This is a genomic window from Pseudomonas salicis, from assembly GCF_057128705.1.
The window spans coordinates 459,991-575,333 of sequence record NZ_JBSKHU010000004.1 but is presented as its reverse complement, the minus strand read 5'-3'; the positions used below and the strand labels follow the sequence as shown (position 1 = coordinate 575,333).

The following is a 115,343-nucleotide window of genomic DNA, read 5'->3' as shown; positions in this document are numbered from 1 at the left end:
ACACGGTCGGGTTGCCGTCCGAGAAGAAGTACGCCAGGTTCTGCGCCCCGGCGAGCGCGCCCTTCTGCACGAACGCGGTTTGCGCGGACGCCAGCGCCGCGTCGTAGTTGGTGCCGTTGCCGGCGGTGATCGCGTTGACCATGTTCTTGGCCGTGGCCACGTCGACCCACTGATCGCTGGCGATGTTGGCCTGGCTGTTGAAGGTCACCAGCTGCACGCGCACGTCGCCGAGGGCTTCGTACTTGTCGAGCAGCGCGACGATGGCCTGTTTTTCCAGTCCCAGTCGGGTCAGTCCGTTGACCCCTGAGGCCTCGTTCATGCTCGCCGAGTTGTCGACGATAAGCATCAGGTTACTGTTGACCGGGTCAGTGGTGACGGTTTTTTCAAGGTTTGCGGCCTGAGGTTGGTCGTCCACGATGTTGACCACGATCTGCGCGGTCGAAGACTGGCCCAGCGAGTCGGTCACGGTGTAGTTGAAGGCTTCGTGGGTGACGTTGGCCCCATCGTTGGCGGCAGGCGTGGTACTCGGCGGTGAGGTCAGGGTGTAGGTGTAGCTGCCATCCGTGTTCAGGTGCAGCACACCGTATTGCCCTTGAACGGTGCCGTTCTGCGCGCCTTCAGCGGTGAAGGTCAGCGCACCGGTGCCGCCCTGCACCGAGTTGGCGACGCTGCCGCTGCCGGTTTCTGCGGTGGAACCGGGATTGCTGCCGGTCACGATGCCGGGCGCCAGATCCTGCCCGTCTTTGTAGGTGTCGAGGGCGCTTTCCTGCACGGTGACGTCGTTGTCGTTGCAGGCAACCGGTGGGCACGGCGCGGCCACGTTGATGTTCACGGTCACCGTGGTGGTGCTGGTGTCGCCGTCGGCATCACGAATGGTGTAGGTGAACACGTCCTGCTCACCTTGCGGCCCGACGTGGGAAGGGTCGCTGTGGTAGGTCGCGTTGCCCTGATTATCGACAATCAGCGTGCCGTACGCCCCGGTGATCACGGTGTTCAGCCCGCCGATGACAGGCGTCGTGGTGTCGCCACCGGCGCGCACGCCGACGATCAACCCGTTGGGACCGGCGCCATCCGCACCCGCCGTATCGTTGAGCAGCAGGTTGCCGCTGGTTTCGCCCCCCGCCACGACGTTGCCGATGTCGCTGTGCGCTTGGGGGGTGTCGTCGAGGATCTTGACCACGAGCGTGCCGTCACGCACGTCGCCATTGGTGTCCACGGCGTGCACGGGGATTGGGTCGCTCAGCGAAGTGCCGTCGCCCTGGTTGTGATTTTCCGCCTCATTCAGCGTGTAGGTGTAAGTCACGTCGCCGGTGGTGGGGTCGTAGTGCAGCACAGTCAGCGAGTTGCCCGAGGGAAGCGTGGTGGACTGCGGTGACGACAGCGGCACGCCGTGATCGACCACGACGATGCCGCCAATGATCAGGTTTTGCACGCCGTCCGGCGCAGTCACTTTGATCGTGCCGGTCTGGGTCAGTGCGTCGTGATCCGGGTGCGAGCCGCCTGGCAGGTTGGCTTCATCGACGGTGCAATCGCCGCCGCCAATCATCGGGCCGTCGTTGTGGTAGACGTTGACGGTGATCGTGGTGGTGCTGGTGTCGCCGTCTGCATCACGAATGCTGTAGGTGAAGATGTCTTTCATGTCGCCATGCCCGCCCGAATTCGGGTTGGCCATATAGGACGCCTGCCCGCTGGCGTCCACGGTCAGGGTGCCGTACAGCCCCTGAATCACGGTTCCGACGCCACCGGTGACCGGTGTCGACGTGTCATCGCCCGCGCGAACACCGACGATCAAGCCACCCGCCCCCGGACCATCGGCCCCGGCGTGGTCGTTGGCGAGGATGTTGCCGCTGGTTTCGCCGCCTTCTTTGACATAGCCGATGTCGGCAGTGGCTTGCGGCACGTCGTCGGTGACGTGGACGTTGATGTTGCCGTCGGCAGTGTCGCCGTCGTTGTCCACGGCATGCACGGCGATCTGTTCATTGTTGACCGTGCCGTCGCCCTGATTGTGGGTTTCCGCGCCGTTGAGGGTGTAGCTGTAGGTGACCTCGCCAGTGGCCGGGTCGTAATGCAGCACTGTGAACGTGCTGCCCGACGGCAAGGTGACGGATTGCGGCGACGTCAGCGGGTTGCCGTTTTCGACGACGTTGATGCCACCGACGGTCAGGGTTTGCAGGCCGTCCGGAGCGGTGATCTTGACCGTGCCGGTCTGGGTCAGCGCGGCGGCATTCGGGTCGGTGCCGTCCGGCAGGTTGGCTTCGTTGAGGGTGCAATCGCTGCCGCCGATGATCACGCCGTCGATGTGGTAGACGTTGACCGTGACCGTGGTGGTGCTGGTGTCGCCATCCGCATCGCGAATGGTGTAGGTGAAGATGTCCTTCACGTCGTCGTGGCCACCCGAATTCGGGTTGGCGACGTAGGACGCCTGGCCGCTCGCATCCACGGTCAGGGTGCCGTAGAGGCCTTGAATCACGGTGCCAACGCCACCGAACACTGGGGCGGAGGTGTTATCGCCCGCGCGCACGCCGACAATCAAACCGCCCGACCCAGGGCCGTCGGCACCGGCCACGTCGTTCCCCAGAATGTTGCCGCTGGTTTCGCCGCCCTCCTTGACGTAGCCGATGTCCGGATTGGCCTGAGGCACGTCATCGAGCACGTGCACGTTGATGCTGCCGTTGGCGGCGTCGCCGTTGCTGTCCACCGCGTGCACGGGGATCTGCTCGTCATTGACGGTGCCCGCGCCCTGATTGTGGGTTTCGGGGCCTGTGAGCGTGTAGGTGTAGCTGGCCTCCCCGGTGCTCGGGTTGTAGCCGAGGATCGTGAGGGTGTTGCCGGATGGCAGGGTGATGGTTTGCGGCGAACTCATCGGTACGCCGTTGACCACCACGTCGACGCCACCGATGGTCAGGGTCAGCAGGCCGTCAGGGGCGCTGACCTTGATCACGCCGTTCTGGGTCAACGCGCCCGAATTCGGCGCGCTGCCGTCCGCGAGATTGGCCTCGTTCAGCGTGACCTCGCTGGCGCCCAGCGCGACGCCATAGTTCACGGGCGGCGGTGGCGGCTCGTCAGGCGGTGGCTGATCCGGTGGAGGTTGGTCAGGCGGAGGTTGATCCGGCGGTGGCTGGTCGGGTGGCGGCTGATCCGGCGGCAGCGTCACCACAGGCGGTTCGTCCGGTGGGGTGATGATCGGCGGCAGGTTGTCGCCTGGGCTGCCATCACCAAAGCGGCCGACTTCGCCCTCAGGCACGAGAAAGGTGGTGGTAATGCCGGCCGTCGGGAAGCCCACGACCGGGTTCACCACGCCAGCGGTTTCGGTCAGCAGCACGAAGGTGTGTCCGCCGCCCAGCGCGGAAGGTGAACCGCCAGGGTTGGCGGTGCCTGCGGCGGGCGCGTCTGTCACTTGGCTCGGGTCGGCACCGGCGGCGATCAGCTGTTGCAGCTGCTGCACGTCGGCCAGTTGCGACTGGCTCGGGGCCGTGGCGTCGGGGGTGTCCACATGGGTGGCGTGATTGGCGAGGATTTCCTGCGTCAGCGGCATGCTGCTGTCCCGTCCGAGGGTGAGTTCTCCCCCCTTGGCCAAGTGCACCGCCACGGCACCGGTCGCGCCGGTTTCCAGCAATTCACCGGCGTACACCTTGTCGCCTTCGATCACCAATCGCTTGGTGCCGTTGCTGGCCACCGCAAAAACATCCCCCACGACCGCCCGAACCGTACCGATCAACCTGGCCATATTCACTCCCTTGCTGCATAAACCGGATCAAAAAATGTTACGAATCCAACAAAAATTGTTTGATCGGAGCACAGAAATGGCTTGGAGCTACTACTCACCGACAATTTTATGTCGCTGAATCTTTTCAAGTTTTTTGCTCGAAAAACCACTTGATCAAACGCCGTCAAATTTCCGTTGAAACTCCCTTCGCAACCGTAAGACGCCCGTAAAACGTTGAATACAGGCAATTCCTGAATTTCACCTTCGCCTGAATTCATAAAATGACATAAGTTTTTTTTGGAATAAAGGATATGAAAAAAACGTCTGAGCTTTTCCGAAAGTTGTTCTTAGCTGTGATGTTACAAACCTGATACGGTTTTAACAGCACGAATCGCCGGTTTTTTGGCGTACGCAGCACGACAATTATCCAGGGAGAGTTTCCATGCGCGATTTGACCCCGCTCTACAGTGCAGTTGTGTTGGCGGTGGCCTGCGCCCAAGCGCAAGCCATGTCGCTGAACCAAGCGATTCAGAACACCATCGACAATCACCCGGAAATTCACGCCAACGTGAACAACCGACTGTCTGCCGACGAAGACGTGAAGATCGCCAAGGGCGGCTACCTTCCGACGGTGGACCTGGTGGCAGCCTACGGCCGCGAACACACCGACAGCCCCACCACCCGCTTCGTGGGCAACCACAACGAAGAAACCCTGAACTACACCCAATCCGAGCTGCGCCTGCGGCAGATGCTGTTCGACGGGTTCAATACCAAGAACGAAGTCGGACGCACCCAGGCCGTCGTCAACTCCCGCGCGTACTACCTGCGCGGCACCTCGGAAAGCCTCGCGTTGCGGGCCATTGAGGTGTACCTGGAAGTGCTCAAGCGTCGTGAGCTGCTGGACCTGGCGAAGAACAACCTGCAAGCGCATTTGCGCATCAACGACCAGATCGGCCTGCGCGCCAATCGCGGCATCGGCAGCAATGCTGACAGCGACCAGTCCAAGGCCCGCCGCGCCTTGGCCGAGAACAACTACTACACCGCACAGGTCGATCTCTCCGACGCCGAAGCCAACTTCTTCAGTGCCGTAGGCAAGACGCCCGACGAGCTGGAAGCCCCCGCTTCGATCAAGGGTGAAGTGCCGAAAAGCCTGACCGACGCCAAGCAAAGCATGCTGGTGAACAACCCCTATCTGAAATCGGCCCAGGCCGACGTCAACGCCGCCGAGAAGCAGTACGAAGTCGCCAAATCGCCGTTCTACCCGCGTTTCGACGGTGAGCTGGCAGTCGGTGCGAACAACAACATCGCCGGTGAAGAAGGCCACGACAACGAATGGCGGGCCGCCGTGGTGATGAATTACAACCTGTTCAACGGCAACCGCGACAAGGCCCGCCTCAACTCGGACGCCTACAAGACCGGCCAGGCGATGGACATCCGCAACAACGCGTTGCGCATGCTCAACGAAAACCTGTCGCTCGCCTGGAACGCCATGAATAACGCCCGCGTTCAGACCCCGATCGCCCGTGAATACGCCGAGACCACCACCAAGGTGCGCGCCGCGTATCAGGACCAGTTCGGCCTCGGTCAGCGCACCCTGCTCGACCTGCTCGACAGTGAAAACGAGCTGTACAACGCCGCCCGCCGCTACACCGAGCTGCGATACACCGAAGAGTTTTCGATGTACCGGGTGCTGGCGACCGAAGGCGAACTGTTGAGCAAGGCGCGAGTCGTGATGCCGGCCGCAGCGGTCGCCCTGACGGAAGTCAAGAGCGAAGCCCGGCTGCCCGACCTGAAGTAGTGAAGTAGCGATGTAGTCAAGCGCGCAAGCGCTGGGAGAAGTCTGTGACCAGCATGGAATTGCCTGATTTAGAACCGGCTCAGCCGTTCGACCCCCGTTCGAACTTCGACGACCCGCTGCTGGATGGCCTGCTCATCCTCTGTCGGCTCCACGATTGCAACGCCAGCCGCAGCAGCCTCAGCGCTGGCCTGCCCCTGGCGCAGCAATCCCTGAGCGTCGATCTTCTCCCCCGCGCCGCTGCCCGCGCCGGTTTGCAAGCGCGCATTCTGCGCCGCGACCTCAACGCCATCGACGGCCTCAACCTCCCGGTTCTGCTGCTGCTCAAGGGCAACCGCTGCGCGATTCTCCGACGTTGGGAAGACGACGGACGCGCGCTGATTCTTCCGAGCGAAGCCGATGGCGGCGAGCAACGGGTCACCCGCGAAGAGCTGCAAACGCTCTACACCGGCCAAGCCCTGTTCGCCCGCCCTCGTCATGAGCTGGAAAACCTGCGCGCGCCGCTGGTGCCGAGGGTCAACGCCTGGTTTCGCGACACGATAAAGCTGTCTCGCGGGCTGTATGGCGATGCGATTCTGGCGAGCCTGCTGATCAACTTGCTCGGCCTGATGGTGCCGCTGTTCGTCATGCAGACCTACGATCGCGTCGTGCCCAATCAGGCGACCTCGACCTTGTGGGTGTTGGCCATCGGGCTGTTGATCGGCACTGGCTTCGAACTGACTTTGCGACTGGTGCGAGCGCACCTGCTGGATCAGGCCGGGAAGAAGACCGACGTGATCCTCTCCGCGACCCTGTTCGAGCGCATCACCGGCATGGCCATGAAGGCCCGTCCTGCCAGCATCGGCGGCTTCGCCCAGAGCATTCACGACTTTCAGGGGCTGCGGGAATTCCTCACCGCCGTCACCCTGACCAGCATTATCGACTTGCCGTTCGCCGTGTTAATGCTGGCGGTGATCGGCCTGCTCGGTGGCTGGCTGGTGGTGATTCCGTTGGTGGCGTTCCCGGTCACCATTCTGTTCGCGTGGATCATCCAGATCCGCCTGCGCGACACCGTTGAACGCAGCCTGGCGCTCGGCGCAGAACGGCAAGCGCTGTTGGTGGAAACCCTCGGCGGCCTGGAAACCCTCAAGGCCTGCGGCGCCGAAAGCGAACGCCAGCACAAATGGGAATCGACCCACGGCGCCCTCACCCGCCTCGACAGCCACGCCCGTGACCTTTCGGCGCTGGCCAGCAACGGCACGCTGTTCATCCAGCAGTTTTCGGGCATGGCGACCATCGTGGCCGGGGTCTACATCATCATCGCTGGCAACCTCAGCGTCGGTGCGCTGGTGGCCAGCTACATGCTCGGCAGCCGCGTGCTCGCACCGCTCGGGCAAATCGCCGGGTTGATCACGCGCTACCAGCAGGCGCAGGTCACGATGAAAAGCACCGACGCGCTGATGGCCCTGCCTCAGGAACGCGAGCAAGGCAAAAACCCACTGCAACACACCCTGCTCAAGGGCGACATTCAGGTGGTCAACGCCAGCTTTGCCTACGGCGGGCCGGGCACAGCAGCCGCGTTGCACGACGTCAGCATCAGCATCAAGCCCGGCGAGCGCATCGGCATCATTGGCCGTAGCGGTTCGGGCAAAAGCACGCTGGCCCGCTTGATGATGGGGTTCTACGCCCCGGACGCGGGCCAGTTGCTGCTGGACGGCCTGGACCTGCGCCAGGTGGATGTGGCGGATTTGCGCCAACAAGTGGGGTACGTGGCCCATGATCTGCCGCTGCTGGCCGGGAGCCTGCGGGACAACCTGACCCTCGGCGCCCGCTACGTCACCGATGCGCGGATGCTCGAAGTGGCGGAGCTGACGGGCGTGACCGAACTGGCGCGCAATCATCCGATGGGCTTCGATCGGCCGGTCGGTGAGCGTGGGCAGTTGCTGTCCGGCGGGCAGCGGCAGGCGGTGCTGATGGCGCGAGCCTTGTTGCTTGACCCACCGATCATGCTGCTCGACGAACCCACCAGCCACATGGACAACGCCAGCGAAGACGTCCTGCGGCAAAAGCTGTTCGACCGAATGCAGGGCAAGACGCTGCTGCTGGTCACCCACCGCATGTCGATGCTCAGTCTGGTGGATCGGCTGGTGGTGCTGGACAACGGCAAAGTCGTGGCCGACGGCCCCAAGTCGCTGGTCGTCGAAGCACTGCGCAAGGGCCGCGTCGGCCCGTCCTCGGTTTAAGGAGCGTCAACCATGTCTTCCGCTCACCGTTATTTTCATCCGGGCCGTCAGGTCGATCTTGAGTTCATGCCCGAGGTCGCTGGCGTCGCCGCGCAGGATTCATCCCGAGGCGCCCGAATCACCGTGTGGATCGCCGCCGCGCTGATCGTCACCGCGCTGGTCTGGGCCAAATTCGCGGTGCTCGAAGAGGTCACCATGGGCGAAGGCAAGGCGATTCCGTCGAGCAAGGTTCAGGTGATCCAGAACCTGGAAGGCGGCATCGTCACCGAGATTTTCGTCCGTGAAGGGCAGATCGTGAACAAGGGCGACACCCTGCTGCGCCTGGATGACACGCGGTTTCTGTCCAACAAGGGCGAGAGCGAGGTCGATAAATACACGCTGATGGCGCAAGTGGATCGGCTGTCGGCGGAGTCCGAGGGGCGTCCGTTCAAGCCGTCGGCCGTGGTGCTGAGCAAGGCGCCGCAGGTCGCGGCTGACGAGCAGGCGTTGTACGACTCGCGCCAGCGGCGTCTGGCCAGCGAGCAGCGCACGTTGCAGGAACAGTTGCGGCAGAAGATGCAGGAAGTCGCCGAGTTTCGCTCCAAGCAGGATCAGTACCGCAATCAGCTGGGGTTCATTCAGCAGGAGCTGAGCATGTCGGCGCCGCTGGTGAACAGCGGCGCGGTGTCGCCGGTGGAAATCATTCGGCTCAAAGGCAAGGCGTCTGAGGCCCGCGGGCAAATGGATGCGACCTCGCTGGCGATTCCCCGGGCTGAAGCGGCGATCAATGAGATCAAGAGCAAGATCCAGGAATCCCTCGACAGCTTCCGCTCGGACGCTACAAAAGACTTGAACGACAAACGCTCAGACCTGGCCAAAGCCAGCGCCACCAGCATCGCCATCGACGACCGCGTGACCCGCACCACCGTCACCTCTCCGGTCAAAGGCATCGTGAAAACGCTGAAGGTCAACACCATCGGCGGCGTGGTCCAGCCTGGCAGCGACATGGTGGAAATCGTGCCGCTGGACGACAACCTGCTGATCGAAGCCAAAGTCCGCCCGCAAGACGTCGCCTTCCTCCACCCCGGCCAGAAAGCCATGGTCAAATTCAGCGCCTACGACTACACCATCTACGGCGGCCTCCCCGCCAAACTCGAACTCATCGGCGCCGACACCACCACCGACGACAAGGGCAACACCTTCTACCTGATCCAGGTCCGCACCGACCGCAACCACCTGGGCAGCAACGAAAAACCCCTGCTGATCATCCCAGGCATGGTCGCGACGGTGGACATCATCACGGGTGAGAAAAGCGTGATGGATTATTTGCTGAAGCCGGTGTTGAAGGCGCGGACCGAGGCGTTGCGGGAGCGGTGATTTCGTTGTGATCCGCAGAGCCTATGGGCATGCATCTGCGCTTTTGATTCTGGCCAGAGGCCGTGGGAGCCGGCAAGCCGGCTCCTACAGGGATTTGCAGCATCCGGAAGGCCGGGTGAGGCTACTTGCGCTTCTTATCCCCCTTCTCAAACGCCGCCTCCAGCGCATCGTTGATCGTGCGCAGCACTTTCACCCGCGCCCAGCGTTTGTCGTTGGCTTCGACCAGCGTCCACGGGGCGATTTCGGTGCTGGTGCGGTCGACCATGTCGCCCACGGCCTCACGGTATTGCGGCCATTTGCTGCGGTTGCGCCAGTCGTCTTCGGTGATCTTGTGGCGTTTGAAGGGGATCTTTTCCCGGGCCTTGAAGCGCTCCAACTGAGTCTGGTCGTCGATGGCCAACCAGAATTTAACGACGACGATGCCCGCGTCAGTGAGCTGTTCTTCGAAGTCGTTGATCTCGCTGTAGGCCCTCAGCCAGTCATCCTGTGAGCAGAAACCCTCGACCCGTTCCACCAGCACCCGGCCATACCAAGAACGGTCGAACACGGTGAATTTTCCCCGCGCCGGTATCTGTCGCCAGAAACGCCACAGGTACGGTTGGGCCAATTCGTCCTGTGTCGGCGCGGCAATCGGCACGATGTGGTATTGCCGAGGGTCGAGCGCCCCGGCCACGCGTTTGATCGCCCCGCCCTTGCCCGCCGCGTCGTTGCCTTCGAACACCGCGACCAGCGCGTGACGGCGCATGCGTTTGTCGCGCATCAGGCCGGACAGCCGCGCCTGCTCAGCGATCAACTGTTCGTCGTAATCATCCTTTTCCAGCGACAGGGTCATGTCCAGATTGTCGAGCAGGCTCAATTCATCGGTGTTACTCGGCAACGGCCCGATGTTGACCATGTTGGCGCTGCCTTCCGGCGTCTTCAGGGCGTTCTGCAACCCTTCCAGCAGCAGGCGGCCGACGGTCAGGCTGCGGTAGTTGGCGTCCACGCCTTCAATGACGTGCCACGGCGCGTAGTCGCGACTGGTGCGGCGCAACACCCGCTCGCCGAAGCGCACGAATTTGTCGTACGTCTGGGATTGCTGCCAGTCCAGCGGGCTGATGCGCCAGCTGTGCAGCGGGTCGTCCTTGAGGGTCTTGAGGCGCAGCTTCATCTGCTTCTTGGACAGGTGAAACCAGAACTTGAAGATCACTGCGCCCTCGTCGACGAGCATCTTCTCCAGACGTTCGGCGCCGTTGATCGCCTGATCGAGCACCGGGTCCTTGAACTGCTTGTGCACCCGGCCCTGAATCATCTGGCTGTACCAGTTGCCGAAGAAGATGCCGATGCGGCCTTTCGGGGGCAGTTGGCGCCAGTAACGCCAGACCGGCGGGTGGGCCAGCTCTTCGTCGGTCTGTTGATCGAAGGTGCGCACTTCGATGTAGCGCGGGTCCATCCAGTCGTTGAGCAGCTTGACCGTCTCGCCCTTGCCCGCGCCTTCGATGCCGTTGATCAACACGATGATCGGGCGCTTGGCCTGTTCGTGGAGTTCGTATTGGGCTTCCAGCAGGGCTTCGCGAAGGGCCGGGACCTGTGCGTCGTAGGTCTCGTCGTCAATGATGTGGCCGATTTCAGCGGATTCGAACATGTAGGGCTCCTGTTCCTTGTCGCTCAAGACTAGCGGATCAATGTCTGCGATGAGGACTGTGACAGCAAAAGCCTGTTATGGATCAATCGTCATGCAGCAAGATCGAGGGCGCAGTGGGTTAAGATGCCGACCTTGCACCTGCCCACGCGCCCTTTAGTAGCCCAACCATGACCACCCTCCAGCACGCCCAGCTCGACTGGGATGAAAACGGCAACCCGATTTCCCGGGCCTTTGCCGACGTCTACTTTTCCAACGAATCAGGTTTGGCCGAGACGCGTCATGTGTTCCTGACCCAGAACGCGTTGCAGGAACGCTTCACCGCGCTGCCTGCGAACGGGCGCCTGGTGATTGGCGAGACCGGGTTTGGCACGGGGCTGAATTTTCTCTGCGCCTGGCAACTGTTCGATGCCTGCGCGGCCCCCGGTGCGCGGCTGCACTTCGTCAGCGTCGAAAAATTTCCGCTCAGCCGCGCCGACCTCGTGCGCGCCCTGAACCTGTGGCCCGAGCTGAAACCCTTTGCCGACCCACTGCTCGCGCAGTACATCGCGATTCACGAAGGCTTTCAACGGCTGGTGTTCGACGGCGGACGCGTGACCCTGACCCTGTTGATCGGCGATGCGCTGGAGATGCTGCCGCAACTGGACGGGCCGATCGATGCGTGGTTTCTCGACGGTTTCGCGCCCGCGAGAAATCCGGAAATGTGGACCCCTGAACTGTTTGCCGAACTGGCACGTCTGGCCGCGCCGAACTCGACCATTGGCACGTTCACCAGCACGGGCTGGGTCCGTCGCGCCTTGAACGCGGCGGGTTTCAAGATGAAACGGGTGCCGGGCATTGGGCATAAATGGGAGGTGCTGCGAGGGGTGTTCGTAGGCTGGCCTGAAGCTGCTGCCGCTCCTGCGGCGGCGAAACCCTGGTTTGCTCGCCCCTCTTTCAAGAACACAGAACGCAAGGCACTGGTGATCGGCGCAGGACTGGCGGGCTGTGCCACGGCGTCGAGCCTTGCGGCTCGGGGTTGGCAGGTCAGCCTGCTGGAACGTCATGACGACCTGGCGCAAGAAGCGTCGGGCAATCCGCAGGGCGTGCTGTACCTGAAGCTCTCGGCCCACGGCACTGCATTGTCGCAGCTGATCCTCAGCGGCTTCGGCCACACCCGGCGCCTGCTGGAACGGCTTGAGCGAGGCGTCGACTGGGGCGATTGTGGCGTGCTGCAACTGGCGTTCGACGCGAAGGAAGGCGAGCGACAGGGGCAACTGGCCGGGGCATTCTCACCCGATTTGCTGCACGTGCTGAGTCAGTCTGACGCCGAAGCCGCAGCGGGCGTGGCGCTTCCCAGCGGTGGGCTGTTTTACCCGGAAGGCGGCTGGGTGCACCCGCCCGCGCTGTGTCGGCATCAGGCCAGCGCATCGAACATTCAATTGATGACGCACAACGACGTGGTCGAGCTGCGCCGTGACGGTGATGTGTGGCAAGCGTGGGAGGGCCAGCACCTGCTGGATTCGGCCCCTGTCGTGGTGCTGGCCGGAGCTGCGGAGGTCAAACGCTTCCCGGCCAGCGCCGACCTGCCGCTCAAGCGCATTCGCGGGCAGATCACCCGATTGCCGGAAACCGCCGCCAGCCAGTCGCTGAAAACAGTGGTCTGCGCCGAAGGCTACGTCGCGCCAAGTCGCCTGGGCGAACACACCCTCGGCGCCAGCTTCGACTTCAACAGCGACGATCTCACCCCCACCACCGCTGAACACTTGGGCAATCTTGCGCTGCTGCGGGAAATCTCCGCCGACCTGACCGAGCGTCTGCAGGCCGAGCAATTGCCTGTCGACCAGCTGCAAGGCCGCGCCGCTTTCCGCTGCACCAGCCCCGATTACCTGCCCATCGTCGGGCCGCTGGCGGATCGCGAGGCGTTTTTCGAGGCCTACGCGGTACTGCGCAAAGACGCCCGACAAATCCCCGAAACCGAATGCCCGTGGCTGGACGGGCTGTACGTCAACAGCGGCCACGGCTCGCGAGGTCTGATCACCGCGCCGTTGTCCGGGGAATTGATCGCGGCGTGGCTGGACAACGAACCCCTTCCCTTGCCACGCAGCGTGGCCGAGGCGTGTCATCCGAATCGGTTTTTGGTGAGGCAGTTGATTCGTGGGAAATGAAGTGAGTGTTCCAGGCGATCCCTTCGTACCTGACCCACCGCATTCGCCACTGTCGTAACCTCCAGCAGCTCCCACAGAGACCGCGTCGACTCAATATCCCTGTGGGAGACGCCGGAGGTTACGACGGCAGCGAAGCGGCGGGTCAGTGACAGGGATGGTGCCTGGCACAACGCTTTCGCGGGCAAGTGCGCTCCTACGGTCTGCGGCCAGAAGCAGATCGCGAACACTACGCAAATCCCGGTATGCTCCTCCCATCCTTCCATCAGGTGCCTGTCAATGCTGCAAGTCCAAGGCGTGTTCAAGAGCTATGCCACGGCCCAAGGCCCGTTGGCAGTACTGCGCGGGGTGGATTTGCGGTTGGGCCAGGGCGAAAGTCTGGCATTGATGGGCGAGTCCGGCAGCGGCAAGAGCACGCTCCTGCACTTGGTCGCCGGTCTGGATCAGGCGGATCAGGGCAGCATCGAGATCGCGGGCAAGCGTCTGGATCAGATGAACGAAGCGCAACTCGCCAACTGGCGGCGTACTGAAATCGGTCTGGTGTTCCAGCAGTTCAACCTGATCGGCAGCCTCAAGGTCGAGGACAACCTCGCGTTTCAGGCGCGGCTGGCGGGGCGTCATGACGCGGCGTGGCAGGCCGAGTTGGTCGAGCGATTGGGCCTCGGCGAATTGCTCAAACGCTATCCCGAACAACTGTCCGGCGGCCAACAGCAGCGGGTCGCCATCGGTCGTGCCCTCGCCTCGCGTCCCGGCCTGTTGCTGGCAGACGAACCCACCGGCAGCCTCGACGAAAGCACCAGCGACGAAGTCCTGCAATTGCTGCTGGACCTGCTGGTCGACAGCCCCACCAGCCTGTTGATGGTCACCCATAGCCCGAGGGTCGCAGCGCGACTGAACCGTCAGGTGGTGTTGCACCTGGGCCTGCTGGCCGCTGAAGGCGAACGCTGATGGCGGTGTTTTTCTGGACGCTCAAGGCGCTGCTCAGCCATTGGCGGCGCCACCCCGTGCAGTTTTTCAGCGTGCTGACCGGGCTGTGGCTGGCGACCAGTCTGCTCACGGGCGTGCAGGCCCTGAACAGTCAGGCGCGAGAGAGTTACGCCAAGGCCAGTCAGTTGATCGGTGGCGAGCCGCAAAAAGTGCTGGTCGCGCCCAACGGCGCAAATTATTCCCAAGAGCTGTTCGTCAGCCTGCGCCGTGCGGGTTGGCCGGTGTCGCCTGCGTTGCGCGGTCGCATCACCCTGAAAGACGTTCCCGATCAGCGCTTGGTCCTGCTGGGCATTGAGCCGGTGACGCTGCCGGTCAACACGGCGCTGGCCGGACAGACGCTGGACACCGCGCAAATCGTCGAATTTTTCACGCCGCCCGGCAGCACCTGGATTTCCCCGCAGACGATGCAGGCGCTGGGGCTGCATGAAGGTGACCGCCCGCTGAGCGAATCCGGTCAAGCGCTGCCGCCGATTCACGCTCAACCAGACATGGCCCCCGGTCTGCTGCTGATGGACATCGGCTTCGTCCAACAACTGCTGAACCAGCCCGATCAGATCTCGCGGATGATCCTGCCGAGCGACTTCGCCGAAGACCCGCCGCCCCTGCCGGACGACATGAAAGGCGAGCTGGTGATCCGCAAAAGCGGCGAAGACAACGACCTTGGGCGTCTCACCGAAAGCTTTCACTTGAACCTCGACGCGCTGGGTTTTCTGTCGTTCGTGGTGGGCCTTTTCATTGTCCACGCGGCGATTGGCCTGGCGCTGGAGCAACGTCGGGGGCTGCTGCGCAACCTGCGAGCCTGCGGGGTCAGTGCCCGGGGGCTTATCGCCAGTCTGGTGATCGAACTAGGTGCGCTGGCGTTGCTGGGCGGGATTGCCGGGGTCATCAGCGGGTATTGGCTGGCGAGCCTGCTGCTGCCCGACGTCGCCGCAAGCTTGCGCGGGCTGTACGGCGCGGAGCTGGCCGGGCACCTGAATCTGAGCCTCTGGTGGTGGCTCAGTGGTTTGGGTGTCTCGCTGCTGGGCGCCTTTCTCGCCGGGGCCAGCAGCCTGTTGCGGGCGGCGCGCCTGCCGTTGCTGGCCTTGGCCAACGCGCAAGCCTGGCATGACACCCACGCGGGCTGGTTGAAGCGCCAAGGCTGGATCGCGGGCATTTCGGCCGTGATTGCGCTGCTCGCCGCGCTGTTCGGCAACAGCCTGGCGGTGGGTTTCGTGTTGATGGCAAGCCTGCTGCTCAGTGCCGCGCTGGGTCTGCCGGTGCTGCTCAACGCCCTGCTCAATGTGTTGCTCGGCAAAAGCCGCTCGGTGCTGGGCCAGTGGTTTCTCGCCGATTGTCGTCAGCAATTGCCGGCCTTGAGCCTGGCGCTGATGGCGCTGCTGTTGGCGATGGCGGCGAACATCGGCGCGGGCAGCATGACGTCGGGTTTCCGCCAGACCTTCACCCACTGGCTGGAGCAGCGCCTCAGCGCCGAGCTGTACATCAACCCGCAAAACCCGGCTCAGGCTGCGCCGTTGCAAAAATGGCTGAGCGAACAACCCCTGACCCGCGCCGTGCTGCCCAACTGGCAGGTGTCGCTGCAACTGCGCGGCTGGCCGGCCGAGCTGTACGGCGTGATCGACAACCCGCATTACCGTCAGCACTGGCCGCTGCTGGAGTCTTCCGGGGAGGACCCTTGGGGTCAATTGGCCAAGGACAACACGCTGATGCTCAGCGAACAGTTGGCGCGGCGGCTCAAGGTCAGCGTCGGCGATGAAGTGAAGCTCCCCGCGCCGGACGGAGACTGGCCGCTGAAGGTCGTCGGCATCTACGCCGATTACGGCAATCCCAAAGGCCACATGCTGGTCAACGCCAACCACCTCCTCGAACACTGGCCGGACCTGACGCCCAACCGTTTCAACCTGCGCATCGACACCCGCGCCATCCCGCAATTGCTGCGGGTGTTGCACAACAAATTCACCATCGATGACAACCGCATCGTCGATCAGATCCAGCTCAAGGCGTGGTCGCGGCAGGTGTTCGAACGCACCTTTTCCGCGACCGCCGCGCTCAATAGCCTGACCCTGATGGTCGCGGGGGTGGCGCTGTTCATCAGCCTGCTGACCCAGAGCCAGAGCCGCCTCGGGCAACTCGCGCCGCTGTGGGCCTTGGGCGTGACGCGCAAGCAATTGATGTTGCTGAACCTGGCGCAAACCTGGCTGCTGGCAGTGCTGACACTGGTGCTGGCGATCCCGCTGGGGCTGTTGCTGGCGTGGTGCCTGGACGCGGTGATCAACGTGCAGGCGTTCGGCTGGCGGCTGCCGTTGCAAGTGTTCCCGATGCAGCTGCTGCGCCTAATGCTGCTGGCGATGCTCGCGACTTTGCTGGCCTCGGCGTGGCCGTTGTATCGCCTGTACCGCACCCGCCCTGCTGATTTGCTGAGGACGTTCGCCAATGAAAATTAAGGCGATGGCCCTGCTGACGGTCGTGCTGTTGATGGCGGGCTGTGACGAAAAAACCGAGGAAGAAAAAGGCTTCGCAGGACTGGCGGACGATGCGGCGAGTTATGCCCAAGTCACGCCGGACAAGCATTTCGTGTTTCCGCTGGACCACGGCGCGCACAACGACTTCCGCATTGAATGGTGGTACGTCACCGCCAACCTCAAGGACGCCGACGGCCAGTCATTCGGCGTGCAATGGACGCTGTTTCGCAACGCCCTGCCCCGCTCGAAAACCGGGCCGCAGGACAACCACGGCTGGAACAACCGCAACCTGTGGATGGGCCACGCCGCCGTGACCTCGGAGGACGAGCACTACGCCGCCGAGCGTTACGCCCGAGGGGGTGTGGGTCAGGCGGGCGTAACACTGGCGCCGTTGTCGGCATGGATCGACGATTGGGGGTTGACCAGCCATGCCAGCGTCGAAGACCCACTGGCCGACATGCAACTGGAAGCCCGTGGGCCGCATTTCAGCTATCGCCTGCACCTGACGTCGAGCAAGCCGCTGGTGCTGCAAGGCCACCAGGGTTTCAGCCAGAAATCCGAACAGGGGCAGGCTTCGTATTACTACAGCCAGCCGTTTTTTCAGGCCGAAGGCAGCGTCGAGATTGACGGCCAGACGTATCAGGTCTCCGGCCCCGCCTGGCTGGACCGCGAATGGAGCAGCCAGCCGCTGACGCAAAACCAGACCGGCTGGGACTGGTTCTCCCTGCACCTGAAAGATGGCTCGGACGTGATGCTGTATCGCATGCGACAACGGCACAACGACCCTTACCTGACGGGCACCTGGATCAACGCCGATGGCAGCACAGAGCAGTTGGCGGCGAAAGACATCGAGCTGGAACCGGAAGACACCACCGACGTGCAAGGCCGCGACATGCCCACCCGTTGGTCGGTGAAAATCCCCGGCAAGGGCGTGGACGTGACCGTCGAAGCGCTCAATTCACAAGCGTGGATGGACCTGCAGATTCCCTATTGGGAAGGCCCGGTGCGGGTGAGCGGGAGCCAGAAAGGCGTGGGGTATCTGGAGATGACGGGGTATTAGCGTCATGCACAACCCCGCTTCTGCCCGAAGGCCGTGGGAGTTGGCTTGTGATTCTGTGGGAGTTGGCTTGCCTACGATCTGTTGCGAAGCGACAGCAAAACCCGCTCGCACGATCAATCTGACACACCCGAGGTGTCTGATTTCACTGCCGCTTCGCGCCCGATCGTCTGATCGCAGCCCGGAGCAAGCTTACTCCCACGCCTTCGGCAGAATCACAAGCAGCTGGTGAGAATCCAGCGGTCTCACCGCAGGCCTTATAACCGATCGTTCTAAAACTCTCGCAATCCGCACCGGTCAGTCTTTGGGTAGCCGGACTTCCCCGGCCACATTCCCCAACGGAAAACCGGTAAGGACTTATGTGCGGATTAGCTGGTGAACTACGTTTCGACAATCAACCTGCGGATCTCGCCGCGGTAGAACGCATCACCCATCATCTGGCCCCTCGCGGCCCGGATGCCTGGGGTTTTCATAGCCAAGGGCCGATTGCCCTGGGCCATCGTCGCCTGAAAATCATGGACCTGTCTGACGGTTCGGCGCAGCCGATGATCGACAGCCATCTGGGCCTGTCACTGGCCTTCAACGGTGCGATTTATAACTTTCCGGAATTGCGCGCCGAGCTGGAAAGCCTCGGCTATCAATTCCATTCCGGTGGCGACACCGAAGTGCTGCTCAAGGGCTATCACGCCTGGGGCGCCGACATGCTGCCCAAGCTGAACGGCATGTTCGCCTTCGCCATCTGGGAGCGCGACAACAAGAGCCTGTTCATCGCCCGAGACCGTCTCGGCGTGAAGCCGCTGTACCTGTCGCGCACCGACAAACGCCTGCGTTTCGCCTCGGCCCTGCCTGCCCTGCTCAAAGGCGGCGACATCAGCCCGATGCTCGACCCGATCGCGCTGAACCATTACCTGAATTTCCACGCCGTGGTCCCTGCCCCGCGCACCCTGCTCGCTGGCGTCGAGAAAATTCCGCCGGCCACCTGGATGCGTGTGAGCGCCGACGGCAAGGTCGAACAGAAAGTCTGGTGGACGCTGCCGTACGGCCCTCATACCGATGAAGCGAACCTGACCCTCGAAGACTGGCGCGACCGCGTGCTCGACAGCACCCGCGAAGCCGTGGCCATCCGCCAACGTGCTGCTGTGGATGTCGGCGTGCTGCTCTCGGGCGGCGTCGATTCCAGCATGCTCGTGGGCCTGTTGCGCGAAGTCGGTGTAAAAGACCTTTCGACGTTCTCCATCGGCTTTCAGGATGCGGGCGGCGAGCGTGGCGACGAGTTCCAGTATTCGGACTTGATCGCCAAGCACTACGGCACGAACCACCATCAGTTGCGCATCAAGGAAAGCGAGATCATCGAGCAGTTGCCTGCCGCGTTCCGCGCCATGAGCGAGCCGATGGTCAGCCACGACTGCATCGCTTTTTACCTGCTGTCCCGCGAAGTCGCCAAGCACTGCAAAGTGGTGCAGAGCGGCCAGGGCGCGGACGAACTGTTCGCCGGGTATCACTGGTACCCGCAAGTCGATGGCGCCAGCGACCCGTATGCGGCCTATCGCGAAGCGTTCTTCGACCGCAGCTACGACGAGTACGCAGCCACGGTTGCCCCGCAATGGCTGACCCAGAACGACGCTGCCGGTGATTTCGTGCGCGAACACTTCGCCATGCCGGGCGCCGATGCGGGTGTCGATAAAGCCCTGCGTCTGGACAGCACCGTGATGCTGGTAGATGACCCGGTCAAACGCGTGGACAACATGACCATGGCCTGGGGTCTGGAAGCACGCACGCCGTTCCTCGACTACCGCCTCGTTGAGCTGTCAGCCCGTGTTCCTGCGCGCTTCAAGCTGCCGGACGGTGGCAAGCAAGTTCTGAAAGAAGCGGCGCGTCTGGTGATCCCTTCCGAGGTCATCGACCGTAAGAAAGGCTATTTCCCGGTGCCGGGCCTCAAGCATCTGGAGGGCGACACGCTGAACTGGGTGCGCGACCTGTTACTCGACCCGAGTCAGGACCGTGGCCTGTTCAACCCGACGATGCTCGATACGTTGCTGACCAACCCCGACGGTCAGTTGACCCCGCTGCGCGGCTCGAAGCTGTGGCAGCTCGCGGCCCTGAACCTGTGGCTCAGCGAACAAGGACTTTGACCCATGAAAGCCAACGCTTCGATCTACAACCAGCGCCTGTTGCGCGGTCAGGCGCCGTCCTACGAACGTTTGCAGGCGCGCTTCGCCGAAGACGGCAGTTCCCTCAATGACGAGCCCCTGGCCTTGCATTGCGGCTGGGGCCGTCTGCTGATCGGCCACACCTACCCTGATCCTGCGGCGCTGGCGAACGAACTGCTTAACGAAAAACCCGGCGAGCGCGACATCGCGTTGTACATCGCGGCGCCACAGCAAGTGCTGGCGCAATCGCCACAGCAATTGTTCCTCGACCCGTCGGACACGCTGCGCCTGTGGTTCAGCGATTACCGCCCTTCACAGCGGGTATTTCGTGGCTTCCGGATTCGTCGTGCGCAGAACCAGGCCGACTGGGACGCGATCAACAACCTGTACATCGCGCGCGGCATGCTGCCGATCGACCCGACCCTGCTGACCCCGCGTCATCAGGGTGGTCCGGTGTACTGGATCGCCGAGGACGAGACCACTAATGCGGTGATCGGCAGCGTCATGGGCCTGAATCATCAAAAGGCTTTCAACGATCCGGAAAACGGCAGCAGCCTGTGGTGCCTGGCCGTCGATCCGCAATGCACCCGGCCCGGCGTCGGCGAAGTGCTGGTGCGTCATCTGATCGAGCATTTCCAGAGTCGCGGTCTGGCCTACCTGGACCTGTCGGTGCTGCACGACAATCAGCAGGCGAAAAACCTTTACGGCAAGCTCGGCTTCCGCAACCTGCCGACCTTCGCCATCAAGCGCAAGAACGGCATCAACGAAAAGCTGTTCCTCGGCCCCGGCCCGCAGGCGGACTTCAATCCGTATGCGCGGATCATCGTCGAAGAAGCCCATCGTCGCGGCATTGAGGTACAAGTGGACGACGCCGAAGCCGGGCTGTTCACGCTGATTCACGGTGGCCGTCGCATCCGTTGCCGTGAGTCGTTGAGTGATCTGACTACCGCCGTCAGCATGACCCTGTGCCAGGACAAGCGCCTGACCAATAAGGTACTGAAAGCGGCGGGCCTCGAACTGCCGGTGCAACAACTGGCGGGCAATGCGGACGACAACCTGGGGTTTCTCGACGAGCACGCACGGATCGTGGTCAAGCCGGTGGATGGCGAGCAGGGCCAAGGCGTTGCGGTCGATTTGCGCACCATCGAAGACGTGCAGGCGGCGGTCGAACGTGCGCGTCAATTCGACTCCCGCGTGTTGCTGGAAAGCTTCCACGAAGGGTTCGACCTGCGCATTGTCGTCATCGGGTTTGACGTGGTGGCCGCCGCCATTCGTCGTCCTGCAGAAATCATGGGCGACGGGCGTCACACCATCGGTCAACTGATCGAAGCCCAGAGCCGTCGTCGTGCTGCAGCGACCGGGGGCGAAAGCAAGATTCCGATGGACGACGAGACCCGGCGTACCGTCGAAGACGCCGGTTTCACCTTCGACAGCGTGCTGCCTGCCGATCAGCGCCTCGCGGTTCGCCGCACGGCCAACCTGCACACGGGCGGCTGTCTGGAAGACGTCACCGCCATCCTGCACCCGGTGTTGAAAGACGCCGCCATCCGCGCCGCCCGCGCCCTCGACATCCCGGTGGTGGGCCTGGACCTGATGGTCCCGGCCGCCGATCAACCGGACTACGTGTTCATCGAAGCCAACGAACGCTGCGGCCTGGCCAACCATGAGCCACAGCCGACCGCCGAACGCTTCGTCGATCTGTTGTTTCCCCATAGCCTGCCTGTTCACGGCTAAAAGCAGCTATGAGTTGTAAGCTGCAAGCTGCAAGAAGTTGGCGCGACCACTTGCAGCTCGTAGCTTGTCGCTTGCCGCTGCTCCGACTGGAGCTACCATGACCACTGCAAAGAAAATCCATGAACCGGATCTGAATTACCTGCAGAAAGTCCTGCTGGAAATGCTCGCGATTCCAAGCCCCACAGGCTTCACAGACACCATCGTGCGCTACGTCGCCGAGCGTCTTGAAGAGTTGGGCATTCCCTTCGAACTCACCCGTCGCGGCACCATCCGTGCGACGTTAAAAGGCAAACAGAGCAGTCCCGACCGCGCCGTTTCCGCGCACCTGGACACCATCGGCGCCAGCGTGCGCGAGGTGAAAGACAATGGTCGTCTGGGCCTGGCGGCCGTCGGTTGCTGGTCAAGCCGATTTGCCGAGGGTAGCCGCGTCAGCGTGTTCACCGACACCGGCGTGATTCGCGGCAGCGTCTTGCCGTTGATGGCTTCAGGGCACGCGTTCAATACCGCCGTCGACACCATGCCGATCAGTTGGGATCACATCGAACTGCGTCTGGACGCCTACTGCGCGACCCGCGCTGATTGCGAGTCGCTGGGCATTAACGTGGGTGATTTCGTCGCTTTCGATCCGTTGCCCGAGTTCACCGAAAGTGGCCATATCAGCGCCCGTCACCTTGACGACAAGGCGGGTGTCGCGGCACTGCTCGCGGCCCTCAAGGCCATCGTCGACAGCGGCGCCGAGCCACCTATCGATTGCCACCCGCTGTTCACCATCACCGAAGAAACCGGCAGCGGCGCGGCGGGCAGTCTGCCGTGGGACGTCAGTGAATTCGTGGGGATCGACATCGCGCCGGTCGCGCCGGGCCAGCACTCCAGCGAACACGCGGTCAGCGTGGCCATGCAGGATTCTGGCGGGCCGTATGACTATCACCTGTCCCGGCATTTGCTGCGGCTGGGCCAGGAAAAAGAGCTGTCGGTGCGCCGCGACCTGTTCCGCTATTACTACAGCGACGCGCACTCGGCGATAACGGCAGGTTACGACACCCGCACCGCGCTCCTGGCCTTTGGTTGCGACGCGACGCATGGGTATGAGCGTACGCACATTGACAGCCTCAATACGCTGAGCAAACTGCTGACGGCTTACATCCTCAGCCCGCCGGTATTTGCGAGCGATGCGAAGCCGGCCAATGCGTCCCTGGAAAACTTCAGCCACCAGCTGGAGCACGACGCGCAGATGGAATCGGACACGCGCGTGCCTGCGGTGGATACATTGGTGGGGCAGCGGTAGACACGGTTCGAATAACCGCAGCCCTTGCCTGTGAGATTTAACCTGTGGAAGCGAATTTATTCGCGATACGGTAGTACATCCGCTAGCGATTGTTGGATGTACCTACTTTCGTCGGAATGCCGTCCAGAATGAATTCCCTTCCACATTTCGCTCTTATTGCCAATGAGATCGTAGGAATCCATCAACGCCGACGTAGCCCCATTCCCCCGACCACGCTAGCATCCCCGCCATCTGCCCTTCGCAACGACCGAGAACCCCATGCTAATCCCCTACGACCAACTCGAAGCCGACACCCTGACGCGTCTGATCGAGGACTTCGTGACCCGCGACGGCACCGACAATGGCGATGACACGCCGCTGGAAACCCGCGTATTGCGGGTTCGCCACGCGTTGAGCAAAGGTCAGGCGGTGATCTTCTTCGACCTCGAAAGCCAGCAATGCCAACTGATGCTCAAGCACGAAGTACCCAAGGAGTATTTCGAAGACTGAGCACGATGCCGTCGTGAAGGGATGTCATCAGGAACCGGAGGGCGGCGCCGCCATCTGCTGCAAGCGCTGGGCAATGCGCCGATAGACCTCGGCACGGTGGATTTTCACGTGCTGCGGGGCATCGATCCCCAAGCGCACCTGATTGCCAGTGATCCCCAGAATCTGCACCGTGATGTCATCACCGATGGAGAAGGTTTCTCCTATTTCCCGCGTCAATACCAGCATCTTTCCTACTCCCTGGGTGGTAACCGAGGGGGCAGGTTGCCGCGCTGGATCCAATGCTTCAATGCGCCTGGAACAAATCAGTCTTGCCCTTCAGAGGGTGGCGGCGGTTGCTGACAGACGCGTCCTACAAACACGTCATTTCGGTCATGAAACCGTTCCGCGCGGGCCCAACAGGATGATCGTCGCGCCGATCACGCAGAACGCGAGGCCGAGCCAATCCGATGTCAATGGCCTCACGCGCTCGATCACGGCGAGCCAGGCAATCGAGGTGATGATGTAGATGCCGCCGTATGCCGCGTAAGCGCGTCCGGCGTAGGCCGCTTCGACGCGAGTCAGCAACAGTGCGAAAAGGGTCAGGCTGATCAGCGCAGGAATCACCCATAGCGCGCTTTTCCCCTGACGCAACCACAGCCAGAAGCCGTAGCATCCGGCGATCTCGAACAAGGCGGCGAGGAAGAACCACAGGTAGTTGAGCACGATGGAATCCCTTCAAGGGTGGCCGGAACGATGCGCGCCACCCTATCAGATAAATCAGACGTGAACGTCAGCCAACGGACTTGGCCTTGGCGCGCATCTTGTCGGCCATATTAGCCATTTCGTCGTAAATCGCGTGGGGGTTTTGCTGTTTGATCTGCCAGGCCATGCGGCCTTGTTCGTGGGGCAGGATCATGAATTCGCCCTTGGCAACTTGATCGTAAACGTAGGCCGCGATGTCGCTGGCGGAGATCGGCGAGCTTTCCAGCAACTTGCCGACCTGGGCTTTCATCGCCGGGGTCGGGCCGCGGAACGAGTCCAGCAGATTGGTCTGGAAAAACGACGGGCACACCACATGAACGCCTACTTCCTGTTGACGCAGTTCCACCAACAGGCTCTCCGACAACGCCACCACCCCCGCCTTTGCCACGTTGTAATTGCTCATCGCCGGGCCTTGCATCAGCGCGGCCATCGACGCGATGTTGATGATCTTGCCCTTGCTCTGCTCCAGCAGCGGCAGGAACGCCTTGCAGCCTTTCACCACGCCCATGAGGTTGATCGCGATCTGCCAATCCCAATCCTCCAGCGACAGTTCACCAAAGAACCCGCCCGACGCCACGCCCGCGTTGTTGACGATGATGTCGATGCCACCAAACCGCTGCTCACAGGCCTGTGCGAAAGCGGTCAGTTGGCTGTAGTCGCGCACATCGCACCGCTGAACGAAACCGTCGCCCCCCGCTTCACGCACCCGATTCAAGGTTTCTTGCAGGCCTGCGTCGCTGACGTCTGACAACGCCAGTTTCCAGCCTTCACGTGCCCAGCGCAGCGCGATTTCACGCCCCAGGCCGGAACCTGCGCCAGTGATCATGATGCGATTTTGCATAGCCATTGCCTTGTCGATTGCGGGGAAGTGGCCTCAGTGTAAACAGACACATTGTCCGACAACCCCTCCATTGACTGGCTGAATATGCGAGGCAAACCGGCGCCTCAGGCCGCGCTGCGTCGGCCCCGCCAGCGGGTGATGACCCAGAGGTAAGCAGCAAGATTGACCACAACAACGATGACGCCCAGTCCGATCTGAATCTGCGGTGTGAGACCGGCGGGGTAGATCAGCGGGATGAGGTAATGGCCGATGAAATCCCCTTCGTACCCGGCGGCACCGGCTTTGAGCCGCAGGCTGTTTTCCAGTGGGGTCAGCGGGCAGTACAGGTGCAAAAACTCCACCGCCATGCCCCAGGCGACGGCTGGCAGGTGCAACACGGCCCAAGCACGGCGGTGCAACACCAGAAGTGCACCGAACATGACGAACAGAATGAACGTTAGATGGAAGACGACCATGGCGTCTGCCATCACCGAATAAAACATAGCTTGCTTCCTAATTAAGGGGTTTTGGCAACTTCGTGACCGGCACTGAAAATGTTAGTTCCGCGCTTATTGCCAGTACATGAAGGTTAGCCGGGATCGAATACACGGGTTTTAACATTCACCATTTCACTTCAAGCTATTGATTTTTATCATAATTATAAAAATGTTATTTTTTATTTCCTCTCATCCGAACCTTTTGTTCCGGGCCAGAGTCGGATTATTCAAGCACTACAACTTTTCACGAAGTTGGCGAACGCTTGAACGGCATTGCCATTTACCAAGAACACAAGAAGGAACTCGTCATGGGCATCGGCACAATTCTGATCATCATCCTCATTCTCCTGTTGGTCGGCGGTCTTCCGGTCTTCCCACACTCCAGAAGTTGGGGTTACGGGCCATCGGGGATCATCGGTACGATCCTGGTGATTCTGCTGATTCTGGTGTTGCTTGGCAGGATATAACCGCCCCGCCGCCAGCGAAAAACCCCACTCTTTGTAGTGGGGTTTTTTATTGGGCTTAGGGTCTGGGTTGCTGGTTTTGTGTGTATATCCGATTGCGCTGGTGTTGCTTAGATCGGTTCCGCCCTTACGGCGGGTCACTTTTTCCAAGAGCCGAAAAAGTAACCAAAAAGGCCCTGCTCCTGGTTTGGCCCTGACTGCGTCAGGGTTCCCTCACTCCGGCGACGCTCCGTGGGCCCGCGCCGAACGGACATCCATGTCCTTGCGGCGCTTTCGCGGCATCCATGCCGCTCGACCCACTCCGCGTCGCCTGCGTTCGGCCTGCACCCAAGTCGCGTTCGGCGGTGTCTGGAATTTCTTGGTACAAGATCAAAAGCCAAAGCCAAAGCCAAGCGACGCCCCTGATTCTTTTATGTTGAGCGCAAACCTGTGCAGCTCCGCCATTCCCCTGTGGGAGCGAATTCATTCGCGAAAGGCGGTACAGACAATACATCTCCATCGCCTGAACCCTTTTCGCGAATGAATTCGCTCCCACAGGTGCTCTGCGGCGCTCCGAAACCTTCTTCAACACCGACCTACCGCTTTCGCTGCCGTCGTAACCTCCGGCGTCTCCCACAGGGATAGCGTGAAGATTCGAACTTAGCGTTCGCGTTCGCTTTTGATCTTGATCTTGATCTTCACACACGCCAGTACAGACACCGCGGAACGCGACTTGGGTGCAGGCCGAACGCAGGCGACGCGGAGTGGGTCGAGCGGCATGGATGCCGCGAGAGCGCCGCAAGGACATGGATGTCCGTTCGGCGCGGGCCCACAGAGCGTCGCCGGAGTGAGGGAACCCTGACGCAGTCAGGGCCAAACCAGGAGCAAAGCGTTTTTGGTTACTTTTGGGGCGCTCTTGCCAAAAGTGACCCGCCGTAAGGGCGGAACCGATATAAGCAACACCACCGCAATTGGATATGCCCCCAATCTCAGCCAACAAAAAAACCCCACTACAAAGAGCGGGGTTTTTCATTTGAAACGCTAACTCAGATCAGTGAGAAACCGCCCCACTCGCCCCCAGACCGGTCTGCGAACGCACGAACTGCGGGAAGAACAACGCACGTTCACCCTCGGCCGCTTTCGACTTGTCAGTGATCGAGAAGAACCAGATCCCCACGAACGCAATGATGATCGAGAAGAACGCCGGGTACTCGTACGGGAAGATCGCCTTCTCGTGATGCAGAATCTGCACCCAGATGGTCGGGCCTAGGATCATCAGCACCACGGCACTGATCAAGCCCATCCAGCCGCCAATCATCGCGCCGCGAGTCGTCAGGTTTTTCCAGTACATCGAGAGCAACAACACAGGGAAGTTACAGCTCGCCGCGATGGAGAACGCCAGGCCGACCATGAACGCAATGTTCTGACTTTCGAACGCGATACCCAGCACGATGGCCACGACAGCCAGCGCAACCGTGGTGTATTTCGACACGCGGATTTCGTCTTTCTCGTTGGCTTTGCCCGCTTTGATCACGCTGGCATACAGGTCGTGAGACACCGCCGACGCACCGGCCAGGGTCAGACCGGCTACCACCGCCAGAATGGTCGCGAACGCCACCGCCGAGATGAAGCCCAGGAACAGGCTGCCACCGACCGCGTTGGCCAAGTGCACCGCCGCCATGTTGTTACCGCCCAACAGAGCGCCTGCGGCATCTTTGAACATCGGGTTGGTGCTGACCAGCAGGATCGCGCCGAAGCCGATGATGAAGGTCAGGATGTAGAAGTAGCCGATGAAGCCAGTCGCGTACAGAACCGATTTACGGGCTTCTTTCGCGTCGCTCACTGTGAAGAAGCGCATCAGGATGTGTGGCAGGCCAGCCGTACCGAACATCAGGGCCAGACCCAGGGAGAACGCCGAGATCGGATCTTTCACCAGACCGCCGGGGCTCATGATGGCCTCGCCTTTCGGGTGAACCTTCACGGCTTCGGAGAACAGCACGTTGAAGTCGAAGTTGACGTGTTTCATCACCATCAGCGCCATGAACGAGGCACCGGACAGCAGCAAGACTGCCTTGATGATCTGCACCCAGGTGGTCGCCAGCATGCCGCCGAACAACACATACAGGCACATCAGGATACCGACCAGCACCACCGCGACGTTGTAGTCGAGGCCGAACAGCAGCTGGATCAGCTTGCCCGCACCGACCATTTGCGCGATCAGGTAGAACGCCACGACCACCAGCGAACCACAGGCGGACAGGGTACGGATTTCCTTCTGCTTCAGACGGTAGGACGCCACGTCAGCGAAGGTGTACTTGCCCAGGTTACGCAGGCGTTCGGCGATCAGGAACAGGATAATCGGCCAGCCGACGAGGAAGCCGATCGAATAGATCAGGCCGTCGTAGCCGGATGCGTACACCAGGGCCGAGATACCCAGGAAGGACGCTGCCGACATGTAGTCACCGGCGATGGCCAGACCGTTCTGGAAACCGGTGATCTTGCCGCCCGCCGCGTAGTAGTCCGCCGCCGATTTGTTTTTCTTGGCCGCCCAGTAGGTCACGCAAAGCGTGGCGCCGACGAAGATCACGAACATGACGATCGCGGCAACGTTGAGCGGTTGTTTTTGCACGGCACCGGTCAGGGCATCCGCCGCCCAGAGAGTCGGTGCGAAGGCCGCCAGGCCCAAAGCTGCAAACAGGCGCCGGCTCATTGTTGTGCCTCCTTCAGGATCGCGTTGTTCAGCTCATCGAACTCGCCGTTTGCACGACGAACGTAGATGGCGGTCAGCACGAAAGCGGAAAGGATCAGGCCCACGCCGATTGGCATTCCCCAGGTGATGGATGATGTGGCGCTGAGTTTGGCGCCGAGAATCTGAGGCCCATACGCAATCAACAGGATGAAAGCGGAGTAGAGCCCAAGCATGATCGCCGAGAGAATCCAGGCGAATCGTTCCCTTTTCGAGACCAGCTCCTTGAAGCGCGGGCTGTTCTGAATCGAGAGGTAAATGCTGTCGTTCATTGTTTTTGTCCTCGCAGCACAGATGGATGTCACGTATTCCACTTTAGCTGGCTCTAGGCCGCGCTCCAGACGACCTTAGTATTAGAACGACATTAGTTGATGTGCGCGGGGCTGCACTCTGGCGTGCGGCGAAAAAATCAGAGGCATATTTGGCGGGAGAGCCACACGTGGATGCGGCTTTTGATTCTGGCCGAAGGCCGTAGGAGCGCAGCTTGCTCGCGATCTGGCGCGAAGCGGCAGCAAACCCGATGTACGCGGTGTGTCAGGCAAATGGGGGGCGTCAGGTTTTACTGCTGCTTCGCAGCAGATCGCGAGCAAGCTGCGCTCCCACGCCCTCCGGGCAGAAGCGAATGGTGCAAGCCACAAAAAACCGCCCGGCAATCACTTGCCGGGCGGTTGGGGTCACGCATGAATCTTTTGCGGCAAATTACTTACCGGTCCACTCTTTGACGCGATCCGGGTGTTTGGCGACCCAGTCTTTCGCAGCCTGTTCTGGCTTGGCGCCGTCCTGGATGGCGAGCATGACTTCGCCGATCTCGTCCTTGCTGCTCCACTGGAACTTTTTAAGGAAGTCAGCAACGTCTGGCGCTTTAGTGGCCAGCTCTTTGCTGCCGACGCTGTCCACGGTTTCAGCTGCACCGTAAACGCCTTTTGGATCTTCCAGGAATTTCAGTTTCCACTTGGCGAACATCCAGTGCGGCACCCAACCGGTGACGGCGATGGATTCTTTCTTGTTCTCAGCGCGGGTCAGCTCGGCAATCATGCCGGCGCCGGAACTCGCCTGAAGTTTGTAGCCGTCCAGACCGTAGTCTTTGATGGCCTGATCGGTCTTGATCATTACGCCCGAACCAGCGTCGATGCCGACGATTTTCTTCTTGAAGGACTCATCGGTCTTCAGGTCGGCAACCGAGTTGGCTTTCACGTACTCAGGCACGATCAGGCCGATCTTGGCGTCTTTGAAGTTAGGACCGTAGTCGGTGACCTTGTCCTTGTTCTTTTCCCAGTATTCGCCGTGTGTCACGGGCAGCCAGGCGGACAGCATCATGTCCAGTTTGCCGGTGGCAACGCCCTGCCACATGATCCCGGCAGCGACGGCCTGCAGTTTCACGGGGTAGCCCAGTTTCTGTTTGATCACTTCGGCTGCGACGTTGGTCGTCGCAACGCTGTCGGACCAGCCATCCACATAACCGATGCTCAGCTCGGGTTTGTCGGCGGCAATGGCCAGCGTGGAACTGATAGCAAGGGCCAGCGCGGCACCCGCACCCAGGATATTTCGCATCTTCATCGTTACTTCCCCGGTAGTCCTGCACCCGACGGCGGTCGGGTATCGTTAACGTTTTTTTAAGCTCGCAGCCCGCGCACGCATTTGGCGCACCGCTTAACTTTCACGCTTCAACCACTTGCCTTCGCAGCAGCACTCGCTGCATCGACGAGCCGATCATCAACCCCCACCGACCTTGTGCCTTTCCTGTCAACGACACTCAGACAGCGGGAAACGACATCACAGGGCCATCAGCGACAAACAGGTCGTAAAAGAGGGCCCGGTCCGTCCGAAACTTGCATGCTTTAAAAGCAGCGGCGAGTTTCGAGCCTTGAACGGCAAGACAAAGCGGCGATGCCCCAACGTGTAGCGTGAGGCCTGCCGTTTTGAGGGCCCCCTGAGCTATGCTGCGACCCTCTGCTCCTTTTCGGCCCCATCATGCCCGTCCCCTTCCGCTCGCCTGTTTTGACGTATCTCGCCGCTTGTCTAATCGCGCTGATTGCCCTGTTCGGTTACTGGTACACCCTTGGCAAACCCGTCGTGCTGCCGGATGCCGCGACGCCGACGCACAAGCTGCAATGCGCGTCCTACACCCCTTTCGATAAAGACCAGTCACCCTTCGATCAACCGTTCGCCCCCCGACCTGCGCGAATGGATGCCGACCTGGCGTTGCTCGCCACGCGCTTCGAGTGCATCCGTACCTATTCAATGACCGGCCTTGAAGCGATCCCGGCATTGGCGCGCAAGCACGGGCTGAAAGTGATGCTTGGCGCGTGGGTCAATGCCAGCCCCGAGGACACAGCGCACGAGATCAAGGCATTGATCACCGCCGCCAATGCCTACCCGGACGTTGTCACCGCTGTGATCGTCGGTAACGAAACGCTGTTACGCAAAGAAGTGACGGGACCTCAGTTGGCCAAACTGATTCGTCAGGTGAAAGCCGAGGTCAAACAGCCGGTGACCTACGCCGACGTCTGGGAATACTGGCTGCAATACCCGGAGATCGCGCCTGCCGTGGATTTCGTGACCATTCACCTGCTGCCGTATTGGGAAGACGATCCCAAGGGTATCGACGACGCGTTGACCCACGTCGCGGAGATTCGTCAGCGCTTCGGCGAAAAATTCGCCCCCAAGGACATCCTGATCGGTGAAACCGGATGGCCCAGCGAGGGGCGTCAACGTGAGACAGCGTTGCCGAGCCGGGTCAACGAGGCGAAGTTCATTCGCAGCTTCGTCGCCCTAGCCGAACAGCACGGCTGGCATTACAACCTGATCGAAGCCTTCGACCAACCCTGGAAGCGGGAAGCCGAGGGCGCGGTCGGGGGTTATTGGGGCTTGTTCGACGCCGACCGACAGGAGAAAGGCGTGCTTACGGGGCCAGTGTCGAACCTGCCGTATTGGCCGTTCTGGCTGGCGGTCAGCGGTGTGATCGGCCTGCTGGCGCTATTTTTGGCAGGCCGCGTGACTCAGTCTCGCAGCGCGTTGATCGTCCCGCTGCTCGCCGTATTCGGCGGCGCGTGCATTGGCACATGGGGGGAACTGGCGCGGGTGACCAGTCGGTTTACCGGCGAATACCTATGGGCCGGGGCGTTGATGGTGCTGAACCTGCTGGTCCTGATGCACGCCGCATTGGCGCTCTCGGGCCGGCAAGGGTGGCGCGGCCGAGGGTACGCCTGGTTCGAGTCCCGAGCCGGGTGGTGGCTGAGCGCGGCCGGTTTTGCGGGCGCGGTGATGATGCTGGAGATGGTCTTTGACCCGCGTTACCGCAGCTTCGCCACCCCGACGTTGTGGCTGCCCGCCCTCTTTTATCTGCTGCGACCGGTCAGGGTGCTGCGTCGGGAAGCCACGTTGCTGGCTTGCATCATCGGGATCGGGATCGTGCCGCAGGTGATTCGCGAAGGGCTGAGCAACCCGCAGGCTCTGGGGTGGGCAGCGGTCAGCGTGGTGATGACCCTGGCGTTGTGGCGCAGTGTTCGAATCAGCGCGGCGAGCCCCGAGCCAGAGCGTGCGCGCGAGTGACGGGGTGAGGAACACATTGTGTTACCGCTGACGCCATTCCAAAACAGAATACGGGTAACACGGAAACAGAATAGTCCTTTCGGATTAACACCCAGGCAGAACGATTTTTTCAAGCCATTGATTTTAAAGGGAATTAAAAAGTTGGCACGCTGCCTGCTATATCTCCTGCATAACAAGAACAAAATGTGAAAACCCAATAAAAATAAGATGAATCGGCTCTGACATAACAAGAACAACGGCACAGAGACGCAGCCAACAGATTTTTTTGGAGTAGATGTGCTTTACAGAGGCCTTGGCCTCACAGCCCGACCGAGAACAATAAAACTACCGTCAGGTAGCGTCCAGAACGGGTTGGATCCTCGCCTCAGGCCATGGATCGAAGCAGATAAGCGCTCAAAAAAATACGTTTGCTCTTGTATCCCGGATGGGGATCACTGAAGACGCTGGAAAGGGAACGGTTGCCAAAAACAACAACAGACCGCCCTAAAACAATAAAAAAAGAGCACGTGCAACGATTTAAAGGGGAGCCTCGGCTCCCCTTTATGCTGTCTGGGGTTTGGGGATGAGGGTTTCGTGTCCGTCTCGATGTCAGTCTCCGCGTTCGGCTAAGGCTGCTCGTTTGCCCGCACCAGCCGCAGCCCCGCAATCACCACCGCGAACACCGCCAGACTCGCCGAATACAACACCAACGCCAGCATCCCCAGCAGCAATCCAATTCCCGCCAGCACCCGCCCCACCTTGCCCGGCACGCAAAACGCGATCACCGCCGTCACCAGCGCACCCCAGCCGAACACGCCGAAATGAATCAGCCATCCCAGGTCCGAACGCACCACGCATTGCCACTGCAACGCATCGTCGGAACACTGCCCGACCCACTGCACATCCTCCATCAGTCCGTAGCGCAGGCCATAGCTCAACGTCAGCCACAGCACCAAGGCAAACACCGACACGATCAGCGGGAAACAACGCGACACGGAACACCCCAAGGCAGGAAAACGACGCCCAGCATATCCGCAGTCGACCCGGGACATGAAACGCCCCACATTAAAAGCACAACCTCACACGCCACTCGAGCCAGAACGTGTATTGTCGCCTAGGATTTGTTCGGGTTGGCGAGGGATTAAATGCAAATTGCCACTACGGCACTTTTTGCACGCCCCCTGTGTCATAGCCTGCGTATCTCAACAGCACTTCTTTCCCAAGGGATTCAGTCATGCTTCGTTTTTTACGCCTCGCCGCCCTTTCAGGCGGCTTGTTCTTGAGTGCGTCCGTGATGGCGGTCGACATCGATCCGTCCAGCTATGGCTTCCCTCTGACCAACCCGTTCGAAGCGACCATCGCCACGACGCCTCCTGATTTGCGGGCGAAGGTGCCAGACGACGCCGACATCGATCAGGACGACTACAGCCTGACGCTGAGACCGGATCGTGAATTCACCCTCCCCGACAATTTCTGGGCCGTGAAAAAACTGCGTTACCGCCTCGCCAAGCAAGACCATCCCGCGCCTCTGATCTTCTTGATCGCAGGCACCGGCGCCCCCTACAACAGCACCCTCAACGAATACCTCAAGCGTCTGTATTACGGAGCCGGGTATAACGTCGTACAGCTGTCGTCGCCCACCAGCTACGACTTCATGAGCGCCGCCTCACGATTCGCGACGCCTGGTGTGACGTCTGAAGACGCTGAAGACCTGTACCGCGTGATGCAGGCCGTTCGCGCTCAGCAAAACAAACTGCAAGTCACCGAGTATTACCTCAGCGGCTACAGCCTTGGCGCGCTGGATGCGGCCTTCGTCAGCAAACTGGACGAGACCCGCCGCAGCTTCAATTTCAAGAAAGTGCTGTTGATCAACCCGCCGGTGAACCTCTACACCTCGATCACCAACCTGGACAAAATGGTCCAGACCGACGTGAAGGGCATCACCAACAGCACCACCTTCTATGAACTGGTGCTGCAAAAGCTGACCCGTTACTTCCGCGAAAAAGGCTACATCGACCTCAACGATGCGCTGCTCTATGACTTCCAGCAGTCCAAGCAGCACCTGTCCAACGAGCAGATGGCCATGTTGATCGGCACGTCGTTTCGCTTCTCGGCGGCCGACATCGCGTTCACGTCCGACCTGATCAACCGTCGCGGCCTGATCACCCCGCCGAAGACGCCGATCAGCGAAGGCACCAGCCTCACGCCGTTCCTAAAGCGCGCGCTGCAATGTGACTTCGACTGCTACGTGACCGAGCAAGTGATCCCGATGTGGCGCGCCCGCACAGACGGCGGCAGCCTGCTGCAACTGGTGGATCAGGTCAGCCTGTACGCGCTCAAGGATTACCTGAGCACCAGCAAGAAAATTTCCGTGATGCACAACGCCGATGACGTGATCCTCGGCCCGGGCGACCTCGGTTTCCTGCGCAAGACCTTTGGCGATCGCCTGACCGTTTACCCGTATGGCGGTCACTGCGGCAACATGAACTATCGCGTCAACAGCGACGCCATGCTGGAGTTTTTCCGTGGCTAAACGTCTATTGCTCACTGCCGCTCTGCTTTGTGCAGGCGCTGTTCATGCCGCTGATGCGCCGATCATCTCCCAGGCCCAGCCGGTCAAGCGGATCGAGAACCCGGACGGTTTCACCGAGCCGTTGAAGTCGCTGAAATTCAACCCCGGTCTGGACGCCCAGGAATTCGAGCGCTCGTCGCTGAACGCCCTCAACGTCTACGACCCGCTGGAGTCGTGGAACCGTCGGGTCTACCACTTCAACTATCGCTTCGATGAGTGGGTGTTCCTGCCGGTAGTCGACGGCTATAAATACATCACCCCAAGCTTCGTGCGCACCGGCGTCAGCAACTTTTTCAGCAACCTGGGCGACATCCCCAACCTGCTGAACAGCCTGTTGCAGTTCAAGGGCAAGCGCTCGCTGGACACCACGGGCCGTCTGATCATCAACACCACCATTGGTGTCGCGGGCTTGTGGGACGCCGCAACCTGGATGGGGCTGCCAAAACAGAGCGAAGACTTCGGTCAGACCCTGGGGTTCTATGGCGTTCCGGCAGGGCCGTACCTGGTGCTGCCGATTCTCGGGCCTTCGAACCTTCGTGACACCGGCGGCCTGGTGTTCGACTTCACAGCCGAATCGCAGATCAACTTCCTGAACGTGGCGCAGGTGAGTCAGGATCATCCGGAACTGTACCTGCTTCGCGCGATTGACCGCCGCTACACCACCAGCTTCCGCTACGGCCAGATGGACTCGCCGTTCGAGTACGAGAAAGTGCGCTACGTGTACACCGAAGCGCGGAAGTTGCAGATTCAGGAGTGATGATTGCCTTGTGCGGGGTCTGAAACGCGTCACTCTCTGACACGCTGGATGGCCCCTGTGGGAGCGAATTCATTCGCGAGAGGCCCGTACAACCGACAGAAATCTATCGACTGTACCGACGTCTCGCGAATGAATTCGCTCCTACAGGAGACCGCGTCGAGCCATTTGAAACATCTAACAACCCGATCGATTCCTCGCAAAAACGTCACCCATCCATCGCCTTAACCGGCATACCATAGGCGCCATTCCCACCCTCTTCCGGAGTGCGCCCCATGACTCAATTTCGCAAAGTGCTGTCCATGCAGACCGGTCAACCGACCTCGGACGGCGCGGGCGTCAAGCTGACGCGGGTCTTCGGCGGCCCTGGCGTCGAGCTGTTCGACCCCTTCCTGATGCTCGACGAATTTGGCTCGGACAAGGCTGACGATTACATCGCCGGTTTCCCTCCCCATCCGCATCGCGGCTTCGAAACCGTGACTTACATGCTCGAAGGCCGCATGCGCCACGAAGACCACATGGGCAACGTCGGCCTGCTGCAAGGCGGCGGCGTGCAATGGATGACCGCTGCGCGTGGCGTGATCCACAGCGAGATGCCGGAACAAGAAGAAGGCATGATGCGCGGCTTCCAGCTGTGGCTGAACCTGCCGGGCAAATCGAAGATGGACGACGCCGGTTACGAAGACATCCAGCCGGAACGCATCCCGCGCATCACCACGCAGAACGGGGTGGACGTGGTGGTGATCGCCGGTCAGTTCGACGACGGCCAGGTGCAGCAGGCAGGCGCGGTGCAGCGGCCCGACACCGAACCGCAGTATTTCGACTTCCACCTTCCAGCCGGCAAATCAATCAGCCCGAAAGTCCCTGAAGGCCACCGGGTGCTGTTGTACGTGTACGAAGGCGAAGTCGAGATCGCCGGTTGCGCGCAAACGCTCGGTCAGAGCCGTCTGGCTCGGTTGTCAGAAAATGGCGAAGTGCAGCTCAATTCAGCGACCGGCGCGAAGGTGTTGCTGATCGCGGGCAAGCCACTGAATGAGCCAATCGTGCAATACGGCCCATTTGTGATGAACAGCCGCGAAGAGATCGAACAGGCTCTGCGGGATTTTCGGGATGACAAGTTGACGGCATAAACAATCGCCCGATAAATGCAGACCCTGTAGGAGCGTGGCTTGTCCCGCGATCTGACGCGCAGCGGCAGCCATATTGGCCAACGCGGCGGGTCAGATGCATTTGAATCGTCAGGTTTCATGGCCGGTGCCCGGCCATCGCGGGACAAGCCACGCTCCTACAGGGAAAAATGCGGTTTCACGCGATCCCCAAAAACCGCATCAACTCCTCTTTCTGGGCCATCGCATCGCGGCGGCCCAGTTCGATCAATTCGCTGCAATACCCCGACTCGAACAGCAGATAACTCAATACCCCTGCCCCGCTGGTCTTGGTCGCGCCGGGCCCGCGCAGAAAGGTGCGCAGGGCAGGCGGCAGTTCGCGACGGTGGCGGGCGGCGATTTCGTCGAGGGGCTGGCTCGGGGAAATGACCAGCACCTCCACCGGCGCCAGCGACTGCACCGGCGTCGGCTGTTCGGACACCTGCGGCGACGGCTCGGGTGGCGAGGGCAACATGCGACTCAGCAAATTCAGCCGCTCCAGCAACTCGATGTCGCTCTCCAGGCTGTCAATGAACGTGCTGTTGAGCATGTGCCCGCTGATCTGCGCCAGACTCGGCTGCGCGCCGCTCACGACCCGGTGCACGGGCTTGTTCGCCCCCGGTCCGCGAGGGTTGCCGCTGACGCCCACCACCAGCACCCGATTGGCGCCCAGGTGCAGCGCCGGGCTGATCGGCGCCGATTGCCGCACCGCGCCATCGCCAAAATATTCGTGTTCGAGTTTGACCGGGGCGAACAGCAGCGGAATCGCAGAACTCGCCAGCAGATGATCGACCGTCAGCCGCGTTGGCACGCCGACGCGCCGATGCCGCAGCCAGGAATCGATGGTGCCTTTGCCCTGATAGAACGTGACCGCCTGCCCCGACTCGTAGCCAAACGCCGTGACCGCAACGGCCCGCAAATGCCGACCTTCGATGGCCTCATCAATGCCTTCGAGGTTCAGGCGCTCGGTCAGCAAATCTTTCAACGGCGAGCTGTTGAGCAACGCCACGGGGATCTGCTTGCGACCGATCCCCAACAGGCTTCGCCCGAAGAACCGGGTCGCCTGACGAATCACCCCGGACCAATCGCTGCGCAACACCTGATGGCTGCGAAAGCTCTGCCAGAAGACCGTGAGTTCATGAATAGCCGTGCGAAATTGCGCAGCCCCGCTGGCGAGTTTCACCGCGTTGATGGCGCCCGCAGACGTGCCGACGATGACCGGAAACGGGTTCTTTCCGCCCGCAGGCAGCAGGTCGGCGATCCCTGCGAGCACGCCCACCTGATAGGCCGCCCGAGCGCCGCCGCCGGAAAGGATCAGCCCGGTGATCGACTCGCGACCGACCGGAACCGTTGAAGCGCTGTTGACTGTTTTTTGTTCTGCTGCGCTTGTCGTCATAAAACCTCAGCCCTAGGTATCAGCCCCGCTTTTTATACAGCTTCGGCTCACCGGGCGGCCTGCTCTTGAACCGCCGGTGTGCCCACAGATACTGCTCGGGGCAGGCCGTCACGGCCCGCTCGACCCATTGATTGATGCGCAGGCAATCAGCCTCGTCGCTCTCGCCGGGAAAATCGGTCAACGCCGAGTGGATCACCAGCTTGTAACCGCTACCGTCCGCCAGACGCTCTTGGGTGAACGGCACCACGAGGGCGCGGCCGAGGGTGGCGAATTTGCTGGTGGCCGGTACGGTGGCGGCCTGAATGCCGAACAGCGGCACGAACAGGCTCTGCTTGACGCCGTAGTCCTGATCCGGCGCGTACCAGATCGCGCGGCCCTTGCGCAGTTGCTTGATCATGCCGCGCACGTCTTCGCGCTCGACGGCGATGGAATCCAGGTTGTGCCGCTCGCGGCCTCGGCGCTGCACGTAGTCGAACACCGGGTTCTTGTGCTCGCGGTACATGCCGTCGATGGTGTGCTGCTGACCGAGCAACGCTGCGCCGACTTCCAGCGTGGTGAAGTGCAGCGCCATGAGGATGACGCCCTGCCCTTGCTCATGAGGCTGCTTGAGGTGTTCAAGCCCTTCGATGTGCGCCAGCTTGGCAAAGCGCGTCGGGCTCCACCACCAGCTCATGGCCATTTCGAAAAAGGCGATCCCGGTGGAGGCGAAATTTTCCTTGAGCAGGCGTTTGCGCTCGGCTTTCGAAAACTGGGGAAAACACAGTTCAAGGTTGCGCGCCGCGATGATGCGACGGTCGGTGGCGAAGTAATACATGACCCCGCCCAGCGCCCGGCCTATCGCGACCAGCGCCCGAAACGGCAACTGCACCACCAGCCAGAGCATTCCCAGCCCCAGCCAGAGGAGCCAGAAGCGGGGATGAAGAAATTGGGCTCGAAAACGCGGGCGTTCCATTACAGCTTCCGTCAGGACAAAGGCGGGCATTCTACATCGGTTCGAGCACTTCCGTGACGCTTCGTCGGTTGCGGCTCCCTTGCGACTCGCGGGCGTTCTCGTTATAAGTCTCGGCACTTTTAGCGACAAGCCGCTGTATGCCGACATGAGCCAAATCGAATTGCAAGACAAGGACCCCGTGTTCCAGCTGAAGGGCAGCATGCTGGCCATCACCGTGCTGGAACTGGCCCGTAACAACCTTGAAGCACTGGATCGTCAGCTGGCCGCCAAGGTCGCTCAGGCGCCCAATTTCTTCAGCAATACGCCGCTGGTGCTGGCGCTGGACAAGCTGCCGCCCAACGAAGGCGCCGTCGACCTGCAAGCGATGATGCGCATCTGTCGCCATCACGGCTTGCGCACCCTGGCCATTCGCGCCAACCGCATCGAAGACATCGCCGCTGCCATTGCCATCGACCTGCCGGTCCTGCCGCCATCCGGCGCGCGTGAAAGACCCCTCGATCCGACGGAAGGTGAAATAAAGAAAAAGCCCGAAGTGGTGGAAAAACCACCGGAGCCTCTGATCAAGCCGACCAAGATAATCACGGCTCCTGTGCGCGGCGGCCAGCAGATTTACGCGCAAGGTTCGGACCTGGTGGTGATTTCCTCGGTCAGTCCCGGTGCGGAACTTCTCGCCGATGGCAACATCCATGTGTATGGCCCGATGCGGGGCCGGGCACTGGCAGGCATCAAGGGCGACACCAAGGCCCGGATTTTCTGCCAGCAAATGGTGGCCGAACTGGTCTCCATCGCCGGGCAATACAAGGTTGCGGAAGACCTGCGACGTGACCCTCTCTGGGGGGCCGGGGTACAAGTCAGTCTGTCCGGTGACGTGTTGAACATCATCCGTCTTTAACGGATACTGCGCCATTTTCAAAGCCACTCTGATTCGTCGCGAAAACGATGCAAAGGGAAAGGAAATCCGGGAAATTCATTTGTTTTCTCGAAACATGAGCATCGCAAGACGCTCGTTTCTTTCTCTGTTCGAAAAACGCTGCGTGATGAGGGGCTATTCAGGGACTAGCCGTCCTACTTTTAGGGGTGATACACCTTGGCCAAGATTCTCGTGGTTACATCCGGCAAGGGTGGTGTGGGCAAGACCACCACCAGCGCCGCTATCGGTACCGGCCTCGCATTGCGCGGCCACAAAACGGTCATCGTCGACTTCGACGTCGGTCTGCGTAACCTCGACCTGATCATGGGTTGCGAGCGTCGCGTCGTGTATGACTTCGTCAACGTGGTCAATGGCGAAGCCAACCTGCAACAGGCGCTGATCAAGGACAAGAAGATCGAAGGTCTCTATGTCCTGGCCGCCAGCCAGACCCGTGACAAGGAAGCGCTGACCAAAGACGGCGTGGAAAAGGTCCTGATGGAGCTCAAGGAATCCTTCGAGTACATCGTCTGCGACTCCCCTGCCGGTATCGAGACGGGCGCTCACCTGGCGATGTACTTCGCTGACGAAGCGATCGTCGTGACCAACCCTGAAGTCTCCTCCGTCCGTGACTCGGACCGCATGCTGGGCCTGCTGGCCAGCAAGTCGCGCCGTGCCGAGCGCAACGAAGACCCGATCAAGGAGCACCTGCTCCTGACCCGCTACAACCCTGAGCGCGTGAGCAAGGGCGAAATGCTGGGCGTGGAAGACGTCAAGGAAATCCTGGCCGTCACCCTGCTCGGCGTGATTCCTGAATCCCAGGCTGTGCTCAAGGCTTCCAACCAGGGCGTGCCTGTCATCCTCGACGACCAGAGCGACGCCGGTCAGGCGTACAGCGATGCCGTTGACCGCCTGTTGGGCAAAGACCGCGAGCACCGCTTCCTGGACGTACAGAAAAAAGGATTTTTCGAACGCCTGTTCGGGGGTAACTAATGAACATTTTTGACTTCTTTCGTGCCAACAAAAAGCCCAGTACCGCATCGGTCGCGAAAGAGCGTCTACAGATCATCGTGGCGCATGAACGCGGCCAACGCAGTACCCCGGACTACCTGCCCGCTCTGCAGAAAGAGCTGGTGGAAGTGATCCGTAAATACGTCCAGATCGAGGACGATAAAGTGCAGGTTGCGCTCGACAACGAGGGCAGCTACTCGATTCTGGAGCTCAACATCACCCTGCCTGATCGTTGATCGAACAGGCGGTCGCCACGGCGGCTCGGTTGCCCTGATCCCTTCGCGGGATTGCGGTGAGCGAGCCGCCGTTGGCGTTTGTAAACACACCGATTTTTGCTCTGAGAGTGCTACGAGGCTGTTCGATGCCGCTGTCCAATGTCCACATTCTCCATCAGGACGATGCCGTTCTGGTGGTGAACAAGCCTACCCTGCTGCTGTCGGTCCCTGGTCGTGCGGACGACAACAAGGACTGCCTGATTACGCGCCTGCAGGAAAACGGCTACCCCGAAGCGCGCATTGTCCATCGTCTGGACTGGGAAACGTCCGGGATCATTCTGCTGGCCCGCGATGCGGACGCCCATCGGGAGTTGTCGCGGCAGTTTCACGACCGCGAAACCGAAAAGGCCTACACGGCACTGGCGTGGGGCCAACCGGCGCTGGACAGCGGCAGCATCGACCTGCCGTTGCGCTACGACCCGCCGACCAAACCTCGACATGTGGTCGATCACGAACTCGGCAAACATGCGCTGACGTTCTGGAAGGTGCTTAAGCGGTACGACACCCATTGCCGCGTGGAACTGACGCCGATTACCGGTCGGTCTCATCAGTTGCGCGTGCATATGTTATCGATCGGGCATCCGTTGTTGGGGGATGGGTTGTATGCACATCCCGAGGCATTGGCGGCGTACCCGCGTTTGTGCCTGCACGCGAGCATGTTGACGTTTACCCATCCGGTGACGAAAGAGCGGCTGCGGTTCGAGTGTCCAGCGCCGTTTTGAGGGGGTGGGATTTGCTGGCTTGAGATTGTTACTCTGACGCCCTTCGGGCCTGATCGCGAGCAAGCTCACTGCTACATTTGCTTAAACGCGCCATAGCCTGACAGACCGAGTTGTAAGCCTTAAGAGCCTGGCACCAAGGCCACACGCCCGGTCCAGCAGATGCGGCGCGTTGCAAAAGATGTAGGAGTGAGCTTGCTCGCGATCAGGCCCCGAAGGGCATCAAAGTAAGCGTCTAGAGCCAACCATCTCGCCCCGGCCCGCATACGCCTGTAAACTCCCGCCATTGCTGTCTGGAGTAACTTATGCGCGAAGAGTTGAACCAAGGCCTGATCGATTTTCTCAAGGCCTCTCCCACCCCGTTTCACGCCACCGCCAGTCTGGTGCAACGTCTCGAAGGCGCCGGCTATCAGCGCCTCGACGAACGCGCGCCTTGGCACACCGAAACCGGTGGCCGCTACTACGTCACCCGTAACGACTCTTCCCTCGTCGCCTTCAAGCTGGGTCGCCTGTCGCCTCTGATCGGTGGCATTCGCCTCGTGGGCGCTCACACCGACAGCCCCTGCCTGCGGGTCAAACCCCAACCCGAGTTGCAGCGTCAGGGTTTCTGGCAGTTGGGCGTCGAGGTCTACGGCGGTGCGCTGTTGGCCCCGTGGTTCGACCGTGACCTGTCACTCGCGGGCCGTGTCACGTTCCGTCGCGACGGCAAGGTCGAAAGCCAACTGATCGACTTCAAGCTGCCCATCGCGATCATCCCTAACCTGGCGATTCACCTCAATCGCACCGCCAACGAAGGCTGGCAGATCAATCCGCAGAACGAATTGCCACCGATCCTCGCGCAAGTGGCCGGTGACGAGCGCGCCGATTTCCGTGCCCTGCTGACCGACCAGCTCGCCCGCGAGCACGGCCTGAACGCCGACGTTGTGCTCGATTACGAGCTGAGTTTTTACGACACCCAAAGCGCGGCGGTCATTGGCCTGAATGGCGATTTCATCGCCGGTGCGCGGCTGGACAACCTGCTGTCGTGCTTCGCTGGCCTGCAAGCGCTGCTCAATGCCGATGGCGAAGAGACCTGCGTGCTGATCTGCACCGACCACGAAGAGGTCGGCTCGACCTCCGCGTGCGGCGCCGACGGCCCGATGCTGGAACAAGTGCTGCAACGTCTGCTGCCAGAAGGCGACGACTATGTGCGCACGGTGCAGAAGTCGCTGCTGATTTCCGCCGACAACGCCCACGGCGTGCACCCGAACTACGCTGACAAGCACGACGGCAACCACGGCCCGAAACTCAACGCCGGCCCTGTGATCAAGGTCAACAGCAACCAGCGCTACGCGACCAACAGCGAAACCGCCGGTTTCTTCCGCCATCTGTGCATGGCCGAGGAAGTTCCGGTGCAGAGCTTCGTGGTGCGCAGCGACATGGCCTGTGGCTCGACCATCGGCCCGATCACCGCCGGGCATCTGGGCGTGCGCACCGTCGACATCGGCCTGCCGACGTTCGCCATGCACTCGATCCGTGAGCTGGCAGGCAGTCAGGACCTGGCGCACCTGGTCAAAGTGCTGACCGCGTTTTATGCGAGTGCCGAGTTGCCGTAAGCGTTGCTCTCATCTGTGGGTCCGGCTCGCAGCAGAGCGGCCGCCCACAGAACATTGAGGCGCTTAAGAACCCTTGCCAATTTAGATAACCGGTCGCTATTACGCCTATCGCAACTCGGTCTTCCCCGTCCGGGAATATTCGTTGCACCTGGCTTGCCTCCTGCCGATCATGAAACTTCATTGATTCACTTGGACAGTGAGGCAAACCATGGATATCTCCGCAGCTGAAGTAAAAACATTAACGGATAGACAAACCGAGCTTGAGCAACAAATCCCTCTCTTGCAGCAAGAACTGGCAGATATCACAAGCACGCTTGAGTCTCTAAAGGCTGGTAGCAGTGAACCGTCATTAGCCCAAGCCTCTACTCCGTTGGAAGCAATGAGCAATACAACATCAGCGGGCCTTAAGGGGCTGTTGTAACAAGCGCTGGAGAATGAACTGCGCAATCTAACTTGCTCTCTGTAGCAGCGCGGTTTGCTGGCGTCAGCAAACTCAACACCGCCACCGCAGTCAATCCATGCTGCTACGGGAGTCGCCTGATCTGAACCATGACAGAAAATGATTCTCGCCAACACTGAGTGCCGCTCGTAAAATCGCGGGTCTTGCCTGTACGCACGGCTGACTTCAATTCAGTCGCATCAGGTGCCTGTTGATTCGAGGTTCATTGTCTGGTGATTGCGCCTGCCCGCCTACTCTTCCTGTCGCGCCTGCTGCTGATCTGTCTGCTGGCGCTGTTCCCCGCCGCGCTCACTCAGGCAGCCGGATTGCCCAGCCTGCTCGGTGGCCAGAAAGCCCAACCTCAAGCCCAGGAACCCTTGGGCCAGTCCCTCGACGAGGTCATCACCTCGCTGGAAAACGATCAGCAACGCAGCAAATTGCTGGACGATCTGAAGAAGCTTCGCGACGCGACGAAGAAAGCCCAACCCACTGCCGAGCAAGGCGTGCTGGGGCTGATCGGGAGCACGCTTCACGATTTCGAGAAGCAGTTCACTGGCGATGACAGCCCGCTCAGTCGCTGGGGCGACGAGGTGTCGCTGGCCGAGCAAGAGCTGATGGACCTGCTGCTGCCCGCCAATCAATGGTGGCCGATCATGTTCAGCTTCGCCCTGGTGATTGCGCTGTGGAGCTTGCTGGCCGCCGCGCTGATCTGGCTGAGCCATCGAGTGCGGGTGCGCTTCGGGCTGTCGGAAGAACTGCCGCAACACCCGCGTCCGACCGACATGCTGCGCTTCGCCCTACGCAAACTGGGGCCATGGCTGATTGCGTTGGTCATCACGGTTTACTTGAGCTATTCCCTGCCGCCTTCCCTAGGCCGCGATCTGGCGATGGTCTTGGCGTATGCGCTTGTTGTCGGCACGCTGTTTTCGGCGATCTGCGTGATTGCCTTCTCACTGCTCGACGGCCCTCACCGGCATCAGGCGCTGTACATCCTGCGGCATCAGGCGTTTCGGCCGCTGTGGTGGATCGGCAGTTTTGCCGCCTTCGGTGAAGCGCTGAGCGACCCGCGATTGGTGGCCAGCCTCGGCGCACACCTGGCACACACCACCGCAACCCTCGCCAACGTCATGGCGGCGATTTCCACGGGGCTGTTCATCGTCCGCTTCCGTCGGCCCATCGCGCATTTGATCCGCAATCAGCCGCTGTCCCGCCGCTTGAAACGCCGCGCCCTGAGCGACACCATCGAAATCCTCGGCAGCTTCTGGTACTTGCCTGCGCTGGTGCTGGTGGGCGTGTCGCTGTTCGCCACGTTCTTCTCGGCGGGCGACACTAGCACCGCGCTGCGCCAGTCGCTGATCTGCACCGTGTTGCTGGTGTTGTGCATGGTCATCAACGGCCTGGTGCGGCGTCACTCGCAAAAACCGGCCCACGGTCATCGACGCCATGCGCTGTATTCGGACCGCCTGAAAAGCTTCGGTTATACCGTGGCGCATCTGGTGGTCTGGCTGGTGTTCATCGAGTTGGGGCTGCGGGTCTGGGGCCTGTCGCTGATCCGTTTTTCCGAAGGCGACGGCCACGACATCAGCGTGCGCATCATCGGCCTGGCGACCACGCTGATCTTCGCCTGGCTGATCTGGATTCTCGCCGACACCGCGATTCATCACGCCCTCACCCGCTCGCGCAAAGGCCTGGCCAACGCCCGTGCGCAGACGATGATGCCGCTGATCCGTAACGTGCTGTTCGTGACCATTTTCATCATTGCGGTGATCGTCGCACTGGCGAACATGGGGATGAACGTCACGCCGCTGCTGGCCGGTGCCGGTGTGATCGGTCTGGCCATCGGTTTCGGCGCACAGTCGCTGGTGGCGGACTTGATCACCGGGCTGTTCATCATCATCGAGGACTCCCTTGCCATCGACGATTACGTGGACGTCGGCGGGCATTTGGGCACCGTCGAAGGGCTGACCATTCGCACCGTGCGCCTGCGTGACATCGACGGCATCGTGCACACGATTCCGTTCAGCGAGATCAAGAGCATCCAGAACTACTCGCGGGAATTCGGCTACGCGATCTTTCGCATCGCGATTCCGTCGAACATGAACATCGATGATGCGCTGAAGATGATTCGCGACGTGGGCCAGAAAATGCGCACCGACCCGCTGCAACGCCGCAACATCTGGTCGCCGCTGGAGATTCAAGGGGTGGAGAGTTTCGAGTCCGGCAACGCCATCCTCCGCGCGCGCTTCAAGACCGCACCGATCAAGCAATGGGAAGTGTCGCGGGCGTTCAACCTGTCGCTGAAACGTTATCTGGATGAAGCGGGCATGGACCTCGCGACGCCGCGCCTGAATGTGCAGGTGAACACCAGTGGTGGGAGCGTGAGCGGGGTTCGCGGGAAGAAGGATGAAACGGCGGGTTGAACTCGCATAAAAAACACGAAACCCCTGTAGCAGTCCGGCTCGCCAGCGACATCCGTGTGGTCGCTGCCGCCGACAAGTCGGACTGCTGCAGGGGTTTCGTGTTTATTGTTGAGCTTCAGATCAAGGCGTAATCGACGCTGCGGTGTTGTCCTTGAACATCGCCGCAAAGCGCTGTTTGTTGGCCGCGTAGTAATCGGCGGTGACCTTCTCGGCCGAGCTGGCACGCGCTTCCAGCATCATCTTTTGCAGGTCGTCCTTGGGGATCGAATAGTGGGCGAAGAATTGCGCCACTTTCGGGTATTGATCGCTGAATCCCTTGCGCGCGAAGGCGTGAATCTGCTCAGCACCGCCAAACAGGTGCTCAGGGTCATCCAGATAACGCAGCGGGTATTTGGAGAACATCCAGTGCGGGCTCCAGGCGTTGACCAGTGACCACTTGCCGCGTTTGAGATTGCGGTCCAGCTCGCTCAACATGCCGGTTTCCGAGGACGCCACCATCTTGTAGCCGACGATTTTCTTATCGTTGAGCACCTTCTCGGTGAGCTTGTACTGGCCGTTGCCGACTTCGGAGGTCAGGATCTTGCCGTCGAATTTCGCCGCGATCCCCGGTTTGTTCAGGTCCGCGAGGCTGGAGACTTCGCTGGCCGGAACGATGTCCGGCACCGCCATGCCGATCCGTCCTTCATACAGCACGCCCAAGTCTTCGATCTTGTCCTTGTACTTGTCGTAGAACGCCTTGTGCGTGCCCGGCAGCCAGACCATCGGAATCATGTCGATGTTGCCGTTGGCCATGGCCTGAAACTGGATGCCGATGTCGGCCATGACCAGTTTCACCGGCTGCTTGAGCTGGTCTTCCAGCACCAGCGTGGCCAGCTTGACGGTGATCTCGGTGTCCGACCAGTTGACCCAGCCGATGCGCACCGGCGGTTGATCGGCGGCGTGGCTGAACAGACTCACAGTCGTCAAGGCGACCCCTGCTAACCAACCAATACTTTTTTTCTTATACGGCGAATAAGCAACCATCGTGCATCTCCCCTGTTGTGTATGGGTGTTACTGGGTGTGGCAGTGAAGTGAGTGAATCGCGCCAGTCTTCGGCCAGCTGTTGCGCCGATCTTATCCACACATTGCGTGGGGTAGCAAGCGAAATGTACACCAGCGTCCGCATCGATTGACACCTGTGTACATTTCACATACTTTCGCGTCAAACCTAGCCTGATGTTCCCTTCCAGGAGCGCACCACCATGTCCAGCGATCCTCTGCTGCAGCCCTATAAAATCAAGAACCTCACCCTGCGCAACCGCATCATCACCACCTCCCACGAACCGGCGTATCCGGTGGATGGCATGCCCAAGGATTTGTACCGCGCTTACCACGTGGAGCGGGCCAAGGCCGGTGTAGCGCTGACCATGACCGCAGGGTCGGCGGCGGTGTCCCGCGACAGCCCGCCGGTGTTCAACAACGTGCTGGCGTACAAGGACGAGGTGGTGGGCTGGCTCAAGGACCTGACCGACGAATGCCACGAACACGGCGCGGCGGTCATGATCCAGTTGACCCACCTCGGGAGGCGTACCCGCTGGGACAAGGCCGACTGGCTGCCAGTGGTGTCGCCCTCCCATCGTCGCGAAGCCTCGCACCGCTCCTTCCCCAAGAAGCTGGAGGACTGGGACATTCAGCGGATCATCAAGGATTACGTTGACGCCGCCGAACGCATGAAAGCGGCCGGCATGGACGGCCTTGAGCTTCAGGCCTACGGTCACTTGATGGACCAGTTCTGGTCGCCACTGACCAACGATCTGGACGGCGACTACGGCGGTTCGTTGGATAACCGCCTGCGTTTCACCTTCGACATCCTGCGTGGCATTCGCAAGCAATGCGGCGAAGACTTCCTGCTCGGCGTGCGCTACACCGGCGACGAAGATTTGCCCGGCGGGTTCGGCGCGGCGGACGGCATCGAGATTTCGAAACGCTTGAAAGACAGCGGCCTGGTGGACTTCCTCAACGTGGTCAAAGGCCACATCGACACCGACGCCGGGCTGACCGACGTGATCCCGATTCAAGGCATGCGCAACTCTCCGCACCTGGATTTCGCGGGCGAGATTCGTGCGGCCACGGGCTTCCCGACCTTTCACGCCGCGAAGATTCCCGACGTCGCCACCGCCCGCCACGCCATCGCCTCGGGCAAGATCGACATGGTGGGCATGACCCGCGCGCACATGACCGACCCGCACATCGTGCGCAAGATCATCGAGAAGCGCGAAGAAGAGATTCGTCCCTGCGTCGGCGCCAACTACTGCCTGGACCGCATCTACCAGGGCGGCGCGGCGTACTGCATCCACAACGCGGCCACCGGGCGCGAAACCACCATGCCCCACGAGGTTCCCAAGGCTGCGGTGAAACGCAAGGTCGTGGTCATCGGCGCAGGCCCCGGCGGGCTGGAAGCGGCGCGGGTCGCGGGCGAACGCGGGCATGACGTGACGGTGCTGGAAGCAGCGGATCAACCGGGCGGGCAGATTCGCCTGACCTCACTCAGCGAACGTCGTCGCGAGATGATCAGCATCATTGACTGGCGCATGGCGCAGTGCGAGCGGCTGGGGGTGAAATTCCAGTTCAATACCTGGGCCGAAGGGCAAACAGTCTTGGACCTGGAGCCGGACGTGGTGATCGTCGCCACCGGCGGCCTGCCCGACACCGAAGTGTTGAAAGAGGGCAACGAACTGGTGGTCTCGGCCTGGGACATCATTTCCGGTGACGCCAAGCCGGGCAAGAACGTGCTGATTTTTGACGACGCGGGCGACCATGCCGCATTGCAGGCTGCCGAAGTGATCGCCCAGAGCGGAGCGCGTCTGGAAGTCGTGACGCCGGACCGCTCGTTCTCGCCGGAAGTCATGGCCATGAACCTGGTGCCCTACATGCGCAGCCTGCAGGACCTGGACGTGGTGTTCACCGTGACTTATCGCGTGGAAGCCGTGCAACGTCGCGACGGCAAACTCGCCGCGATCTTCGGCAGCGACTACGGGAAGGTCAACAAAGAGCGCATTGTCGACCAAGTGGTGATCAACCACGGCACGTTGCCGATGGACGAGCTGTATTTCGAACTGCGTCCGCTGTCCAGCAACCAGGGCGCGGTGGAACAGCACGATTTGATCGCGGGCAAGGCGCAGAATCTGGTGACCAACCCTGAAGGGCGTTTCCAGCTGTTCCGGATTGGCGATGCTGTCGCGGCGCGCAACACCCATGCGGCGATTTACGATGCCTTGCGGTTGGTGAAGGATTTGTAGATCCGGCACAGATTGCAGCGCTGAACACAGGGTCTCGGTACGCCGCAGGTCCTGTGGGAGACGCCAGACCTGTGGGAGCGAATTTATTCGCGAAAAATAAATCAGCCGATAGAGATGCACAGTCTGACCTGGCCCCTCGCGAATGAATTCGCTCCCACGGGGGGCGTGTTTCATTCAGATAAACAGGGCCATCCAGCGATGTGAATACCGCGCATTACATGCCTTTCCGTGCGATATCCGCCCCGGCCTGCACTGCGCGGCCTATCTGCTCTTCAAACCCTGCCTCGATCAAGCTCTGCAACCCCGCGGCCGTCACGCCTTTGTACGCCACCAACGCATCAATCATCCCTTGGGGATCGTGATTGGCCAGCAACTGACTCGCCGACACCACCACTCCTTTCGCCGCCTGTCGTGCGACGTCTTCAGGAATGCCTGCGATCACCGCTTGCCGCGTCAACGCCGTCATCAGCAGCGCAGGAAACGCCGGCCCGGTGCCGGACAGCGCACTCAAATAATCGATGCCGTCTTCCGTCGGCACCCGACTGGCTGTGCCCACGCACTCCAACAGCCCCTGAATGAACGTCACCTCAACCGCGTCCAGCCCTTGAGCACAATGCCAGGGCGTGAACGACTGCCGGATTTCAATCGCCGCATTGGGCATCGCGCGAACAATGACGGAGGCCCCGGTCGCGGCGCTGATCGCCTGAGACGTGACACCCGCCATCAGCGAAATAACCTGCTTGCCAGCTGCCTGAATGTTCAGTGCCTTGAACTGTTCGGGGCGCACGGAAAGGATCACCACATCGCTGGCTTCCACCAACGCCTGGTTGTCGGCCAGCACCTGCGCGCCAGTGTCCGCCAACGGGTGGCTGCCCGAACGGTTCGACACGATCAATTGGTTCGCCGGGATGAACCCCGTGTCGAGCAATGCGTGAGCCAGCCCGCCACCCAACCAGCCGGTGCCGCCAATGATGCCGATGTGTTCAGTTGCCATGGGCGGTCTCTTCGAACGTCTCGGCGAGGGGCACGAATTCGCCCGGCTCTTTTTCGGCGTAACCGAAGGCGCCATAGAAGCGGTCCAGCTCCCGTCGTTTCGGGGCCTTGCCGGTGAAGATCGCCACGTAATGCGGGATGCGTCGGAAACGCTCGGTGATATCTTCACTGGTCTTCATCGAGATGTAACCGATCTGCGTCAGATAAATCGTCCGCGCCCGTGTGTCAGCGGCGTCGGGGTCGTAGCCGAAGCGGCGGAACATCGCCGCCAGTGCGTTGATACGTGAGTCGTCCGCAGCGGCGATTTCCGAGGCCACTTCCTCGGACTGCAAGGCCCAGCTGCGCACCGCGAATTCGAATTGGGAATCGAACAGCTCGGGGTTCAGCCAGCATTCGAAAACGTTGAGGATCGCTTCGGTGATGTTTTCGGCATACCCTTCGGACTGCTTGACCATGCCGCCGGTGTTGTTGTCCTTCCAGCGTGCCAGCAAGGCGGCCAGCAATTGTTCGCGGTCCTGAAAGAACCAATAAAAGCTGGTGCGAGAGAGGTTCAGGCGCTTGGCCAGGGGCATGACGCGCACGGCGTCCACACCGGATTCCTTCAAGGCGTCGTAGGCAGCTTCCAGCCATCCTTCCGGCGATCCGCGCCAGCCGGAGTCCTGGGATTTGCCTCGTTCCTTGCCTGATACCGACATCTGATGTCGCCTTTGTTCGATTGTGAGTGAATGAACTGTACGCCCCCGCTTCTTTGATGTACATCCGTGTACATTCGAATGACGCTGTGTCAATCACCCCGCATCTGGCGCGCTTATGCAGTCCGACTCTTCCCCTCAAGCAGCGCCGCTCAAAGAAGAGCCGTCGAAGAAGGTTAAAGGCTACCGACGCCTGATTCCCTCGATGACGGCGCTGCTGGTGTTCGAGGCCGTGGCCCGGCTTAGCAGCTTCACCCTCGCGGCGCAGGAGTTAGGGGTGACGCAAGCGGCGGTCAGCAAGCAGATTCGTTTTCTCGAAGAAACCCTCGGCACGCGCCTGTTCCATCGTCTGCACCGGGCGATCAAGCTGACCAGCGAGGGCTACACGCTGTTTTCGGTGACGTCCGAATCCCTGCAACGGGTCGCAGGAGTCTTCGACAAGATTCACGAAGGCATCAGCGAGCAGGAAATCGTCCTCGCCAGCACCTCGGCGTTTTCACAGCTGCGGATTCTGCCGCGCCTGGGCGCCTTGCGACGAGAGCAACCGAACCTGCATTTGCGGCTGGTCACCCACATGCTCACCCCGGATTTGCGCAGCGACGACATCGACCTGGCGGTGCGTTACGGCGATGGCAAATGGGATGACGGTACGTCGATTTTCCTGCTTGACGAAGAGGTGTTTCCGGTGTGTTCGCCGGGCTGGCTGGCGACCCATACCGCGCCAATTTCGGCGGAAGATTTCATGCACGTGGAGCTGATCGATTCCGACGCCACGCTGGAAGGCTGGATGACCTGGAATGGCTGGTTCAAAGCCTTGGGCGACGAGCGTCCCCGCCTCAAATACGCCCTGCGTTGCAGCTCCTACACCGACACCATCCAGGCTGCATTGCAAGGGCATGGCGTGGCGCTGGGCTGGAATCGGCTGTTGGAGCCATTACTGGCGCGAGGGGAATTGGTGCGGCTGACGTCCTACGTGGTCAGGCCCAAGGATGCCTATTACGTGGTCGTGCCCAACGGGCGCAAGGCCACGCCATTGGTGCAGGGGTTGGTGGAATGGTTGCGCGACGGCATGCACGATGCCCTGTAGCAGTCCGGCTTGCCGGCGGTGGCGTCCTGAAAACCGCTGCCGCCGGCAAGCCGGACTGCTACAGACGGCGGCGCCGATGAGATAGCCACTGCCCGCACGCCACGCTGCCACATCGCATAACTTCTAGCTATGCGAACCTGAAAATATAGCGCGTTGACGCTTTTTTCTGCCCTCTCGATACTGGGCTCATCGAACACATCCCCTTATAAGATCCAGCCTCTGAGGTGCAGTCATGAGCATTGCCGCCGTCGATTTCCATCGCCAGTTAGTTGCCACGCGAACGCCCGGTCATGGCATGAACGGCGCGTTATTCGGTCGTGAAGACATCTTTGAAAACGATGTCCATATCTTCTTTAATCAGCACTGGATATTGGTCGGCGTGACGGCGGATATTCCCGAACCGGGCGATGTTTCGACCATCGACATTGGCAAATCCTCGATCCTGCTGGTACGCGATGATGACGAGCAGATTCAGGCGTTTCGTAACGTCTGCCGCCATCGCGGGGCGCGGTTAAAACCGGCGGGCAAGTCCACGGTGGGCATGCTGGTCTGCCCTTATCATCAATGGACGTATGACCTGGACGGCAGCCTCAAACATGCCGCGCACATGGGCAAAGACTTCAATGCCAACTGCAGAAGTTTGATTCCCGTTCATACCAAAGTGGTCGGTGCACATATATTTGTGTGTCTGGGTGAACAACCGCCGGAAGACATTGCGCACCTCGAACAGACCCTGACTCCGCGGTTTGCGCCGTACAACATGACCTACACCAAAATTGCCCATGAATCGGAAATCATCGAGAACGGCAATTGGAAACTGGTCATCGAGAATAACCGCGAGTGTTATCACTGCGCGGGCACTCACCCGGAACTCACTGCTTCATTCCTGCCGGAAGACTTCGGTTTTTGCGCAGATGGCTTGAGCGAAGAATCCCTTAAAGCCCTGGACGAATACGAACAGCGCAACGCCGCTGCGAAGAAAAGCTGGGAGGACGAAGGCTTCGTCTGCGACGCCGTCGAGCATCTGGACGTGGACGCCGTGACGCAATTTCGTACGCAGCGTTTGGTGATCGCTGGCAATGGCGAATCGCAAACCCTCGACACCCGCGTCGCCTGCACCAAGCTGTTTGGCGACCTGACTCGCCGCGACCTGGGCGATGTGCACCTGTGGACCCACAACTCCTGGACTCACGTCATGAGCGATCACGCGGTGATTGCCTACATCATTCCGCTGGAACCGGGCAAAACCCTGGTGCGCACCAAATGGCTGGTGAACGCTGACGCCGTGGAGGGCGTGGATTACAACGTCGACAGGCTGGTGGAAGTGTGGAACGCCACCAACCTGCAAGACGCCGATCTGGTGGCGATCACCCACAGCGGCACGCAAGACCCTGCGTATTCGCCCGGCCCGTTTTCGGCGTTCACGGAATCCTACGTCGATCAGTTTTCGCGCTGGTACGCCGCGCGGCTTGCGGCCCACGGTGTGTGAGGAATGATCATGACCCGATTCGAGACATTGCCTACCCAGCTTGGTAACGCGTCCTCGCAGCAACGCTTCACCGACGCGGACACCTGGGGTGCGTACGGCGCGCAGTGGAACAGCGGCGAGCAGAAAACCCTGCTGTGCTGCGACGTGCGCGACGAAACCCATGACGTGAAGACTTTCAGCTTTCGCTGCCCGGACTTCAACGCGCTGAGTTTCGAGCCGGGGCAATTCATCACGATTTCGCCGGTGATCGCCGGGCAGACCATCGCCCGTTGCTACACGCTGTCGTCATCGCCCACGCGGCCGTTCTCGTTCTCGATCACGGTCAAGCGTGTGCCGAATGGCGTGGTGTCGAACTGGCTGCACGACAATCTGCGGGCGGGCGATACGCTCGGGGCTTCAGGACCAGCTGGCAGTTTTACTCCGGTCGGTCATCCCGCCGCCAAGTTGCTGTACCTCTCGGCAGGGTCGGGCGTGACGCCGTTGATGTCCATGACCCGCGCCGGTTTCGACCTGTCGGCGCAGCTGGATGTCGTGTTCGTGCACAGCGCGCGGACGCCCGTCGATATCGTCTTTCACGACGAACTGACCCGCATGCAGGCGTTGATGCCCGGACTGCGGGTGCTGAATGTGTGCGAGGGCCTGGGGGCTCACGTGGACTGGAAGGGGCCGGTCGGTCGCCTGAGTCTGGAGCTGCTGAGTGAGGCTGTGCCGGACTTCAAAGAGCGCGAGGTTTTCACCTGCGGGCCGAAGGGCTACATGGACGCGGTGAAGGCGCTGCTGAAAAACGGCGGTTACAATTTCGCCCATTATCACGAAGAGAGCTTCGACATTGCGGCGCTGGTGGAAGAGCCGTTGATCGAGGCCGCCCCAAGTGTCGAGCAGGGCGAGAAGCTGTTCACCGTCACCCTGTCCCGCTCCGGCAAGACCTTCAGCATGCCCGCAACGCAGACCGTGTTGTCAGCAGCGAAAAAGGCCGGGGCCATCGTGCCGTCGTCGTGCAGCCAGGGCGTGTGCGGCACCTGCAAAACTTCGTTGCTGCAAGGGACGGTGGAGATGAATCACAACGGCGGGATTCGCCAACGGGAAATCGACAAGGGGTTGCGGTTGTTGTGTTGCAGCAAGCCGACGTCTGATCTGGTGATTGATTTATAAGTCAGTGGGCGATCCCGTCAGGCCTGCACATGGGTCTCCTGTGGAAGCGCATTCATTCGCGAAAAATGTGTCAGGCGATAGAGATGTGTGGCCTGCACGGGCGAATCGCGAATGAATTCGCTCCCACAGGGGAGGTTGCGTACACCTGCCAGACCAAGCGCGCTCAGCGCTCACCCACCACCGCGCTCACGTGAATCGCATCGTGTCGCCAATACTCCAGGTCGCAATCGATCAGCCGTCCGCGCTGGTCATGGTTGACCCTGGCAATCCGCAACCCAGGGCTGCCGATCGACACTTTCAACGCTGCCGCTGCCTCAACAGGTAACGCCGTCGGCACCATCTCGAATCGCACCTGGCCGTAACGAATGTCGTAATGGCGGGCGTAGAGTTCGGTCAGGGACTGGTTCAGGTCGAAGTCCAGAATCTGCGGAAAATACTCGGGGTTGAGGCAGTGCTCGACGTACAGCACCAAGCGCTCATCGATGCGTCGGGCGCGGCAAATCTGGATCACGCTGGACAAGGCTGGCAGTTGCAGCCACCCGCAAATCGCTGCGGACGCAGGCTGCAACCGGGCAGAAATCACTTGGGTCGCGGGCACCCTGCCCTGCGCTTCGACCATCGCGTGGAAGTGGCTGCGGCGCATCAGGTCGTACGCGAGACGCGGTGGAGAGATGAACCAGCCTCGGCGCTCTTCGCGATAAATCAGCCCTTGAGCTTCCAGCTGCACCAGCGCCTCGCGCAAGGTAATGCGCGTGGTGTCGAAGACTTCGCTGAGTTTGCGTTCGGCGGGCAACTTGCTGCCAGGCGGCAACAGACCGTGTTCGATCTGCTCTTGCAGGGCATTGCAGATGGTCGTCACCGCACGGGGCACATCTTGGCGCATTGCGTTACCTATCTGGACTAGACCAGCGCTAATCGGGGGCAAAGCGTACCGCTCAAGCGCCCGCTTCAATGACCCAGAGCCTAGGCAGCCTAGATGACTGTTCCGTGACATTCCACCGCAATCGGCTTGAAAAATCAGCCATTTAAAAGACATTAACCTTTTCAGATCAGCCACTTGGCCATGGTCTACGCTTATTCCACAGCCGTACCCCCTGCCTGGCGTCATTCAAGCAAAAGACGGTCCAGACACGAAAGTGTCATGAGGCTCGCCTAACTTGGCTCAGGTATTGCTGACCTAGACCAAACCATTAGAGACACCCACCCGCAACCACCGCTTCCCCGACCCTTTCCCAATCGAGGTCGAGAAGTGACCAAAGGAGCTTCGAATGAAACACCTTTTGCTGGCATCACTCCTGGGTTCGGCCATCGCGCTGAGCACATCGGCCATGGCCGCGGACACCGACCTTAAGACGCTGGAAGCTGCGGCCAAGACCGAAGGCGCGATCAACAGTGTGGGGATGCCCGATGACTGGGCGAACTGGAAAGGCACCTGGACCGACCTGACCGCCAAGTACGGCCTCGTGCACATGGACACCGACATGAGCTCGGCGCAGGAAGTCGCCAAGTTCGATGCGGAGAAAGACAACGCCAGTGCCGACATCGGTGACGTGGGTGCCGCGTTCGGCCCTATCGCCGTCACAAAGGGTGTGACCCAACCGTACAAACCGACCACCTGGAGTCAAATCCCGGATTGGGCAAAAGACAAGGACGGTCACTGGGCACTGGCCTACACCGGCACCATCGCCTTCATCGTCAACAAAAAGCTGCTGCACGGCTCCGACGTGCCGAAGTCCTGGGCTGACCTGAAAGACGGCAAATACAAAGTCACCATCGGTGACGTGAGCACCGCCGCTCAAGCCGCCAACGGCGTGCTGGCCGCCGCCATCGCCATGAAAGGCGACGAGACCAACATCGCCCCTGGCCTGCAACTGTTCACGGAACTGGCGAAACAGAAACGCCTGGGCATCAACAACCCGACCATCCAGACCATGGAAAAAGGCGAAGTGGAAGTCGGCATCGTCTGGGACTTCAACGGCCTGAGCTACAAGGCCAAGATGGCCAACCCGGATGACTACGTGGTGCTGATCCCGTCCGATGGTTCGGTCAAATCCGGCTACACCACCATCATCAACAAATACGCCAAGCACCCGAACGCCGCCAAGCTGACCCGCGAATACATTTTCAGTGACGAAGGTCAGATCAACCTCGCGAAGGGCAACGCCCGTCCGATTCGCGCTGAAACCGGTCTGAAGCTGCCGGAAGAAATCGCGAAAAACCTGATCCCGTCCGAGCAATACGTCAAGGCGAATCCGCAGCCGATCAAAAACGCAGACGCGTGGGAAAAAACCTCGAAAGCCCTGCCGCAGCAGTGGAACGAGCAGGTCATCGTAGAGATGCAGTAAGACCCCAGTGGCGCTTCAGGGATGAAGCGCTATGTGTAACGCCACACGTCCCCTGTAGGAGTGAGCTTGCTCGCGATGAGGTTCGTCCAGAGACCTCAACAGAGCCTGACCCACCGAGATCGCGAGCAAGCTCACTCCTACAGAAAATCGGTGTCAGGTCTGCTGTAGAAATACAGAACCCCAGCCCCCCTCCCGGAGCGCGCATGAAACACAACGTCATCCTCATCCTGCTGGACGGCCTGAGTTACAGCGTGGCGCAGCATGCGATGGGGCATCTGCTGGCGTACCGGAACGCAGGTCGCGCCGCGCTCTATAAGCTGGAATGCGAGCTGCCTGCCCTGTCCCGCCCCCTTTACGAATGCATCCTGACCGGCGTGCCGCCCATCGACAGCGGCATCGTGCACAACCACGTTTCCCGTCTGTCCAACCAGCGCAGCGTCTTTCACTATGCCGCAGCCGCCGGGTTGAACACCGCCGCAGCGGCCTATCACTGGGTCAGTGAGCTGTACAACCGCAGCCCCTTCATCGCCGCCCGTGATCGCCACACCGATGACATCGATCTACCGATTCAGCACGGCCATTTTTACTACGTCGATCACTACCCCGATTCCCATCTGTTCGACGATGCCGAGCATCTGCGAACCGCGCATCAGCCGAATTTCCTGTTCATCCACCCGATGAACATCGACGACGCTGGACACAAACACGGCCTCGACACCCCGCAATACCGCAACAGCGCGCGCTCGGCCGACATCATCCTCGCCGAGTACCTGCAACGCTGGCTCGACGCGGGCTACCAAGTGCTGGTGACCGCCGACCACGGCATGAACAACGACCGCTCCCACAACGGCATCCTGCCGGAAGAACGCGAGGTACCGCTGTTCGTCATCGGCGACGCGTTCAGCCTCGACCCCGGCGCGCAACCGAAACAGACCGAGATCTGCGGCATCGTCTGCGAGCTGCTCGGCGTGCCCCACGACAAACCCGTCTGCAGAGAGGTGCTCAAGTGAATTCACAGAGTCGCGGCAAATGGCTGGGGCTTTTGTGCCTGGTGCCGTTTGCGATTTTCTTCATCGCGTTTCAGATCGCGCCGCTGGCGTGGGTCGCGATCAACAGCCTGCATTCGGACGTCGGCTGGGGCATCGACAACTTCGTCAAAGCCTTCAACTCGCGCTTCTACCGACAGGCCATGCAATACAGCCTGGAGATCAGTTTCTGGTCGAGCCTGATCGGCATCGTCATCGCGATTCTCGGCAGTTATTCGCTGCGCAAAGTCCCCTCGCGGCTGCGGGATTTCGTCAGCGCCTTCGCCAACATGACCAGCAACTTTTCCGGCGTACCACTGGCCTTCGCCTTCATCATTCTGCTGGGCTTCAACGGCGCGCTGACGTTGATCCTCAAGCAGGCCGGGATCATCGACGACTTCAACCTGTATTCGAAGACCGGCCTGATCATCCTCTACACCTACTTCCAGATTCCCCTCGGCGTGTTGCTGCTGTACCCGGCGTTCGACGCGCTGCGTGACGACTGGCGCGAATCGGCCTCGCTGCTCGGCGCCAGCGGCTGGGATTTCTGGCGGCACATCGGCATTCCGGTGCTGACCCCTGCCCTGCTGGGCACCTTCGTGATTCTGCTGGCCAACGCACTTGGCGCCTATGCGACGGTCTACGCGCTGACCACCGGTAACTTCAACGTGCTGCCGATCCGCATTGCCGCGATGGTGGCCGGGGACATTACGCTGGACCCGAACATGGCCAGCTCCCTGGCGATGATTCTGGTGGGCATGATGACCCTCGTGACCGTCGTCCATCAGTGGCTGTTGAAGAGGAGCTACCATGTCTCGCGCTGAACACGGCCCGGTCGGGCTTTACCACCGCGTGGTGGTGTACATCCTGTTTCTGATCCTGCTGGCGCCGTTGCTCGGCACGTTTGTGTATTCGATCGCCACCAGCTGGTCAGCGACCATTCTGCCCGCAGGCTTCACCTACAAATGGTACGTGGCGCTGTGGAGCGACCCGCGCTTTCTGATGGCCTTCGCCCAGTCGCTGTTGGTCTGCGTCGGCGCGCTGATCCTCTCGGTGGTGCTGGTTCTGCCCCTGTTGTTCGTGGTGCATTACCACTTCCCTAAACTCGACGCGCTGATGAACATCCTCATCCTGCTGCCTTTCGCGGTGCCGCCGGTGGTGTCGTCGGTGGGGCTGTTGCAGCTCTACGGTTCGGGGCCGCTGGCGATGGTCGGCACGCCGTGGATTCTGATCGGTTGCTACTTCACCGTGGCCCTGCCGTTCATGTACCGGGCGATCACCAACAACCTGCAAGCGATCAATCTGGTGGACCTGATGGACGCCGCGCAACTGCTTGGCGCCAGCACCTTTCAAGCGGCGTTCTTGGTGGTGCTGCCGAACCTGCGCAAGGGCCTGATGATCGCCCTGCTGCTGTCATTCTCTTTCCTGTTCGGCGAGTTCGTGTTCGCCAACCTGCTGGTCGGCACCCGTTACGAGACCCTGCAGGTGTACCTCAATAACATGCGCAACAGCAGCGGCCACTTCAACAGCGCGCTGGTGATCTCTTATTTCTTCTTCGTATTGCTGCTGACCTGGGCGGCCAACCGACTGAACAAGGACAAAGACTGACATGAGCTTCGTCACTGTCGAAAACCTGCAAAAGAACTATGCCAGCACCGCTGTGTTCAGCGACATCAACTGCGTGATCAACCAGGGCGAATTCGTCACCCTGCTCGGCCCGTCCGGCTGCGGCAAGTCCACGCTGTTGCGCTGCATTGCCGGGCTGACCTCGGTCACCAGCGGCAAGATTTTTCTCGATGGCAAAAACATCGTCCCCGTGTCGCCACAGAAGCGCGGGATCGGCATGGTGTTTCAGAGCTATGCGTTGTTCCCGAACATGAACGTGGAGCAGAACGTCGCCTTCGGTTTGCGCATGCAGAAGGTCAGCGCCGAGGAAACCAAGCAGCGCGTGGCGGAAGTGTTGAAGCTGGTCGAGCTGAACGAGCTGGCCAAGCGTTACCCGCACCAGATGTCGGGCGGGCAATGCCAGCGTGTGGCGTTGGCCCGCTCGCTGGTGACCCGCCCTCGCCTGCTGCTGCTCGATGAACCGCTGTCGGCACTCGATGCGCGGATTCGCAAACATTTGCGTGAACAGATTCGTGCGATTCAGCAGGAACTGGGTCTGACCACGATTTTCGTGACCCACGATCAGGAAGAAGCGTTGACCATGTCCGACCGGATTTTCCTGATGAACCAGGGCCGGATCGTGCAAAGCGGCGACGCCGAAACCCTGTACACCGCGCCGGTGGATGCGTTTGCCGCAGGCTTCATCGGCAACTACAACCTGCTCGAAGCCGACGCCGCCAGCCGCCTGATGCAACGCCCCATCAACAGCCGCGTGGCGATTCGTCCGGAAGCCATTCAACTCAGCCTCACCGGCGCGCTTGAAGGCGAAGTGCGCAGCCACAGTTTGCTGGGCAATGTGATTCGCTACCGCATCGAAGCGCGCGGGGTGGAGCTGGTGGTCGACGTGCTCAACCGCTCGGCTGATGACTTGCACCCGAACGGCCGCCGCGTCACCCTGAACATCGAAGCGTCGGCGTTGTGTGAAGTGGCGTGACTGGCTGAGCGCTGTACCTGTAGGAGCGTGGCTTGTCCCGCGACCTGCCGGGAACCGGCAGCAAATTCAGTAAACGCGGTGTGTCAGGAATGCAGGGTCGTCAGGTTTTAGGACGGGTGCCCCGTCCATCGCGGGACAAGCCGCGCTCCTACAGGTCCGCGCAGGCCAACCGATCTGTGTATGTTTTGATTTAAGAGGACCAACACCATGGCACTGGCCATTTTCGATCTGGACGAAACCCTGATTCACGGCGACTGCGCCAGCTTGTGGAGCGAGCAGATGGGGCGTCTGGGCTGGGTCGACACCGAGTGGTTCATGAAGAAAGACCATGAACTGATGGAGGCCTACAGCAAGGGCGATCTGGCGATGGAGGACTACATGGCCTTCAGCCTGGAACCCATGATCGGTCGCACGCCTGAAGAGGTGGATTTCCTCGTCGGCCCTTGGGTCGAGGACTACATCGAACCGATCATTTTCAGCGACGCCACCCGCACCATCGCCGAACACCGCGCCAACGGCGACCGCATCCTGATCATCTCCGCTTCAGGCGTGCACCTGGTAAAAGCCATCGCCGACCGCATCGGCGTCGACGAAGTGCTGGCCATCGATCTGGAGGTCGCCCACGGCGTCTACAGCGGCAAGACCACCGGCGTGCTGACCTACCGCGAAGGCAAGATCACGCGGTTAATGGAGTGGCTGGATCAGGAAGGCGAGAATCTGGAAGGGGCGAGTTTCTACTCCGATTCACGCAATGATTTGCCGCTGTTGCAGAAGGTAGATTTTCCCCACGTGGTCAATCCGGATCCTGCCCTGCGAGAAGCAGCAGAAAAAGCCGGCTGGCCGATTCATAGCTGGAAATGACGCTTGCACTCACTTGAGGCCCACATCCTCCTGTAGAAGTGAGCTTGATCACGAATGCGCCGGCCCAAGCACTGGATAGCGCCTGGGCTAACGCTTTCGCGAGCAAGCTCGCTCCCACAGGTGAGAAACGTCAGAACGATTTGTCAGACCAGCGTTTCATCAATCACCAACACCACCTTCCCCGACACCTGATTCGTCGCCAGTTCCGCGTAAGCCTCTTCCGCTTCGAGGATTGGAAAGGTCCGCGCCAGCTGTGGGTTAAGGCGGCCTTCGGTGAACAGCGGCCAGACGTGTTGCCCCAGATCGGCGAGTAGATCGGCCTTGAACTGATCGTCGCGACTGCGCAGGGTCGAGCCGAGGATCTGGATGCGTTTGCCGAGGACCAGCGCCAGGTCCAGTTCAGCCTTGCGTCCGCCCATCAGGCCGATCAACACCAGACGGCCATCGGTGCCCAGCACTTTCAGGTTCAGCGCGGCATAGTTGGCGCCCACCGGATCAAGAATCACGTTGAACGGCCCGAAGTCGCTGAGGCCGTCCAGGCTTTCGCCGCGGATCACCCCGCCCTGTGCCCCGAGGTCTTCGCAATACTTCAGCCGCTCTGCCGAGCCAACACTGACCCAGCACGGGCTGCCGAACGCCTTGCACAGCTGAATGGCAGCTGAACCAACGCCACTTGCTCCCGCGTGCAGCAAGACTTTTTCACCTGGCTTCAGACCGGCCAACTGGAACAGATTGAGCCACGCGGTTGCGTAGACTTCGGGAATGCCCGCCGCTTCATGCAGCGACATACCCTCCGGCACCGGCAAAACATGCCGTGCGTCGACCACCACTTCCTCGGCCATCGCCCCGCCTGCAACCAGCGCGCAGACGCGGTCTCCCACGGTCCAGGACGTGCCCGGCCCCACTTCGGCGATCACCCCGGAACACTCCATCCCCAGAATTTCGGTGACGCCCGGCGGCGGCGGATACAGGCCCGCGCGCTGCAACAGATCGGCCCGATTGAGCCCGGCCGCGGCGACCTTTATGCGAACCTGGCCTACATCGAGCGTCGGTGATGGCTGTTCAACCCATTCCACATGACCTTCAACGCCTTGCAATGCTTTCACGGTGCCTCCATAGTGAGTCTTGACTGAGCTCGATGTGCCTCGCGGCCGTTCGGGCTTTTTGCATTATGCGACCGGGTTTCGCATCAGGTTGTGTGAATACACCACGTGCGACGGCAGGACAAGGCAGCCGAACGCAGTGGTCTTCACGGAGCCTGTAGGGAACCGGCGACCTCAAAGACGGCCTAATATGCGTTATCAATTGTCCCCGCGTCGAATCAGCATGAAGCATTTTTTGCCCAGCACCACCCTTGCATTCCTCATTGGCCTGGCTGCATTGCCAATGTCGGCCAGTTCGTTCGCAGCCAACAGCTGGGACAATCTTCAGCCTGATCGCGATGAAGTCATCGCCAGCTTGAATGTCGTGGAGTTGCTCAAACGCCACCACTACAGCAAGCCGCCGCTGGACGACAAACGCTCGGAAATCATCTATCAGAGCTACCTGAAGCTCCTCGATCCTGCGCGCAGCTATTTCCTCGCCAGCGACATCGCCGAGTTCGACAAATGGCGCTTTCAGTTCGACGACTTCCTCAAGAGCGGCGATCTGAATCCGGGATTCACTATCTACAAACGCTATCTGGACCGCATCAAGTCGCGTCTGGATTTTGCGCTGGCCCAATTGGATAAAGGCGTCGACAAGATCGACCTGACCACCAACGAAACGTTGCTGGTCGATCGCAAAGATGCGCCATGGCCGAAAAACGAAGCCGAACTCGACGACCTGTGGCGCAAACGCGTCAAGGATGAAGTCCTGCGCCTGAAGATCGCGGGCAAAGACCCGGCGAAAATTCAGGAAACCCTGACCAAGCGCTACAAGAACCAATTGGCGCGCCTCGGCCAGACCCGCAGCGAAGACATCTTCCAGGCGTACCTGAACACCTTCGCGATGTCCTACGACCCGCACACCAATTACCTGTCGCCTGACAGCGCGGAAAACTTCGACATCAACATGAGTCTGTCGCTGGAAGGCATCGGTGCCGTTCTGCAAAGCGACAACGACAATGTGAAGATCGTGCGCCTGGTGCCCGCAGGCCCGGCGGCGAAGACCAAGCAGGTCGCGACGGCTGACAAGATCATCGGCGTTGCCCAGGGCGACAAAGAGATGGTCGACGTGATCGGCTGGCGTCTGGACGAAGTGGTCAAGCTGATTCGCGGTCCGAAAGGCTCCGTGGTGCGTCTGGAAATCGTCCCGGCCAGCAATGCGCCGAACGACCAGACCACCAAGATCGTGTCGATCACCCGTGAGGCTGTGAAGCTCGAAGAGCAAGCGGCCAAGAAGTCGGTCCTGCACCTGAATCAGGACGGCAAGGATTACAAGCTGGGCGTGATCGAGATTCCTGCCTTTTATCTGGACTTCAAGGCCTACCGTGCCGGGGATCCTGAGTACAAGAGCACGACCCGCGACGTGAAAAAACTGCTGACCGAATTGCAGTCCGAGAAAGTGGACGGCGTGGTCATCGACCTGCGTAACAACGGCGGGGGTTCGCTGCAGGAAGCCACCGAGCTGACCAGTCTGTTCATCGACAAAGGTCCGACCGTGCTGGTGCGTAACGCTGACGGTAAGGTCGACGTGCTGGAAGACGAAAACAGCGGCGCGTTCTACAAAGGCCCGATGGCGTTGCTGGTCAACCGCCTCTCGGCCTCGGCTTCGGAAATTTTCGCCGGCGCCATGCAGGACTATCACCGCGCGTTGATCATCGGCGGCCAGACCTTCGGCAAGGGCACCGTGCAGACCATTCAGCCGCTGAACCACGGTGAGCTGAAACTGACGCTGGCGAAGTTCTACCGGGTGTCCGGTCAGAGCACGCAACATCAGGGCGTCCTGCCTGACATCGCCTACCCGTCGATCATCGACACCAAGGAAATCGGCGAAAGCGCGCTGCCGGAAGCGATGACCTACGACACCATCAAGCCTGCGATCAAGCCGGCGGTGGACCCGTTCAAACCGTTCCTGGCCCAGCTGCAATCGCGTCACGACGTGCGTTCTGCCAAAGACGCCGAGTTCGTGTTCGTCGAACAGAAACTCGCGCTGGCCAAGAAACTCATGAGCGAGAAGACCGTCAGCCTCAACGAAGCCGAGCGTCGCGCCGAACACGCCGACATCGACGCCAAGCAGCTGGTGATGGAAAACACCCGTCGCAAGGCCAAGGGCGAAGAACCGCTCAAAGAGCTGAAGAAAGAAGACGAGGACGCACTGCCGGTGGACGACGACAAGACCAAGCCGGAAGACGATGCGTACCTGGCTGAGACTGGCCGGATTCTCCTCGACTACCTCGGTTTGAGCGGGACAGTGGCGAAGAAGTGAGCAAAGCAGAACGGGCGTACGAACCTTCGCCCTCCCTGTAGGAGTGAGCTTGCTCGCGATTGCGTCAGGCCGGCCGGTTAGCTAAATGCATCAGGCAGACCGATATCGCGAGCAAGCTCACTCTTACAGTCCAGTGGGATCATGAAAGACGACGAGGTGATGGCAAAGCGTCATCAAACAGTCATGAATCTGTCGTGAAATACGGGGCTCGGCGCCAGGCGTCGAGCCCCTTTTTCTTGCTCCGAGATTGCCATGACCGTGACCGAACAGCTGAGCGCCTTGAGTGCGATTTTGACTCACCGCGACTTGCACAGCCTGTTCCAACCGATTGTGTCGCTGCCGGATCGCCGGATCCTTGGCTACGAAGCCCTGACCCGCGGCCCGTCCAACAGCGCCCTGCACTCCCCCATCAGCCTGTTCGCTGTTGCCCGTCAGACCGGTCGCCTGAGCGAGCTGGAACTCGCCTGCCGCGAATCTGCCTGCCGACGTTTCAGCGAGCAGAAGCTGGAAGGCAAACTGTTCCTCAACATCTCGCCCGAATCCCTGCTGGAGCCTTCACACCCGCCGGGACGCACCTTGCAGCTGTTGCAACGCTACGGCATTCCGCCGAGCCAGGTGGTGATCGAGCTGACCGAACAGACGCCGACCGACGACTTCGGCCTGCTGTACAACGCGTTGTATCACTACCGCGATATGGGTTTTTCCATCGCACTGGACGACCTGGGCGCGGGCTATTCCAGTCTGCGCCTGTGGTCCGAGCTGCGTCCGGATTACGTGAAGATCGACCGCCACTTCATCGACGGCATTCATCAGGATGCTGTGAAGCGCGAGTTCGTCGGCTCCATGTTGCAGATGGCCAAGGCCTCCCGGGCGCTGGTGATCGCCGAAGGCATCGAATTGCAGGAAGAGCTGGAGGTGCTGATCGACATGGGCGTCGAGCTGGTGCAGGGCTATCTGCTGTGTCGCCCGCAAGAACACCCACCCCGCGACGCTCGCGCGCTGCTGCCGATGCTCGGTCCGAGCGCAGGGAGTTTCAGTGGCGCAGTGGGCGACCTCGATTTGCTGCTCAACACTCAACCTGTGGTGCTTGAATCCACGCCGATTGCTGATGTGCTGGAACTCTTTCGTCGCCATGGCGATCTGCACGCCCTGGCCATCGTGGATGAAGGTCATCGCCCCGTAGGCGTCGTCCATAGGAATGCGCTGTCGGACCTGCGTGTAACCACTCGCGCCTGATGGGGCCACTGATCGATGGCGAACGCCGCCCCGCCGGGCCGCGATGATCTAACTCGGCTTGACCTCTTCCGCGTATTCGAACTCGAACACCCGCACGACTTCGGCGGCGTGCCAGGAAGCAGCAGCGATGCCGTCGGAGGGGCCGGTGAAACGGCCGAGGCGTTCAGCGCATTCGAAGAAGCCGGTGCGCGGCAGACGGCTGGCGCCCTGACTGATGACCAGCGAGCTGCGCAACGGCTGTTCGGCTCGGGCGTCGAGGGCGGCGAGGTGTTCGAGGGCGGCGGTCAGGGTTTGCATCGCCGGAGTCGGCAATTGCAGGCGTTCAAGCAAGGCGCGGTAGGTGACCAGATGGCGTTGGCGACGGGCGAGGTCCAGCTCACTCAGGAGCGCCTCCCAATGCTGACGGCTGATGCGCACGCTCATGCTTCACCTCGCCAGCCCGGCACGCCCAATTCCCAGGCGAGACTGCGCTGTATGGCGGCGTCGGGCTCACGGTTTCCGCTTTCGATCATTTCCAGATAAGAAGGGCTGATCCCCACCGCTCGGGCCAGTACGGCCAGCTCGACACCCTTGGCCTGGCGCAGTGACCCCAGTTGGTCGAACGAGGGCAAATCCGAATCGGCAGCGGCGGACGCGGCAGACTGGTCGGACGGGGCTGCCTCCGGTGCACGGGACACGCCCGCCGCCTTCAACAGCGCCTGATACTCCGCCCATGGCAACACCGCGTATTCTGGCTCTCCATCGCGAGAAATAACCTGAAGATCCATAACCACCCCCTGTAGGACGAATAGCCGTTTCTTGTAATCTTTTTCTCTGTATTGGCGGCATCTTACCAGCGGAAGAGGGGCAAAGGCGTACGGGGGATCGACAGAGTTTTCTCATGAACGACGTTTTGGGGGATTGGGATGCCGGTGAGCTGACCTGTGGGAGCGAATTCATTCGCGAATCGGTTTTACAAACGCCGCATCTCCATCGCCTGCACCCCTTCGCGAATGAATTCGCTCCCACAGGTGGATCGGGCGGGAGCAGATCAGCTGTCAGTCTTTCTTTTCTTGCTCCAGCACTTTCGGCGTCGAGGGCAAACGCTCGACCACAGCAAGCTTTTCCGGGCTCTGCCGCTCACGCCAGGCGCGGAATGCGCTGAGTTCGGCTTCCAGGCTCTTCATCACCCACGCCAGGACCGCGATGTCGTCTAGCATGCCCAATCCCGGAATCCAGTCTGGAATGGCGTCCAACGGGCTCAAAAAATACATCAGCCCCGCCACCACCGACAAAATAGCCTTGCCACTGATGGCCCGGTACTCACCGCGCCAGTACGCCAGACACAGTGCCTGCAAGAGCTTGAGGTCGTCCTTGAGTTTGCCCAGCCGGTTGCCATCGCTCGCGGCCTTGCCCGCCACCGCGAACAACAATGCGGGCAAACGACCTGCTGCCATCAACCGCTTGGCCATGGGCAGGTAACGAATGAAATTCCAGGGTGCTTTCATATTCACTCCAGCGATATCGATAAAAATCGACCAAATGGCCCATCGCCCTCGATGGAAGAACCCGACCTGTAAACGCTCTTTTTCACGCACAAAAGGTTATCCACACAAATTGTGGATAACCTTGTGAACAGAGCCGGTTTACGGCGCTGAAACGCCCGTTTTATAGGGCTCTGCCTTAAATCGCGCGTTTTTTACTCACATAAATAAACGCAAAAAATCGTTGACTTGAGGGTTGGCCGAGGCTACCCACGACAGTTAAAAACCTGACGCATCGTTCAGCAAATGCCGACATTGCTCCATCTGCCAACGGTATTGGGACTGCCCTCTCCCTGCCCCGTTCGATTTATTTTCGGCAAAAACGAAAATGCCCCGTCGAGACGGGGCATTTCTGTTCAAGCGGCAATCGACGGATCGATTACTTCTTGGCAGCAGGCTTGGCAGGTTCTGCTGCCGGGGCAGCTTCTTCTTCCTCGTCCGCTGCGCCAGCGGCGTCGTTGCCGGCAGCAGCCGGGTCCTTGATGCCCAGCAGTTCCAGGTCGAACACCAGAACCGAGTTGGCCGGGATCATCGGGCTTGGGCTTTGAGCGCCATAAGCCAGATCGCTCGGGATGTAGAGCTTGATCTTCTCGCCAACGTGCATCAGTTGCAGGCCTTCGACCCAGCCCGGAATCACACCGCTGACCGGCAGATCGATCGGGCTGCCGCGCTCGACAGAGCTGTCGAACACCTTGCCGTCAGTCAGCTTGCCTTCGTAGTGAACGGTCACGACATCAGTCGGCTTGGGTACTGGGCCATCGGCTTGCTTGATGACTTCGTACTGCAGGCCAGAAGCGGTAGTGGTCACTTCTTTACGCTTGCCGTTTTCTTCGAGGAATTTCTTGCCAGCAGCTGCCGACTCTTCGCTCATCTTGGCCATGCGTTCTTCAGCACGCTTTTGCAGCTCACCGAAGGCCGCAACCAGCTCTTCGTCTTTCAGTTTCTGTTCTTTCTTGCCGACGGCATCTTCGATACCCAGCGCTACGGCTTTGGAATCCAGATCGTCCATGCCTTCTTGAGCCAGGCTCTTGCCCATGTTCAGGCCTATGCCGTAGGACGCTTTTTGTGCCGGGGTTTTCAGCTCAACGGTGCTGGCTTGCTTATCACAGCCCGCGAGTACCAGACCGACCAGGGCAATCGCCGCTGCCAACCGATGCTGTTTCATCCTGTTTCCTTGTTCATGCGCCGAAAGGGCAAACGAGTAAAGCCGCGAGCTTATCAGGCCGCCGCGATCAATGGCTACCGGCATGAGAGGGGGAAAAGGTCGATAAGTTCAGGTAACCAAAGGTTTTCTCGTTCTATCGAGAAAACGGTTCAGTTTTGGTTCAGGCGGCTTCTGCGGTTTCTCCAGCGCTCGCCGCCGGACTCAGCGACGGCTCAGGCCTGGGGAGCCGGCTTGCTGGCGAAAGCGGTGGAACGATCACCGACAAATTAGGATGAAACCCTCAGTAAACGTCCCTCACGTAGCGCTTCTGCTCGACCAACTGCCGCAAATGCTCGACCGCCCGGTCTTCGCTCAGGCCACCTTGGGTCGCGATTACGTCACGCAGCGCCTGATCGACGTCTTTGGCCATGTGCGTGGCGTCACCGCAGATATAAAGGTGCGCGCCGTTCTGCAACCAGCGCCAGAGTTCGGCGCCTTGTTGCCGAATGCGGTGCTGGACGTAGATTTTTTCGGCCTGATCGCGGGAAAAAGCCAGGCTGAGTCGGTTCAGCAGCCCGCCTTTTTGCATCCCTTGCAGTTCATCGCGGTAGTAGAAATCGGTGGCCGCGTGCTGCTCGCCGAAGAACAGCCAGTTGGCGCCCCGATCCCCTCTCGCCTGCCGCTCTTGCAGGAAAGCCCGAAACGGCGCCACGCCGGTGCCCGGTCCGATCATGATCATCGGCACATCGCCGTCGCGGGGTGGGCGAAAGTGCTGCGTCGGTTGCAGGAAAATCGGCACCGGGCTGTCGTCCGCTCGATCGGCGAGAAAGGTCGAGGACACGCCTTTGCGTTTGCCGTATCGAACCGCAGACACCGTCAGATGAACTTCATCGGGATGGGCTTTTGAACTGGAGGCGATGGAATACAGGCGCGGTTGCAAGGGTTTGAGCTGTTCCAGTAGCGCCTGCGCTGAGCACTGGATCGGATATTCGCGTAGCACATCTGCGAGCTGCCGCCCCCACAGCCAGCTTTTCAGCTCGCCCCTGAGGGATTCACCGAGCAGGACCTTCAGTTCCTGACTGCCGCTGCGCTCGGCAATGAAATTCAGCATCTCCGGGGTGGGCCGGGCGATTTCCAGATGCTCGGTCAACGCGTGCCGCAGCGAAACCTCCCCGGCCTTGGCGACGTGCACCGCTTGCTCGGCCTTGAGCCCCGTGAGGTCGAGCACTTCATCGACCAGCGCAGGGCAATTGCGCGGCCACACGCCCAAAGCGTCGCCCGCTTCATAGGTCATGCCCGAATCCCCGAGCGTGAGCGCGAACTGGCGCGTGTCTTTGCTTGCGCCCTGCCCGTTCAAGCGCCGATTGATCGAGAGCCGGGCGTAATGAGGACGTGTGCGGGTCGGCTGATCGCTGATCGTTTCCTGCATCTCGGCAGCAGGCAGCTCCAGCTCCAGCGCCTGCTGCAATGCCTTGAACCACATTTCGCCCGACGCCTGAAAATCCCCGTCACAATCGACCCGGTTCACCAGCGGCGTTGCGCCCAGTTCCGACAAGCGCTGATCAAGATTCCGACCGTGCTGGCAGAAGCGGTCATAACTCGGATCGCCCAACGCCAACACGGCGTAGCGCAGCGATTCCAGCCGCTGTTGTTGCGCACTCAGGGCCTGCCAGAAACCTTGGCCGTTGTCTGGAGAATCGCCGTCGCCGAAGGTGCTGCTGATCAGCGCGATGTTGTTGACTTCACTCAAGCGCTTCGCCGAAAAACTGTCCATCGCCGACACTTGTACCGGCACGCCTGCCGAGCGCAAACGTGAGCCGAAACCTTTGGCCAACGTCTCGGCATTGCCGGTCTGCGAGGCCCACAGCAAGGTCAAGAGTGGCTCGCCCTCAGCCTCGTCCACGGCGTCATCTTCTGTCTGCGGCAGGTCGAGAAAGCGATGGCCGATCAGCTCGACCTTTTTCAAGGCGACCGCGCAGAACTTGAATGCCGGCTGCCGGGAAATCGGGTCGATGGCGTCGCTGGTCACGGCGTTGATCGCGAGGTGTTCGCCGTACACGTCATTCCAGTGAAACGGCGCGAAGCAATTGCCGGGACGGACGCGGTCGGTGATCACGGCGGGCAACACGGCATGACCTCTCGCTGAGCGGATTTCCACCGCATCCTTGTCGGCGATGCCCAACGCAGCGGCGTCGTCCGGATGAATCTCGACGAAGGGGCCGGGGTTGAGTTTGTTCAGGGTCGCGACCTTGCCGGTCTTGGTCAGCGTGTGCCATTGGTGCTGCACGCGGCCCGTGTTGAGCACCATCGGAAAGGTATCGTTGGGCAGTTCGGCGGGCGGCATGTGCGGACGCGGCAGAAACACCGCCTTGCCGTTTTCGGTGGCAAACACAATGGCGGGACGCTGGCCGCTCTCGTCCTGTTTCAACATCTGACTGACGCCATCCTTCAGGTAACGAATCGGGTTGCGGGTGCCTGGGGCCTCCGGCGCGCAGGGCCATTGCAGTGGCTGTTCGCGCAAGCGCGCATAACTGGCGCCGCGAATGTCGTAGCCGGTTTTCGGGTTCCAGGCCTGTTTGATTTCCTCGAACACGTCTTCCGCCGAGGTGTAGCCGAAGGCGTCGGCAAAGCCCATTTCACAGGCCACGCGGGCGATGATTTGCCAGTCGGGCAAGGCCTCTCCCGGTGCATCGACGGCCTTTTGCGTGAGGTTCAGGTTGCGCTCGGAATTGATCATCACCCCTTCGGATTCTGCCCACAGCGCGCCCGGCAGAAGAATGTCGGCGTAGCGGTTAGTTTCGGTGTCGAGGAAGGCGTCCTGAGTAATGACCAATTCGGCAGCCTGCAACGCCTCGATCACCGTAGCGCGGTTGGCGACGCTGGCGACCGGGTTGGTGCAGATGATCCAGCAGGCTTTGATCGCGCCGTCGCGCATCTGCTCGAACATGTCGATGGTGCCGCCGCCAACGGTCTGGCCGAGGCTACTCTGGGGGATTGACCACAGCGCTTCTATAAAGGAACGGTCCTGTTCAACGAGGACCGAGCGCTGTCCGGGAAGTCCCGGCCCCATGTAGCCCATTTCCCTGCCGCCCATGGCATTGGGCTGGCCGGTCAGGGAGAACGGGCCACTGCCCGGCCGGCAAATCGCGCCGGTCGCCAGGTGCAGGTTGCACAACGCGTTGGTGTTCCAGGTGCCATGGGTGCTCTGGTTCAGGCCCATTGTCCAGCAGCTCATCCAGTCCGGCGCTTTGCCGATCATCGCAGCCGCCTGACGAATATCGGCTTCCGCCAGTCCCGTCATTCGCGCCACATGGGCGGGCGTGAAATCGGCCAGAAACGATGGCATGGCCTCCCAGCCCTGGGTATAGGACGCGATGAAGTCGGCATCAATATCGTCATTTTCGTACAGCAGGTGCAGCAAGCCGTTGAGCAACGCGAGGTCAGTCCCCGGCTTGATCTGCAAAAACAGGTCGGCTTTGTCCGCCGTGGCACTGCGCCGGGGATCAACGACAATCAGCTTCGCCCCCGCCTTGACCCGATCCATCATGCGCAGGAACAGGATCGGGTGACAGTCGGCCATGTTCGCGCCGATTACGAAAAACAGGTCGGCTTTGTCGAAATCGTCGTAGGAACCGGGCGGGCCATCGGCGCCGAGCGACAGTTTGTAGCCGCTGCCCGCACTGGCCATGCACAGCCGCGAGTTGGACTCGATGTTGCGGGTGCGCACGAAACCCTTGGCCAGTTTGTTGGCCAGGTATTGCGCTTCAAGCGACATTTGCCCGGAAACATAAAAGGCCAGCGCGTCCGGACCGTCGCGGTCGAGGATTGTGCGCAGGCGCTGAGCGGTTTCGCGGATCGCCACGTCGATGGGTGTACGCACGGGGTCTTGGCGGCGCTCGTGACGCAGGTAAGCTGACTCCATACGTCCGGATTCGGCAATCGCCTGGCCGCAGGTGGTGCCTTTGGTGCACAGGCGACCGTGGTTGGTGGGGTGGTCCTTGTCGCCGCTGACCTTGATCACGCGGTTGTCTTCGACCTGCATGACGATGCCGCAGCCGACGCCACAATAAGGACACACACTTCGCACGCTGTTGCTCGCCATCTGCACGTTTCCCGAGGCCAAAAAAAAGGCGCCCTGTCCTCCTCCGTCTTTAGAACGGGGAGTACACGGCGCCTTTGTCGTGAAGGACGGCAATCTGCGTTGATTGCCTTTGCAGGTGACATTGCAAGGGACAGGCCAGCGGGTTGAACATCGCCGGGAAGTGCACGGGCGCATGGCGATGGCGGCTTTGGGGGTGCTGCCGCTGACACGGCGTGCTGCCACAGGTTGGGGCGATGACGGCAAAATCGCACCGATGTCGTGCTGAATCGGTACGACACTCACACACACTCACCCGGTCTGGGCTCTTGATTCTGGCCGCAGGCCGTGGGAGCTGGCTTGCCTGCGATCGGCTGCGCAGCAGTCGCAAATCTGACGACTCGGTATGCCTGACGCAACGGAGGTGCCCGATTTTGCTGCCGCTTCGCCCCAGATCGTAGGCAAGCCAACTCCCACGCCCTTCGGGCAGAAGCCAAGGTACGTAGCCTGACGTTCGGTGCGCATTCCCCTCGCTGGCACACCCATTGCTACATCCATTCCAAGTCCAGCCACACATGCGCGGCTGGCGGCTCTGGCGGGTCAACGACGATCTGCCGCCGGGCTCAGCACGTTGCCGGCGACACCGCTGTCGCGACAACCCATAAAGAACAGGCAAAGGCGCCTGGAACCGAGAGGTTCCGGGCGCCTTTTTTTTGCGTTTGAAAAACCTGATTGGCTTAGGCCGGGAATCGATATGAACACTACTGTCGCCTCGCTTGATGATCTGCAAACCCTGATCGTGGTCGGCAACGGGATGGTCGGTCATCACTGCGTCGAGCAACTGATCGCCGCCGGCGCCCTCTCGCGCTATCGCGTTCACGTCTTCGGCGAGGAAGGCCAGCGCGCCTACGACCGCGTGCACCTGTCCGAGTATTTCGGCGGTCGGGATGCCGAGTCGCTGGCACTGAGCGATGCCTCGTTATATGAACAGCTCGGGCTGACCCTGCATCTGGGCGTGCCGGTGCTGGAGATTGACCGGGCGCGCCGCGAGGTGATCACCGCCCAAGGCTGCTTCGGCTACGACAAGCTGGTGCTGGCGACCGGCTCTTACCCCTTCGTGCCGCCCATCGAAGGCGCGGAAGGCAACTCGCGTCTGGTCTATCGCACGCTGGACGATCTGGACACCATTCGCGCCGCTGCGAGCCAGGCGACACGCGGCGTGGTGGTCGGTGGCGGCTTGCTCGGCCTCGAAGCCGCGAACGCGCTGAAATCCTTGGGTCTGGAAGCCCACGTCGTCGAATTCGCCCCGCGCCTGATGCCGGTGCAACTGGACGATTTCGGCGGCGCGGCCTTGAAGGCCCGTATCGAAGCCTTGGGGGTCGGCGTCCACCTCTCCCGCGCCACACAGTCGATCACCCGAGGCGAGCAGTACCGCTATCGAATGAATTTTGCGGGTGATGAATTCCTCGAAACTGACCTGATCGTGTTCTCGGCCGGCATTCGTCCGCAAGACGCCCTCGCCCGCCACTGCGCGCTGGAACTAGGGCCACGGGGTGGCATCGCCATCGATGAGCACTGCCGCACCAGCGATGCCGACATTTTCGCCATCGGTGAATGCGCGGCCTGGAACGGCAGTGTTTTTGGCCTGGTGGCGCCGGGGTATCAGATGGCGCGCAATGTCGCCGCGCAATTGTGCGATCTGGACGCCGAGCCATTCTTCGGTGCCGACATGTCCACCAAGCTCAAGCTGCTGGGCGTAGACGTCGGTTCGATTGGTGACGCCCATGGCGCGCTGACCGGCGCACGCAGCTACCGCTTCATCGACGAAGCCACGGCCAGTTATCGTCGTCTGGTGGTTTCCGCCGATGGCAAACAGGTGCTCGGTGCCGTGCTGGTGGGCGACAACAGCTATTACGACACCCTGCTGCAATACGCGCAGAACGGCATCAAACTGCCCGCCGACCCGTCGAGCCTGATCATGCCGCAAAGCGAAGGCGCGCCGACGCTGGGCGCCGACACATTGCCCGCCACCGCGACCATCTGCTCCTGCCACAACGTCAGCAAGGCCTCAATCTGCTCGGCCATCGACACCGGCTGCACCGACCTTGCCGGGCTCAAAGCCTGCACCAAGGCGGCGACCGGGTGCGGCGGGTGTGCGGCGCTGCTGAAAAGTGTCTTCGAACACGAACTGACCGGCCGTGGCGTGGCCGTGGACAAGAGCCTGTGCGAGCACTTCGCCTACACCCGGCAGGAGCTGTACGCCTTCGCACGGGTGGAAAACATCGAGACGTTCGAGCACATGCTAGCTCTCCACGGCAAAGGCCATCTTGGTTGCGACATCTGCAAGCCAGCGGTCGGCTCGATCCTTGCGTCTTGCTGGAACAAGCCGATCATGGACCCGTCACTGGTGCCGTTGCAGGACACCAACGACACGTTCATGGCCAACATGCAGAAAAACGGCACCTATTCGGTGGTCCCGCGCATCCCGGCGGGGGAGATTACCCCGGACGGTCTGCTGGCAATTGGCGCGGTGGCGAAGAAATACGACCTGTACACCAAGATCACCGGCGGCCAGCGCATCGACCTGTTTGGCGCGCAGCTGCATGAATTGCCGGACATCTGGGCCGAGCTGATCGCGGCCGGGTTCGAGACCGGGCATGCGTACGGCAAGTCGACGCGCACCGTGAAGTCCTGCGTGGGCAGTACATGGTGTCGGTATGGCGTGCAGGACAGCGTCAGCATGGCGTTGCGCATCGAGGACCGTTACAAGGGCCTGCGCTCGCCGCACAAACTGAAGTTTGCCGTATCGGGTTGCACCCGCGAATGCGCCGAAGCCCAGAGCAAGGACATCGGCGTGATCGCCACCGAGAACGGCTGGAACCTGTACGTGTGTGGCAACGGCGGCATGCGCCCGCGTCACGCCGAGCTGTTCGCCACGGACCTGGATGACGAGACGCTGATTCGCTACATCGACCGGGTGTTGATGTTCTACATCCGCACCGCCGACAAGCTGCAACGCACGTCGGTCTGGCGCGAATCGCTTGAAGGCGGGCTGGATTACCTGAAAGCCGTGGTCATCGACGACAGCCTGGGGTTGGCCGTCGAGTTGGAGGAACAAATGCAGCTGGTGGTCGATCGTTATGAATGCGAATGGGCGAATGCGCTGAAGAGCCCGGAAAAGCTCAAGCGCTTCCGCACCTTCGTCAACGACAGGAGCGCCGACCCGGACATCCATTTCGTCAAGGAGCGCAGCCAGCGTCGCCCGGCCCGCAGCCACGAACTCAACCTTATCCCTGTCGAGGAGATCGCACGATGAACCAGGTCCACGCGTCGATGAAAGACCTTTCGCACACCCAGGCCTGGCGCGCCGTCTGCGCCCGTCAGGATCTGGTGCTCAATTCCGGCGTCGTGGCGTTGATGGGCAACGTGCAAGTGGCGCTGCTGTACGTCGCCTCCATCACCGGCACCCCGCAGTTGTTCGCCGTGGACAACCGCGACCCGGTGTCGGGCGTGAACGTGATCGGACGCGGATTGATCGGCAGCCTCGCCGGGGATCTGGTGATCGCCTCACCTTTATATAAGCAGCATTATCGGTTGGACGACGGCACGTGCCTGGAAGACCCGGCGCTGAAGTTGCGGACGTGGCCGGTCAGATTGTCGGGGGATGTGGTGGAAGTGGATGTGGGGTAACACGGCCCGGCCTGAATCATACCGCGGACCCGCTTCTGCCCGAAGGGCGTAGGTGTGCCAGGGAGGCGTTCCACCTTGCCTGCGATCTGCTTCTGCCGAACGCGTAGGAGCAAGCTTGCTCGCGATCTGCCGGGCATCGGCAGCAAACCCGAAAAACGCGGTGTGTCAGACACAACCGAGGTGTCCGGTTCTACTGCTGCTTCGCAGCAGATCGTAGGCAAGGTGGAACGCCACCCCGGCACTCCTACGGCCTTCGGCCAGAATCAAGAGCAAACCCAAAGCGTCACCAAATCCCAGGCACAAAAAAAGCGACCCTAAGGTCGCTTTCTCTGTCGTTACGAGGAGTTCAAGGGCCTCGTAACTCAATATGGCGCAGCGGACGGGACTCGAACCCGCGACCCCCGGCGTGACAGGCCGGTATTCTAACCGACTGAACTACCGCTGCGCGTAACACCTTTCAACGAGTGGTGGGTGATGACGGGATCGAACCGCCGACCCTCTGCTTGTAAGGCAGATGCTCTCCCGGCTGAGCTAATCACCCTTGTCTCTCGGTGTGGCGCGCATTCTACGGAGCGATCAAACCTCTGGCAAGCACTTTTTCAAATAATTTTTATAATCCAACCAAAGGGTTACATCAGGGTTGGCCGCAGGGTCGCAGCAGCGAATAATGCCCCCCTTTGTATAAAGGAGAGCTGTCCCCCATGTGGTTCAAAAACCTGCTTGTCTATCGCCTGACCCAAGACCTGCCGTTTGACGCCGAGGCGCTGGAAACCGCATTGGCGACCAAGCCTGCACGCGCTTGTGCCAGCCAGGAGTTGACCACTTACGGTTTCATCGCCCCGTTCGGCAAGGGTGAAGACGCGCCATTGGTGCACGTCAGCGGCGATTTTCTGCTGATTTCCGCGCGCAAGGAAGAACGCATTCTCCCCGGCAGCGTGGTCAACGACGCGCTGAAAGAGAAAGTCGAAGAAATCGAGACCGAGCAAATGCGCAAGGTCTATAAAAAAGAGCGCGATCAGCTCAAGGACGAAATCATCCAGGCCTTCCTGCCGCGCGCGTTCATCCGCCGCTCGGCCACCTTCGCCGCCATCGCGCCGAAGCAAGGCGTAATCCTGGTCAACGCCTCCAGCCCTAAACGCGCCGAAGACCTGCTCTCTACCCTGCGTGAAGTGGTCGGTTCGCTGCCGGTGCGCCCGGTGACCGTGAAGACCGCGCCGACCGCCGTCATGACCGATTGGGTGAAGACCGGCCAGACCGCTGACAACTTCTTCGTCCTCGACGAATGCGAACTGCGCGACACCCACGAAGACGGCGGCATCGTGAAGTGCAAGCGTCAGGACCTGACCAGCGACGAAATCCAGCTGCACTTGAGCACTGGCAAGGTCGTCACCCAGCTGTCTCTTGCCTGGCAGGACAAACTGTCCTTCGTGCTGGACGACAAACTGGGCATCAAGCGCCTGAAGTTCGAAGACCTGCTGCAAGATCAGGCTGAACAGGACGGCGGCGACGACGCGCTGGGCCAACTGGACGCCAGCTTCACCTTGATGATGCTGACCTTCGGCGAGTTCTTGCCGGAGCTGTTCGAGGCGTTGGGTGGTGAAGAGATTCCCCAAGGTATCTGACAGCCCGACGCGGTATAAAGCATCACCTGCTGCGCCGTCGCTCATCGACGGCGCAGTGCTGATCGACACTTATAAATAGAGAAACCTAAGGAGCAAGCCATGCGTGCCCTGGCTGCGTTGAGTCGTTTTGTCGGTAATACCTTCGCGTACTGGGTGCTGCTGTTCGCCGTGTTGGCGTTCCTGTTCCCGGGCTGGTTCATTGCGCTGAAAACCCTGATCGTCCCGCTGCTGGGGCTGGTCATGTTCGGCATGGGCCTGACCCTCAAGCTTGAAGACTTCTCCGAAGTCGTGCGCCATCCGTGGCGTGTGGCGTTGGGCGTGGTTGCGCATTTCGTGATCATGCCGGGTGTGGCGTGGTTGCTGTGTCAGGTGTTCCACCTGCCAGCGGAAATTGCCGTCGGCGTGATTCTGGTCGGTTGCTGCCCAAGCGGCACGTCGTCCAACGTCATGACCTGGCTGGCCAAGGGCGACCTGGCGCTGTCGGTAGCCATCGCCGCCGTCACCACCCTCCTCGCCCCGCTGTTGACACCGGCGTTGATCTGGCTGCTGGCGTCTGCCTGGCTGCCGGTGTCTTTCATGGATATGTTCTGGTCGATCCTGCAATTCGTGATGCTGCCGATTGTGCTCGGCGTCGTTGCGCAAAAGGTCCTGGGCGAGAAGGTGCAATACGCCGTCGACGTGCTGCCGCTGATTTCGGTGGTGAGCATCGTGATGATCGTCTGCGCGGTGGTGGCGGCCAGTCAGGCGAAGATCGCCGAGTCGGGCCTGCTGATCATGGCCGTGGTGATCCTGCACAACACCTTCGGTTTCGGCCTGGGCTATTTCACCGGCAAGCTGTTCAAACTGCCGCTGCCCCAGCGCAAATCCCTGTCGCTGGAAGTCGGCATGCAGAATTCCGGCCTCGGCGCCGCCCTGGCCGCCGCGCACTTCTCGCCACTGGCGGCGGTGCCGAGCGCGCTGTTCAGCGTGTGGCACAACATCTCCGGTGCGCTGCTCTCGACGTATTTCCGGAAGATGGAGCCGGATGCGGTGGTGACGGAAGATCGGCCGGTGGTGGGCTGATCGGCCATGTGTCGGAGCAGGCGGCTTGTCTGACACACCACCGATCGGCAATGTGTCAGAGAAGGCATCTGGTCTGACACACCCCAATCACCCTGTGGGAGCGAATTCATTCGCGAAGGTATTTCAGGCGGCACATTCCTATCGGCTGAACCCTTTTCGCGAATGAATTCGCTCCTACAGGAAACTGCACTCCGCATCAGAACCGCAGCGCCTGATTAGCGCATTTCCCCTCTCAACGCCGCCACCCGCTCACGCACCCGCGCAGGTTGCGATTCATCTCCCGCCATCGCAGGCCCTGCCACCAGGGTCACCCGCGACCACAACCGACGGAACACGCCTTTGTTCGGATCGCGGCTGAAGAAGCTGCCCCACAGCCCCTGCAACGCCAGCGGAATCACCGGCACGTCGGTCTCTTCCAGCACGCGGGTCATGCCGCCTTTGAACTCGTCGATGTCGCCCGTGGTGGTCAGTTTGCCTTCGGGGAAGATGCACACCAACTCGCCTTCCTTGAGGTATTCGGCGATGCGCTTGAACGCCGCGTCGTAGATCAACAGGTCTTCGCCACGCCCGGCAATCGGGATCGCGCCAGCGGTGCGGAAGATGAAGTTCAGCACAGGGATGTTGAAGATTTTGTAGTACATGACGAAGCGGATCGGCCGACGCACCGAGCCTGCGATCAGCAACGCATCGACGAACGACACGTGGTTGCAGACCAGCAAGGCCGCGCCTTCGTCAGGGATTTGTTCGAGGTCGCGGTGCTCCACGCGGTACATGGAATGGCTGAGCAGCCAGATCATGAAACGCATGGTGAATTCCGGGACGATCTTGAAGATGTAGGTGTTGACCGCGATGTTCATCAGCGAGACGACGAGGAACAGTTGCGGGATCGACAGCTTCACCACGCTGAGGAAGATGATCGAGACAATCGCCGAGACCACCATGAACAGCGCATTGAGGATGTTGTTCGAAGCGATCACCCGCGAGCGCTCTTTCTCCGGCGTACGCGACTGGATCAGCGCGTACAGCGGCACGATGTAGAAGCCACCGAACACGCCGATGCCAAGGATGTCGAGCAGCACCCACCACGCCTGACCGTAACCCAGCACAGCCAGCCAGTTGTTGGCCTGAACGTTCTGCGGGAAACCGCCGGAATGCCACCACAGCAGTAGGCCAAACACGGTCAAGCCTGCCGAACCGAAGGGCACCAGGCCGATTTCCACTTTGCGTCCCGACAGCCGCTCGCAGAGCATCGAACCTGCGGCAATGCCGATGGAGAACACGGTGAGGATCAGGGTGACGACGGTTTCATCGCCGTAGAGAAATTCCTTGGCGTACGCCGGAATCTGCGTCAGGTAGATCGCACCGACAAACCAGAACCAGGAGTTGCCGACGATGGAGCGCGACACCGCTTTGGTCTGGCCGAGGCCCAGTTTCAGGGTGGCCCAGGATTCGCTGAAGATGTTCCAGTTCAGGCGCATTTCCGGGCTGGCGGCTGCGGCGGGAGGAATGCCGCGACTGGCGAGGTAACCCAGGCACGCCACCAGCACCATCGCGGTCGAGACAATAGGCGCGTAATGGGTGGCCGACATCATGATCCCGGCGCCGATGGTCCCGGCGAGAATCGCCAGGAAGGTGCCCATTTCCACCAGACCGTTGCCGCCCACCAGTTCGTTTTCGTGCAGGTGCTGGGGCAGGATCGAGTATTTCACCGGCCCGAACAGCGCCGAGTGGGTGCCCATGGCGAACAGCGCGGCGAGCATCAACGACAGGTGATCGAACAGAAAGCCGACAGCGCCGACCACCATGATGCCGATCTCCAGCACCTTGATCATGCGGATCAGCCGGTCTTTGGGGTACTTCTCCCCGAACTGCCCCGCCAGCGCCGAGAACAAAAAGAACGGCAGGATGAACAGCAAGGCGCAGAGGTTGACGTAGATCGAACGGTCACCGTCGATGGCGAGCTTGTAGAGGATGGCGAGGATCAGCGATTGCTTGAAGATGTTGTCGTTGAAGGCCCCGAGGGACTGGGTCACGAAGAACGGCAGGAAACGCCGTTTGCCCAACAAATTGAACTGCGACTGACTCATCGTCCAGGGTCCTGAATGGCGCCGCTATCGGCTTTTGGATTGGAACGCAGGAGAGCCGATCCGAGCCACATTGAAGACGCAACAGGCGTTTCTGTCGATGCACATTTTCTGTGGGAGCGAATTCATTCACGAAGGTATTTCAGGCGGCACCTCTCTATCGGCTGAACCTTTTTCGCGGATGAATTCGATCCCACAGTTTGATGTCGTGCAGGCAGTGAGAACCTTACCCTTTCAAACCCGCAATACACGGCGAGACGAACAGCGTTCCTTTATAGGCACCTACCACGGTGCGTTTCATGATCACCAGCCACAGCGCCGCCAGACCGGCGACCAGCACGCTGCCGAAGACCGAAAAGAACCCCAGATTCAACACCGCCCCCAGCTTCAGCGTGGTCAACGCAAACACGCCCAACGGAAAGGTAAAGCCCCACCAGCCGAGATTGAACGGGATGCCGTTGCGCAGGTAACGCGCCGTGATCAGCACGGCCATCAGCAGCCACCACACACCGACGCCCCAGAGCATGATCCCTGCGATCAACCCCAATCCCGCCGCAATCTCGCCCACACCGGGCAATCCATTGGCGGCGAATATTTGTGGCGACTCAGCGCCCAGCACCATCAAGCCGAACGCGCCGGTGCTGATCGGCCCCAACGCCAGCCAACTCGACGCTGCCATGTTTTCGTGGGGCAGTTTGTGCAACGCCATGCGCAGCAGAAGGATCGTCAGAATGCTGAACGCCACGGGCACCGACAACGCCCACAGCACGTAACTGGTGATGAGCACACTGAACTGGCTGTGGGTGTCCGTCAGATGCGGCGCCAGCAATCCCCCACTGGCCGCCGCCACTTCCGCCGCGACCACGGGCAGCAACCATACCGCTGTCATTTGGTCGATGCTGTGCTGCTGGCGGGTGAACATCATGAACGGGATCAGCACGCCGCAGCCCACCGACATCGCCACGTCCAGCCACCAGAGCAGTTCCGCGACGGGCACCACACCGACGCCCCAGTGCGGCAGGCCGAACGTCAGCAGCCCGTTGATGATCGTCGCCAGCCCCATGGGAATCGTGCCGAAGAACATCGAGACCGTGGAATGCCCGAACACCCGCTGCGCTTCGTCGAAGAACATCATCCATCGAGCGGTGTAGAGGACGCTGAAGGTCAGAAACAGCGCGATGTTCAGCAGCCACAGGGCTTCGGCCAACTGGAACAGGCCGGGGACATGAACAGGCAATTGCGTGAGAACGGCCGAGAGAATCCCGGTGCCCATGGTCACGGCGAACCAGTTGGGGGTGAATTGGCGGATGACTTCGCGCGGGTGGCTCAGTTGGCTGAAGGGCCTGCTCGCGGCGACGAAAAAACTGTGACTCATGGGATGGCTCCTGTCCTCGTGTGAGGTGATCTCCATGGTAGGGCGTCAGGTGATATCGACTAAGCGGGTAATTTCGCTATGGGTCATAGGTTTTACAGATATACACGCCGGTCACGTATGCCACCGATCTGTAGGAGTGAGCTTGCTCGCGATGGCGATTCCCCGGTCGGGATGGGTTGACAGGTAACACGCGATCGCGAGCAAGCTCACTCCTACAGGTCATCACGGTAGCCGGAATCAGCGGCAGCCTCGGAAAACCCCGCGCCCGCTCAGACCTTGGTCGAAACAGACGAACGTCACCCGGCGTGCGAGACTGTGTGACCTGCGAAGGATCGCAGCCGAAACCGCACCTGCTTGAGTCTGGAGTTCCCATGTCGCTGTCCAGCGGACTGATCGCTGCCGTCGCCCTGGCCTATATGGCCATCATGTTCGCCATCGCCTTTTACGGTGATCGTCGCAGCGGTGCCTTGCCGCCGCGCTTGCGTGCGTGGGTGTACAGCCTGTCGCTGGCGGTTTACTGCACCAGTTGGACGTTTTTCGGGGCCGTAGGTCAGGCCGCCGAGCAGTTGTGGTCGTTCCTGCCGATTTACCTCGGGCCCATCGTGATGTTGGTGTTGGCGCCGTGGGTGCTGCAAAAGATGGTCCTGATCAGCAAGCAGGAAAACATCACCTCCATCGCCGACTTCATTGCCGCCCGCTACGGGAAATCTCAGACCCTGGCCATCGTCGTCGCGCTGATCTGCCTGATCGGCGTGCTGCCCTACATCGCCCTGCAACTCAAAGGCATCGTGCTCGGCGTGAACATCCTGATCGGGGCCGGAGCCGATGCCACGGGCACGCGGGCGCAGGACACCGCGCTGATCGTGTCGCTGGTGCTGGCGCTGTTCACCATCGTGTTCGGCACGCGCAACCTCGACGCGACCGAACACCACCGGGGCATGGTGCTGGCGATTGCCTTCGAGTCGCTGGTCAAGCTGTTCGCCTTCATGGCCGTCGGCGTGTTCGTGACTTTCGGCCTGTACGACGGCGTGGACGACCTGTTCAATCAGGCGATGCTGGCGCCGCGTCTGGAAGAGTACTGGAAGGAAACCATCAACTGGCCGTCGATGGTGGTGCAGACCGGCGTGGCGATGATGGCCATCGTCTGCCTGCCCCGACAGTTCCACGTGACGGTGGTCGAGAACATCGAGCCTCAAGACCTGCGCCTGGCCAAATGGGTATTCCCGATTTACCTGCTGCTGGCCGGGCTGTTCGTAGTGCCTATCGCGCTGGCCGGGCAGATGCTGCTGCCCAGTTCGGTGCTGCCGGATTCGTTCGTGATCAGCGTGCCGCTGGCCCACGCGCACCCTGCGTTGGCCATGCTCGCCTTCATCGGCGGCGCCTCGGCGGCGACGGGCATGGTGATCGTGGCCAGCGTCGCGCTGTCGACCATGGTCTCCAACGACATGCTGCTGCCGTGGCTGTTGCGCCGCAAAACCGCCGAGCGCCCGTTCGAAGTGTTCCGTTACTGGATGCTGTCAGTGCGCCGGGTCAGCATCGTCGCGATTCTGCTGCTGGCTTACGTCAGCTATCGCCTGCTCGGCTCGACCGCGAGCCTGGCGACCATCGGCCAGATCGCCTTCGCCGCGATCACGCAATTGACCCCTGCGATGATCGGCGCGTTGTACTGGAAACCCGCCAATCGTCGAGGCGTGTTCGCAGGGCTGGCGGCGGGCGTGTTCATCTGGTTCTACACCCTCGTCCTGCCGCTCACTGCCCACAGCATGGGCTGGGCGCTGAGCAGTTTTCCGCTGCTGGGCTGGCTGCACAGCAACCCGTTCAACCTGCCGATCAGCCCGTTGACCCAAGGCGTGCTGTTGTCGATGGCGGGCAACTTCGCGCTGTTCGTGTGGGTCTCGCTGCTGTCGCGCACGCGGGTGTCGGAACACTGGCAGGCCGGGCGTTTCATCGGTCAGGAATTGCAGGCGCGGCCCAATAATCGCTCGCTGCTGGCCGTGCAGATCGAAGACTTGCTCAAGCTCTCGGCGCGTTTTGTGGGCGAGGAACGGGCGCAGCAGAGCTTCATCCGCTTCGCCTACCGGCAGGGCAAGGGCTTCAACCCGAACCAGAACGCCAACGGCGAATGGATCGCCCACACCGAGCGGCTGCTGGCGGGTGTCCTCGGCACCTCCTCGACCCGCGCCGTGGTGAAGGCGGCCATCGAAGGCCGCGACATGCAGCTCGAAGACGTGGTGCGCATCGCCGACGAAGCGTCCGAGGTGCTGCAGTTCAACCGCGCGCTGTTGCAGGGCGCCATCGAAAACATTACCCAGGGCATCAGCGTGGTGGACCAGTCGCTGAAACTGGTGGCCTGGAACGACCGCTACCTCGAACTGTTCAACTACCCGGAGGGCCTGATCAGCGTCGGGCGCCCGATTGCCGACATCATCCGCTACAACGCTGAACGGGGTTTACTCGGGCCGGGAGAAGCGGAAGTTCACATCGCCCGCCGCTTGCACTGGATGCGTCAGGGGCGCGCGCACACCTCCGAGCGCCTGTTTCCCAACGGCCGGGTGATCGAGCTGATCGGCAACCCGATGCCGGGCGGCGGGTTCGTCATGAGTTTCACCGACATCACGGCGTTCCGTGAGGCCGAACAGGCGCTCAAGGGCGTCAACGAAAGCCTCGAACAGCGCGTGGCCGAACGCACCCGCGAGTTGTCGCAACTCAACGTCGCCCTGACCGAAGCCAAGGCCCACGCCGAGGCCGCGAACCAGTCGAAAACCCGCTTTCTCGCGGCGGTCAGTCACGACCTGATGCAGCCGATGAACGCGGCGCGGCTGTTCTCCGCCGCGCTGCTGCACGTGGATGACAGCATTCCCGATGAGGCGCAGAAACTGATTCAGCACCTCGACAGCTCGCTGCGTTCCGCCGAAGACCTGATCAGTGACCTGCTGGACATTTCCCGCCTGGAAAACGGCAAATTCACGCCAACGATCGCGCCCTTCCCGCTCAACAACCTGTTCGACACGTTGGGCGCGGAATTCAAAGCGCTGGCCCAGGAACAGGGTCTGAACTTCCGGGTGCGCGGCAGTCAATTGCGAGTCGCCAGCGATGCGAAGCTGTTGCGCCGGGTGTTGCAGAATTTCCTCACCAACGCGTTCCGTTACGCGAAAGGTCCGATCTTGCTCGGCGTGCGACGCAAGGGCGCATCCGTAAGCCTGGAAGTGTGGGATCGCGGGCCGGGCATTCCCGAAGACAAACGCCAAGTGATTTTCGAAGAATTCAAACGCCTCGACAGCCACCAGACCCGCGCCGAAAAAGGCCTGGGCCTGGGGCTGGCGATTGCCGATGGTCTGTGTCGCGTGCTGGGCCATACCCTCGAAGTGCGTTCATGGCCGGGCAAGGGCAGCGTGTTCAGCGTCACCGTGCCGCTGGCCCGCACCCAAGCCGCGCCGCAAGCCGTGGCGGTCGAGCCGAAACGCGCCGCCTTGAATGGCACGCAGGTGCTGTGCATCGACAATGAAGACAGCATTCTGATTGGCATGAACAGCCTGCTCAGCCGTTGGGGCTGTCAGGTGTGGACGGCGCGCAACCGCGAGGAATGCCAGACCTTGCTCGACGACGGCATCCGCCCGCATCTGGCGTTGGTGGATTACCACCTTGACCACGGCGAAACCGGCACCGAGCTCATGGCGTGGCTGCGCACGCAGTTGGGTGAGCCGGTGCCTGGGGTGCTGATCAGCGCCGACGGGCGCCCGGAGTTGATCGCGCAAGTGCACGCGGCCGGACTGGATTACCTGGCCAAGCCGGTTAAACCCGCCGCCTTGCGGGCGCTATTAAGCCGACACGTGAGTTTGAGTTGATCGGGCGCCCGCATTGGCCGACTTCACCCCTGTAGCCGATCGCGCAACGCTGCCGGGGGAACGATGACCTTCACTCCCCCTGACGGTAGGGCAACGCGCCTCGCGCTTCTTCGGCATACGCCAGAATCCCGGCCCGCTCTTGCTCCAGAAACCCCGCCACCGCCTCGCGCAAACCGGGATGGGCCAAGTAGTGCCATGAGTGGGTGATCACCGGTTCAAAGCCGCGAATCAACTTGTGCTCGCCCTGTGCACCGGCGTCGAATCGCTGGATGCCATGGGCAATCGCGTAATCCATGCCCTGATAGAAACAGGTCTCGAAATGCAGCCGGTCGAACTCGGCGAGACAGCCCCAGTACCGCCCATAAAAGCTGTCGCCGCCGATCAGGCTGAACGCCATGGCCACCGGCCGTGACCCCTGCTTCGCCAACACCACGCGAATCGCCTCGGGCATGCGCTCGGCCAACAGGCTGAAGAACTCGCGGGTCAGGTACGGCGCCTGGCCGCGAATCTCGTAGGTGTTGGAATAGCAGGCGTAAACGAAATCCCAATGCGCCTGGCTCAGTTCGTGGCCTTCGAGCCACTCGAAATCGAAGCCCTGCCCCGCCACTTGTTCGCGCTCCTTGCGCATCTGCTTGCGCTTGCGCGAACTCAGGGCGTCGAGAAAATCCTGGAAGTCCCGATAGCCCCGGTTCTGCCAGTGGTACTGACAGCCAATGCGTTGCAGCCACTCCGGGTGTTCGGCGAGCAAGGCATCGGCCACGGGGTCGGTGAAGTTGACGTGCACACTCGACAACGCTTCTGCCTCTGCGTACCCCGGCAAGCAGGCGATCAACTCGCGGCCGTCTTCCGGGGTCTTCGCCAACAGTCGTGGACCGCTGACCGGGCTGAACGGCACCGCCACCAGCAACTTGGGGTAGTACGCAATGCCTGCACGGCGACACGCGTCGGCCCAGCCGTGATCGAACACGTACTCACCGTAGGAATGCCACTTGCGATAGGTCGGCAGCGCGGCGATGAGCGTGTCGTTTTCGTAATGCAACAAATGCTCCGCACGCCACCCGGACCGAGGTCCGAGGCTGCCACTGTCTTCCAGCGAACTGAGAAACCCGTGGCGCAGAAAGGGCGACTCGCCGGGTATCAGCGCGTCCCATTCGGCAGGTGCCAGATCCGACAACTTATCCAAGCGATGCAACGACATCGATCTCTCCCGAGCTCTTCAAACCACTCACGCCAACGTTTGCGCTTTATCACTTATTGAACGTATTTGCACATGAAACTTGGGCCGACAGCGCTCTAGCCCGCGGGTTCAACAGAATTTTCACATGTCACCGACATGCCATCACCTAGCCATCTCTCTGTCATAAACGATGGCGATACTGGCGCCTGTTTTTAGAGCCCCAGGTTCTTAAAAAAACAGACTTTTTTCCCGCCCATTTCCGGTCGGTCGTTCCCAGGATGGCTTTGTCATCCCTTCTCATCTACGGAGATTGATATGCGTCTTGCTTCCACCAAAACTGCGGCAGCCCTGTGTGGCGGTCTGTTGCTGGCCATGAGCGTTCCGGCCAGCGCCGCAGTCGACGCGAAACTGCTCGACATGCTCAAGGCCAACGGGTCGATTTCTCCTGCCCAGTACGCCGAACTGCAAAACGAGTTGGCCAAAGATCAGCAGGCTCAGCAACAAGCCCAGAAAGCGACAGCCGATCAGATCGCTGCTGCTACTGCTGCCAAGTCCTCGGAACTGTCGGCATTCGAACAGAAAGTGGCGTGGGCCGCCAAGACCCAGTTCAAAGGCGACGTTCGCGTTCGTCAGGAAACGGTCAAAATCGACGACCAGAACAACAGCCAGGACAAGAACCGCCAGCGTATCCGTGTTCGTCTGGGCGCGTACACCGACATCAACCCACAGGTCAGCACTGGTATTCGTATCGCCACTGGTGGCGACAACAAGGCCAACTCCACCAACGTTGACCAGAACGACTACTTCACCAAGAAAGACCTGTGGCTGGATCAGGGCTACATCGACTACCACCCGACTGCGATCCAGAACCTGCACATCATTGGCGGCAAGATGGCCCAGCCTTGGGTCAGCGAAGGCGACGTGATCTGGGATAGCGATATCAACCCGGAAGGTCTGGCAGCCACTTACAGCTTGCCCATCAGCAAATCCTTCGAGCTGTTCGGTAGCGCCGGTACTTACACCCTCAAAGACAACATCAGCGGCGACGGCACCCAGTTCAAGAACGACCTGCGCCTGAACGCGGCTCAGCTGGGCACGCGTATCGGTGTTGCCGATGCCATGAAACTGACCCTCGGCGGTTCGGTTTACCAGTACCAACACTCCAACGACTGTAATCCGGCTGCTGCCAGCACCGCGACCACCTTCTGCGGCCTGAGCATCAACGGCAACAACACCAACGACTTCCGACTGTATGAAGGCTTCGGTCAACTGGACTTCACCGGTCTGGTCGTTCCTCTGAGCCTGTACGGTCAGTACGTGGTCAACAGCGCCACCGACAGCGATCAGGACACTGCATGGCTGGCCGGTGCCAAGACCAAGGTGTTCGGCTTCGGTCTGGACTATAACTATCGCGATACTCAGCGTAACGCCGTGGTTGGCGCCTTCACCGACTCCGACTTCGCCAACGGCACCACCGGTTCGCGCGGCCACAAGCTGAGCGTTTCGTACGATGTCGACAAGAACTTCACCTTGGGCGCCACGTACTTCCTGACCAAAGCAGACTTCGCCTACGCGAACGCCCCGCGTGACCAGGATGCCAACACCCTGCAACTGGACGTGATGGCCAAGTTCTAAGAAAAGCAGCCGCGCGTTTCGAGCGGCAAGCTTCAAGCTGAAAGCGTCAGGCCTTGAGTGCTCCCTCAAGGTCTGAAGTGATTCTCACAGCCCGCCGTTGACCTGTCGGATCCCCATCATCCGTTCCGACAGGTCACCGCCGGGCTGTTTTTATTTTGGGCGCCGAACACTTTTTTATGAGCAGAAACCCCTGTAGGAGCGAATTCATTCGCGAGAGGCCTACACAACCGACACAACCATGTCGCCTGACAGATCTTTCGCGAATGAATTCGCTCCTACAGTTTCAGATCCCGGTCTGATCCGAGAGCGGAGTCGTTACTTCTTACGCAGAATCACGCTACCAATCGAATACCCCGCCCCAAACGAACTGAGCACGCCCAGTGCGCCGGTCGGCAGGTCGTCCTGGTAGGTGTGAAACGCAATCACCGAACCCGCCGAACTGGTGTTGGCGTAGCGGTCGAGAATCACTGGGGCCTCTTCGACAGTGGCGTCGCGGTCCAGCAGTTTCTTCACGATCAAATGGTTCATGCTGAGGTTCGCCTGATGCAGCCAGAAACGCTGCACGTCGCTGACGTTGAGGCTGTTCTCGGTCAGGTGCGTGCCCACCAGTTCCGCCACCATCGGGCAGACTTCGCGGAACACTTTGCGGCCTTCCTGCACGAACAGCTTGTCCGGCTTGCCTTCGCCTTCTTCCGCCGTGCGGTTGAGGAAGCCAAAGTTGTTGCGGATGTTGTTGGAGAAGCTGGTCAGCAACTTGGTGCTGACGATGTCGAACTGATGCTCGGACGTCGCCAGATCAGCACGTTCAACCACCACTGCCGTCGCCGCATCACCGAAGATGAAGTGGCTGTCGCGATCACGGAAATTCAGGTGCGCGGTGCAGATTTCCGGGCTGATCACCAACAGCGCACGGGCCTGCCCGAGTTTGACGCTGTTGTAGGCGGTCTGAATGCCGAACGTGGCCGAAGAACAGGCAACGTTCATGTCGAAACCGAACCCCTGAACGCCCAGCGCCGCCTGAATCTCGATCGAGATGGCCGGGTAAGCCCGTTGCAGGTTGGAGCAGGCGACGATCACACCGTCGATGTCAGCAGCCGTTTTGCCTGCGCGCTGCAACGCCTGTTCAGCGGCGGCGACGCCCATTTCGCAGAGGATCGACCATTCGTCGTTCGAGCGTTCCGGCAGACGAGGCTTCATGCGATTCGGGTCGAGAATGCCGTCCTTGTCCATGACGAAGCGGCTTTTGATGCCGCTGGCCTTCTCGATGAACGCCGCGCTGGATTCGGTCAACGCCTGCACGTCACCGGCCTCGATGGCGGCGGCGTTTTCAGCATTGAATTGCGCGACGTAGGTGTTGAAAGAATGCACCAGCTCATCGTTGGAAATGCTGTTGGCCGGGGTGAAAAGCCCTGTGCCGCTGATCACGACGTCGTACACGGTCGTTCCTCTCTTTTTGAATGGCAGCAGACAAAGCGTCTGCGCAAGCACGGTGCTGGCTATTTCTGGAACGACAGTACCAATGCAACGATAAAATCCCCCGTTGGCGGGAGCAGTGTTTTTGTAACGCTTGGGGTTTTAACCGCGAAGTTTGCCATAACGGCCGGAATTTGGCGCTATCGGGCCGCTGGAATGCAGGACCGCGGCATTGCAATTCCCTGTGGGAGCGAATTCATTCGCGAATGGCCCGTACATACGACACATCTCTGCCGTCTGAACCTTCGTTTCGCGAATGAATTCGCTCCTACAGGGGAACGCGGTGAGTCAGATAAACCGCGAACTATTTACCCCTCCACTGCCGCCCACTGCTTGCTCAATCGCTTGTCGGAAATCGGCACCTTGGTCCCCAATTGCTGGCCGAACAGCGACACGCGGTACTCCTCCAGCCACCAGCGGTACACCGCCAGTTCGGGATCGCGCTTGCCTTCCTGGGCGTGTTTGTCGGCGCGGGTCTGGTATTGCGCCCAGAGGTTGCCGAGTTCGATGCTCCACACCCGGTCTTTCTGCACCTGGCTGCCCAGCTTTTCAAGGCGCAACTCAATCGCCTTCAGATAACGCGGCAGCTCTTTGATCCAGAGCGCCGGGGTTTCGCGCACGAAGCCCGGGTACACCAACTTGCCCAATTGCGCCTTGATGTCGTTCAACGCCACGGCCTGGGCCAGATCGATCTTGCCCTTGAAGCGCTTTTGCAGGCCGTGCCACAGCTTGAGAATGTCCAGCGTCAGCCTTGCCAGGCGTTCGGCGTGTTCCGTAAGCGCGCCGCGCTTGCGCTCGGCCAGCGACATCAGCCCCGCGCCATCTCGTGGCAATGTGGCTTCGCCTTCGAGAATGCAGCTGTCCAGACTGGCCAACAAAATGTCTTCGATCAGCGCGTCGACCCGGCCCATGTCGCGGTACAGCAAGGCCAGCTCGGTTTGACCCGGCAATTTACTGCGCAGGAATTTCGTCGGCTCGGCCAGTTGTTGCAGCAACAAGCGCTGTAGAGCGCGGCGGTGCTGGTACTCGGCTTCGGTCTGGGTCGAGAACCGCCCTTCCTTGACCGCCCCGCCCTCCTCGACCAATGCCGGGTACACCGTCATCGACAGCCCGGCGATCTTTTGCTGAGTTTTTTCTTCAACCTTGGCGAAGCCCTTGGCCTCAACCGGCTGCTGGCTCTTCGCTGTTTGCGGCACGGCCAACGCGGCTTGCCCGGCTTCAGCGAAGCGTGCGGTCAGTGTGTCCAGGTCGCGACCTTCGCCCAGGAACTTGCCCTGAGCATCGACCACCTCAAGATTCATTTTCAGGTGGCTTTCGACCTGCTGCGCAGCCTCGGCCCACGCCTCGTCGGTGACCCGAGCGCCGGTCATGCGCAACAGCTCACGACCCAACGCCTGCGGCAGCGAGCCGTCGCCGAAGGCCATACGCTGCAGCGCCGCCTTGACGAAGTCCGGCACCGGCACGAAATTCTTGCGCAGGGCCTTGGGCAGGTTCCGCACCAGCGCCACGCATTTGGTTTCCAGCAGTCCCGGCACCAGCCACTCCAGACGCTCGGCAGGCAGCGACAACAGCAGCGGCGCAGGCACGCGCAGGGTCACGCCGTCCCGTGGATGGTTCGGTTCGAAGTGGTACGTCAGCGGCAGGGTCAGATCGCGCAGACGCAACGTGTCCGGGTACAGATTGGCCGTGACTTCGCTGGCTTCGCGGGCGAGGACATCTTCCTCGCGCATGATCAACAGCTGAGGGTTCTTCTGGCTCTCCATCCGATACCAGGCGTCGAACGTCGCGGTCTGGTGAATCTCGGCGGGCAGGCGCTCGTCGTAGAAACGGAACAGCGTTTCTTCGTCCGCCAGAATGTCGCGACGACGGGCCTTGGCCTCCAGTTCGTCGAGCTGTTCCAGCAACTTGGTGTTGGCGCTCAGGCATTTGGCGCGGGATTGAATTTCGCCGCGCACCAGCCCTTCACGAATGAAAAACTCGCGGGACACCACCGGGTCGATCGGCCCGAAATGCACCGGACGACGCCCGACGATGATCAGGCCAAACAGAGTGATCTGTTCGAAGGCCACGACCTGCCCGCGCTTCTTCTCCCAGTGCGGTTCGAAATGGTTTTTCTTGACCAGATGCCCGGCCAGCGGCTCGATCCAGTCCGGCTCGATCTTGGCCACCATGCGCGCATACAGCTTGGTGGTCTCGACCAGTTCAGCGGCCATGATCCATTGCGGGCGTTTACGGCCCAGCCCCGACGACGGGTGCACCCAGAAACGTCGCTGACGGGCGCCGAGGTAGTCGCCTTCTTCGGCCTTCTGGCCGATCTGGCTCAGCAGGCCCGACAGCACCGCCTTGTGAAATTTCGGGAAGTCCGCGGGCTCTTTGTTGACCGTCAGTTGCAGGTCGCGACAGATCAGGCTCAACTGGCGATGGGAGTCACGCCACTCGCGCAGCCGCAGGTAATTGAGGAAGTTGCGACGACACCAGTTGCGCAACGGACTTGCAGTGAGCGCCTGGCGTTGCTCTTCAAAACCGCGCCACAGATTGACCAGCCCGGCGAAGTCCGAGTCCTGATCCTTCCACTGCGCGTGGGCCTGATCGGCAGCCTGTTGACGCTCGGGCGGGCGCTCGCGCGGGTCTTGAATCGACATGGCGCTGGCGACGATCAGCACTTCCTGCAAGCTGCCCTGCTTCGCCGCTTCCAGCAGCATGCGGCCCATGCGCGGATCCACCGGCAGGCGCGCCAATTGACGACCGAGCGGCGTCAGCTGGTTCTCACGGGTGACCGCCGACAACTCTTGCAGCAGGTTGAAACCGTCGCTGATCGCCTTGCCATCCGGCGGCTCGATGAACGGAAAATCGGTGATCTGACCCAGACGCAGGTGCAGCATCTGCAGGATGACCGCCGCGAGGTTCGTACGAAGAATCTCAGGGTCGGTGAATTCCGGGCGCGAGAGGAAATCTTCTTCGCTGTACAAGCGCACGCACAAACCCGGCTCAACCCGTCCGCAACGGCCTTTGCGCTGGTTGGCGCTGGCCTGGGAAACCGCCTCGATGGGCAGGCGCTGAACCTTGGCGCGGTAGCTGTAGCGGCTGATGCGCGCGGTGCCGGTGTCGATCACGTAGCGAATGCCGGGAACGGTCAACGAGGTTTCCGCGACGTTGGTGGCCAGCACCACGCGGCGACCCGGATGCGACTGGAAAATCCGCTGCTGTTCGGCAGGCGACAGGCGCGCATACAGCGGCAGGATTTCGGTGTGCTTGAGCTGGGCCTTGCGCAGCATTTCGGCGGCGTCGCGAATCTCGCGCTCGCCGGGCAGGAACACCAGCACGTCGCCGGGTGATTTGCGCTCAGAACGTTCGAGCGCGGCCAGTTCGTCGAGGGTCGCGAGGATCGCCTGATCGACAGTCAGGTCGTCTTCGACGCTGTTGCCCTCTTCGTCCTGCTCGGCGGTCATCGGCCGATACCAGGTCTCCACCGGGAAGGTCCGGCCCGAGACTTCGATGATCGGCGCTTTGTCGAAATGCTCGGAAAAGCGTTCGAGGTCGATGGTCGCCGAGGTGATGATGATTTTCAGATCCGGACGACGGGGCAGCAGGGTTTTCAGGTAACCCAGCAGGAAGTCGATGTTCAGGCTGCGTTCGTGGGCTTCGTCGACGATGATCGTGTCGTAGCGCTCAAGAAAGCGGTCGTGCTGGGTTTCGGCGAGCAAAATGCCGTCGGTCATCAGCTTGATCAGGGTGTTCTGATCGCTCTGGTCTTCGAACCGCACCTGATAACCGACCAGCGCGCCCAACGGCGTGCCGATTTCTTCCGCGACCCGGCTGGCCACGCTGCGCGCTGCGATGCGACGAGGTTGCGTATGGCCGATCAGACCGTGCTGACCACGCCCGATTTCCAGGCAGATTTTCGGCAGCTGCGTGGTTTTGCCCGAGCCGGTTTCGCCCGCGATGATCAGCACCTGATGCTTGAGCAGCGCGTCCTTGATCTCGTCGCGCTTGGCGGCGATTGGCAGGTTTTCGTCGTAGCGAATCGTCGGCACGCTCTGCTTGCGCGACGTCACCTGCGCACACGAAGCCTGCACACGCTCGACCCACTGCGCCAGCTTGCCTTCATCGGGCTTCTTGCGCAGCTCGTGCAACTGACGACGCAGGCGATGCCGATCACTGATCATCGCGTGGTCGAGGTTCTTGAAAAGCTGGTCGATGGAAGGCGATTCGTCGGTCATCAGGGCGCGAAGTCTTTTCTATTCTGAATGCAGGGCGCGGATTGTCGCAGATTTGGTGGGCATCATGCATGTCCGCGGCCGGCACATCGCTTTTGATTCTGGCCATCGGCCGTAGGAGCGCAGCTTGCTCGCGATCTGGCGCGCAGCGGCAGTAAAATCTGCCACCCTGGTTGTGTCAGACGTATCGCGTTTGCAGTATTTGCTGCCGCTTCGCGCCAGATCGCGAGCCAGCTGCGCTCCCACGCCCTCCGGGCAGAAGCAGTTCTGCGGTGTATCTGAAAACAATAAACCCCGCACTGGGCGGGGTCTGGTGGCATCGCAACGCTTACGCCGGTTTCTTCAGCGCCAGCTTCTTCAACTCTTCGTCCCGCAGTTCGCGGCGCAGGATCTTGCCGACGTTGGTGGTCGGCAACGCATCGCGGAATTCCACGCTGCGCGGCACTTTGTACGCCGTGACGTTGGCGCGCATGTGCTCCATGACCTGCTCTTTGGTCAGGGTTGCGCCGGGTTTGACCACCACGAAAATCTTGATCGCCTCACCCGATTTCTCGTCCGGCACGCCGATGGCCGCGCATTGCAGCACGCCGGGGAGGGTCGCCAGCACGTCTTCCAGTTCGTTCGGGTACACGTTGAAACCGGACACCAGAATCATGTCCTTTTTGCGATCAACGATACGGATGTAGCCATTGGGCTGAATCACCGCGATGTCACCGGTCTTCAACCAGCCTTCGGCGTCAAGCATCTCGTCGGTGGCCTCCTGGCGCTGCCAGTAGCCTTTCATCACTTGCGGACCTTTAACGCACAGCTCGCCCACTTCGCCCAGCGGCAGTTCCTCGCCCGCGTCGTTGATGGTCTTGCACAGCGTAGAGGGCACCGGGATGCCGATCGTGCCCATCTGGATGTTCTTGAACGGGTTCACCGTTGCCACCGGGCTGGTTTCAGTCATCCCGTAACCTTCGCAGATCGAACAGCCCGTCACGTCCTTCCAGCGCTCCGCAGCGGTCTGTTGCAACGCCATGCCGCCGGACAGAGTGACCTTCAGCGCAGAGAAGTCCAGATTGCGAAAATCAGCGTTGTTGCACAGCGCCACGAATAACGTGTTCAGGCCGACGAAGCCGGTGAACTTCCATTTCGACAATTCCTTGACCATTGCCGACAGGTCCCGGGGGTTGCTGATCAGGATGTTGTGGTTACCACTCAGCATCATCGACATGCAGTGAAACGTGAACGCGTAGATGTGGTACAGCGGCAGCGGCGTGATCAGAATCTCGCAGCCTTCGTTGAGGTTGGAGCCCATCAGCGCCTTGCACTGCAGCATGTTGGCGATCAAGTTGCGGTGGGTCAGCATCGCGCCCTTGGCCACGCCGGTGGTGCCACCGGTGTATTGCAGCACAGCGACATCGCTGCTTTTTGGCGAGGTTTCATTGACCGACTTGCCCTGCCCCATCGCCAGCACGTCGTTGAATTTGACGGCCTTGGGCAAGTGAAACGGCGGGACCATTTTCTTCACGTACTTGATGACGCTGTTAACCAGCAGGCGCTTGAGTGGCGGCAGCAGGTCGGCGACTTCGGTGACGATCACGTGCTTGACGTGGGTTTTCGGCACGACCTTCTCAGCCAGGTGCGCCATGTTCGCCAGGCACACCAGCGCCTTGGCCCCGGAGTCGTTGAACTGGTGTTCCATTTCCCGCGTGGTGTAGAGCGGGTTGGTGTTGACCACGATCAGGCCGGCGCGAATGGCACCGAATACCGCGATCGGGTATTGCAGCACGTTGGGCAATTGCACGGCGATGCGGTCGCCCGGTTGCAGATCGGTGTGCTGTTGGAGATACGCGGCGAACGCGCCGGACAATTCGTACATCTCACCGTAGGTGAGTGTCTTGCCCAGGTTGCTGAACGCAGGTTTGTTGGCGAAACGCTCGCAGGACTGTTTCAATACCGCCTGAACGTTTGGATACGCGTCCGGATCAATATCGGCAGCGATACCAGACGGATATTTATCCTTCCAGAAGTTTTCGATCATGGAAGCCGACTCCTCAGCGACAGCGTTTCTACACACCGCTCGATGCGATGATTTCTTGTGTTTGGAATGTTCGTAGCAACCGCTTTTTGCGTATCGACTGTACAAAAAGCGGGCCGAGCGTAGCAGCTTTGCCAGGGGCCGACCAGAGGCAAACGCAGCCTCTACAGTCATAAACATGACTCTTGAATATTCATTAGTCACGTTTAGAGCAATGAACCTAAATGTCGAAATTTCACACAGTTTTCCGTCTGTTCGTACAACCCTGTAGGAGTGAGCTTGCTCGCGAGGCGTTAGAGCAGACAGCTCAACAGTGCCTGTATACACGCTTCGCGAGCAAGCTCACTCCTACAGGTATGGGCGTTAAACAATAAAAAAAACGGCGTGTTTCTCAACACGCCGTTTCTTTATATAGCCGTTTCAGGCCGGATCGCGTAGCTCGCGTCGGAGGATTTTGCCCACTGGCGTCATCGGCAACGACTCCCGCAGCACGATGTGCTTGGGAATCTTGTAGCCCGTGAAGTTTTCTTTGCAGTACGCCTTCAACTCGTCGGTGGTCAGGCTTGCATCCCGAGGCACCACGAACAGCTTCACCGCCTCCCCCGAACGCTCGTCCGGTACGCCGATCACTGCGCAGTTGGCGACCTTCGGATGATGTGAAACCACATCCTCGATCTCGTTCGGGTAGACGTTGAAACCTGACACGATAATCAGATCTTTCTTACGGTCGACGATGCGGATGAAACCGTCCGGGTCGATCACCGCAATGTCACCGGTTTTCAGCCAGCCGTCACTGTCGATCACTTCGGCAGTGGCGTCCGGTTTGTGCCAGTAACCGAGCATGATCTGCGGCCCTTTCAGGCACAACTCGCCGCGCTCACCGACGGGCAGCTCGTTGCCTTCGTCATCGATGACCTTGGCCGTGGTGCCGGGCACGGGCATGCCGACGGTGCCCAGCTTCGACTGGTCGCCGTAGGGATTGGCGGTGGCCACGGGCGAGGTTTCGGTGAGGCCGTAGCCTTCGACGATGGGGCAGCCGGTCAGTTTCAGCCAGCGCTCGGCGGTGGATTTCACCAACGCGGTGCCGCCCGAGTTGGTCAGGCGCAGGTGGGAGAAATCCAGATTCTTGAACTCAGGATGGTCCAACAGCGCCACAAACAGCGTGTTGAGGCCGAGCATCGCCGAGAACTTCCATTTCTTCAGCTCTTTAATGAAGCCACCGATGTCACGCGGGTTGGTGATCAGCACGTTGTGGTTGCCGCTGACCATCATGCACATGCAGTTACAGGTGAACGCATAGATGTGGTACATGGGCAGCGGCGCGATCATGATTTCGCCGCCTTGCTTGAAGATCGGCAGCCCGTCCGGGCCGTGCTGCAACATGCAGGCATAGACCTGCTGCATGTTCGCGACCAGATTGCCGTGAGTGAGCATCGCGCCTTTTGGCGAGCCGGTGGTGCCGCCGGTGTATTGCAGGACGGCGATGTCGTCCAGGTCGAGCTTCACCTGTTGCACGTGATCACCACGGCCAAGCTTGAGCACGCTCTTGAACGCGACCGCCTGGGGCAAATCGTAGGCCGGAACCATCTTCTTGACCTTCTCGACGATGGTGTTGATCAGCCACCCCTTGGCCGCCGATTGCATGTCGCCCATCTTCACTTCGATGAGGTACTGAATGTCGGTGTCGGGCAGCACTTCCTGCACGTTCTTGCCGAACACATTGAGGTAGACCAGCGCACGCACACCGGCGTCCTTGAACTGATGGCGCATCTCGCGTGCGGTGTAGAGCGGGTTGGTGTTGACCACGATCAGACCGGCGCGCATGGCACCGAAAACGGCGATGGGGTACTGGATCAGATTGGGCATCTGGACGGCGATGCGGTCGCCGGGTTTGAGCTCGGTTTGCTGCTGGATGTAACCGGCGAAAGCCGCTGAATGACGCTCCAGCTCGGCGTAGGTCAGGGTCACGCCCATGTTGCTGTAGGCCGGGCGATCCGCGTACTTCTTGCAATTGCGCTCGAAGACCTCGATCACCGATTTGTACGCGTGAAGGTCCACTTCAGAGAGGACGCCCGCCGGGCGTTTGTCATTCCAGAATTCAGGTTGCATGTTCTTTTTATCCTCTTACCTGAGAGTACCGGCCCCGCAGCCTGGGTGCGGGTGATTGCCGGACGTTAGCAGCTAACCCCAAGAAGGCAAATAGGGCCTCGGGCGTCATCAATGACGTGAATCTCGCGGGTGATCGGCCCGTCATTCCGCAACGGCTATACACTGCTGGATAAGGATGACTACAGCGCAATTTCGCGACAATTTTATACAAGGCCAGGGAAACACCATGAAACATGATGCTTTTTGGCTGGACACCACGGATCATCACCGCGTGTACGTGAATGCGTGGCTGCCGCTGGGCGATCCCAAGGCGGTGGTGATGCTGTCCCATGGCATGGCGGAACACAGCGGACGCTATGAGCGGCTTGGCTCCGCGCTGACGGGAGCGGGTTTTGCGCTGTACGCCCATGACCAACGCGGGCATGGCCGCACCGCCGCCCACGGCGTTCTCGGGCATTACGCTGATCAGGATGGCTGGAACAAAGTGGTGGGCGATCTGGCCCTGCTGAATGCCACGATTGGCGAGCGTCACGGAGACGTGCCCGTGTTTCTGCTGGGGCACAGCATGGGCAGTTACATTGCTCAGGCGTACTTGCTGCACCACAGCGCCAGCCTGCAAGGCGCGGTGCTCAGTGGCTCGAACTTCCAGCCGGTTTCCCTTTATCGCACCGCCGCGGTCGTGGCCCGCATGGAGCGTTGGCGTCAGGGACCGACCGGGCGCAGTGCACTGATCGAGTTTCTATCGTTCGGCTCCTTCAATCAGAAATTCAAGCCCGTGCGCACGTCATTTGACTGGCTCAGCCGTGATCCGGATGAGGTGGACAAGTACGTGAGCGACCCGCTGTGTGGGTTTCGCTGCACCAATCAGTTCTGGCTGGACATGCTCCGTGGCCTGCAGCAAATCAGCAAAACGTCGAACCTGGCGCAGATCGACAAAAGCCTGCCGATGCTGATCATGGGCGGCGAATGTGATCCGGTGAGCGAAGGCAAGCGTCTCAAAGATCTGGCCGAGGCGCTGACAGGGACCCATCATCCGTTCGTGACCCTGAAGATCTACCCTCAGGCCCGGCATGAAATTCTCAACGAGACCAACCGCGAGGAGGTCACTCATGATTTACTCGCCTGGCTCGAAGAGGCGCTGAAGGAGCCCCGGCCACCCCGCAGCGAATGACGCCTTTTCATTTCTTTTGAACGTTACAGGACCGCCACATGACTGAAGTCACCAACACCCCGTACGAAGCCCTTGAAGTCGGCCAGACCGCCAGCTACAGCAAAACCGTCGAAGAACGTCACATTCAGCTGTTCGCCGAAATGTCCGGCGACCGCAACCCGGTGCACCTCGATGCGGAATTTGCGGCCAAGACCCTGTTCAAGGATCGCATCGCCCACGGGATGTTCAGTGGCGCGCTGATCAGCGCAGCGGTGGCCTGCGAGTTGCCTGGGCCGGGCACGATCTATCTCGGTCAGCAGATGAGCTTTCAAAAACCGGTGAAGATCGGCGACACGTTGACCGTGCGGTTGGAGATTCTGGAAAAACTGCCGAAGTTTCGCGTGCGGATCGCGACACGGGTGTTCAACCAGGATGAAGAATTGGTCGTTGATGGTGAGGCGGAGATCCTGGCGCCGCGCAAGGAACAGACCGTCAGCTTGACGGAATTGCCGGCGATTACGGTGGGGTGATCCGCCCAAGAGCACGTTTGCACCCCCGTTGTGGGTGACGCCGTCTCTCACGGGGCTTTGGTCAATACACAAGCTTCTGAAGGTTACAACAGTGGCGACGGCGTCCTGCCTGACACACCGCATTCGCTGCCGTCGTAACCACCGGCGTCTCCCACAGGTTTGAACTGCGCCCAAAAAAGGACGCCCCCCCCTCAAAAAAATCCAAAAAAAATGGGCAACCGAAGTTGCCCCAAATGCCTTGCGTGCTCTTTTTATAAGAGACTCAATCTTCACCGCGCGTCCGCGAGTCTCTCCAGATGAACAGTGCCAATGCTGCGAAAAAACTCAGTATCAGCATCACCGTGACCACACCCGCTATCACCGCATGATCGAGAAACATGGAAGCCCCTCCCACCGTCATCTGTTCGATGGGTGCAGATTAGCCAGAGGCGGACAGGGAAGTATTGACCCACATCAATCCCCCGCACCGTTGAATGAAGGCACGCGCAGATTGATCAGGTCAGAGGGAGAACGGAAAGGGGGGGCTAGCGCTTTTTCGGCTTGTTCTTGCTTTTCTTCTTGGCCTTGGCCAGCGGCATCGCCTGCTCGAAGGCCTGGCGCACTTCGTTGAGCCGCTTGTCGTTGAGGTCGTGAACACGCTTGGCGCGCTCGACGCTCAGGTCTACCAGTTTTTCATCACTCATGACGGGGTGCTCTCGAATGCCCAATGGCGACAATAATGCGCAATCGGACCGGCGCTGACCAGCACCTCACACCTTCAGGTCCACCCACAACCCCTGACGTGGCTCATCATCGATGATCGGCACCACGGGCACGGTGTTGTCCGCGTTCAGGAAATCACCGGGAATCGCCGGGCCGCTGTGAACCGGCGGTGCGCCTTCCTCCTCTTCATTGAGATCAGGATGACGATCGGACGTGCGTCGATCGCGACGGCGCCGTTGCTGTCGGCGCTGCTCTTCGCGCAGCAGCAGTTGAGCCTGCTCGGGGTCGCGCTGGCCCATGTTGATGGTGCTCTCGCTGGAACTCGGCTGCACCGGCGCGACAGGCGGGATGTCAGGCGTGGGTTTGACCGGGTCCTGCTGCGAGGTAACGGGGGCCGCGCTCAAGGGGATCAGCGGTGGCAGCATGGTAATGGTCTCCTGTTATCAGGCTGTCGGCTGCCGTTTCGTCGACTTGAGCCGTAATGCGAGGAAGTTTCGACTATGTTTTTCGCAACAAGTGCCCGTCCGGCGGTTTATACCCAATAAATGCGGGGCTTTTTACAACATGGGCCGCACAAGCGCTTTGGCTGGGCGGCGTGTTCCGTTACCATAGTCGGCTTTTTCAAGGCGGGAGTCAGGCAGCATGGCGCAGCAGTATCAACCGGGGCAACGCTGGATTAGCGACAGCGAAGCCGAGCTGGGTTTGGGCACCGTTCTGGCACAGGACGGCCGCTTGTTGACCGTGCTCTATCCGGCCACTGGCGACACCCGCCAGTATGCATTGCGCAACGCCCCCCTTACGCGGGTGCGGTTCTCGCCGGGTGACACCATCACCCATTTCGAAAACTGGAAGATGACCGTTCGCGAAGTCGAAGATGTCGATGGCCTGCTGGTCTATCACGGCCTCAACGCGCAGAACCAGCCGGTGACACTGCCGGAAACCCAGCTCTCCAACTTCATTCAATTCCGTCTGGCCAGCGACCGCCTGTTCGCCGGGCAGATCGATCCGCTCGCCTGGTTCTCGCTGCGCTACCACACGCTGGAGCACACCAGCCGCCAGCTGCAATCCTCGCTGTGGGGCCTGGGCGGTGTTCGCGCCCAGCCCATCGCTCACCAGTTGCACATCGCCCGTGAAGTCGCCGACCGTATCGCCCCTCGCGTGCTGCTGGCGGACGAAGTGGGTCTGGGCAAGACCATCGAAGCCGGTCTGGTCATCCATCGCCAACTGCTGTCGGGTCGCGCCAGCCGCGTGCTGATCCTCGTGCCGGAAAACCTGCAACACCAGTGGCTGGTGGAAATGCGCCGCCGCTTCAACCTGCAGGTCGCGCTGTTCGATGCCGAGCGCTTCATCGAAAGCGATGCCAGCAACCCGTTCGAAGACACCCAACTGGCGCTGGTGTCGCTGGAGTGGCTGGTCGAAGACGAAAAGGCCCAGGACGCGCTGTTCGCTGCTGGCTGGGACTTGTTGGTGGTCGACGAAGCCCACCACCTGGTCTGGCATGAAGAGAAGGCCAGCCAGGAATATTCGCTGGTCGAGCAATTGGCCGAAGTCATTCCCGGCGTTCTGCTGCTGACGGCGACCCCGGAACAACTCGGTCAGGACAGCCACTTCGCCCGTCTGCGCCTGCTCGATCCGAACCGTTTCCACGACCTGAAAGCCTTCCGCGCCGAGAGCGAAAACTATCGCCCGGTGGCTGAAGCCGTTCAGGAACTGCTGGATCAAGGCCGCCTCTCGCCCAAGGCACACGAGACCATTCAAGGTTTCCTCGGGGCCGAAGGCGAAGCGCTGTTGGGCGCTGTGGCCGATGGCGACACCGAAGCCAGCGCCCGCCTGATCCGCGAATTGCTCGACCGCCACGGCACCGGCCGCGTGCTGTTCCGCAACACCCGCGCCGCCGTGCAAGGGTTCCCGGAGCGCAAGCTGCATCCGTACCCGCTGCCGTGCCCGGCCGAATACCTCGAATTGCCCATTGGCGAACACGCCGACCTGTACCCGGAAGTCAGCTTCCAGGCTCAGGGCGAGACCAGTGAAGAAGAACGCTGGTGGCGCTTCGACCCACGCGTCGATTGGCTGATCGACACGCTGAAGATGCTCAAGCGCGTCAAGGTGCTGGTGATCTGCGCTCACGCCGAAACCGCGATGGACCTGGAAGACGCTCTGCGCGTGCGCTCCGGCATCCCGGCGACCGTGTTCCACGAGGGCATGAACATTCTGGAACGTGACCGCGCCGCCGCGTACTTCGCCGACGAAGAGTTCGGCGCGCAGGTGCTGATCTGTTCGGAAATCGGCAGTGAAGGCCGTAACTTCCAGTTCTCGCACCATCTGGTGCTGTTCGATCTGCCTGCGCATCCGGACCTGCTGGAGCAGCGTATCGGGCGTCTGGACCGGATCGGCCAGAAGCACATCATCGAGCTGCACGTGCCGTACCTGGAAACCAGCCCGCAAGAGCGTCTGTTCCAGTGGTATCACGAAGCGTTGAACGCCTTCCTCAATACCTGCCCGACCGGCAACGCCCTGCAACACCAGTTCGGTCCGCGCCTGCTGCCACAACTGGAAGGTGGCGACGAAGACGACTGGCAAGCGCTGGTCGCCGAAGCCCGTGCCGAGCGTGAGCGTCTGGAAAGCGAGCTGCACACCGGCCGTGACCGCCTGCTGGAACTCAACTCCGGCGGCGCGGGCGAAGGCGATGCACTGGTCGAGGCGATTCTGGAGCAGGACGATCAGTTCACCCTGCCGATCTACATGGAAACCTTGTTTGACGCCTTCGGCATCGACAGCGAGGACCATTCGGAAAACGCTCTGATCCTCAAGCCGAGCGAGAAGATGCTCGACGCCAGCTTTCCGCTAGGCGACGACGAAGGCGTGACCATCACCTACGACCGCAATCAGGCGCTGTCCCGCGAGGATATGCAGTTCATTACCTGGGAGCACCCGATGGTGCAAGGCGGCATGGACCTGGTGCTGTCCGGCTCGATGGGCAACACCGCCGTCGCGCTGATCAAGAACAAAGCGCTGAAACCCGGCACCGTGCTGCTGGAATTGCTGTACGTCAGTGAAGTGGTCGCCCCGCGCTCGCTGCAATTGGGCCGCTACCTGCCGCCGGCCGCCCTGCGCTGCCTGCTGGATGGCAACGGCAACGACCTGTCGGGCCGCGTCTCGTTCACTACCCTGAATGACCAGTTGGAAAGCGTGCCTCGCGCCAGCGCCAACAAATTCATCCAGGCTCAGCGTGACGTGTTGAACCCGCAGATCAACGCCGGTGAAGCCAAGATCGCGCCGAAACACGCCGAGCGCGTGGCCGACGCCCAGCGTCGCCTGGCCGCAGACACCGATGAAGAACTGGCGCGCCTGACCGCCTTGCAAGCGGTCAACCCAACCGTGCGCGACAGCGAAATCACGGCCTTGCGCGAACTGCGTGAACAGGGGCTGGCGATGCTGGAAAAAGCAGCGCTGCGCCTGGAAGCGATCCGAGTGTTGGTCGCGGGTTAAGCCCAACTCGCCGGAGATCGTGCGGCGATCGCAAACCCTGTAGGAGCGTGGCTTGTCCCGCGATCTTGTGCGAAGCGCAAGCAAAACCGGATAACGCGGTGTATCAGCACTACCGGTGTTGTCTGGTTTTGCGACCGGTTCCCGGCCGATCGCGGGACAAGCCACGCTCCTACAGTCACACGCCCCCGCAGCTCACGCCACCGACGGCTTCACACCGCCTGCAACCGGCTCATCCGCCGCCATCCCCTCTCGCATCCGCCGCGCATCACGGCTGAAGCATTTCGACGCAATCACCAGAAACACCAGCGTGAAAAACAACGCGCCGGGAATTAGGTACATCATCGCGTCATGCAACCCCACCGCCTTGAACGCTTCGGTCACTTCCTCGACCTGTGCAGCGGCCATCGCTGTGTGGGCGAAATGATCGGACAGCAACCCTGCCACCACCGGCCCCAGTCCACCACCCAGCAAATACAATCCCGCGAAGAACAGCGCCATCGCCGTGGCACGCAAACGCGGCTGCACCACGTCCTGAATCGCGGTGTAAACACAGGTGTAAAAGTTGTAGGAAAACAGCCAGCCCACGCTAAACACCGCGACGAACAGACCGATTTCGATGCGCCCGGCATGCAGCGCGAAGCCGGTGCACAGGCAGGCGACGGTCATGCTCGCCGCCGCGAACATCAGACGACCATTGGCCCAGCGTTGATGCAGCTTGTCCGCCACCCAGCCCCCTGCCGTCAGGCCGATCAACCCCGTCACGCCAACGATTAATCCGGTGGCCATTGCCGCTTCCTGCAACGGCAGCAAAAAATAGCGCTGCAGCATCGGGACCATGAACGAGTTGCAGGCGTAGGTGGCGAAATTGAACGCCAGCCCCGCCAGCACCAGCCAGCGAAACGTCGGGATCGACAGCACGCGACGAATCGGGCGGTCGATTTTTTCTTGAGAGGTCGCGACACTTTCAGCCGCACCACGGGCGGGTTCGCGAATGAAGAACATGAACACCGCCAGGATCAGCCCCGGCACAGCGGCAATGAAGAAAGGTGCGCGCCAGCTGTCGAACGCCTTGACCATCGCGCCAATGGTGAAAAACGCCAGCAACAGGCCCAATGGCAAGCCGAGCATGAAAATGCCCATGGCGCGGGAACGTTTGTGCGCGGGGAACAGGTCGCCGATCAGCGAGTTGGCAGCAGGTGCGTAACTCGCCTCGCCTATGCCCACGCCCATGCGCACCAACAAGAAGGTCCAGAAACTGCCGACCAGGCCGTTCACGGCCGTCAGCCCGCTCCAGACCGCCAGCCCCCACCCCATCAATTTGCGGCGCGAGCCATTGTCAGCCATGCGTCCCAACGGCAATCCGGCGACGGCGTACACCAGGGTGAAGGCCGTGCCGATGATGCCCAATTGAAAATCGCTCAGCAGCCATTCCTTGCGGATCGGCTCGATGATGATGGCCGGGATCGTGCGGTCGAAAAAGTTGAACAGGTTGGCCAGAAACAGCAGGAACAGGACGCGCCACGCGTTAGTCGCTTGAGTGGAATGATGCATGTGTCGTCTCTTTTTATTGTTGTTGGGCCAGACGCCCCCGCCGAGACCCTGAATCTAGTCAGGCTGATCGAAACTGTCTTGGATCATTCGCCAAACTGATACCCGCCCATCGCTTCAGCAGGCTGAAAATGGCCCCTGTCGCTCTACCTCTGCCCGCCGAATTATATTTTCGCCCCCCACTTCCCAACGCCATCCGGAAGCCTAGAATAGCGCCGGATCGCTCCCCCCCCTCCCTGATCCATTCTCCGGTTTACATCCATGTCCGACGTCAGTCCGTGCCTGAATTGTGGTGCCTGCTGTTCACACTTTCGCGTGTCTTTTTATTGGGGTGATTGCGAATCCGCTGGTGGGACGGTGCCCGACGAATTGGTCAGCAGCATCAGCCCGAGCCGCGTTGCAATGCTCGGCACCGACTGCAAATCGCCGCGCTGCACAGCCCTGCAAGGCGAAGTGGGCCAAGGCACACGCTGCTCGATCTATGAAAAACGCTCCAGCACCTGCCGGGAATTCGAGGCTTCATGGACTGACGGCGTGCACAACCCCGACTGTGACGCCGCCCGTGCAGCATTCGGTTTATCACCGGTGGAACCGATGGACAGTGGCAAAGTCACATCACTGATCGTCGCCTGTGCATAGAACCTTTCGCGATAACGGTTATTGCGAAATAGTTGGTACGTCCGTCCCTCTATGGGTGTTTAAAAATAGGCGACTCCTATAATCATTGCAAAGTGCCATCAGTTGCCCAGACTGAGGTATCTCCAGCGGTGGACACATGGAGCGTGCTATGGATTGGCTGGGTTTGCATTTTTTGACGTCGATGCCCGCGCATGGCGGAATGATGCTTCATGGCACTCATAATCCCGGCCTCATCGTCCTCGCTTACGTGGTGGCCTGCGCCGCCAGCTTCGCAACGCTGAGCATCGCCGAGCGCGTCGGCCACGTGGACCGCGTGAACGCACGCCTTCGCTGGCGCGCCCTCGGGTCGCTGTGTCTGGCCGTTGGCATCTGGGCCATGCATTTCATCAGCATGCTGTCCTTCCAGGCCCCACTGGACATGCATTACGACCTCCCCGTCACCATCGCATCACTGGCCATTGCCCTGGTCTCAGGCATGGTGGCCATGGAAGCCCTCGGCCATCCGCGGTTGCGCGTCAGTCAATACCTGGTCGCCTCGGTGTGCATCGGCCTGGGGATTATCGCCATGCATTACCTCGGCATGTCGGCCATGCGTTCGAGCGCCACGCAGTATTACGAACCGTGGCGCTTCGCAGGTTCAATCGTGGTCGCCATTGCCAGCAGTCTGACCGCGCTGGTGCTGGCCATTCGTCTGCGTAAAGGCAGCGGCACCCGGCATCAGTTGCTCAAATACGGTGCGAGCCTGGTGCTGGGTGCAGGGATCGTAGCCACGCACTTCATGGGCATGTGGGCCTTGCAGTTGAGGGTGCCTGACGACATGCCGATGGAGATGCATGCCACGGGCAACAGTCTGCAACTCAGCCTCACCATCGCATTGATTGTGTTGCTGATCATCGCGGGCAGCATCAGCGCCGCCCTGGCAGACAAGAAACTGCAAGCCAAGGAACGCGACCTTGCCAGGGTCAACGCTTTGCTGAGCCAGCTCGATCAGGCGCGGGCGTCATTGCAACAGGTCGCCCACTACGACGCCCTGACCAACCTGATCAACCGTCGGGGGTTCAACCAGATCTTTGCCGAACGCCTGACGGAACAGAAGCAGGCGCACGGCAAGCTGGCTGTGATGTTTCTCGACGTCGACCATTTCAAGCGGATCAACGACAGTCTGGGGCATGACGCGGGCGACGAGCTGCTGACAGTCATTGCCGACCGCATCCGGGGCGCGACCCGGGCCAATGACGTGGTGGCACGTTTCGGGGGTGACGAATTCTGCATTCTCATCGAGCTGGAAAACGTCGAGGAAGCGCGACACATGGCGCACCGGGTCATAGCCAAAATGAAAGACCCCATCGCCTTGAACGGCAGGCGCATGGTGATGAGCACCAGCATCGGCATCAGCCTGTTTCCCGAGGACGGTGAGACCTGCGATGAGCTGCTCAAGCACGCTGACCTGGCCTTGTACCAATCCAAGGGCAACGGCCGTAACACCCTGCACTTCTTCAATGAAAGCCTGAAAACCCGCGCCAGCATGGAGCTGCACCTTGAAGAACAGCTGCGCCATGCGTTGACCGAAGGACAGGGCCTGCAACTGTATTACAAACCCATCGTTGATCTGCGCACCGGTCACGTTGCCAAACTGGAAGCCTTGGTCCGCTGGCAGCACCCGACTCAAGGCCTGTTGACCCCGGATCGTTTCATCACGATTGCTGAAACCAACGGCTTGATCGCCGATCTGGACAATTGGGTCTTGCGCCGCGCCTGCCAGGATTTGGCGCAACTCTGTGACAACGGCTTTGAACACCTTGTGATTGCCGTGAACTGCTCGGCGCTGAACCTCGCTCGCGAGGAACTGGTGCAAGAGATGGACTCGGCGCTCAAGGAAGCGGGTGTGGCGCCACAACGGCTGGAACTGGAGGTCACGGAAAACGCGTTGATGGGCAACATCAGCAACACGGTTTTGCTGCTCAACGAAATCCGCAAGCTGGGCGTGGCCTTGTCCATCGACGATTTCGGGACAGGCTATTCTTCACTCGCCTACCTCAAGCGTCTGCCGCTGGACACTGTGAAGATCGACCGTTCGTTCATCATCGACATCCCCAAATCCCCGCAAGACATGGAAATCGTCCAGGCGATCATCGTCATGGCCCACACGTTGCGCCTCAAAGTGGTGACCGAGGGCGTCGAGACGCCGGCACAGCTGGAATTCCTGAGCGAATACGGCTGCGATTTCGTCCAGGGCTACCTCTTCAGCAGACCTGTGCCGCTGGAGACACTCAAGCCATTGGTACAGCAACTCAATCAGCGGCAGCCCTCGCAACTCTGGCCGTCCACTCACCTCCTGGAAGCAGTGGAAATGACCGTCGGCCAGCCCATTACCCAGGAAGGCCTGCGAGAAACCGAACATCCACGCCCCGATCGCTTTCGTTCTCGCCCACAACGCTGAGCGTGTGAAGCAGTCCTCACATCGAGGGCTGAACGTTCAAGTCGCCCGCCATCACGCCGATCAGCAAGGGGAATCCCTTAGACGGCGCTAGGGTTGGGCCCTATCGCTCGTTGCCGATAGCCCACTGTACAGTCGGGTTTTCTTTTTGGTGATGGCGCGTTGACACCCCTGCGTCGTCCTTCAGGCGTGGCGTGCAATGACCCATAAAACCGAGGCTGCAGGCGCAGTATCCGAACTTCTGCAAACCGTACTCAACGAGCACAGCGCGTTGCCACCCGTCGATTATCGACCGCAGCCCGTGCCCGCGCAGTCGTATCTCTACTTCACTGAAACCGACACGGATCGCATCCTCGACAACCTCGACGGCTTGCGTGACATGGTATTTCCGCCATCGATTCACTTCGAAGAAACGGAAAACCGCGCCGACCAACAATTCCCGTCCGTTTGCCTGATCGGACTGGGACGTTGCGGTTCCAACATCGCGCTGGACGTCGCTGAACTGGTCTACAACGCCCGCACGTTTTACCTGAACCAGCTGAACAACGACGAACGTCTGCGCGACGACAAGGGCTACAGCCCTGCCCGCTGGATTCGCAACAACCTGCGTCTGGGGCAGAACAAGTCGAGCAAGCCGGTGTTTCTGGTCGAGCCGCTGGTGATGCTCGGCGATCTGGACAAGGACATCGCCGGGCGCATCCGCTTCTCGCGCAAAGGAGACAAAAGCGGCTTCATCAAGGACTACTCCAAGATGAAGATCATGGACCTCTCTGAAGTCCACGCCGGGGGTGCGGGCAACGCGCCGATTCTGGGTCAGTACCTGGCCAAGATCATCCTGAACAAAGACACCGACCACTTTTCCAGCGCGGACTGGAAGCTGATCCACTCCTACCTGATCGATTCCTGCGGCATCAAGGCGAACCAGTCGCGGCTGTATTTCTACATTTTCAGCGCGGGGGGCGGCACGGGTTCGGGCATGGCCTCGGAATTTGGCCTGGCGCAGCAGTTCTCGTACATGAACAAGACCTTTGACACCAAGCCTGCCAGCGAAAACGATGGCAAGCGGGGGCGCTCTTTTGTGTTCGAGCCGATTTTCACCAGTGGCATCTGCGTGTTGCCGAACATCTCCGACCATCGCAGCGAAATGTCTGAAGCCCTGCACATCAACGCCGGACGGCTGCTCTGCAAGTACCTGGCAGAAGAGTGGGACTTCTCGTACAACTTCGAGAACGAAGACAGCAGCGAAGCCAGCGTCATGGGCCGTATTCGCCCGTGGAACGCGATGATGCTGATCTCCAACGACATCATGCGCTACGCCGAAGAAAGCGATGACGGGACCATCGAGAACATCGACGTCAATGCGATGGAACGTCACGCCAACCAGTACATCTCACAGCAGATTTTCAACATTCTGACAGCGCAGGCCGTCACCACGGACTACGACCAGAATTACTTCCGGCGTGCAGGGATAGACATCGGCGAGACCATTCGCCTGGATGCCAACGACCTGTTCATGAGTCTGGCGGGCCCTGTGGCGATTGCCTACGCCGAGTCGGTGGTCCCGGAGACGCCGCTGCCGGGCTCGGACAAGCTCAAGCTGTTTGAGAAAGAGCCGCCGCGCCTGAACATCGACGACCTGTTCTTCCGCTCCATCGACCTGCCGCACTTCAACAAAATGACTCAGGCCATCGAGGGCATCAGCCTGCTGCCCATCGAGTCACGACGCTATCGCGCGGCGCTGGAGCAGTACAAGGCGTCGGGGTATGACGCGGCGGCGTTGCACGATCTGCATTTCTTCAAGAACTGCTCGTCGGTGGTGTCGATCGTTTCGCTGCCCAAGGATTACAAGCTGTCGTACATGGACCTGAACCGGTTGAAGACGCACCTCAACAGCCTGTTCCCCAACACGACGCTCAAGCGTTACGCGCTGGTGATCGGTGCGTCGGCCAACCTGTCGCTGACCACCCTGATCGCCAAGAGCCCGTGCCTGTCGGACGACTTCCTGACGCTGATCGTGGCCTTCATCAAGCGCTGTTTCGCCAAACAGCCGTATCGCTTCGATGACACGCTGGACAACTCGATTCTGGATTTCATCATGAGCGATGAGTTCGACGAGGCACGCATCGACGACCTGCTCAACGAATACGAAAACCCGGCGAAGATCCTGGACACCAACTGGTACGCGATCAAACCGATGTACGAGAAGAAATACCGCGAGTTGATCGACGACAAGGCGCGGTTCATCTCGATCAACGACATCCGCATTTCCCGCGAGAGCGTGAAGAAAGCGGTGAAATACCTGCGAGAGATTTACCGTCACCGGATTGGAAAGACGCGGGTTATTTCGCTGAACCAGCACACGGGTAAGACGGGGTATTTGGGGTGAGGGTGTTGGGTTGGGTTGGGCTGGCGTTGAGTTGAGTTGAGTTGAGTTGAGTTGAGATTGCTACATCGATGCCCTTCGGGCCTATCGCGAGCAAGCTCACTCCTACATCGTTTGCAACGTGCCGCATCCTAATGGATCGAGTTACCAGCTTTTTGAGCAAGCCTTGAAATTGTGCGGCGAACACCAAGGCTAACGACTCGGTCCATCAGGCCATGGCACGTTTAAACAGATGCAGGAGTGAGCTTGCTCGCGATAGGCCCGAAGGGCATCAAAGTAATGATCTCAATCCAGACAAGACCTGCTACCCCACCACACTTAAAGTTACCGACCTACCCACTTTGCCATCATTCTGCGCACCAAAAATGCACACGATCACTGATCACGCCCTTTCCTGGATCAACACCCAAGGCGCAACGACGACCGCCCACAACGCCGGATCGCGGGTCAGGAGGTCCAAAGCCGTTGATTCAGAGAGCTTGCTGACTTCCTCGCTCTTCAGCCAGGCAGCCACTTTCAGCTCAGCGTTTTCGGCGAATGCTTCGGCCACGGCGATCAAATCCTGCGATTGCTCGACCCACAACAGGGCACCCTTGGCAAAGAACGGTTCGAGTTCCTTCCAGGTAATAGAAGCCGTTTCGCCAAGCAATTTGGCATAGAGGGTGCTAGGTTCTTGCGTCATGGGTTTCACCGTTTGGAAAATCGGCGTAAATGATACCGCCGCCTTTCCCACGCACAAACCCGGATACAAGTGATTGATTGCAGAGAACTTCGCTCAAGCCGATAGAAAGGTGACCCGGTTGGGGAATCGGCCGGCTTGATTATGTATCTTTCTTTCGATTAAGCGACATCAACAGGTTTTGCCCCCTGCAGCCAGCTTTTCAAGCGCTCGACCGGCGCTCTAAACTGTTCCGGTACAGTTGCCGGGGGTGTGGCCTGGATCAATCAATCCGGTCCTGCAGCTTTGGCCGTCAGGATTATAAAAACTACAAACGCAAGAGTGGAGCATCATGACTAAGGGTATTAATCAGATTTCCAAGCTGTTTGCCGCACTGGTTCTGGCGGGGGTTGCCAGCCATTCGTTCGCAGCTGACACCATCAAGATCGGCATCGCCGGCCCGAAAACCGGCGCGGTTGCCCAATACGGCGACATGCAGTTCAGCGGTGCCAAAATGGCCATCGAGCAAATCAACGCCAAAGGCGGCGTGGATGGCAAGAAGCTCGAAGCCGTTGAATACGATGACGCCTGTGACCCTAAACAAGCGGTCGCGGTCGCCAACAAAGTGGTCAACGACGGCGTGAAATTCGTGGTCGGCCACCTGTGCTCCAGCTCCACTCAGCCAGCGTCCGACATCTACGAAGACGAAGGCGTGATCATGATCACCCCAGCCGCCACCAGCCCGGAAATCACCGCGCGTGGCTACAAGCTGGTGTTCCGTACCATTGGTCTGGACAGCGCCCAGGGCCCGGCTGCTGGCGAATACATCGCCAAGCAAGTCAAGCCGAAGATCGTCGCTGTGATCCACGACAAACAGCAGTACGGTGAAGGTATCGCCACTGCCGTTAAACAAACCCTGGAAAAAGACGGCGTCAAAGTCGCCCTGTTCGAAGGCATCAACGCCGGCGACAAGGACTTCTCGTCGCTGATCGCCAAAATGAAGCAAGCCAACGTCGACTTCGTTTACTACGGCGGCTACCACCCAGAGCTGGGTCTGATCCTGCGTCAAGCACAGGAAAAAGGCCTGAAAGCCGGCTTCATGGGCCCAGAAGGCGTGGGCAACGCTTCCATCTCGCAGATCGCTCAGGACGCTTCCGAAGGCCTGCTGGTGACCCTGCCGAAATCCTTCGACCAAGACCCTTCGAACAAGGCGCTGGTTGACGCGTTCAAGGCGAAGAAAGAAGACCCGAGCGGTCCTTTCGTATTCCCGGCCTACGCCGCTGTCGAAGTGATCGCCGAAGGCATCAAGACCGCCAAGTCCGAAGACACCGCCAAAGTGGCAGCCGCCATCCACGCCGGTACCTTCAAGACTCCTACCGGCGATCTGTCTTTCGACGCCAAGGGTGACTTGAAAGACTTCAAATTCGTCGTTTACACCTGGCACAAAGATGGCACCAAGACTGAAGCCCCTGTGAAGTAATCACAACCTTCATGCTTACCCGGAGCCCACTGCAACCGCAGTGGGCTTTGTTTTAGCTGGGACGCGGGATTTCACAAGAATCCTGATGCCCTGAACATCTTGAAACCGCACCAGTGAATCACTGGGCTCGTGCCGGACGCGGACGTAGATCACGACGCGCGAGCGGGAAAAAGACTCAACCAGTGAAACACCGCCAAGGTTTTTAGGAGCGCGGCAATGCCCGAGATAGATCTCTATCATTTTTTCCAACAGCTGGTTAATGGCATGACCATTGGCAGCACTTATGCCTTGATCGCCATCGGCTACACAATGGTCTACGGCATCATCGGCATGATCAACTTCGCCCACGGCGAGGTGTACATGATCGGTTCGTACGTGGCGTTCATCGCCCTCGCGGGCCTGACCATGCTGGGCCTGGACAATCTGCCTCTGCTGATTACCGCAGCGTTCGTCGCCAGTATCGTGGTGACCAGTGCCTACGGTTACGCCATCGAACGGGTTGCCTACCGTCCGTTGCGTGGCAGCAATCGCCTCATCCCTCTGATTTCCGCGATCGGCATGTCGATCTTCCTGCAGAACACGGTGTTGTTGTCGCAGGATTCCAAAGACAAATCGATCCCCAACCTGATTCCCGGCAACTTCGTGTTCGGCAGCGCCAGCACCCATGAAGTCGTGATCTCGTACATGCAGATCCTGATCTTCATCGTGACCGTCATCGCCATGCTCGGCCTGACCTGGTTCATCTCCCGCTCCCGCCTGGGCCGCGCCTGCCGCGCCTGCGCCGAGGACATCAAGATGGCCAACCTGCTGGGGATCAACACCAACAACATCATCGCCCTGACCTTCGTCATCGGTGCCGCGCTGGCGGCGGTCGCTGCGGTACTGCTGAGCATGCAGTACGGCGTGATCAACCCCAACGCCGGATTCCTGGTCGGCATCAAGGCCTTCACCGCAGCGGTTTTGGGCGGTATCGGCAGTATCCCGGGCGCGATGCTCGGCGGTCTGGTGCTGGGTGTGGCTGAAGCGTTTGGCGCCGATATTTTCGGCGACCAGTACAAGGATGTGGTGGCGTTCGGTCTTCTTGTCTTGGTGTTGTTGTTCCGGCCAACCGGCCTGCTCGGCCGTCCGGAGGTTGA

At 60.6% G+C, this 115,343-nt stretch carries 82 protein-coding genes, 2 tRNA genes and 1 pseudogene (2 of these 85 only partly in view); 49 read left to right on the top strand and 36 right to left on the bottom strand.

The window, feature by feature from the left end; genetic code table 11:
* Nucleotides 1-3,727 carry the 5' portion of a retention module-containing protein gene (locus ACWKWE_RS17320; protein ID WP_483851201.1) on the bottom strand. 2,114 nt of this gene lie to the left of the window's left edge, so 3,727 of the gene's 5,841 nt are visible here — the first part of the coding sequence; it begins with the start codon at nt 3,725-3,727; the stop codon falls past the left edge of the window.
* A 421-nt stretch (nt 3,728-4,148) separates the two neighbouring features.
* Here ACWKWE_RS17320 and ACWKWE_RS17315 point away from each other — a divergent pair, with 421 nt between their 5' ends.
* Genes ACWKWE_RS17315 through ACWKWE_RS17305 form a run of 3 tightly spaced genes read left to right on the top strand, consistent with a single transcriptional unit; the run spans nt 4,149 to nt 9,079 of the window.
* Nucleotides 4,149-5,504, top strand: coding sequence for a TolC family outer membrane protein (locus ACWKWE_RS17315; RefSeq protein ID WP_483851200.1), 1,356 nt, complete (start codon nt 4,149-4,151; stop codon nt 5,502-5,504).
* 53 nt (nt 5,505-5,557) lie between these two features.
* Complete coding sequence (locus tag ACWKWE_RS17310; RefSeq protein ID WP_483851339.1) at nt 5,558-7,723, top strand: type I secretion system permease/ATPase; 2,166 nt, start codon at nt 5,558-5,560, stop codon at nt 7,721-7,723.
* Nucleotides 7,724-7,735: 12 nt separating this feature from the next.
* Nucleotides 7,736-9,079, top strand: a complete 1,344-nt coding sequence (locus ACWKWE_RS17305) for an HlyD family type I secretion periplasmic adaptor subunit (protein ID WP_166593343.1) — start codon at nt 7,736-7,738, stop codon at nt 9,077-9,079.
* Nucleotides 9,080-9,200: 121 nt separating this feature from the next.
* Here ACWKWE_RS17305 and pap read toward each other — a convergent pair whose 3' ends face one another.
* Nucleotides 9,201-10,703: a polyphosphate:AMP phosphotransferase gene (gene pap, locus ACWKWE_RS17300; RefSeq protein WP_483851199.1), complete on the bottom strand. Its 1,503-nt coding sequence runs from the start codon at nt 10,701-10,703 to the stop codon at nt 9,201-9,203.
* 167 nt (nt 10,704-10,870) lie between these two features.
* Between pap and mnmC the strand changes: the two genes are divergently transcribed.
* The 8 genes from mnmC to ACWKWE_RS17260 all read left to right on the top strand — a co-directional run bounded on the left by mnmC (nt 10,871) and on the right by ACWKWE_RS17260 (nt 23,005).
* Nucleotides 10,871-12,847, top strand: coding sequence for a bifunctional tRNA (5-methylaminomethyl-2-thiouridine)(34)-methyltransferase MnmC2/FAD-dependent 5-carboxymethylaminomethyl-2-thiouridine(34) oxidoreductase MnmC1 (mnmC, locus tag ACWKWE_RS17295; protein ID WP_483851198.1), 1,977 nt, complete (start codon nt 10,871-10,873; stop codon nt 12,845-12,847).
* Nucleotides 12,848-13,123: 276 nt separating this feature from the next.
* Complete coding sequence (locus ACWKWE_RS17290; protein WP_483851197.1) at nt 13,124-13,792, top strand: ABC transporter ATP-binding protein; 669 nt, start codon at nt 13,124-13,126, stop codon at nt 13,790-13,792.
* The gene (locus ACWKWE_RS17285; protein ID WP_483851196.1) at nt 13,792-16,272 is read left to right on the top strand and encodes an ABC transporter permease; all 2,481 of its coding nucleotides are present in this window, start codon (nt 13,792-13,794) and stop codon (nt 16,270-16,272) included. The genes ACWKWE_RS17290 and ACWKWE_RS17285 overlap by 1 nt, the downstream gene beginning before the upstream one ends.
* On the top strand, nt 16,262-17,350 hold the full coding sequence (locus ACWKWE_RS17280; protein WP_483851195.1) for a lipocalin-like domain-containing protein: 1,089 nt from the start codon (nt 16,262-16,264) through the stop codon (nt 17,348-17,350). Before ACWKWE_RS17285 ends, ACWKWE_RS17280 begins: the two co-directional genes overlap by 11 nt.
* A gap of 356 nt (nt 17,351-17,706) precedes the next feature.
* The gene (locus ACWKWE_RS17275) at nt 17,707-19,479 is read left to right on the top strand and encodes an N-acetylglutaminylglutamine amidotransferase (RefSeq protein ID WP_483851194.1); all 1,773 of its coding nucleotides are present in this window, start codon (nt 17,707-17,709) and stop codon (nt 19,477-19,479) included.
* Between the two features lie 3 nt (nt 19,480-19,482).
* A complete protein-coding gene (ngg, locus tag ACWKWE_RS17270) occupies nt 19,483-21,231 on the top strand; it encodes an N-acetylglutaminylglutamine synthetase (RefSeq protein ID WP_166593350.1) in 1,749 nt (582 codons plus the stop codon).
* A 97-nt stretch (nt 21,232-21,328) separates the two neighbouring features.
* On the top strand, nt 21,329-22,516 hold the full coding sequence (locus ACWKWE_RS17265; protein WP_483851193.1) for an osmoprotectant NAGGN system M42 family peptidase: 1,188 nt from the start codon (nt 21,329-21,331) through the stop codon (nt 22,514-22,516).
* A 258-nt stretch (nt 22,517-22,774) separates the two neighbouring features.
* The gene (locus tag ACWKWE_RS17260) at nt 22,775-23,005 is read left to right on the top strand and encodes a YheU family protein (RefSeq protein WP_166593352.1); all 231 of its coding nucleotides are present in this window, start codon (nt 22,775-22,777) and stop codon (nt 23,003-23,005) included.
* Between the two features lie 27 nt (nt 23,006-23,032).
* On the opposite strand, the gene csrA is transcribed toward ACWKWE_RS17260, so the two are convergent.
* From csrA to ACWKWE_RS17240, 4 genes are all read right to left on the bottom strand, one after another.
* A complete protein-coding gene (gene csrA, locus ACWKWE_RS17255) occupies nt 23,033-23,230 on the bottom strand; it encodes a carbon storage regulator CsrA (RefSeq protein ID WP_166593353.1) in 198 nt (65 codons plus the stop codon).
* A gap of 144 nt (nt 23,231-23,374) precedes the next feature.
* Nucleotides 23,375-23,707 (bottom strand): YnfA family protein, encoded by a 333-nt coding sequence (locus ACWKWE_RS17250; protein WP_166593354.1) that lies wholly within the window; start codon nt 23,705-23,707, stop codon nt 23,375-23,377.
* Nucleotides 23,708-23,774: 67 nt separating this feature from the next.
* A complete protein-coding gene (locus tag ACWKWE_RS17245; RefSeq protein WP_166593355.1) occupies nt 23,775-24,587 on the bottom strand; it encodes an SDR family oxidoreductase in 813 nt (270 codons plus the stop codon).
* Nucleotides 24,588-24,691: 104 nt separating this feature from the next.
* Entirely contained in the window at nt 24,692-25,069 is a 378-nt protein-coding gene (locus ACWKWE_RS17240; RefSeq protein WP_166593356.1) for a DUF2784 domain-containing protein, read from the bottom strand.
* 302 nt (nt 25,070-25,371) lie between these two features.
* On the opposite strand from ACWKWE_RS17240, the gene ACWKWE_RS17235 reads away from it, so the two are divergent.
* Complete coding sequence (locus ACWKWE_RS17235; protein ID WP_020290439.1) at nt 25,372-25,530, top strand: DUF3309 family protein; 159 nt, start codon at nt 25,372-25,374, stop codon at nt 25,528-25,530.
* A 1,027-nt stretch (nt 25,531-26,557) separates the two neighbouring features.
* On the opposite strand, the gene ACWKWE_RS17230 is transcribed toward ACWKWE_RS17235, so the two are convergent.
* The 3 genes from ACWKWE_RS17230 to ACWKWE_RS17220 all read right to left on the bottom strand — a co-directional run bounded on the left by ACWKWE_RS17230 (nt 26,558) and on the right by ACWKWE_RS17220 (nt 29,809).
* On the bottom strand, nt 26,558-28,216 hold the full coding sequence (locus ACWKWE_RS17230) for a cation acetate symporter (protein ID WP_483851192.1): 1,659 nt from the start codon (nt 28,214-28,216) through the stop codon (nt 26,558-26,560).
* Nucleotides 28,213-28,524, bottom strand: coding sequence for a DUF485 domain-containing protein (locus tag ACWKWE_RS17225; protein WP_166593358.1), 312 nt, complete (start codon nt 28,522-28,524; stop codon nt 28,213-28,215). The genes ACWKWE_RS17230 and ACWKWE_RS17225 overlap by 4 nt, the downstream gene beginning before the upstream one ends.
* Before the next feature lie 427 nt (nt 28,525-28,951).
* Nucleotides 28,952-29,809: a glycine betaine ABC transporter substrate-binding protein gene (locus ACWKWE_RS17220; protein WP_166593359.1), complete on the bottom strand. Its 858-nt coding sequence runs from the start codon at nt 29,807-29,809 to the stop codon at nt 28,952-28,954.
* A gap of 414 nt (nt 29,810-30,223) precedes the next feature.
* Here ACWKWE_RS17220 and ACWKWE_RS17215 point away from each other — a divergent pair, with 414 nt between their 5' ends.
* Nucleotides 30,224-31,804 (top strand): glycoside hydrolase family 17 protein, encoded by a 1,581-nt coding sequence (locus ACWKWE_RS17215; RefSeq protein WP_483851191.1) that lies wholly within the window; start codon nt 30,224-30,226, stop codon nt 31,802-31,804.
* A gap of 605 nt (nt 31,805-32,409) precedes the next feature.
* On the opposite strand, the gene ACWKWE_RS17210 is transcribed toward ACWKWE_RS17215, so the two are convergent.
* Entirely contained in the window at nt 32,410-32,778 is a 369-nt protein-coding gene (locus ACWKWE_RS17210; RefSeq protein ID WP_166593361.1) for a hypothetical protein, read from the bottom strand.
* Between the two features lie 239 nt (nt 32,779-33,017).
* Here ACWKWE_RS17210 and ACWKWE_RS17205 point away from each other — a divergent pair, with 239 nt between their 5' ends.
* The 3 genes from ACWKWE_RS17205 to ACWKWE_RS17195 all read left to right on the top strand — a co-directional run bounded on the left by ACWKWE_RS17205 (nt 33,018) and on the right by ACWKWE_RS17195 (nt 36,239).
* Nucleotides 33,018-34,316, top strand: a complete 1,299-nt coding sequence (locus tag ACWKWE_RS17205; RefSeq protein WP_166593362.1) for a serine/threonine protein kinase — start codon at nt 33,018-33,020, stop codon at nt 34,314-34,316.
* Nucleotides 34,309-35,112: an MlaA family lipoprotein gene (locus tag ACWKWE_RS17200; RefSeq protein ID WP_341959476.1), complete on the top strand. Its 804-nt coding sequence runs from the start codon at nt 34,309-34,311 to the stop codon at nt 35,110-35,112. Before ACWKWE_RS17205 ends, ACWKWE_RS17200 begins: the two co-directional genes overlap by 8 nt.
* Nucleotides 35,113-35,384: 272 nt before the next feature.
* The gene (locus tag ACWKWE_RS17195; RefSeq protein WP_483851190.1) at nt 35,385-36,239 is read left to right on the top strand and encodes a pirin family protein; all 855 of its coding nucleotides are present in this window, start codon (nt 35,385-35,387) and stop codon (nt 36,237-36,239) included.
* A 175-nt stretch (nt 36,240-36,414) separates the two neighbouring features.
* On the opposite strand, the gene ACWKWE_RS17190 is transcribed toward ACWKWE_RS17195, so the two are convergent.
* Nucleotides 36,415-37,650: a patatin-like phospholipase family protein gene (locus ACWKWE_RS17190; protein WP_483851189.1), complete on the bottom strand. Its 1,236-nt coding sequence runs from the start codon at nt 37,648-37,650 to the stop codon at nt 36,415-36,417.
* A 19-nt stretch (nt 37,651-37,669) separates the two neighbouring features.
* Nucleotides 37,670-38,602 (bottom strand): lipid A biosynthesis lauroyl acyltransferase, encoded by a 933-nt coding sequence (locus ACWKWE_RS17185; protein WP_483851188.1) that lies wholly within the window; start codon nt 38,600-38,602, stop codon nt 37,670-37,672.
* Between the two features lie 145 nt (nt 38,603-38,747).
* On the opposite strand from ACWKWE_RS17185, the gene minC reads away from it, so the two are divergent.
* The 7 genes from minC (at nt 38,748) to ACWKWE_RS17150 (ending at nt 45,968) form a co-directional block, all read left to right on the top strand.
* Nucleotides 38,748-39,494, top strand: coding sequence for a septum site-determining protein MinC (gene minC, locus ACWKWE_RS17180; protein WP_166593367.1), 747 nt, complete (start codon nt 38,748-38,750; stop codon nt 39,492-39,494).
* Between the two features lie 195 nt (nt 39,495-39,689).
* Entirely contained in the window at nt 39,690-40,502 is an 813-nt protein-coding gene (minD, locus tag ACWKWE_RS17175; protein WP_081565987.1) for a septum site-determining protein MinD, read from the top strand.
* A complete protein-coding gene (gene minE / locus ACWKWE_RS17170; protein WP_166593368.1) occupies nt 40,502-40,756 on the top strand; it encodes a cell division topological specificity factor MinE in 255 nt (84 codons plus the stop codon). Before minD ends, minE begins: the two co-directional genes overlap by 1 nt.
* Nucleotides 40,757-40,881: 125 nt before the next feature.
* Nucleotides 40,882-41,517: an RluA family pseudouridine synthase gene (locus tag ACWKWE_RS17165; protein ID WP_483851187.1), complete on the top strand. Its 636-nt coding sequence runs from the start codon at nt 40,882-40,884 to the stop codon at nt 41,515-41,517.
* A gap of 302 nt (nt 41,518-41,819) precedes the next feature.
* Nucleotides 41,820-43,109: a M18 family aminopeptidase gene (locus ACWKWE_RS17160; RefSeq protein WP_483851186.1), complete on the top strand. Its 1,290-nt coding sequence runs from the start codon at nt 41,820-41,822 to the stop codon at nt 43,107-43,109.
* Nucleotides 43,110-43,317: 208 nt separating this feature from the next.
* Nucleotides 43,318-43,530 (top strand): hypothetical protein, encoded by a 213-nt coding sequence (locus ACWKWE_RS17155; protein ID WP_166593371.1) that lies wholly within the window; start codon nt 43,318-43,320, stop codon nt 43,528-43,530.
* A gap of 251 nt (nt 43,531-43,781) precedes the next feature.
* Nucleotides 43,782-45,968, top strand: coding sequence for a mechanosensitive ion channel family protein (locus tag ACWKWE_RS17150; RefSeq protein ID WP_371928463.1), 2,187 nt, complete (start codon nt 43,782-43,784; stop codon nt 45,966-45,968).
* Nucleotides 45,969-46,088: 120 nt separating this feature from the next.
* Here ACWKWE_RS17150 and ACWKWE_RS17145 read toward each other — a convergent pair whose 3' ends face one another.
* Entirely contained in the window at nt 46,089-46,991 is a 903-nt protein-coding gene (locus tag ACWKWE_RS17145; RefSeq protein WP_166593372.1) for a glycine betaine ABC transporter substrate-binding protein, read from the bottom strand.
* Nucleotides 46,992-47,210: 219 nt separating this feature from the next.
* Here ACWKWE_RS17145 and ACWKWE_RS17140 point away from each other — a divergent pair, with 219 nt between their 5' ends.
* A complete protein-coding gene (locus ACWKWE_RS17140; protein WP_166593373.1) occupies nt 47,211-49,247 on the top strand; it encodes an NADH:flavin oxidoreductase in 2,037 nt (678 codons plus the stop codon).
* A gap of 214 nt (nt 49,248-49,461) precedes the next feature.
* Here ACWKWE_RS17140 and ACWKWE_RS17135 read toward each other — a convergent pair whose 3' ends face one another.
* On the bottom strand, nt 49,462-50,241 hold the full coding sequence (locus tag ACWKWE_RS17135) for a pyrroline-5-carboxylate reductase family protein (protein WP_483851185.1): 780 nt from the start codon (nt 50,239-50,241) through the stop codon (nt 49,462-49,464).
* Nucleotides 50,231-50,935, bottom strand: a complete 705-nt coding sequence (locus ACWKWE_RS17130; protein WP_166593375.1) for a TetR/AcrR family transcriptional regulator — start codon at nt 50,933-50,935, stop codon at nt 50,231-50,233. The genes ACWKWE_RS17135 and ACWKWE_RS17130 overlap by 11 nt, the downstream gene beginning before the upstream one ends.
* Nucleotides 50,936-51,050: 115 nt before the next feature.
* On the opposite strand from ACWKWE_RS17130, the gene ACWKWE_RS17125 reads away from it, so the two are divergent.
* From ACWKWE_RS17125 to ACWKWE_RS17115, 3 genes are all read left to right on the top strand, one after another.
* A complete protein-coding gene (locus ACWKWE_RS17125) occupies nt 51,051-52,019 on the top strand; it encodes a LysR substrate-binding domain-containing protein (protein WP_483851184.1) in 969 nt (322 codons plus the stop codon).
* 232 nt (nt 52,020-52,251) lie between these two features.
* Nucleotides 52,252-53,508 (top strand): aromatic ring-hydroxylating oxygenase subunit alpha, encoded by a 1,257-nt coding sequence (locus tag ACWKWE_RS17120; RefSeq protein ID WP_166593377.1) that lies wholly within the window; start codon nt 52,252-52,254, stop codon nt 53,506-53,508.
* Between the two features lie 9 nt (nt 53,509-53,517).
* A complete protein-coding gene (locus tag ACWKWE_RS17115; protein ID WP_483851183.1) occupies nt 53,518-54,660 on the top strand; it encodes an FAD-binding oxidoreductase in 1,143 nt (380 codons plus the stop codon).
* 163 nt (nt 54,661-54,823) lie between these two features.
* On the opposite strand, the gene ACWKWE_RS17110 is transcribed toward ACWKWE_RS17115, so the two are convergent.
* The gene (locus ACWKWE_RS17110) at nt 54,824-55,543 is read right to left on the bottom strand and encodes a UTRA domain-containing protein (RefSeq protein ID WP_166593379.1); all 720 of its coding nucleotides are present in this window, start codon (nt 55,541-55,543) and stop codon (nt 54,824-54,826) included.
* 385 nt (nt 55,544-55,928) lie between these two features.
* Between ACWKWE_RS17110 and ACWKWE_RS17105 the strand changes: the two genes are divergently transcribed.
* The 6 genes from ACWKWE_RS17105 to ACWKWE_RS17080 all read left to right on the top strand — a co-directional run bounded on the left by ACWKWE_RS17105 (nt 55,929) and on the right by ACWKWE_RS17080 (nt 61,490).
* Complete coding sequence (locus ACWKWE_RS17105; protein WP_166593380.1) at nt 55,929-57,005, top strand: ABC transporter substrate-binding protein; 1,077 nt, start codon at nt 55,929-55,931, stop codon at nt 57,003-57,005.
* A gap of 203 nt (nt 57,006-57,208) precedes the next feature.
* Entirely contained in the window at nt 57,209-58,015 is an 807-nt protein-coding gene (locus tag ACWKWE_RS17100) for an alkaline phosphatase family protein (RefSeq protein WP_483851182.1), read from the top strand.
* Nucleotides 58,012-58,854 (top strand): ABC transporter permease, encoded by an 843-nt coding sequence (locus ACWKWE_RS17095; protein WP_483851181.1) that lies wholly within the window; start codon nt 58,012-58,014, stop codon nt 58,852-58,854. Before ACWKWE_RS17100 ends, ACWKWE_RS17095 begins: the two co-directional genes overlap by 4 nt.
* A complete protein-coding gene (locus ACWKWE_RS17090; protein ID WP_166593383.1) occupies nt 58,841-59,638 on the top strand; it encodes an ABC transporter permease in 798 nt (265 codons plus the stop codon). The genes ACWKWE_RS17095 and ACWKWE_RS17090 overlap by 14 nt, the downstream gene beginning before the upstream one ends.
* Before the next feature lies 1 nt (nt 59,639).
* The gene (locus tag ACWKWE_RS17085) at nt 59,640-60,629 is read left to right on the top strand and encodes an ABC transporter ATP-binding protein (RefSeq protein ID WP_483851180.1); all 990 of its coding nucleotides are present in this window, start codon (nt 59,640-59,642) and stop codon (nt 60,627-60,629) included.
* A gap of 207 nt (nt 60,630-60,836) precedes the next feature.
* The gene (locus ACWKWE_RS17080) at nt 60,837-61,490 is read left to right on the top strand and encodes an HAD family hydrolase (protein WP_483851179.1); all 654 of its coding nucleotides are present in this window, start codon (nt 60,837-60,839) and stop codon (nt 61,488-61,490) included.
* A gap of 143 nt (nt 61,491-61,633) precedes the next feature.
* Here the strand turns inward: ACWKWE_RS17080 and ACWKWE_RS17075 are convergent, their stop codons facing one another.
* Nucleotides 61,634-62,596: an NAD(P)H-quinone oxidoreductase gene (locus ACWKWE_RS17075; RefSeq protein WP_483851178.1), complete on the bottom strand. Its 963-nt coding sequence runs from the start codon at nt 62,594-62,596 to the stop codon at nt 61,634-61,636.
* A 220-nt stretch (nt 62,597-62,816) separates the two neighbouring features.
* On the opposite strand from ACWKWE_RS17075, the gene ACWKWE_RS17070 reads away from it, so the two are divergent.
* Both ACWKWE_RS17070 and ACWKWE_RS17065 read left to right on the top strand, forming a co-directional pair.
* Nucleotides 62,817-64,898 carry a carboxy terminal-processing peptidase gene (locus ACWKWE_RS17070; RefSeq protein WP_483851177.1) on the top strand — a complete coding sequence of 694 codons (2,082 nt, stop codon included), beginning with the start codon at nt 62,817-62,819 and terminating at the stop codon, nt 64,896-64,898.
* Between the two features lie 252 nt (nt 64,899-65,150).
* Nucleotides 65,151-66,110 (top strand): annotated as a pseudogene (locus ACWKWE_RS17065) (EAL domain-containing protein); the annotation flags it as partial.
* Nucleotides 66,111-66,182: 72 nt separating this feature from the next.
* Here the strand turns inward: ACWKWE_RS17065 and ACWKWE_RS17060 are convergent.
* From ACWKWE_RS17060 to ACWKWE_RS17040, 5 genes are all read right to left on the bottom strand, one after another.
* Nucleotides 66,183-66,557 carry a hypothetical protein gene (locus ACWKWE_RS17060; RefSeq protein ID WP_166593390.1) on the bottom strand — a complete coding sequence of 125 codons (375 nt, stop codon included), beginning with the start codon at nt 66,555-66,557 and terminating at the stop codon, nt 66,183-66,185.
* Nucleotides 66,554-66,901, bottom strand: coding sequence for a helix-turn-helix domain-containing protein (locus tag ACWKWE_RS17055; RefSeq protein WP_483851176.1), 348 nt, complete (start codon nt 66,899-66,901; stop codon nt 66,554-66,556). The genes ACWKWE_RS17060 and ACWKWE_RS17055 overlap by 4 nt, the downstream gene beginning before the upstream one ends.
* Before the next feature lie 270 nt (nt 66,902-67,171).
* Nucleotides 67,172-67,621 (bottom strand): YkvA family protein, encoded by a 450-nt coding sequence (locus ACWKWE_RS17050; protein ID WP_166593392.1) that lies wholly within the window; start codon nt 67,619-67,621, stop codon nt 67,172-67,174.
* 415 nt (nt 67,622-68,036) lie between these two features.
* Entirely contained in the window at nt 68,037-68,822 is a 786-nt protein-coding gene (gene bamJ / locus ACWKWE_RS17045) for a BamJ family beta-barrel-assembly machinery protein (RefSeq protein ID WP_166593393.1), read from the bottom strand.
* 280 nt (nt 68,823-69,102) lie between these two features.
* Nucleotides 69,103-72,903, bottom strand: a complete 3,801-nt coding sequence (locus tag ACWKWE_RS17040) for a bifunctional nitrate reductase/sulfite reductase flavoprotein subunit alpha (protein ID WP_483851175.1) — start codon at nt 72,901-72,903, stop codon at nt 69,103-69,105.
* Nucleotides 72,904-73,633: 730 nt separating this feature from the next.
* Between ACWKWE_RS17040 and nirB the strand changes: the two genes are divergently transcribed.
* Nucleotides 73,634-76,195, top strand: a complete 2,562-nt coding sequence (gene nirB, locus ACWKWE_RS17035; RefSeq protein WP_483851174.1) for a nitrite reductase large subunit NirB — start codon at nt 73,634-73,636, stop codon at nt 76,193-76,195.
* A complete protein-coding gene (gene nirD, locus ACWKWE_RS17030) occupies nt 76,192-76,569 on the top strand; it encodes a nitrite reductase small subunit NirD (RefSeq protein WP_483851173.1) in 378 nt (125 codons plus the stop codon). The genes nirB and nirD overlap by 4 nt, the downstream gene beginning before the upstream one ends.
* 368 nt (nt 76,570-76,937) lie before the next feature.
* On the opposite strand, the gene ACWKWE_RS17025 is transcribed toward nirD, so the two are convergent.
* Nucleotides 76,938-77,014, bottom strand: a tRNA-Asp gene (locus ACWKWE_RS17025).
* Nucleotides 77,015-77,034: 20 nt separating this feature from the next.
* A tRNA-Val gene (locus tag ACWKWE_RS17020) sits at nt 77,035-77,110 on the bottom strand.
* 160 nt (nt 77,111-77,270) lie between these two features.
* Here ACWKWE_RS17020 and rdgC point away from each other — a divergent pair.
* Nucleotides 77,271-78,191 (top strand): recombination-associated protein RdgC, encoded by a 921-nt coding sequence (rdgC, locus tag ACWKWE_RS17015; protein WP_166593397.1) that lies wholly within the window; start codon nt 77,271-77,273, stop codon nt 78,189-78,191.
* A 99-nt stretch (nt 78,192-78,290) separates the two neighbouring features.
* Nucleotides 78,291-79,253: a bile acid:sodium symporter family protein gene (locus tag ACWKWE_RS17010; protein ID WP_483851172.1), complete on the top strand. Its 963-nt coding sequence runs from the start codon at nt 78,291-78,293 to the stop codon at nt 79,251-79,253.
* A gap of 215 nt (nt 79,254-79,468) precedes the next feature.
* On the opposite strand, the gene ACWKWE_RS17005 is transcribed toward ACWKWE_RS17010, so the two are convergent.
* Together ACWKWE_RS17005 and ACWKWE_RS17000 are read right to left on the bottom strand one after the other, a co-directional pair.
* Nucleotides 79,469-81,340: an MFS transporter gene (locus ACWKWE_RS17005; RefSeq protein WP_483851171.1), complete on the bottom strand. Its 1,872-nt coding sequence runs from the start codon at nt 81,338-81,340 to the stop codon at nt 79,469-79,471.
* 223 nt (nt 81,341-81,563) lie between these two features.
* On the bottom strand, nt 81,564-82,712 hold the full coding sequence (locus ACWKWE_RS17000) for a TDT family transporter (RefSeq protein WP_483851170.1): 1,149 nt from the start codon (nt 82,710-82,712) through the stop codon (nt 81,564-81,566).
* A 371-nt stretch (nt 82,713-83,083) separates the two neighbouring features.
* On the opposite strand from ACWKWE_RS17000, the gene ACWKWE_RS16995 reads away from it, so the two are divergent.
* Nucleotides 83,084-86,557 carry a hybrid sensor histidine kinase/response regulator gene (locus ACWKWE_RS16995; RefSeq protein ID WP_166593401.1) on the top strand — a complete coding sequence of 1,158 codons (3,474 nt, stop codon included), beginning with the start codon at nt 83,084-83,086 and terminating at the stop codon, nt 86,555-86,557.
* Nucleotides 86,558-86,627: 70 nt separating this feature from the next.
* On the opposite strand, the gene ACWKWE_RS16990 is transcribed toward ACWKWE_RS16995, so the two are convergent.
* On the bottom strand, nt 86,628-87,755 hold the full coding sequence (locus ACWKWE_RS16990; protein WP_166593402.1) for a GNAT family N-acetyltransferase: 1,128 nt from the start codon (nt 87,753-87,755) through the stop codon (nt 86,628-86,630).
* A gap of 294 nt (nt 87,756-88,049) precedes the next feature.
* On the opposite strand from ACWKWE_RS16990, the gene ACWKWE_RS16985 reads away from it, so the two are divergent.
* Nucleotides 88,050-89,369, top strand: coding sequence for a putative porin (locus tag ACWKWE_RS16985; RefSeq protein WP_483851169.1), 1,320 nt, complete (start codon nt 88,050-88,052; stop codon nt 89,367-89,369).
* A gap of 315 nt (nt 89,370-89,684) precedes the next feature.
* Here ACWKWE_RS16985 and ACWKWE_RS16980 read toward each other — a convergent pair whose 3' ends face one another.
* From ACWKWE_RS16980 to fadD2, 4 genes are all read right to left on the bottom strand, one after another.
* Nucleotides 89,685-90,806: a beta-ketoacyl-ACP synthase III gene (locus ACWKWE_RS16980; RefSeq protein ID WP_483851168.1), complete on the bottom strand. Its 1,122-nt coding sequence runs from the start codon at nt 90,804-90,806 to the stop codon at nt 89,685-89,687.
* A 344-nt stretch (nt 90,807-91,150) separates the two neighbouring features.
* Nucleotides 91,151-95,062, bottom strand: a complete 3,912-nt coding sequence (gene hrpA / locus ACWKWE_RS16975) for an ATP-dependent RNA helicase HrpA (RefSeq protein WP_483851167.1) — start codon at nt 95,060-95,062, stop codon at nt 91,151-91,153.
* Nucleotides 95,063-95,387: 325 nt separating this feature from the next.
* Nucleotides 95,388-97,085, bottom strand: coding sequence for a long-chain-fatty-acid--CoA ligase FadD1 (fadD1, locus tag ACWKWE_RS16970; protein ID WP_166593406.1), 1,698 nt, complete (start codon nt 97,083-97,085; stop codon nt 95,388-95,390).
* Between the two features lie 417 nt (nt 97,086-97,502).
* The gene (gene fadD2, locus ACWKWE_RS16965; RefSeq protein WP_483851166.1) at nt 97,503-99,191 is read right to left on the bottom strand and encodes a long-chain-fatty-acid--CoA ligase FadD2; all 1,689 of its coding nucleotides are present in this window, start codon (nt 99,189-99,191) and stop codon (nt 97,503-97,505) included.
* 226 nt (nt 99,192-99,417) lie between these two features.
* Here fadD2 and ACWKWE_RS16960 point away from each other — a divergent pair, with 226 nt between their 5' ends.
* Both ACWKWE_RS16960 and ACWKWE_RS16955 read left to right on the top strand, forming a co-directional pair.
* The gene (locus ACWKWE_RS16960) at nt 99,418-100,362 is read left to right on the top strand and encodes a lysophospholipase (protein ID WP_483851165.1); all 945 of its coding nucleotides are present in this window, start codon (nt 99,418-99,420) and stop codon (nt 100,360-100,362) included.
* A 38-nt stretch (nt 100,363-100,400) separates the two neighbouring features.
* A complete protein-coding gene (locus ACWKWE_RS16955) occupies nt 100,401-100,871 on the top strand; it encodes a MaoC family dehydratase (protein ID WP_166593409.1) in 471 nt (156 codons plus the stop codon).
* A 262-nt stretch (nt 100,872-101,133) separates the two neighbouring features.
* Here the strand turns inward: ACWKWE_RS16955 and ccoM are convergent, their stop codons facing one another.
* The 3 genes from ccoM to ACWKWE_RS16940 form a co-directional block, all read right to left on the bottom strand.
* Nucleotides 101,134-101,250 (bottom strand): cytochrome c oxidase subunit CcoM, encoded by a 117-nt coding sequence (ccoM, locus tag ACWKWE_RS16950; protein ID WP_306167747.1) that lies wholly within the window; start codon nt 101,248-101,250, stop codon nt 101,134-101,136.
* A gap of 145 nt (nt 101,251-101,395) precedes the next feature.
* On the bottom strand, nt 101,396-101,554 hold the full coding sequence (locus ACWKWE_RS16945; protein WP_483851164.1) for a hypothetical protein: 159 nt from the start codon (nt 101,552-101,554) through the stop codon (nt 101,396-101,398).
* A 66-nt stretch (nt 101,555-101,620) separates the two neighbouring features.
* Nucleotides 101,621-101,998 (bottom strand): aspartate-semialdehyde dehydrogenase, encoded by a 378-nt coding sequence (locus ACWKWE_RS16940; protein ID WP_166593411.1) that lies wholly within the window; start codon nt 101,996-101,998, stop codon nt 101,621-101,623.
* Nucleotides 101,999-102,215: 217 nt separating this feature from the next.
* On the opposite strand from ACWKWE_RS16940, the gene rapA reads away from it, so the two are divergent.
* Complete coding sequence (rapA, locus tag ACWKWE_RS16935) at nt 102,216-105,062, top strand: RNA polymerase-associated protein RapA (protein ID WP_166593412.1); 2,847 nt, start codon at nt 102,216-102,218, stop codon at nt 105,060-105,062.
* A 192-nt stretch (nt 105,063-105,254) separates the two neighbouring features.
* Here the strand turns inward: rapA and ACWKWE_RS16930 are convergent, their stop codons facing one another.
* A complete protein-coding gene (locus ACWKWE_RS16930) occupies nt 105,255-106,667 on the bottom strand; it encodes a spinster family MFS transporter (protein ID WP_371928473.1) in 1,413 nt (470 codons plus the stop codon).
* A gap of 204 nt (nt 106,668-106,871) precedes the next feature.
* Here ACWKWE_RS16930 and ACWKWE_RS16925 point away from each other — a divergent pair, with 204 nt between their 5' ends.
* From ACWKWE_RS16925 to ACWKWE_RS16915, 3 genes are all read left to right on the top strand, one after another.
* Entirely contained in the window at nt 106,872-107,249 is a 378-nt protein-coding gene (locus tag ACWKWE_RS16925; RefSeq protein ID WP_483851163.1) for a YkgJ family cysteine cluster protein, read from the top strand.
* A 148-nt stretch (nt 107,250-107,397) separates the two neighbouring features.
* A complete protein-coding gene (locus tag ACWKWE_RS16920) occupies nt 107,398-109,689 on the top strand; it encodes a putative bifunctional diguanylate cyclase/phosphodiesterase (protein ID WP_483851162.1) in 2,292 nt (763 codons plus the stop codon).
* Nucleotides 109,690-109,885: 196 nt separating this feature from the next.
* On the top strand, nt 109,886-112,072 hold the full coding sequence (locus tag ACWKWE_RS16915) for a hypothetical protein (RefSeq protein WP_483851161.1): 2,187 nt from the start codon (nt 109,886-109,888) through the stop codon (nt 112,070-112,072).
* A 379-nt stretch (nt 112,073-112,451) separates the two neighbouring features.
* On the opposite strand, the gene ACWKWE_RS16910 is transcribed toward ACWKWE_RS16915, so the two are convergent.
* Nucleotides 112,452-112,751, bottom strand: a complete 300-nt coding sequence (locus ACWKWE_RS16910) for a DUF2288 domain-containing protein (protein ID WP_166593417.1) — start codon at nt 112,749-112,751, stop codon at nt 112,452-112,454.
* A 328-nt stretch (nt 112,752-113,079) separates the two neighbouring features.
* On the opposite strand from ACWKWE_RS16910, the gene ACWKWE_RS16905 reads away from it, so the two are divergent.
* Together ACWKWE_RS16905 and livH are read left to right on the top strand one after the other, a co-directional pair.
* Entirely contained in the window at nt 113,080-114,207 is a 1,128-nt protein-coding gene (locus ACWKWE_RS16905; protein WP_166593418.1) for a branched-chain amino acid ABC transporter substrate-binding protein, read from the top strand.
* Between the two features lie 216 nt (nt 114,208-114,423).
* Nucleotides 114,424-115,343 carry the 5' portion of a high-affinity branched-chain amino acid ABC transporter permease LivH gene (livH, locus tag ACWKWE_RS16900; protein WP_166593419.1) on the top strand. It continues 10 nt past the right edge of the window, so only the first 920 of its 930 coding nucleotides appear in the window; its start codon is at nt 114,424-114,426; the stop codon falls past the right edge of the window.

Coding starts and splice junctions, on each gene's coding strand:
- ACWKWE_RS17315 (WP_483851200.1), top strand. CDS start 4,149: ATGCGCGATTTGACCCCGCTCTACAGTGCAGTTGTGTTGGCGGTGGCC.
- ACWKWE_RS17310 (WP_483851339.1), top strand. CDS start 5,558: ATGGAATTGCCTGATTTAGAACCGGCTCAGCCGTTCGACCCCCGTTCG.
- ACWKWE_RS17305 (WP_166593343.1), top strand. CDS start 7,736: ATGTCTTCCGCTCACCGTTATTTTCATCCGGGCCGTCAGGTCGATCTT.
- pap (WP_483851199.1), bottom strand. CDS start 10,703: ATGTTCGAATCCGCTGAAATCGGCCACATCATTGACGACGAGACCTAC.
- mnmC (WP_483851198.1), top strand. CDS start 10,871: ATGACCACCCTCCAGCACGCCCAGCTCGACTGGGATGAAAACGGCAAC.
- ACWKWE_RS17290 (WP_483851197.1), top strand. CDS start 13,124: ATGCTGCAAGTCCAAGGCGTGTTCAAGAGCTATGCCACGGCCCAAGGC.
- ACWKWE_RS17285 (WP_483851196.1), top strand. CDS start 13,792: ATGGCGGTGTTTTTCTGGACGCTCAAGGCGCTGCTCAGCCATTGGCGG.
- ACWKWE_RS17280 (WP_483851195.1), top strand. CDS start 16,262: ATGAAAATTAAGGCGATGGCCCTGCTGACGGTCGTGCTGTTGATGGCG.
- ACWKWE_RS17275 (WP_483851194.1), top strand. CDS start 17,707: ATGTGCGGATTAGCTGGTGAACTACGTTTCGACAATCAACCTGCGGAT.
- ngg (WP_166593350.1), top strand. CDS start 19,483: ATGAAAGCCAACGCTTCGATCTACAACCAGCGCCTGTTGCGCGGTCAG.
- ACWKWE_RS17265 (WP_483851193.1), top strand. CDS start 21,329: ATGACCACTGCAAAGAAAATCCATGAACCGGATCTGAATTACCTGCAG.
- ACWKWE_RS17260 (WP_166593352.1), top strand. CDS start 22,775: ATGCTAATCCCCTACGACCAACTCGAAGCCGACACCCTGACGCGTCTG.
- csrA (WP_166593353.1), bottom strand. CDS start 23,230: ATGCTGGTATTGACGCGGGAAATAGGAGAAACCTTCTCCATCGGTGAT.
- ACWKWE_RS17245 (WP_166593355.1), bottom strand. CDS start 24,587: ATGCAAAATCGCATCATGATCACTGGCGCAGGTTCCGGCCTGGGGCGT.
- ACWKWE_RS17240 (WP_166593356.1), bottom strand. CDS start 25,069: ATGTTTTATTCGGTGATGGCAGACGCCATGGTCGTCTTCCATCTAACG.
- ACWKWE_RS17235 (WP_020290439.1), top strand. CDS start 25,372: ATGGGCATCGGCACAATTCTGATCATCATCCTCATTCTCCTGTTGGTC.
- ACWKWE_RS17230 (WP_483851192.1), bottom strand. CDS start 28,216: ATGAGCCGGCGCCTGTTTGCAGCTTTGGGCCTGGCGGCCTTCGCACCG.
- ACWKWE_RS17225 (WP_166593358.1), bottom strand. CDS start 28,524: ATGAACGACAGCATTTACCTCTCGATTCAGAACAGCCCGCGCTTCAAG.
- ACWKWE_RS17220 (WP_166593359.1), bottom strand. CDS start 29,809: ATGAAGATGCGAAATATCCTGGGTGCGGGTGCCGCGCTGGCCCTTGCT.
- ACWKWE_RS17215 (WP_483851191.1), top strand. CDS start 30,224: ATGCCCGTCCCCTTCCGCTCGCCTGTTTTGACGTATCTCGCCGCTTGT.
- ACWKWE_RS17205 (WP_166593362.1), top strand. CDS start 33,018: ATGCTTCGTTTTTTACGCCTCGCCGCCCTTTCAGGCGGCTTGTTCTTG.
- ACWKWE_RS17195 (WP_483851190.1), top strand. CDS start 35,385: ATGACTCAATTTCGCAAAGTGCTGTCCATGCAGACCGGTCAACCGACC.
- ACWKWE_RS17190 (WP_483851189.1), bottom strand. CDS start 37,650: ATGACGACAAGCGCAGCAGAACAAAAAACAGTCAACAGCGCTTCAACG.
- ACWKWE_RS17185 (WP_483851188.1), bottom strand. CDS start 38,602: ATGGAACGCCCGCGTTTTCGAGCCCAATTTCTTCATCCCCGCTTCTGG.
- minC (WP_166593367.1), top strand. CDS start 38,748: ATGAGCCAAATCGAATTGCAAGACAAGGACCCCGTGTTCCAGCTGAAG.
- minE (WP_166593368.1), top strand. CDS start 40,502: ATGAACATTTTTGACTTCTTTCGTGCCAACAAAAAGCCCAGTACCGCA.
- ACWKWE_RS17165 (WP_483851187.1), top strand. CDS start 40,882: ATGCCGCTGTCCAATGTCCACATTCTCCATCAGGACGATGCCGTTCTG.
- ACWKWE_RS17160 (WP_483851186.1), top strand. CDS start 41,820: ATGCGCGAAGAGTTGAACCAAGGCCTGATCGATTTTCTCAAGGCCTCT.
- ACWKWE_RS17155 (WP_166593371.1), top strand. CDS start 43,318: ATGGATATCTCCGCAGCTGAAGTAAAAACATTAACGGATAGACAAACC.
- ACWKWE_RS17145 (WP_166593372.1), bottom strand. CDS start 46,991: ATGGTTGCTTATTCGCCGTATAAGAAAAAAAGTATTGGTTGGTTAGCA.
- ACWKWE_RS17140 (WP_166593373.1), top strand. CDS start 47,211: ATGTCCAGCGATCCTCTGCTGCAGCCCTATAAAATCAAGAACCTCACC.
- ACWKWE_RS17135 (WP_483851185.1), bottom strand. CDS start 50,241: ATGGCAACTGAACACATCGGCATCATTGGCGGCACCGGCTGGTTGGGT.
- ACWKWE_RS17130 (WP_166593375.1), bottom strand. CDS start 50,935: ATGTCGGTATCAGGCAAGGAACGAGGCAAATCCCAGGACTCCGGCTGG.
- ACWKWE_RS17125 (WP_483851184.1), top strand. CDS start 51,051: ATGCAGTCCGACTCTTCCCCTCAAGCAGCGCCGCTCAAAGAAGAGCCG.
- ACWKWE_RS17120 (WP_166593377.1), top strand. CDS start 52,252: ATGAGCATTGCCGCCGTCGATTTCCATCGCCAGTTAGTTGCCACGCGA.
- ACWKWE_RS17115 (WP_483851183.1), top strand. CDS start 53,518: ATGACCCGATTCGAGACATTGCCTACCCAGCTTGGTAACGCGTCCTCG.
- ACWKWE_RS17110 (WP_166593379.1), bottom strand. CDS start 55,543: ATGCGCCAAGATGTGCCCCGTGCGGTGACGACCATCTGCAATGCCCTG.
- ACWKWE_RS17105 (WP_166593380.1), top strand. CDS start 55,929: ATGAAACACCTTTTGCTGGCATCACTCCTGGGTTCGGCCATCGCGCTG.
- ACWKWE_RS17100 (WP_483851182.1), top strand. CDS start 57,209: ATGAAACACAACGTCATCCTCATCCTGCTGGACGGCCTGAGTTACAGC.
- ACWKWE_RS17090 (WP_166593383.1), top strand. CDS start 58,841: ATGTCTCGCGCTGAACACGGCCCGGTCGGGCTTTACCACCGCGTGGTG.
- ACWKWE_RS17085 (WP_483851180.1), top strand. CDS start 59,640: ATGAGCTTCGTCACTGTCGAAAACCTGCAAAAGAACTATGCCAGCACC.
- ACWKWE_RS17080 (WP_483851179.1), top strand. CDS start 60,837: ATGGCACTGGCCATTTTCGATCTGGACGAAACCCTGATTCACGGCGAC.
- ACWKWE_RS17070 (WP_483851177.1), top strand. CDS start 62,817: ATGAAGCATTTTTTGCCCAGCACCACCCTTGCATTCCTCATTGGCCTG.
- ACWKWE_RS17060 (WP_166593390.1), bottom strand. CDS start 66,557: ATGAGCGTGCGCATCAGCCGTCAGCATTGGGAGGCGCTCCTGAGTGAG.
- ACWKWE_RS17055 (WP_483851176.1), bottom strand. CDS start 66,901: ATGGATCTTCAGGTTATTTCTCGCGATGGAGAGCCAGAATACGCGGTG.
- ACWKWE_RS17050 (WP_166593392.1), bottom strand. CDS start 67,621: ATGAAAGCACCCTGGAATTTCATTCGTTACCTGCCCATGGCCAAGCGG.
- bamJ (WP_166593393.1), bottom strand. CDS start 68,822: ATGAAACAGCATCGGTTGGCAGCGGCGATTGCCCTGGTCGGTCTGGTA.
- ACWKWE_RS17040 (WP_483851175.1), bottom strand. CDS start 72,903: ATGGCGAGCAACAGCGTGCGAAGTGTGTGTCCTTATTGTGGCGTCGGC.
- nirB (WP_483851174.1), top strand. CDS start 73,634: ATGAACACTACTGTCGCCTCGCTTGATGATCTGCAAACCCTGATCGTG.
- nirD (WP_483851173.1), top strand. CDS start 76,192: ATGAACCAGGTCCACGCGTCGATGAAAGACCTTTCGCACACCCAGGCC.
- rdgC (WP_166593397.1), top strand. CDS start 77,271: ATGTGGTTCAAAAACCTGCTTGTCTATCGCCTGACCCAAGACCTGCCG.
- ACWKWE_RS17010 (WP_483851172.1), top strand. CDS start 78,291: ATGCGTGCCCTGGCTGCGTTGAGTCGTTTTGTCGGTAATACCTTCGCG.
- ACWKWE_RS17005 (WP_483851171.1), bottom strand. CDS start 81,340: ATGAGTCAGTCGCAGTTCAATTTGTTGGGCAAACGGCGTTTCCTGCCG.
- ACWKWE_RS17000 (WP_483851170.1), bottom strand. CDS start 82,712: ATGAGTCACAGTTTTTTCGTCGCCGCGAGCAGGCCCTTCAGCCAACTG.
- ACWKWE_RS16995 (WP_166593401.1), top strand. CDS start 83,084: ATGTCGCTGTCCAGCGGACTGATCGCTGCCGTCGCCCTGGCCTATATG.
- ACWKWE_RS16990 (WP_166593402.1), bottom strand. CDS start 87,755: ATGTCGTTGCATCGCTTGGATAAGTTGTCGGATCTGGCACCTGCCGAA.
- ACWKWE_RS16985 (WP_483851169.1), top strand. CDS start 88,050: ATGCGTCTTGCTTCCACCAAAACTGCGGCAGCCCTGTGTGGCGGTCTG.
- hrpA (WP_483851167.1), bottom strand. CDS start 95,062: ATGACCGACGAATCGCCTTCCATCGACCAGCTTTTCAAGAACCTCGAC.
- fadD1 (WP_166593406.1), bottom strand. CDS start 97,085: ATGATCGAAAACTTCTGGAAGGATAAATATCCGTCTGGTATCGCTGCC.
- fadD2 (WP_483851166.1), bottom strand. CDS start 99,191: ATGCAACCTGAATTCTGGAATGACAAACGCCCGGCGGGCGTCCTCTCT.
- ACWKWE_RS16960 (WP_483851165.1), top strand. CDS start 99,418: ATGAAACATGATGCTTTTTGGCTGGACACCACGGATCATCACCGCGTG.
- ACWKWE_RS16955 (WP_166593409.1), top strand. CDS start 100,401: ATGACTGAAGTCACCAACACCCCGTACGAAGCCCTTGAAGTCGGCCAG.
- ccoM (WP_306167747.1), bottom strand. CDS start 101,250: ATGTTTCTCGATCATGCGGTGATAGCGGGTGTGGTCACGGTGATGCTG.
- ACWKWE_RS16945 (WP_483851164.1), bottom strand. CDS start 101,554: ATGAGTGATGAAAAACTGGTAGACCTGAGCGTCGAGCGCGCCAAGCGT.
- ACWKWE_RS16940 (WP_166593411.1), bottom strand. CDS start 101,998: ATGCTGCCACCGCTGATCCCCTTGAGCGCGGCCCCCGTTACCTCGCAG.
- rapA (WP_166593412.1), top strand. CDS start 102,216: ATGGCGCAGCAGTATCAACCGGGGCAACGCTGGATTAGCGACAGCGAA.
- ACWKWE_RS16925 (WP_483851163.1), top strand. CDS start 106,872: ATGTCCGACGTCAGTCCGTGCCTGAATTGTGGTGCCTGCTGTTCACAC.
- ACWKWE_RS16920 (WP_483851162.1), top strand. CDS start 107,398: ATGGATTGGCTGGGTTTGCATTTTTTGACGTCGATGCCCGCGCATGGC.
- ACWKWE_RS16915 (WP_483851161.1), top strand. CDS start 109,886: ATGACCCATAAAACCGAGGCTGCAGGCGCAGTATCCGAACTTCTGCAA.
- ACWKWE_RS16910 (WP_166593417.1), bottom strand. CDS start 112,751: ATGACGCAAGAACCTAGCACCCTCTATGCCAAATTGCTTGGCGAAACG.
- ACWKWE_RS16905 (WP_166593418.1), top strand. CDS start 113,080: ATGACTAAGGGTATTAATCAGATTTCCAAGCTGTTTGCCGCACTGGTT.